A 94,890-nucleotide genomic window follows, 5' to 3' on the forward strand; every position below is an offset into this window, starting at 1 on the left:
GAAAGATGGGGCATAAATGCCGCAGATCAAGATCGAGATCCAGATTGAAACCCGTAGGAGCAGGATCATCCTGCCCTTCTTCTGCTGATCTCTTGGGTCTTCGGGTGGGGAAACCCGCGCCCCTACTGTCTTTACTCGATCTCAATTTTGATCTCGATCTTACGTCGCAGCATATATTTATTGTGCGATTCGTACATACAATGATCAACTTCATATTATTTGGTATCACGAGTAAATACGATACGACCATCGATGATGGTCATATGGTTTTTTGCATTGATATCAAAGGGATTTCCGTTAAAAATAGCTAGGTCTGCATCGAAACCCGGTGCAATTCTTCCTATACGGTCATCGCATTCCAATATTTCAGCAGGATGCAATGTGATGGTTTTCAAGGCATCTATAAGGCTCAAGCCCTCAGCTTTTGCAAGAATTGCGATTGTACGGAGCTGCTCGATGGAATTATAAGGATGATCAGTTATTAGGGCCACTTTAACACCCGCTTCAGCAAGTTCCAAGGCAGCACTATAATGTCTTTGCCTCAATTCCATTTTTATTCTTGGAGTGAGCATAGGTCCATAAGCTACGGGGACTTTTTTCTCGACTAAGTAGTCTTTGATCAAGTGAGCCTCGGTGCCATGTTCAATAATGAGCTTTTTTATATGGAATTCTTCTGCAATTCGTATGGCTGTAATGATGTCATCTGCCCGATGAGCATGGGCTCTTAATGGAATTTTGCCCTGCAAAAGGGGAATGACTGCTTCAAATCGCATGTTACGTTCTTTTATTTTATTTTTTTCTTTTCTAACCATATAATCTTGGGTTTTCATAAACAGTTCACGGATGAGAGATGTGATGCCCATTCGAGTAACTGGTGATTTACTGTTAACCCCATAAGTACTGATAGGATTTTCACCAAAGGAAACCTTTAGTCCAATCGGATTTTTTAAAATCATCTGATCAATAATTTTACCGAAGGTTTTAACAGCAGCACTTTGTCCCCCCACAACATTGTTGCTGCCAGGACCGCTCATAACAGCTGTAATACCAGAAGAAATAGCATCTTTAAAAGCAATATCCAAGGGGTTGATGCCATCGATGCCTCGAAGATGAGGTGTTACTGGGTCTGAGGTTTCATTATTATCAACACCAATTTTTCCAGTACCTTCTTCAATGATCCCCAAGTGGGTATGACAATCAATAATCCCTGGAAGTACATATTTTTCTTGCAGATCAATGGTTTTATGGATATTATCTTCTATACTGATCCGATCAGAAATCGTCTTTAATTTTCCCTCGGAGATTAGTATGTCTTTTTTTTGAGTCTTTCCTGTTTCTATGTCAAATAATAAGCCGTTTGTTAATAACATCGATTGCATTTTATCACCTCGTATATGCTATTATATGTGGAAGCCAGAAAAATTACACAAGCCCTAATGGACGTTGAAGTTTCAAATTTATAAAACCTATAAATATTCACAAAAAATTATAATTTTCCTAAAAGCAATTGACAGCTAATGGAAATTGTAGTATAATTTTATAAACTTATCTACTTATTTCTGTTCAATTTTTATTGGTTGTATACACAGCCTTTAGATCCCGCGTCATTTCTAAACATACGAAGCTTATTAAAAATTCTAATCAAAACCTATTCTTTTTTAATCGATGAGGATCATTATAAAATAAAATTGTTTATCCGCCTTAGTAAAGGTAAATATATAAAATAAAATTCGATATTCGTTATCATGTGAAAATCATTATCATGAAGTTAGTAAAATTTTTTACTGCTTTTATTCAAGAACTTTTGTCTTCAAGTCATTGTAGCTTTACAGGATTTTTAGAAAGGAGAGTTGAGGATGTTAGAGATTTTAAAAACCAACCAATTGGCAGAGAGTCTATTACATGAGGTTCATACGACGGCATCTCTTGCGTTTCATATGGAGATGCTGGGAAAAGAAAAGATGAATGAAGTAATGAAGCTTCAGGATATTGTGTATGATTATGTAGAGAATAAGGAAACCTATCACCCCAATACCCTTGAAGAGAATTATGATATATTAGATGCAGGGGGACATATCTTAGGTGTATATTTTAAGAGCCAGCTCGTTGCTTTTCGAATTATTGATACACCCGGACTAGGTGACCGGAATTTGGGAAAAGATTTAAACTTCTCTGAAGAAGAGCTATGGAAGGTTTCAATTTTTGACTCAACAGTGGTACATCCCGATTTTAGGGGACATGGTCTCCAATTTAAAACCCTGATGAGGAGCAAGGAAATTTTACTTCAACAAGGCTATCAACATGGTCTGGCTACAATATCTCCAAACAATCTATATAGTGTTCGAAACTTAATTAAGGCTGGTTTTGTCATTAAAGAAGTGAAAAAGAAATATGGGGCGATCGCTGATGAAATTGATGGGAAACTACGATATATTCTTTGGATGGATTTGAGGCAGAAAGCCGGAAAGCAGTACCAGCATGTTGTTCGTCTAGGAAACAGAGAAGTGGAAAAGCAGAAGCTATTTTTAAATAATGGATATGAGGGGTTTAAAATTGTATCTCATGAGCAGATTGACAATTTTACCATTGCATATGGAAGAGTATAAGTGAAAGGTCATAGGTGAGAAAGTATTTGCCTATGACCTTTTGTTGTTTTGTCATGATAGGTAAAAAGATGATTAAAAATGTTCTAATTATCTTGCATCATATGTAGTTTTGATTTTCATGGTATAGGAATTGGCTGGGAAAACAAAACTATGAGTAATATATATTTTGCGTAGGCTTGGAATTGGAATAGAAGAATGTAATAGAATCAGGAGGAATTTTATGAAGAACGTCATTGTTTTGGGAGCAGGTTATGCAGGTATTCAAGCAGCCCTTACCCTTCACAAAGGCTTGAGGAATGAAGACGTAAATATTATAATAATTGACCGTCACGACCGCCATACCCTGCTGACAGAGCTCCATGAAGTGGCTGGGAATAGAGTAGAGGAGAGCAGTGTATGCATTCCACTTAGAGAGATTTTTCAATATACCAAGGTACAAATGATTCAAGATGAGATTGTGAACATTGACTTTGAAAACAAGGTACTCCGATCCAATGAGCATGAATTCGATTATGATTATCTTATCATAGGCTGCGGCAGTGAACCCGCTTACTTTGGCATTGACGGAATGGAAGCCCATGGATTAACCCTTTGGTCTTTAGAGGATGCAAGAAGAATTCATAATCATATCCTACATATGTTTAGACAGGCCTCTAGGGAGACAAATCCTGAAAAGAGACAGGCTTACCTCAGCTTCGTCATTGGTGGAGGCGGGTTTACTGGCATCGAGATGGTAGGAGAGTTAATTCAGTGGGTAGATGTTCTTTGTAAAGAATATGAGATGGACCGAAAAGAAGTAAGACTCATCGTAGTGGAGGCTATGGGACGAATACTAACAGTGCTTCAGGAGAGTTTGGTTGAAAAATCGGTAAACTATTTGAAAAGGAATGGTGTAGAGATTTTCACTAATGCAGCGATTACCAAGGTTACGCCAACTCACCTAGAGATCAAAGATGGAACGATCCTTCCTACCAACACAGTAATCTGGACAGGGGGCATCAAGGCAAACAGCTTCTTAGAAAAGTTAGATTTGCCTGAGGTAAAAAGAGGTCGAATTGAAGTCAATGAGTATACCCAGTCTACCAAATATAAAGAGGTTTTCTTAATAGGAGACAATTCTTACTTCGTGACTGAAGAGAGAGAAGTATTACCACCATTGGTTGAGTCCGCTATGCAAACCGGAAAGGCTGCTGGAAAAAATGTGATTCGGCTTATGCACGATAAACCATTAGAAAGATGCACGCCAAAGTTACATGGAGTAATGGTCTCTATCGGAAGAAAGTATGCCGTGGCAGATACCATGGGATTTCGAACCTCTGGCATGATGGCCATGTTTATTAAACATATGGTAAATATTCACTATCAGTTTGAAGTGGCTGGATTTGAACAGGTGATCCGATATTTAAAGCATCAATTTATCCATGAACGAAAAGATGATCATTTTTTGAAAGACCATCTAGTACCTCGTTCCTATACTGCATTTCTAGTGATCATGCGCTTGTATCTAGGATATATGTGGCTGATGCAGGGAATAAAAAAATATCAAGAGGGATGGCTAACCAAAACCATTATTTATGCCCAAAGAATTGGACCCGCCCTTCCCGATGCCATTGCTAACCCTAGCCCAGCAGCGGATACATCGGCAGAGGCGGTACAAAAAGGATTAAATCTAATCGGCCAGAACACACCCTATTGGTATGCTTGGATTCTAGAAAATATCATTGTGCCCAATGCACTTTTGTTTCAAAATATGATTGTTCTAACAGAGATCGTCTTAGGTTTGGCATTTTTAACAGGAACCTTTACATTTATTGCAGCCTTGATTTCTATTGGAATGAATATTAACTTTCTATTCTCTACTGGACTCTATGACTATTGGTATATTGTTACGTCAATAGCCTGTATGGCAGGGGCAGGAAGATCCTTTGGTGTAGATCATTATCTGATTCCATGGCTGATGCGGCAGTGGCGATATATCGTACGAAATAGGCGATTGCGTTTGAATATATAGCTGAGAAACCTATAACTCTATGACAGGAGTTATAGGTTTTTTATTGTCACGTAAATGTTTTATAACTGTAAAAGTATGGAAATGATTTTGTAATATGGCGTTGATATAATAGGTGGTGTAGTAAAAATACAGTTATATATGGTGAGGAGAATGTGGATGATGAAGTTTAGAATACATATGATATGGCTTATGGTAACTGCTTTCGTAATAGTGTTATCAGTAAATACAACAAGGGTATTTGCTGATGAAGGTAAGCAATTCAAAGTGGTGGGATACTATTCGGAGATATTTGATGATCCCATAGACCAAACAGTGCAGTTTGATAAGTTGACCCATATTACATACGCATTTCTAATTCCAGCGGATGATGGGACGTTAATTGGCATCGAAAAACCTCAAAGGCTAAAGGAATTGGTAGAGAAAAGTCATAAAAATAATGTAGAGGTATTGATTGCCGTGGGGGGATGGTCTTATCAAGGTATTCCTTTGGATTCAGCCTTTGAGAAACTGGCAGCATCAGAGGATGCTAGAAATGAATTTATTGATAATGTTTTGGAATTTGTACATGATTATGACCTAGATGGGGTAGAGATAGATTGGGAATATCCTGATGAAGGTGTATCATCTCAAAACTATGAGAATCTAGTACTGGCATTGGGTGACGCACTGAAGGCAGATGGAAAATATTTAACAGCTGCCCTTAATGGAGCCTGGTCTAAAACGGAAGGTCCTTCTGTTTCAAGGGCGGTAACGGATGCATGCTTGAAGGCTTTTGATTGGATTAATATTATGGCCTATGATATGAATAATGAGCAGCATAGCCCCGTATGGTTTGCAGAAACATCGATTCGGTATTGGCTGCATCGAAATGTACCTAAGGAGAAAATTGTTCTAGGAGTTCCATTTTATGCGAAGCCTAGCTGGAAGCAATATAGACATCTTGTAGCGGAGAATAGGGAAAATGCCTACTTAGATTTTGCAAAAGGGGATCCTCTAGATTCTTATTATAATGGAATTCATACAATAAAAGCGAAAACTAGGGCAGCACTTCAATATGCTTCGGGCATCATGATTTTCGATATCAATGAAGACACCACCGATGAATTAAGTCTTTTAAAGGCAATCCATGATACGAAAGAATCGTTTTTTTCTCAAACATTTGGAGGATTTCAAGAAATCTACTTTCAATTGGAGGGAAGAGACTTAGCATTTATAGAGAAAGATGGCTTAGGTGTACCATATGTTGACGAAAATAACAGAACGATGGTACCTGTGAGAAAGGCATTGGAGAGTATTGGAGCACAAGTTGGCTTCCAAGAAGATACAAGAACTGTTATTGCACAGAAAGAGGGAATTATCCTAAAAATCCCCATAGATAAAAATTATATCATTTTGGACGGCATCATAGTTAATCTGGATACAAAGGCAGTTATGCGGGATGGAAGAACCTATGTACCTTTAAGATATCTGTTCGAGTCCTTTGGGTATGATGTAATATGGCATGGCGAAAGTAAGACAGTAATGATCAAGAGCCAGTAGTCGCTGAAGCATTTATGGTATAATTGATGTGATACGAAAGAAAGAGGAAAGGGATGAGACAATGGATCGAATGACGATCAAAGATATTAAGTTCGGATCATTTTTCAAATTGATAATGGGCATTTCTTTTTCCTTTGGCGTGATTACAGGGATCTTGTTTTTGGTCATTGGACTTATGGGTGCCAATATAACGGCCAATCTTGGTGAATCAATCCTCTATGGGATGCCGGCGGCCATTGCATCTATCTTTATGTCACCCGTGGTAGCGCTTTTTCTAGGGTTGTTTGTATGTTTATTATCTTATTTTCCTTTTAAGCTGTTTATAAAGCTTATCAATGGATTAAGAATCTTAGGCACTTTTGACGATGATAAGTATGGGCCTGGAAAAGAATATGAATAATATACACAAGGGCATCCCCCTTCAGTTTTGGTTGTAAACAAAGCTGAAGGGGGATTTTTTTATTTAATAGGAAAGTTCTACTTTCCTATTAAATAAAAAAATCAGGGGTGCAGGGGAAGTACATAAAAGTAAGCTTAGCATCGATGAATACTTAACCTAAAGAAGAAGTTTAACTTATCAAAAGATAATGTAAGTATTGACAATTATCAGTAATTTAAATATAATTTTCTTAGAATCCATGTGATAAAACTTAGTTCCGCAGAATGGTACTTGAAAGGGGTTAAAAAATGAAAAGAGAATTTTCTCTAGCACACCTTACTGTGCTTGGATGTGCACCGCCTGAAATGACCTATGTAGCCGCTATGGCTGGATATGACTATGTTAGTATACGTCCGATTTATATGGGGTTACCTGGTGAGCCAAATTATGATTTAGCTGTAGATAAAGAGATGATGAAACAAACAAAGAAAGCCCTTGCTGATACAGGGGTCAGACTTCATGATATCGAACTTGCCCGCATCTATGAGGGCGTGGATGTCAAAAGATATCTACCAGCCATGGAGGTTGCTGCTGAATTAGGAGGTAGGGCTGTATTGAGTAGTATTTGGACGCCTGATCGTAGTTTCTACATTGAAAAGTTTGGTGAACTTTGCGATCTTGCGAAACAATTTGGTTTGACAGTAGACTTAGAATATGTTCCCATTGCCAGTGTAAATACGCTGTCAAGGGCTGTAGATGTACTACGTACCGTCAATTGTGATAATGCAGGGCTTATGGTGGATACCCACCATTTCCAACGTGCTAGAGATTGTGTGGAGGATTTGAAACCGCTGCCGAAAGAATGGTTCCACTTTGCACATCTTTGTGACGCGCCTGGGGAAATTCCTACTGAGCAAGATGAGATGACTCGTATCCTTCGCGAAGCACGTTCTTATGTTGGTGAAGGTGGTATCGATGTTGCTAGTATCATAAATAGTATGCCTGATATGGTATATTCTATTGAACTTCCAAATTTAGAAAACGTGGGTGTATTTGGTTATGCAGAGCATGCTCGACGTTGTATAGAATCTGCTAAGTCATATCTTGAAGCGAATCCACGGGTGTAGGTGTCAATCAAAATAGGAAAGCAATTATTCGTTCCTACTTAAGAAAATATCTTTACTTATTTTTATTTTGTATAGAAGAAAGACTGAAAATGAATGATCCTTCATTTTCAGTCTTTCTTCTTTCTAAAGAACTATTTGATTTCACATATAAATATTTTTTCTACCTCAGGTAGATATACCATGTTATGACAGCCTCTTTCTATGGATTTTCACATGAACAAAGCATACCAATATAAATACTGTCGAAAGTTGCGAAAAATTTAAGCAGGAATTTTGTAAAATACAGGAAATATATTGTAAAGAAAAGTTTATAAATTTGCCAAGTTTTCCGATATATTATGTACTGGTTCTATTGCTGCTTTGTAAAATTACAAAGGGGGGAAGACCTATGGTGTTGGGAAAAACACAGAAGACAAAAACAGAACGACGGGGAGATGCAGTCGGACAAGCCCAGGGAGAGCTTATTCTTTATCTGAAGAACAAAACTATGGAACTGGAGCGGGAAATTCAACAAAGGAAGATCATTGAAAAAGATCTAATTGAGAGAGAATCGTTTTTAAAGCAAATTGTTGATAATACCATTGATACCATTTCTAAAATAAATTTGGAAGGTATCTTCCAATATGTGACACCTTCCCATGAGGATATTTTAGGATATGCCCCTGCCGATCTTTTGGGAAAATCTGTTTTTGAATTGATACATCCTGATGATCGAGATGCCCTTATGCATCAGTTTTCGGAAAAACTGTTGGAGGGCGGGAGGCAAAGCTGTAAGATAGAATGCAGGTATAAACATGCAGCTGGGCATTATGTCTGGCTAGAGGCCGTGGGAAAGCTTATTTATGATCATGAACATCAGCCTATAGCCGTTATATTCTGTTCTAGGGATATTACACAGCATAAGGAAGATGAAAAGGCACTAAAGTTGGCTGTGGAATGCGATGAGATGAAAACAGAGTTTTTTACCAACATATCCCATGAGTTGAAGACGCCATTAAATGTTATTCTAGGCTCCAATGAAATCATTGATATGATGGTTCGAGGGATGGGAGATAAGACTGATAAAGAAAAGCTGGTTAAATATACTGCCATGATCAAGCAAAATTGCTATCGACTCATTCGATTGATTAATAACTTCATTGATCGGACAAAAATTGATTCGGGTTTTATTCAAGCAGAGCGGAATAATTATGACATTGTCAGGATTGTTGAAGACATCACCTTATCTGTGGCAGAATATATCAGAAACAAGGGTGTAAACATGATTTTTGATACGAACATAGAGGAGTGTATCATGGCATGTGATCCAGATATGATTGAGAGAGTGATGCTAAACCTTCTGTCTAACGCCATTAAGTTTACGCCAGCTGGAGGGCAAATATATGTTGGGATTTCTGCAGAAAATGGGCATATTCATATTTCTGTGAAAGACACTGGTGAAGGAATCCCTCAAGAAAAGCAAGATATAATCTTTCGACGGTTCATTCAAGGTGAAAAGACCTTTGCAAAGAAACAGGAAGGAAGCGGGATAGGGCTATCTCTTGTAAAATCTCTGGTGGAAATGCATCATGGGCGGATTATTCTTAAGAGTGAAGTAGGTAAAGGCAGTGAATTTAAAATTGAGCTGCCTGTAGAAAACATTGAAGCGGACCAAGTAAAGGAGAAAGATACCTATTATAGCACTGGAAATATTGAAAGAATCCACATTGAGTTTTCAGATATATATGTAAAGTAATTACCTAAAAGGATGGCCATTTTACCATCCGTTTAGGGGCTTATTTTAACAAAACATTTAAAACTTTTTTAATGACATCATAGTCAAAGCCTTTTCTTTGCAGGAAACTGCCAAGCTTACGATACTGGGCATTTTTATCATCATTTCGATAGGTGGAATCCAGTTTCTTTCTTCCGAGATTTAGTGCTGTTTCAAGCTCATCTTCATGGTCTATCTGTTCACTGATGGCCTCTTGAATAATATTTTTATCAATTCCTTTCTGATAAAGCTCCTGCTTAATCCGCATCTTACCAAGCTTTTGAATATTTACTTTATCACGGATATAGGATGATGCAAAATCCTCATCATTAATGTAATTGTTGCTCTGAAGAAAGGCTATAGTTTTTTCAACAACAGATGCCTCATATCCTTTTTCTTTCATCTTTATTTCCATCTCTTGTTTGGTTCTTCCGCGGTAGGACAAAAGCTTAAAGGCATAGTTGTTTGCCTTATGTTGTTCCTCCTCTAGGATGATTTTTTCCATGGCAGAAGAATCAATTTCTTTTCCTTTCAACAATCGAAATTTAACCAATAAATCTTCGGAAATACCAAAAGCAAATTGATGATCTACATAAACAGAGTAACGGCTTTTGTTCTTTTCTTGTTGCTCAATTTTTGTAATGATACCCTGATGATTTTCAGACATCGAAACACCTCCTCCACACCAGAGATTTAATAACATTGTACTATATTTTGTCCACACTAGAGAGGAAATTTCATAAAATTATAGAGGTTGTTCACAATTTATAGTTTCGCTGCAGGGAAAATAGTAAGGACAGATCAGTAGGGTTTTAAGTAATATATAAGGTAGGTGTGTTTATAATCTTCCTGTTTAGGGAATAATTGAAATTAGAAATTGATTTCTTTTATATTATTTGATACAATACATTCAAATGAATATGAGGCAAAGAAGGGAAGTAGTAGGTTGAATCGTTGCATATAGAGAGTCATCGGTTGGTGGAAGATGACAGCAAAGAAGACTGAACTCGTCCTGGAGCTATTGGGGTGAAGAAATTAGCCCTGATCGGGTAAATCCGTTATCGTTTTTGAGAGGACAGTCGTAGGCTGTCAAGTAGAGTGGTACCGCGAGTCTTTCGTCTCTATATAGGGATGAAGGGCTTTTTTATTTTTAAATTTAAAAGAGGATGTGAACAGCATGAAAGAGTATAATCCAAAAAACCTTGAGAAAAAGTGGCAGGACATTTGGGATGAAAAAGGAACTTTTTATGCTTCAGATGATAAGTCGAAGCCTAAATATTATGCGTTGGTAGAGTTTCCTTATCCATCGGGACAAGGGCTCCACGTGGGACATCCAAGATCCTATACAGCACTGGACGTGGTATCCAGAAAACGTAGATTGCAGGGCTATAATGTGCTGTATCCTATGGGTTGGGATGCTTTTGGGTTGCCGACAGAAAACTTTGCAATCAAAAACAAAATTCATCCTAGAATTGTTACGGAGCAAAACATTGCCCGCTTCAAGTCACAGTTAAAGTCATTGGGCCTTTCTTTTGATTGGTCAAGAGAGGTGGATACTACAGATCCTAATTATTACAAGTGGACCCAGTGGATTTTCCTAAAGCTTTTTGAAAAGGGTTTGGCCTATAAGAAAGAAGCAGCCATTAACTGGTGTACAGAGTGTAAGGTTGGCTTGGCCAATGAAGAGGTTGTTAATGGCGGTTGTGAGCGCTGCGGTGGGGAGGTAGTGCGAAAGATTAAAACCCAATGGATGTTAAAAATCACCGAGTACGCAGAACGATTGATTAAGGATTTGCAAATTGTTGACTATATTGATCGTGTAAAAATTCAGCAAGAGAACTGGATTGGACGTTCTACAGGTATGGAGATTGACTTTGCTGTAACAGGAGGTCAGCCAATCAGGGTGTATACAACTAGACCTGATACATTGTTTGGTGCCACCTATATGGTTATCGCTCCAGAACATCCACTGATTGAGGAATTGAAGGATCAGATCACAAATCTTGATGAAATCGAAGCTTATAAGGAACAAGCCAGCAAGAAGTCTGATTTTGAGAGAACTGAACTGGTAAAGGAAAAAACGGGCGTTGAGATTAAAGGTATTAAGGCCGTCAATCCTGCCACTGAGAAGGAAATCCCAATCTTCATCTCTGACTATGTATTGATATCCTATGGTACAGGTGCCATCATGGCCGTACCAGGTCATGACACAAGGGACTGGGAATTTGCAAAGAAGTTTAATCTTCCAATCATAGAGGTTGTTGCCGGCGGCAATGTGGATGAGGCTGCCTATACAGATACAGAAAGCGGTATGTTGGTGAACTCCGGTCTCATCAATGGCTTGGATGTAAAGGAAGCGAAGGAAAAGATCAGTCACTGGCTTGAGGAAAAAGAAATTGGCCAGCGTAAAATAAACTTTAAGCTGAGAGACTGGGTATTCTCTCGTCAAAGATATTGGGGAGAACCAATTCCATTAGTTTACTGTCAGGAATGCGGATGGGTTCCTGTACCAGAGGAAGAGCTGCCAGTAGTATTACCAGAAGTGGAAAGCTATGAGCCCACAGAAAATGGAGAATCTCCATTGGCTAATATGCGAGAATGGGTAGAAACAACTTGTCCGAAGTGTGGCGGTAAGGGAGAAAGAGAAACAGATACTATGCCTCAGTGGGCAGGGTCTTCCTGGTATTTCTTGAGATACACTGATCCCCACAATGATAAAGAGTTGGCCAGCAAAGAAAACCTAGAATACTGGACACCTATCGATTGGTACAATGGTGGGATGGAGCATACAACCCTGCATCTATTGTATTCTAGATTCTGGCATAAGTTCTTGTATGATTATGGTGTAGTACCAACGGCAGAGCCCTATCAAAAGCGTACATCCCATGGGATGATCTTAGGTGAAAATAGTGAGAAAATGTCTAAGTCCAGGGGCAATGTGGTAAATCCTGATGATATCATTGAGGAGTATGGTGCAGATACCTTAAGGGTCTATGAAATGTTTATTGGAGACTTTGAAAAAAGTGTACCATGGTCACAAAATGGTATCAAGGGTTGTAGGAGATTCTTGGATCGTTCATGGAAGCTCCAGAGTATCCTTGTGGATGGAGCTACTTTGTCTAAGGATTTAGAAAGTACGATTCATAAGACCATTAAAAAAGTCAGTGAAGATTTTGAAAACCTGAAGTTCAACACGGCTATTGCAGCTTTGATGTCTTTGATCAATGATTTCAACGGCAAAGGCTCCATCAATAAGGCAGAGTTTAAAATATTCTTGACCTTGTTAAATCCAATTGCACCCCATATCACTGAAGAGTTATGGGAGATAAATGGATATGAAGGTATGGTTACTGATCAATCTTGGCCACAGTGGGATGAAGCGAAAACAAAGGATGACACCATTGAAATGGCAGTACAGGTCAATGGTAAAGTTAGAGGTACCATCGTTATCGCCGCCGATGCTTCCAAGGAAGATGCAAAGGAAAAGGCCATGGCAGATGAGAAAATTGCTGCCTTCATCGATGGAAAGTCCATTGTAAAGGAGATCTACGTACCAGGAAAGATTTTTAATATTGTAGTGAAATAAAGAAATGAATGCCCTAGCGAAAGCTAGGGTATTTTATTTGGATGAAGTTGTAGAATAATGCGATACAAGATCGAGATAATCATTTAGGTTGAGGTTGTAGGGGTCGCATAGTATGCGACCCGCAGGAATGCCATGAAATCTAGGCGGGTTGCATACTATGCAACCCCTACGTTGAAAATCTTGATCTCGACCTTACGTCGCATTCTTTATCTGCTCTGATACAGGGGCTATATCCTTACAAATAAAGGAAAATCATACTGAAAAGCGAATATAGTATCTAAGGAGCTGAAAACTGAAAGGGGAATAGCGATGAAAAAGGTCTTGCTAATGGTACTCATCATACTATTAATTATTGTCAGAGTGAGTTGTCTTAAAGTTAAAGATCCTATAGATGAAGCAAAAGAAGTGGTTGAAAGCTTTATGGCTCAGATATACAATGTGGAAGATTTTACGGTGCTCAATCAAGCTGTAATGGAGAGGCAAATGGAGATGATTCTTGATCTTCATGGAAAGCTAAAGCCCTATATGACGGAACGGGGGGCGAAGACAACCTTGGCGAACCGTGATTTTGCCTTTGTTTACCATACAGCGCGAAAGAGACAGGTAAATATTGCTTTTGAAAGCGTGGACTTTGAAAGTGTTAAGCAGGAGGAGAACAACAACTTATACGTAGACTATGTAGCAAAAATCAAGCTAACCGATCCCCATGATCAGGTTGAATATATAGATAAGCGGGGTTATATGAAACTGGTAAAGACAGACGATGGGTGGAAGATGGATTATCATCGGGCAATCAATTATCCCTTTGAGCTTCTTGGAGGGGATGAATATACCATGGAAACAGAAAAGATAAAAAAGAGGTTCACCCTTACAACAGGAGAGGGTTCCTACAGCCAATTGGAAAGCTATATGGATGCTATGGTTTTCGCTGTCCATAATAACAATCAAGAAAAAGTTACACTGCGGTTTCCAAATGCAAAGATCTATGAATTGATTTTGTATCAGGATGGAAAAGAGGTTTGGCAGTACGGTGATGAAATAGATTTTGATAAAAGATCCTCTGTTGACACGTTAGAAGGGGATGCCAGTTTGATATTTTCCATTGATTATCCATGGTCCCTTTCTTCAGGGGAATATGAATTTGCGTTTTATCTCAATGCCGAAGGATGGGAAAACAAAGAGCCCCTAAGAGGCAAGATAATAATAAATAAAGAGAATTAGAGTGAACTATGAATATTTTGTAGGGGTGATTCACGAATCGCCCTAATGACAAGGATAACGAGCGATTCGTAAATCGCCCCTAAAATTTTTTCTAATCATTATACCTTAATCATATTGAAGTGGTTCAATGTTTGAAAGGAGTTTTACGATGACGGATATTACCATAATGCTTCTTGAAGAATCGGATATGGAAGCGCTCTTTCGATTTGAGGTTGAAAATAGGGCATACTTTGAATCCATGGTTCCTTCGAGGGGAGATGGATACTATAATTTCGAGCAGTTTAAATCTATACAGCAAGAGATTTTAAAGGAACAAAATGACGGCGCCCTCTACATGTATCTGATTAAGGGCCATGATCACAGGATTATTGGGAGAGTAAACCTTGTTTCTATCGTAAGGGGTATCTTCAACAAGGCTGAGTTGGGGTACAGAATAGGCAAGAATCATGCTGGTAAGGGATATGCAACAAGGGCTGTTGCTTTGGTCTTACAAGAAGCAATTTGTCGCCATAAGCTTCATCGAATTGAAGCAGGAACAGCTCTGGATAACATCGGCTCTCAGGTGGTATTGATCAAAAACGGCTTTCAATTTATGGGACGCAGTCATCAATTTATTTACCAAAATGGGGACTGGCAGGATAGTGTAAATTTTGAAAAAGTATTGGATGAGAGCTATCGATAAATATAAGGGGGATCATCATAAAATGGCTGAAAAAGAGCAGTTAATTTTAGACCTGCGTAGGATTGCAGAAAATAATTATGAATTATCAGCTGGAGAGGAACCAAGGACATATATAAGCCGGATGTTTAAATACATAGGAGACCCAGATCCAGAGCTGAGAGATGACTTGATTTATTCAACCTTTTACATGTGGATTGGAGAAAAGGAGTTTTTTTCTGAAGCTGAGCAAAAAGATATGCTGGATACTTTAATAAGTGAAAATTACTTATTATATCGCTTCGGTAATATGGGAGATGAGACTGTCTTTACCAGAACCTTCTCTATACTCGTCATCGTACTGATCTTAGCAAGGCATCGGAAGAAGTCGTTTCTGAGTATGGATAGCTTCCTAAAGGTGAAAAATACCCTGATACGATACTATCAAGAAGAACGGGATTTACGGGGATACATAGAAGACTATGGCTGGGCCCATGGTGCGGCCCATGGCGCCGATGCCATGGATGAGTTGGCTCAATGTGAAGAAAGCGACGAAGTTATTTTACAGGAAGTTTTAGGGGCTATGCAAAAGGTTCTCTATAACGAGAAATTCCTTTTGAGTAATGAAGAGGATGAACGAATGGCTAGGGTTGTTTACAGAATGATCAAGACGAATCGAATATCCCGTGAAATGATTACCCAATGGATTGAAGGACTCAGTCAATGCTGTGAGTGGGAAAGAACCCGAAGCCAATATATTGCCCGTGTAAATACCAAGAATTTTGTTCGCTGCTTATATTTTAAACTTCTGCACAATGAGATCCCCGGATATTATCCAGATATCCTTTGCAGAGTAGAAGCAATGTTAAACAGATTTTTCGAAGTAGATAAATGTATTTAACAATAGGAGAAAACACAAGTATGATATGCCCATGCTTGTGTTTTCTCATATCTATTCAATACAGACGATATAGGTCAGCCTATCGATCTTAATAAAGCTTAGATTCATGCTAAATCTATTAGATATATCTTTAAGCATATCGATATTGGAATAATACTCATCTTCCATTTCAGATAGTTCATCTTGGGTGAGGGTACTATATAATTCTTCTTTTTTTAGTGCATTTTCAAACATCAAATCTCCTAGAACGATTCTGCCGTCTTTCCGTAAAACTCTGACCATCTCAGCAACAGCTATCTCCTTTTCCTCATCGGTTAAATGATGGAAGGCATAGGTAGATACAATGATATCAAAATAATTGTTAGGATAAGGAATCTTTAAAAACTCACCTATGCGAAGTCTAAGGTTAGGAAATTTTTGTTTGGCAACATTTAGCATCTCTCGGGATTGGTCGATACCAATGAACTCAAATGCTGAAGTGAGGTATCTCTTCGCTAGATTCCCTGTACCTACGCCGATTTCTAATATCTTGGAGTGAGGAGCTTTGTCCTTTATAGATTGGTCAAATACCGTGTCCAGTATTCGTTCATAATTTTTATAGATGCCCAGCCTGCCGATATTATTTTTGACAGATACGTCGTAGCTTGTTGCCCAGTCATCAAAGTTCCACCGATCTTTCCAACTATTCTTTATTTGATAAAGATTATTCATGTTTTGGGCAAAGGGCAGCAGCTGTTCAGGCAAACTATCTCCTAGCAGGGCAGGACAGTCATAAACCGTATCCATCATTCCTTCGAGACAATTTTGAATAAGCTGTAAGCGGTGAATTTCGTCATTGATATATTTCCATTGGCTATGAAAGTGATTGATAATGTTTTCTCTTTCGTAATGGACCATCATATCTTTTACTTGTTCAATAGGGATATTCATCATTCTATAAACAAGGACGGCCTGAAGTTTAATGATGTCATCCTCCGTAAAGTACCTGTAGTTATTCTCCATATCCCGTTGAGGATGGAGAATGTTCTTCTTTTCATAGAATCTGATTTTATTTGTGGTTATTTGGAACATCTGGGCCACTTCATTGATCGTATACTTTCTCTCCATACTTTCACTCCTATAAGGGTATTTGTTTCCATTATAAACCTTAGTCTAAGGCGAAGGTCAAGTGTTAAGTCATTAAATATATTAGTTTATTTTTGAATAACGTCATAGGATCATTTTTAGAGGAAATGTATGAATTCCAGAGGACTATTTACAGGAAATTTATTGGTTTAAGGGAGGGATAATCATGTAAAATATTTCGTTGCCTAAACGTAAGAGCATACGATTAAAATATTATGATTATGCACACTCCGGTTATTATTTTGTGACAATATGCACCGAGAATAGGAAAAACATCTTCGGAGAGGTCGTAGGGGTGGACGACCCTACAAAAAATCATGCAAGGCTTTAAGTCAGTAACAACGAAAAGATGCTTTAAATATGAGTATTCAGAGATATGGCAGGAGGATGAATATTTTAAAGGTTAGGCATTTGAATTGAATAACAAGATGAAAAGAAAATAAAACGAAAAACTCCTGATATGAATTCAGGAGTTTTTTCACTACATAACAATATTGAATAATTTTGGAAGAATACGTTAATAATCTACAACGGGAATTAAGCTTGATTCTTTAGTTTTTGAAGCAGTACACTTGCATGGGTGATGGAGGGAAGCGATTTGAAGATTTCATTTCCCCATATGGGAAACGTTTATATAGCATTGAAGGCTGTATTTGAGGATTTGGGGGTGACTGTAATTCCACCGCCCAAAAGCAGCAAAAGAACTTTGGAATTGGGTACCAGACATTCTCCGGAGCAGATTTGTATTCCATTTAAGATTACCCTGGGTAACTATATGGAAAGCATTAACCAAGGGGCAGATACCCTCTTTATGTGGGGTGGGTGTGATGCTTGCCGTATTAGTTACTATCATATGCTTCAGGAAGAGATACTAAAAGAATTGGGATATGACATCGAGATGATCTGTGGAGAACCCTTTAAGAGCTTTGGGGAGATTATAAATTTTCTTCAGAAGCTAAAGCGGGTGGCTGGAGACAATCACTATGGAAAGATAGGGGCTTCATTTGTGAAGGCGGTCAAGATTCTCAATGAGATTGATGATTTAGATGAATTGTTTTGTAAAGTGAGGCCTAGGGAGATAGAATCAGGGGAAACAGATAGCCTCTATCGGGCGTTTGAAGAAGGGATTAAACAAATACATGGTTCATCAAAAACCCTTCAATGGGTCCAGGAGATAAAAAATAAACTCGAAAGTATTTCTGTCGACCCCCACCGTAGGGTTATAAAAGTGGGAATCGTTGGAGAAATTTATACTGTGGTGGAGCCCTTTATCAATTTAAATATCATTCAAAAGCTGGGGAATATGGGAGTAGAGGTACACCGGTCCGTTATGGCTAGTGAGTTTATTAGAGAACAGTTAGATTTTTTGCCCTTTGTCCGCTCTGAAAAAGAAGAGGTTCATCGGGCAGCAGCACCATATATAGATCTTGAAATTGGTGGACACGCTCGCCATACGGTAGGCAATGCAGTTCGATATCATGAAGAAAATTACGATGGTGTGATCCATCTCCTGCCTTTTACCTGTATGCCTGAAATCGTGGCCCAGAGCATACTGCGGTCTGTGGAGGAAGAGAAGGATATTCCAATTTTAAAGCTGGTGTTGGATGAGATGACAGGCGAAACCGGCTATCAAACAAGGCTAGAAGCATTTATTGAATTATTATGGAGAAGAAGGGAGAAGACCCATGAAGAAGTGTTATCTTGGAATTGATGTAGGTTCAGTGAGTACCAATGTTGTGGTAATGGATACAGAGGAAAACATATTGGAGAAATTGTATATTCGAACCCAGGGAAAGCCTATTCAAGCATTAAAACAAGGTTTACAGATGGTCAAAGAACGGTTAGGACAGGATGTGGAAGTTATAGGGGTAGGAACAACGGGCAGCGGCAGACAGCTGGCATCAGTTATGGTAGGTGCTGACGTGGTGAAAAATGAAATCACTGCCCATGGCATTGCTGCGCTCCATTGTGTACCTGATGTGAAAACGATTATTGAAATTGGCGGACAGGATTCAAAGATTATCCTTTTGAGGGATGGTATTATCTACGACTTTGCCATGAACACCGTTTGTGCAGCTGGTACAGGTTCATTTTTGGATCGACAGGCAGAACGATTGGATATTCCTATTGAAGAATTTGGTGAGCTGGCTTTAAAATCAAAAACCACAGTCCGTATCGCAGGGCGTTGTGCAGTTTTTGCCGAGTCGGATATGATTCACAAGCAGCAGTTGGGACATAATCAAGAGGATATCATTAACGGCTTGTGCCAAGCGCTGGCTAGAAACTATTTAAATAACCTGGGCAAGGGTAAAGATATTAAATCTCCAGTCATTTTCCAGGGAGGCGTTGCTGCCAACGTAGGCATCAGAAAAGCCTTCGAAGAAATGATCGGATGTGAGATTGTTGTACCGCCCCATGCCAATGTTATGGGAGCTATTGGTGCCTGTTTATTGGCGAAGGATGAGGTGAAAAGAACAGGACAGACAAACTTTTTCGGATTTGATATCGCCGACAGCAGCTTCTATGTAAACAGCTTTGAGTGTGAAAGCTGTGCGAACATGTGTGAGGTAGTAGGTTTCCATCGGGATGCGCAATTGGTTGCCCGCTGGGGAGATAAGTGTGGCCGCTGGAGCAATATCCTAACCCCACAAAAAGAACAATTGGCTTAGGATATAAGTAGGAATAGGAAAGGCGGGGTATCCCTGCCTTTTCTATTCCTACTTATGTAAACCCGGGAAAAAATAGAGAATTCCAAGTGAAGGGGGGCTACACTTGGAATTCTGAATATAAGGGGGGAATAGGGTCTATGATTGCTTAACTGACTTATTCGTTTTCTTCGTATTGGATACTTTTTGTGAATAAAGATTAGACATTAGATAACTATTTAATTTGTTTATTTTTAGATTACTTGTATTGGATTGTTTCATACAATCACCATCCTTTTAGGGCAAGTAAGTGATGTTGGTTATCAAATGATTTTTCTTATTATTTATATACCACGGTTTAGATACATTAAACATTAAATTTTATAAATGTATTTAATCTATTGACAAAGGAAAGCTGTTCTTCTAAAATTTAATTAAAACTAAAAATGAATGGGTGTTTATTATATGCAAGTATTAAAGGATGATGTGAGAAACAGTATTCATGAAGCAGCGTTGATAGAGTTTCACGAAAAGGGATTCAAAGATGCATCTATGCGGTCAATCGCAGAAAAAGGCGGCATGACAGTTGGAAACCTCTATCGTTATTTTACGAACAAGGAGGATTTATTTTATTCAGTGATCAGTCCCGCCTATCATAAGGTGATTGATTTAACAAACGAAAAATTTGTTGAAATGGGTGGACTAAAAGATATTCGACAGGTCATGGCGTATATAGCCAATCAAATTGTGATGATCAATCGGGAACATCGGAGAGAATTGTTAATTTTAATGAGTGGCTGTGAGGGAACAAAGTTTGAGCATGTTATAGAGGAAATCACCAATTTGGTGGAAAATAAATTTAAGAATCAAATCTTTCTTCAGCTGAGGGAAGATGATGTGGTGATTCCGGATGAATTCTTTGCCCATGTTCTTGCAGTAAGTCAAGTGGAAGGAATAAAAGCAATTTTAAGGCATTACGAGGATGAAGATAAGATCAAGGGATTGGTACAGCAGTATATGCATTATCATTTTCACGACATAAAGAATAGATTTATTTCATTTGATTTAAGGAAACAGATCGTATCATAGGGAAAACAAATTGCCGATAGGCAATTTTATTTATGACAATAATAAACGTATGTTCACTGACACGGTAATAAGGGGGATATTTATGAGAGTAAAAGTTGCAGCATTATGGATGATTGTGATTTTGATTATGGCTACTGGATGCTCTAATGGAAATAAAGATAAAGAGCTGGCACCGAAGGCAAAACCAGTAAAGGTTCTGTCCATAAAAGAAGAGATAAGACCTGTGGTTTTGGATTATACAGGCATTGTAGGATCAGCATCTTTAAAGAAGCTGGCATTTAAAAGCGGTGGGAGAATTGAGAAGGTCCTTGTAAAGGAAGGGGAGCAAATAAAAGCAAATCAACCTTTGATTCAATTAGATACCCAGGATCTACAATATAGTCTTGAAGCTTCTCAAGGCCAGCTGGAAGCAGCCAAGTCTCAATATGATAAGGCTGTTAATGGAGCCGTGGCAGAAGATATCAAACAGGCTGAGGCAAGTGCGGAAAAGGCAGGAGCTGCATATAATTTTACCGTAGATCAATATGAAAAGATGCAGAAGCTCCATGAAGCTGGAGCCATTTCAAAGAATGATTTTGATAAGGCTAAGCTAGAGTTGGATCTAAGAAAAGCGGACTTAAACACAGCGAAGGAAATGGAGAAAAAGATAAAGGCTGGGGCCAGGGCGGAAGATAAAGCGGCGGCCAAGGGGCAGCTGGAGCAGGCAGCTGCAGATTACAAATACAAAATGAGCTTGGTCGAGGATGCGGTGATAAAAGCAAATTCAGACGGTTACGTGGTAGATGTGTTGTATGAAGAAGGAGAGATGGTTGGGTCAGGATATCCAGTCATAGTGGTGAGAGATGAAGAAAAAATTCTAAAGGTAGGTGTGACATCAAAGGATCTAAACGCTGTACATATTGGGATGAAGGCAAAGGTCTTGATTAATAATGAAGCGATTATGGGGGAAGTAACCAACATTGGGCAAACACCTGATGAGAAAATGCTTACGTATCCCATAGAAATTGCCCTTTCTCAGAATAGCTGGCCTATGGGCAGTGTGGGGAAAGTTGAATTAACGATCGGCGAGAAGCGGGGAGTCTGGATTCCCATATCAGCAATTTTATCCAATGGAGAAGATTATGTATTTGTTATGAAAGATGGAAAGGCCCAACAAAAGCAAATCAAATTAGCAGAAGTTCAGAATAACTATGTTCGGATTGAAGGTCTGAATCCCAATGAAAAACTCATTGTAGAAGGTATGAAAAAGCTGAAGGATCAGGAATCTGTTTCTGTACAGAACTAGAGGGGGAAAATATCGTGGGAAAAGGACTCATACATGGGGCGATCAAGGAAAGAAAAGTAACCCTTTTTCTGGCAGTCCTCGTCATGATTGCCGGCATTTATAGCTACTACATTACACCTAAACAGGAAAATCCAGAAATTACAGCCGCCATCGCCATCGTTACTACGATTTATCCCGGAGCATCTCCTGAGGAAGTAGAAAAACTGGTGACCAGTAAGATCGAGGACGAGGCAGCTGAGCTGAAAGGCTATGATTATGCAGAATCTCAATCAAGAAACGGGGTATCTGTGGTGGTGGTGCGCCTGGTTCAGGATGCAGATATAGAAAAATCCTGGGAAGACTTGCGGCAGAAAATGGAGGATTTACAAGGCGAACTGCCCAAGGAAGCACATCCAATACAGATCAATACAGATTTGACAGAGACAGCTGGGATTATCATTAGTATGTCGGGGGAGAATTATTCCTACGAGGAGTTGGCAGCCTATGCTGAGGAATTCAAAAAAGAACTAGGTAAGATTAAGGGGATTGCCCGCTTTGATCTTCATGGAAAGCAGGAAAAAGAGGTAAGGGTAGAGATTGATATGGCGCAGATTAATCAATATCAATTATCCTTTGAAGATATTGTAAAGGTGCTTCAGGCCCAGAACATCGAAATCCCTTTGGGGCAGATTAAGAACGAGGGGGCACGTTTTAATGTGGCCGCCACAGGAACCTATGGAGAGTTAAAGGAAATTGAAAATACTATTGTGGCAGGCGCTAAAGATAGTGGATCTGTTGTAAGGCTGAAAGATATAGCCAGGGTGTATATGGACTTAGAGGATTCTAACTATCTGATTAAACAAAATGATCGAAATGCTGTACTTTTAACGGGATATTTTCAGGAGAACAAGAATATTGTCATCATCGGAAAAGAAGTTGAAGCAACAATCAATGCTTTAAAGGTGGATTTGCCAAAAGACATTTATTTCGATGAAGTACTGTATCAGCCCAAAGATGTTAGCAGAGCTGTGAACAATTTTATTATCAACCTTATTGAAGGTATTCTATTTGTCATCATTGTGGTTTTTATTGGCATGGGTTTTAGGAATGCAGTGATCGTGTCAACTGCTATTCCTCTATCGATTTTAACCACCTTTGTTTTGATGAGGTTCTTGAACATACCTATTCACCAGATTTCTATTACGGCATTGATTATTGCCCTAGGTATGTTGGTGGATAATGCCATTGTGGTAAGTGATGCCATCCAGGTGAAAATTGATCAGGATATAGAAAGAATGAAGGCTTGTGTGGAAGGGGTAGCAGAGGTGGCTATACCTGTCTTAACCTCCACCCTTACCACTGTATTTGCCTTTATTCCATTACTGCTGCTGCCTTCCATGGCTGGGGAATATATTCAAAGCTTGCCGTTGATTATTATGGTTTCCCTATCGGCCTCATATTTGGTGGCCCTCTTGGTGACACCAACCATGGCCTTTTTGTTTTTCAAGAAAAGTGAAACCAGAGAAAGGAAGTATAAGATTCGAGGATTTTTTGATCGAATGCTCCACATAGGGATGGCTGAAAAGAAAAAAACGATCATATCTTCTTTCTTTGTCTTCGGTATTACCATCTTACTGGCTACTCAGTTAGGACTGCAGTTCTTCCCAAAAGCAGATACAAGTATCCTCTATATTGATATGAGGACAGAGTCGGGAACGGATATTCATAAGACGGAAGTGCTGGCAGATCAAGTAGCTCAGATTCTAAAGGAACAGAAAGAAGTGGAAAGCTATACTTTGGCCATCGGGGATGGTCTGCCAAAGTTTTATAATACACTCCCCCTTTATACCCAATCCCAAGACTTTGCTCAAATTATGTTGAAGGTTGACTTGAAAAAAGAAAAAAGGTTTAAGACAAATACGGAGTTTGCCGATGCACTACAGGAGATTTTCGATGAACGGATTGTTGGTGGTACTGCTACCATAAAGCAATTGGAGCAGGGAGAGCCTATTGGTGCGCCAGTCCGGGTTCGTGTAACTGGAGATGACATGGAGAAGCTTGAAGCGGCAACCAGAAAGGTGAGTCAATACCTTTCGAGTATAGAGGGAACCGTTAATATCGATGATGATTTTACGGATAAGGTGTATGAATTTTATGTAGATATAGATACGGATAAGGCAAGTTTTTATGGAGTAACCAAATATGATGTGCAAAAAGAAGTAAACATTGCACTGATGGGTAGAACCGCCTCAATATTTAGAAATGATGGGAATGAATATGGCATACTCGTAAAAAGCAATGTTCAGTCAAGTGAGGATTTAGGAAACATGGCCATTCAATCCTCTGTCACTGGAAATAAAGTGTTGTTAAAAGAAATCGCCAATATTGAGCTGAGACCCCAAATACCTGATATTAAGAAGCATGATCGAGAAAAATCTGTTACTATATATAGTGATGTAAAGCCCGGTTTTAGCTCTGTTGAAATACAAAGACAACTGCAGCAGGGGTTAGGAGAGTCGGACCTAGGGGATGTGCAGATCGTGTTTGATGGAGAGAGAGAAAAAATTCAGGAACATTTTGGCAGTGTAGGTACTTTGGCTATCTTTGCATTGGTGCTGGTCTATGGAATCTTACTCATTCAGTTCAATTCATTTGTACAGCCTATAGTGATTTTACTCACCATACCGCTGTCTACCATCGGTTCTATTGTTGGTTTGTTCATATTCCGACAACCCTTGTCGTTTACTGGGCTCCTAGGTATGGTAAGTCTGTTGGGTATTGTGGTAAATAATGCCATTATGTTAATTGATTTTATCAATGGAGAGAGAAGGGCAGGAAAAGATATTAAAGAGGCATGTCTGGAAGCCGTTGATAAGCGGTTTAGGCCTATCATGCTCAGCACTACGACCACGGTCATTGGTCTTACGCCTTTGGTGTTCACAGGCAGCGAGTTGTTTCAACCCATGTCTATCGCCCTTATGAGCGGACTCATGGTTTCCACACTGCTTACACTCGTGATTATTCCTGTTGTTTACAGTATGGTGGAATCCAAGATTGAAAAAATTAAAGAAAAAAGGTTAGGAACTGAATAATATATGTGATAGAACAGCAGGCTTTAGACCTGCTGTTTTTTATGATATAAGAACGTACTCGTCTTATATCATAAAAAACAAGGGGTGCAGGGGAAGGATTCCCATGCCGCAGTCAGAGGGGTGCTCAAGCTGCTTTGCAGCTGTCGAAGGGGAACTAGGTTCCCCTAGCGAAGCACACGGAGTGTGCTTTTTATGGTATAATAATGACAAGATAACTATGGGAGGCATACGATGATTGAAACATATTGGGATATATTAGATAACAGTGAAAATCTTTCGATGGTGGGCGAGGGCATTCATCCCATTGTACAGAAAATATTGATACATAAAGGAATTACAGATATTGAGGAAATGAATGAATTTCTTTCTGCCAAACCTCAAAGAACTTATGACCCCTTTCTCATGAAGAATATGGGGGAAGTGGTGGATGTGGTTATAGATCATATTCATAAGGGAAAGAGCATTTGGATCTACGGCGATTATGACGTAGATGGCGTGGCTAGCATTGCGGTGCTTATGGATTTTTTAAAACGGTTTACTTCAAACCTCCATTATTATATACCCTTAAGGGCGGAGGAGGGTTATGGTCTAAATTGTGAGGCCATTGAAGATATTAAGAAACAAGGTGCCGATTTAATTATCACGGTGGACTGTGGATCTACCTCAGTAAAGGAAGTGCAGCTGGCGAAGGATTTAGGCATGGAGATTATTGTGACGGATCACCATAATCTATCGGATACAGTGCCTGATTGTCTGATTTTGAACCCAAAGCAAGGGGATTGCAAATATCCTTTTAAGCTGTTATGTGGTTGTGGTATTGCTTTTAAGTTGGCCCAAGGAGTTCAAAAAAAGCTCAATGCACCCAAAAGCTATCTCAATGACTTGTTAGATGTGGTGGCCTTGGCAACGGTGGCTGATGTGGTTCCTTTGATAGATGAAAATAGAACCCTTTTAAAATATGGTCTCAAAAAGATGACCAATTGCACAAGATCAGGACTTAAGGGTCTTATACGAGCTCTCGAGCTTGAAGGTAAAGATATTACAACTACCCATATTGGGTTTATATTAGGACCCCATTTTAATGCCAGTGGTAGAATCGATGATGCCAGAGCCGGTGTAGAGTTGCTCTTGGAAGGAGATACAAAAAAAATAGATAGTCTTATTCGACACCTGGTAGCTTGTAATCATGAAAGAAAAACGATTCAGGATAAAGGTCTTGAGTTATGTAAGGCCAAGGTAGAAAAAAATTATTTGGAAGATTTATTTTTAGTGGTAGATTCAGAAGGAACCCATGAAGGGGTGATTGGGATCATTGCAGGAAAAATCAGAGACCGCTATTATAAGCCTACCTTGATCGTCACAGAAGGCCATGAAGAAGGAATCATGAAAGGCAGCGGAAGAAGTATTGATGGTATGGATATTTATGAGGAACTAAAGAACTGTGCCGATTTATTTATAAAGTTTGGCGGTCATAAGAATGCCTGTGGATTTTCCATAGAAAAAGATAAGTTAGAAATCTTACGAAGACGTTTAAATGAACAGGCCAAGGTGATTAGGGAAGAATCACCAGAGGTTTTTGTTAAGACCCTTAAGGTATATGCCGAACTAAAGCCATCTGAACTGACAGAAAGCTTGCTGCAGGAACTGGAGAGAATAGAACCCTATGGCATGGGAAATGAGAAACCTCAGTTTTTATTGAGTTGTCTGAAGGTTGACAATTCGCCCCAAGTTGTGGCTATGGGAAAAAACCATGAACATTTAAAGTTAAAAGGCCTATCTCAGAAATGGAATGAGAAAATCCCAGTACATGCGGTTGGCTTTGGTATGGCTGATTTGTATATCCAACAATTACATTGTCCAGAAGAGGTAGATATCGTAGGATTTCCAAGAATCAACGAATGGAATGGATACAGAAATATGCAGTTTATGATCAGTGATGTGAAAGCGTCGAATAGGTAGATAAAACGCCCAATGGAATTTTCCATTGGGCGTTTTATCTGTATTTATATATTGTCTGATTCTACATTAAAGGCAGGCTCCAGTAATAGGGAGCGGCCAGTCATTTCATCAGGCTTAGGGATTCCCATCATATGAAGCAATGTAGGTGCTAAATCAGCAAGTTTTCCTTCGTCGATACCGCACTCTTCTGTGCTGTTGATGAGCAGTAATGGCACAGGATTTGTGGAGTGGGCTGTGATGATATTTCCGTCTGAGTCTAACATTTCATCGGAATTTCCATGATCAGCCGTAAGGAGAATCTGGCCACCCTTGGCAATAACAGCCTCGATGACTTTGCCAACACATGTATCCACGGTCTCTACAGCCTTAATGGCTGCATCCATGGAACCTGTATGACCGACCATATCAGCATTCGCATAATTTACAATGATCACATCATGGATATCCTTCTGAATTTCCTCCAGTAAACGATCTGTAACTTCATAGGCGCTCATCTCCGGTTGTAAATCATAAGTGGCTACCTTTGGAGAGGGAACCAAGATACGGGTTTCTCCTTCGTAAGGCGTTTCAATACCACCGTTAAAGAAGAAGGTAACATGGGCATATTTCTCTGTCTCTGCAATGCGAAGTTGTTTCAACCCGAGCTTTGAGATGTATTCCCCAAAGGTATTGGTTAACGCTTGGGGCTCATAGGCCACGTGAACATTTGGCATGGTGGCATCATAACTGGTCATACATACATAATGTAATGGAAAGAAGCCCTTTGGTCTTTCAAAGTCATTAAAGGATGGGTCCACGAAAGCTCTTGTTATTTCTCTGGCACGATCAGGTCTAAAGTTAAACATGATGACAGAATCCAAAGGATTTACCGTGGCAACAGGGATATCATTTTCCGTGATGACGGTGGGAATAACAAATTCATCTACTACTTTGTTTTCATAGGAAATCTCCACTGCACTGCGGGCAGATACTGCCTTGGTACCAAGGCCTAGCGTCATGGCATCATAGGCCAATTGCACCCTTTCCCAGCGCTTATCTCGATCCATGGCGTAGTAACGACCAGCAATGGTTGCAATTTTACCCACACCAATTTCTTGGATGTTTTTTTCTAGTTCATCAATAAAGGTCAATGCACTAGATGGAGGTACATCCCTTCCATCTAGGAATGCATGGATGTAGACCTTATCAAGGCCTGCTGCTTTTGCAAGTCTCAACAATGCATAAAGATGGGTGTTATGGCTGTGAACGCCGCCATCGGACAGTAGTCCCCACAGATGCAGTGCAGAATTGTTGTTTTTTACATTTTCAATGGCTTCTGCGAACACAGGATTTTCAAAGAAATCTCCATCTTCAATGGCTTTTGTAATTCTCGTCAATTCCTGATACACAACACGGCCAGCACCAATATTTAGATGGCCAACCTCTGAATTCCCCATCTGTCCATGGGGTAAACCTACCTCAAGGCCGCTGGCATGGGCAATGCTTTGGGGATATAGCTCGAAGTATCTATCGAGATTCGGTGTATTCGCCTGTTTTACTGCATTTCCATAATCACTTTCATTTAAACCAAAACCGTCCAATATGATGAGTGTAGTTGGTTTTTTCAAAATACATTCCCCCTCTATCCGTTAGTGTGGAACAACGTTGCCAAACGGCAATTTGTTGATGTTCTATTCATTTATATTACCACAATATATACCCAGTAAAAATAGGATAAATACAAGATTATGTCAAACGATAGGGAGCTTTTGTGTCCCGCGGACGCATTGTGTCCCTACATAATTATAATGAATACCAAAGGTGTTTGTCAAATCCGTTCTGAAATAACAGTCTTTAAGAATGTATCTACTGCTTCTTCGTAGGCTTTGGGTGCAGCCTCAATAGATTTGGCATGCTTTGCTCCTTCCACTAGAAGCAAATCCTTACTTCCTATTTTTTCCCTATACATCTCTATGCTCATTTCAGGGGGGATGTAAGTATCTGCAGATCCATGGATAAAAAGTACTGGTGCTGAAATATCCTTAATTGTAGCTGCTGGAGATACATCCTGAAAGTGAGCCTTGGTTCTGAAATAGGTGATTAGACTAGATATAGGCAGCCAAGGGAACGGCTGCAGGCGGTAATCTGCTTTTAACCGGAAAGCCAACAGGGCATTGAGGTCCGAAAAAGAACAATCGGAGATATAAAAATGAACACGATGATCTATGGCCCCGTGCTGCAGCGCCGTGGCAGCACCCATGGATTCTCCATGAACACCTATGATAGAGTGGGACCCCAACCGATGAGATACCCAGTCCACCCATGCAGTTAAATCTTGTTTTTCATAATAGCCAAGGGTGGTGAAGTGACCTCCGCTTCTGCCATGATTCCGATGATCATAGAGGAGGACATTGAAACCTCTTTCATAAAAGAGATAAAAATACTTTATGGAATGAAGAAGGTTCATCGTAATTCCATGGCATAGAATGATGGTCTTATGGGATGGACCATTGGGATAAAACCAACCCCGCATCTTATATCCAAAAGGTGATTCCAACCAGACTTCTTCCTTAGATAGATTTTCAACTGCTGCCAGTTTAGCAGCATGCTTTTCCTGCATCATTTCAAGGACTTGCTGATCATTTAGGGTTTTAGGTTGAATAACCAGACTGGAAAAGTGATATGCGCCAATAAGAAAAACAAGACTTATAACGGATATACCTCCTAATAAATAAAACATAGCCAATGCTCCTTTGCCACTGTTATGATGAAACGTTTCTATTATTATACCATAGTGTAAATATATTCCATGGAATCAAAATTAGGAATAGGAATCCTGACACAAAAATATATTTGTAAAAGCATAGACAGAAAGAAGCCTATAGAAATTCTATAAAATGGAAACAATCATCAAATAGAGAAATATGAAGTTTTCATGAAGCAGCGAAAGAACAAAATCAATCTAGAGAGGTGTGGACATGGCCCATCATACCATTAAATCATCCTATAAACAGTTAGAGGAAAGGCTCAACCGTTTTCCACAAGGAGCACCGCCATCGGAGACCTTGTACAAAATATTAAAGATTCTTTTTAGCGAGAAAGAGGCGCAGCTGGTTGCTCAGCTGCCGATCAAACCATTTACAGTAGAAACAGCCAGTAAAATATGGAAAATGGATAGAATTTCTACCCAAAAAGTATTGGAAGATTTAGCTGGGAGAGCGATTCTTCTAGATATGGATTATCATGGTGATCAAAAGTATGTTTTGCCTCCGCCCATGGCTGGCTTTTTTGAGTTTTCCATCATGCGTACCCGGGGGGACATAGACCAAAAGTTATTGAGTGAGCTGTACTTTCAATATTTAAATGTGGAGGAGGATTTTATCAAAGGGCTGTTTGCCCATGGTGAGACCCAAGCAGGGCGAGTATTTGTCCATGAACCTGTGCTTTCCAATGAAAATGCCCTTCATGTTTTAGACTATGAAAGAGCCAGTGAAGTAATTCGTACTGCAAAGCACAGGGGTATTGGCATGTGCTATTGCAGACATAAAATGGAACATGTGGGAAAGGCCTGTGATGCACCCATGGATATCTGTATGACTTTTAATGGAGCGGCAGCATCATTAATCAAGCATGGATATGCCCGAGAAGTAGGAATTTCAGAAGGGTTAGAGCTGTTACAGCAAGCCTATGAGTATAATTTGGTACAGTTCGGTGAAAATGTACGGGAGCAGGTAAGTTTTATCTGCAATTGTTGTGGCTGCTGCTGTGAAGCCATGATTGCTGCCCGAAAATTTGGTATGTTAAACCCTGTCCATACAACCAACTTTCTACCCAAAATTGATGAAGCAAAATGCAATGGCTGCGGCAGATGTGTTCATACTTGCCCAGTAGAAGCCATGACCATGGTATCAGCGAACAATCCCCAGCGGTACGAAAAGAAGAAGGCGAAACTCCATGAAGATATCTGCTTAGGCTGCGGCGTGTGCGTCCGAGCTTGCCCAACAAAAGCCTTAGGTTTAGTTTCTCGAAAAGAGAGGGTCATTACGCCTGTCAATTCAACCCACCGGGTCGTCATGATGGCTATTGAAAGGGGTATGCTCCAAGAACTTATTTTTGACAATCAAGCTTTTGCCAGTCATCGTGCCATGGCTGCTATTCTATCTGGAATTTTGAAACTACCACCGATCAAACAAGCCCTGGCAAGCAAACAGATGAAATCTAGATATCTCGAGGCACTGATAACACGATTTAAGGTATAAGAACAAAGAGCAGATAAAAAATGATCTGCTCTTTGTTGGGTGTATAGATTTTACCCTAGAAAAAGAAAGGTCTACGCCATATTGCAGCTAGTGTTAAGAACCATAACAGCAAGCTGGAACCACCCCAGAATTGTGTTTCAACCTCTGCTTGCTGAGATGGTCTAGATATTCTAGTTTCAGCAGTCAATATATTTTTTACCATCTCAATTCTTTGTTTATGGTCATCTGTTACAAAACCCTCCATAGTAGATAAGGCATCCAGATTTTTTATATGCTGCGAAAGCACTTCCTGAGAAACCGTACCCTTTACCCTATACATTTCCCTCAAAATATATTTATCAGGGACATTACCATATTGCTCAAGAAATTTATTATACTCTTCCAATTTATCATTGGGGAGCATCACAAGATCCAAGGTATAGGCATTTTGATTGTTTTTCATCGTCACTTACACCCCCTTTCGGTAGTTATCCTCTTGCGATAACATAATATGTCTTGTGGACCAAAAGGTTACAGACAAGTTGTTAAAAGAAAAGAGCAGCATCTTCATGTAGACACTGCCCATTGGGAGGATAATATATGTAAGGAGCTGTCATTTCCGAAGAAACCGCCTCCAGTTCCACAGCCTACTCCGCCAAATAAACCGCCTCCAAATAATACAACGAGGAGTAGGAAGAAGAACAACAAGCTATCATTTTTGCCGCCAAACAAACCGCAGCCACATTTCTTTTCAACTGTGCCTGACATATGGGAACCTCCTTTTAATCTTCCAAATGTTTTCTTATCATTCGCCTACTTTAGAATATGTGGCTCTTTGAATACCTGTTACAAAAATCATAGGAGAAAGGAAATATCCTATAATAAAATCTAAAAAAAATTTTATATATGGGCGAAAAGGGGTCACCCAATTGAAATCACTTAAATACTATATAGTGTAGAGATTTAATGGATAGGAAAGATTTTGAAATCAGTATACCTTAAGGAGGTAATAGAAAATGAGTAAAGATCATCAGCTTCCAGCCGTTTCTGTAGCAGAAGCCCAAAGCGTTCAGAAGGAAATATTTCCAGGAATAGGGTTTGATACCCTTATTTGGATCGCCGTGCTTTTCTTTCTCTTTGGAGGAACGAGTATCTTTGGTTTAGGGACAAAAGAATAAAAAGCATAAAAAAAGGAATTGAGAAGATAATGTTGAATTAAAATCATTAAAGGCTGATGAATATATCGGCCTTATTTTGTGTTTATGTTTGTAATGAAAGAATAATATAATGGGTGATTTCCATTGCTGAAAATAGCATATTTCTATGATATAATACTTATGTTTAAAGAAATATACAAAATCTTGTAAAAATGCAAGACTAGCTAAGAAAATGGAAATACTGCTTTAGACGGATGATTATATAAAAAATACAATCCCTGTGGGGGATGAAAATGATAAAGTAGGTGATGAACAATGAAAGGGATAAGGGCACAGGTTGCAGTAGGTATCGTTTGTGTTGTACTTGGGCTTTCTTTGACTTTGCAATTTAGGAGCGTACAGGCTAATTATAATGGGGCTGCACCTACTCAAACAGCAAAGGAGTTGGCGGAAGAATTAAAAAGAGTAAGGGAGGAAAAACAGAAGCTGCAGGGTGAGATTAATGATATCGAAGATCAGATTAAGGAAATTGAAGAGGCAGAGTCAACACAAGAAGCCCTAGCGAAACAGATAAGAAGCGAAATCGAGAAATATAAAGTGATTTCAGGATTCAAGACAGTTAAAGGAACTGGTGTGGTTATAGTGATCGATGATCCTCCCCCTGATCCAGAGTTTCCTACGGACAGAAGTGTTATCATGGATCGGTATGAACGATTATTAGAAGTGGTAAATAGATTAAACGATGCAGGTGCAGAAGCGATTTCTATCAATGAGCAGAGAATCATTTCTAGAACAGAAATAAGCTTGGCAGGAAACAATATTAATATTAATGCAATTCCAACGGCACCGCCATTTATTATTAAAGCGATTGGAAACCCAGAAGATTTAGAGGCTGCGTTAAATATTCGTTACGGTATCGTATGGCAGATGAAGGAGAAGGATGGTCTGCAGGTTGCGGTGAAAAAGCAGGATGAAGTCATAATTTCTGGATATAACGGTACAATAAAGTATCGTTTTGCTAAACCTATAGAAGACAACCAACAGTAGTTGAGGTGATAGAATGAGATTTAGTCGATGGAAGTTTAACATACTGCTGTTTGCTATACTAATCGGTTTTGCGATTTCCCTTCAAGTGAAGAATGTGAAGGGGGAGTATCAATATGTGCCTTTAAAAGTAATTCATGACTATAAGGTATCTATTGAAAGCGAGGAAAAAGAGCTTGAGAATCTTCACAGAATTGTTTTAGACAAGAAAAAACAAATCCAAGAATATGAAAGAATAAAGGAAGAAGGCGGAGATATCGAAGATGCTATGCTCCGGGAATTGAATGAGCAAAAACTGATTGCTGGTTTTGTAGATGTGGAAGGTCCAGGTGTTATATTGGTCTTAAATGATGGCACCAGGGAATTATATGAAGGAGAAGACCCAAATGCCGTGCTTGTCCATGATATTGACGTGCTGACCTTGGTGAATGATTTAAAAGAGGCTGGTGCTGAAGCGCTATCCATCAATGGACAAAGGGTGTTATCCACTTCCGAAATGACCTGTGCGGGGTATACCATTCGCATCAACAATCAAGTGTTTGCGCAGCCGTTTATTATTAAGGCAATTGGAGATCCTAAAACATTAGAAGCAGCTTTGAAGGCTCCTGATAGTTATGCTCAAATTCTCAAGGAGTTTTATGGCCTATATCTTGAAGTCAATACAGTACTGAATATGAAGATAGACAAATTTTCTGAGGATATTAATCATATTTATCTCACAGAAGTTAAAGAAGGTGCTTAAGTTGCTTATTATTTTCATTGGATTAATTCTAGGTGTAGTCCTTGGCATGTATTTGCCAATTACGTATTCAACCTCTTACTCGTTGTATATGTCTGTGGCCATATTGGCAGCGTTGGATTCTGTATTTGGGGCCATTAGATCTCATATGGAGAAAAAATTTAACACTGCCATATTTGTCTCAGGTTTCTTTGGCAATGCTATATTGGCTGGGTTCCTGGCTTATATTGGAGATCGACTAGGTGTACCGTTATATTATGCGGCAATCTTTGCCTTCGGTGATCGGCTATTTCAAAATTTTGCCATTATTCGAAGGGATCTTATTGATCGATTTACCCATAAGTAACATTCTAATATGAGCATCTAGCTTAGGTATTATGGGGTGAATATTGTAATAAAAAACAGTATATGATATAGTAGTAATTGGAAAAGCAGTGCTAAAAGGGAGTAGCTGTGGCCCATGGGCCATAAATAGGATCAACATACTGGTGATAAACCTGGTCCTATTTGCTTCAGAACGTGTTTCTAAAGGGGCGAGACTTTTGGCTTAATAAAGCTATTTTATAATAGTTTTATTAAGTTGAAGGTTTCGCCCTTAATTTATTCAATCCGTTCATAGACTGCGTGGAATAGATTTTTACATACTCAGTAGGGTTGTACATTTTTGGTTAGCAGATAGCGGTTAGCTGTATAGAAAAAACTGCTAACTGCTAACGGCTAACATGATTCTGAAAATACTATAGAAGCAGTGAAAGAACTTTGCTACACAAAATAGTGATATGCAATTTATAGAGGGAGGTATCCATAATGGTTCAGGAATTTATTCGTTCTCTATTTTTAATTTTTATGGCTGAAATGGGTGACAAGACCCAGATACTGGCTATGGCTTTTGCTACCCAGTATAAGGTGAAGAAGGTACTATTGGGTGTCTTTCTAGGATCTCTATTAAATCATGGCATTGCAGTAGCCGTGGGTTCTTATTTATCCAATATAATCCCTATCAACACGATACAGATTGTTGCAGGCATTTCCTTTATTGGGTTTGCCCTATGGACATTGAAAAATGATAAAGACGATGATGAAGAGGATCAGGGTAAAAGAAATTTGGGGCCGGTTTTTACTGTAGCTATGGCATTTTTCATTGGGGAACTTGGAGATAAGACTCAGTTGACTGCTATTACCCTATCAGTAGATGCAGTATATCCAGTTTTTATTTTGATGGGGACTGTTGCAGGAATGATCCTAACTAGTGGAATAGGTATTTATGTAGGAAGTAAGATTGGAGACCGTATCCCAGAATTTACAATTAAAATTGCATCAGCATCGATTTTCATGTTTTTTGGTATAACAAAGCTGTACAACACACTACCATCGACTTATCTTCAGCCTACATACATGGGAGGATTCTTCATAATTATTGGTATCAGTGTCTTTGTCTTACTAAAACCTGCTTTAGAAGCAAAAAAGAGAGGCGAGCTAACACCTTTCAGAGAGGCTGCTCTTACCTTGTATGAATATACGCACCAAATCAAAGGGGCTGTAGATGAAATATGTTTAGGAGAAGGGCAGTGTGGCAAGTGTCAAGGACAAAGCTGCATTATTGGACATACCAAGATATTGCTTCATCAGGCCGTGGAAAGCGGAAAGTTTCATAAAGTAGGAGAATGGCAGGGTTTTTCTGAAAGCTTAGAAAAGAACTTCGAGGAAGGTAAAGTAATTGAAAGCCTAAGTCTCACTTTGGCAGCTTTGACCCAGCATCCTTCTCAGGAAGAGACCGTCTTTATACATACGGTGAGGCAAGCTTTAGAGATGATACTGTTCAAGGAAAAATTGCCTTACGATGATAATTTGGATAGGTACTTTGAAGATTTAAAAAAGAGGGGAACGAAGGTAGCGCAAAAGATCATTCGGAGGGTAGAAGAGCTGACGTCAGCATAATGAGTGATTGTAGGGAATATAATATATTCTCAAAATAACTCTTTCAATTCCTTTTAGGAGTATGGTAAAGTAAAATAAACGGAAAAATATAATGCATTATGTATAAATATACGGATACAAGGAGGTATATTAAAATGATGATAGAAATGATAAAATGCCATGGTACGGGGAATGAGTTTGTACTCATCGATGAAATCAACCATGATTATGGTTTTACTGAAGAACAAAGGATCTCCCTTGCAAGGGAGATATGTGATCGTAAAGGGCCTATAGGTGCTGATGGCATCCTATTTGTTCTATCCAGTGAATGGGCAGATGGGAAAATGAGGATTTTCAACGCTGATGGATCAGAACCAGAAATGTGTGGCAATGGTTTAAGGTGTGTGGGAAGATATGTGATTGAGGTGGTAGGCAAGGATGTGGTTGAAATTGAGACCATGAAAGCCAGCTATGTGGTCAGAAAGGCAGAGGAAATCCATAATGGGATTACTACGATTCAGATTACCATCGAGACCGTTTCCTTTGATATCAATACACTGCCCATGAATGGGTCGAGAAAAGAGCACCTATTTGACAAGATTAAAGAACTATCTGAGACGTTGACGTTTAGTGCTTTAAGTATTTCCAATCCCCATGTGGTTGCTATCGTCGATCATATTGATGAGAAGGAATTGAGCATCGTAGGGGAGAAGGCCAACACTGATAGAACTGTTTTTCCTAAGGGTGTCAATGTAAACTTCGTGAAGATATTGGATGAACAAAGTATTTATGTAAAGACCTATGAGCGGGGGGTTGGTCTGACACAGTCCTGCGGTACGGGAATGACAGCATCCAGTATCATCGTCTGTCGCAAAGATGAAAAAAGGTTTGACTCGGAGATTCGTATATTTAACGATGGTGGGATGATTAAGTGTATTGTTTCAAAAGATGAATTGGAGAAATATAAGGTTGAATTTATTGGAAATGCCTCGTATATTTATAAAGGCAGAATTGAGTTCGACTTCAGCGGGAAGAAGCCATATCAGCTAGCTGATAAAGAAATCTATGAGAAAGAGATTCAAGATTATGATGGATTCTTGACCTATGCAAAAAGTGTTTTAGCATAGATTATCTTGGGTCATTTGATAATTGGACGAAGAAACATGGGATTGTGGAGAGGACCTTAGTCTTCTCCTATTTTTATTTGGTATCCTTGATTCATTAGGTTAAATGTTGCAACATGAAGAAATATCAAATAAAATGCTAATAATGTAAATGAATAAAAGGATAAGATGATATAAGTATAGAATTTTAAAAGAGGGATTTCCCAATCAACGAGGATTAAATATGGCATACTTCTATGCTTATGAAGTTTGGTGGTTACGGGTATAGATGCATCGGTGAAGAAAAGAGAGGGGTGCAGGATGAACGAAAGAAGCTATAGATTGGAAAATGAAAAAATGAGCAAGTTGTTGATGAATCTTTCATTACCAGCTACTATAGGAATGATCGTGAATGCTTTGTATAATATTGTGGATACCATCTTTATCGGACGAGGTGTAGGGTATCTGGCCATCGGGGGTCTAACCGTTGCATTCCCTATTCAAATGATGATAATGGCTGTTGCCCAGATGATTGGAATCGGCGCCGCATCGGCGATCTCTAGAAGCCTGGGTGCTAAGGATATTGAAAGAGCTGACCATGTGGCGGGAAATTCATTCTTGGCAGTGACGTTTTTGGGTATATTGATCTGTATTTTGGGGTCGATTTTTGTGGAACCATTGTTACGACTCTTCGGAGCCACGGATACCTTAATGCCCTATGGAAAGGAATATATTCAAGTAATCTTACTGGGAAGTATATACTTCCCCTTCGTGGTATCTGCCAATAACCTAATACGGGCGGAAGGCAATGCGAAGGCAGCCATGTTCTCAATGTTAATCGGCACCATATTGAATATATTTTTAGATTACATTTTCATTTTTCCACTAGATATGGGCATTCGGGGGGCAGCCCTGGCTACCATTGTTTCTCAATTTGTTTCGTTAATTTATGTTTTGGTGTATATCTATGGGGGAAGTAGTACATTAAAGGTAAAGTTACACCACTTGAAGCCCGATAAGGGGATTATGATAGAGATGGTTACAGTTGGTTTTCCTGCTTTTGCCAGGCAGTTTTCAGGAAGTTTTGTGGCCATTGTTCTAAATAATTCGCTAGTGGCTTATGGCGGGGAATTGGCCATAGCTATATTTGGCGTGATTAATCGAGTGACCATGTTCTTATTTATGCCACTATTTGGGATCGTCCAAGGAATGCAGCCCATTGCAGGCTATAATTATGGTGCAAAGCGAATCGATCGCGTAAAGGAAGTATTAAAGCTGTCGATTCTTTATACCACGGTATTCGCCGCCTTTAGCACGATGATAGGCGAATTATTTCCAGGAGCTATCTTTGGGATGTTTGATGATGATCCACTGCTTATTGAAAAGGGTGTAACTGCCTTAAGAATTTCAATTGCTATGGTACCCATCATAGGGGTACAGATTGTAGGTGCTGCTTTATTTCAATCTCTGGGGAAAGCCATGCCATCCCTGATATTATCACTGTTGAGACAAGTGTTTCTATTGATACCTCTGGTATTGATACTACCAAGGTTATTTGGGTTGGGACTTTTGGGTATATGGCTGTCCATTCCATTGGCAGATGTATTGTCTACTTTAATTACCATTGTCTTATTGAAGAGTGAAATGAAAAAAATCAACTTACAGTTCCAGGTTGAATAAGAGGGACTCCAGATATTTAAAGGCTTTGATGAATGGAATGATTGGTAAAAAGGCGGTGACAGAAGTGGAGTTATGGCAGGAAATCATTGAAAGTGGAATAGCAAAGAACTATATAGAAGAATACCTGAGTACCTTGGGTGGTGAAAACTGTGGCAGCGGATTGTATAAGGGCAAGGATTGGGAAATTCAAATCCAAGAAAAGGATGATCGATGCTTTGGAAAACTTTGCTTACCCGTGAACCTTGTGATTTTCAGAGGAGAAAAATCTACATGCCTGCAACTGGTAGATAGATTTCGACTAACCTTTCTATCAGCAGGAGGTTGATGGAAAATGGAAAAGAAGATCGCGACCAAGATTGAGATTGTAACCCAGGGTCATCCTGCCCTTTTTCTGCTGATTTCTTGGGCCTTCGGGCGGGGGAACCCCGCCCCTACTGCCTTTCCTCAATCTTGATCTTGATCTGAATACTTTCCTATAACTTTGCCAGCTCTACTGCCAATTGGGCACCTACTTTGGCGTTATTATAAACCAGCTGAATATTGGATTCTAAGCTTTTGCCCCCTGTTAATGCCTTGATTTTTGATAGAAGGAAGGGGGTTGTTTCTTTTCCCTTAATACCCGTCGATTCTGCTTCTCTTAGGGCATCTTCAATGGCATGATGAATGGCATCATAATCCATCTCATAGGCTTCAGGGATCGGATTACCAATCACCATGCCACCCTTTAAATCAAGATCCCACTTTGCCTTTAACGCTTTGGCTAATTCTTTAGGGGTATCTACACGATAATCAGCTTGGAAACCGCTTTTGCGGGTATAAAAAGCAGGAAAATCCTCTGTTTGATATCCTACCACGGGAACTCCATGGGTTTCTAGATACTCAAGGGTTAAACCGATATCTAGGATAGATTTGGCCCCTGCGCATACCACCGCCACATTGGTGTTGGCCAACTCAGTTAAATCTGCAGAAACATCGAAGGTTTCCTGGGCATTACGGTGAACACCGCCGATACCACCTGTGACGAATACTTTGATACCTGCTAAAGCGGCAATAATCATAGTGGAAGCCACTGTGGTAGCACCATTGAGCTGCTTAGCCACAATGAAAGGTAAATCTCTTCGGCTAACCTTTAAAATATCTTGTCCTTTTCCCATATATTCTAGTTCTTCATCGGTGAGACCTACCTTGAGCTTGCCATGAAGTATGCCGATGGTAGCTGGTACTGCACCATGTTCTCGAACGATTCCTTCAACCCTGCGTGCAGTTTCAATATTTTCAGGATAGGGCATTCCATGGGAGATAATGGTAGATTCCAAAGCAACCACTGGTTTTCCAGCAGCAAGGGCCTGTTGTACTTCGGGATGTATTTCTAAATATTGTTGATACACTAAATCAACTCCTTCATTATATTTTGAACGTTTTTGGCTGACATCATAGGATGTATGGTGTCTTTATGGGACAAAGCGAAAATTGAAGCGGCTGTGGCAAAGCGAGCGCTTTGATCTAGGGTGTATTTTTGCAGGAAACCAAAGACCAAGCCTGCCATAAATGCATCTCCAGCACCTGTAGCATTTACGACATGGATTTCAGGTACCGATAAGAATCGGGTATGCTGGTGATCTCCATAACATATACCGTCTTTCCCCATGCTGATAAAGACCTGCTGTACACCCTGATTAAGAAAGTAATCACATGCTTTTTCTGCATCTAATGTGGAAACGATGGAGATCCCAGATAACACTTCTGCTTCATATTTGTTAGGTTTAATGGTATGAAAGGCTCCTATTATCTCTTTGACTTTCAGTGCTTTGCTGGTAGACACAGTATCTAAAAAGAAAAAGCAATCCTTAAAGTGGGTGATTAAGAATTCAATAGATGCTTGGGGTATGTTGGTATCTAGGACAATTAATTGTGCATTGTTAAGAATCGGTCCATGATTTTTCAAGAAATCTACAGAAAAGTTGTCGAAGATATCCATATGTGATACAGCTGCGGCCATATCACCATCATGATCTAGAATAGAAAGATAGGTAGACGTAGATGCATTTTTCAGCATGAGACAGTGATCCATATCGATGCCTGATGATCTGGATTCTTCCATAAGCTTTTTCCCATAAACATCATCCCCTACAGCAGAAAAAAGTTTCGTTTGAATGCCGAGTTTTACAAGGTTTTCTGCGATATTCCTTCCTACACCTCCAAGGGAAATACGGACATTGCCTGGGTTGGAATCTTTGAGTATCAAAGGTTTTGACACAAATCCTTGAATATCAATATTGGCTCCTCCTACCACAGCCACGTAGTCCGCCTCCTTTAGCACATAGCCTTTGCCGGCAATAAAACCCTTTTTTACGAGATTGGTAATATGAACGGCGGCAGAGGAACGGGTTATCCCTAAGGTATCTGCCAACTCTTGCTGAGAAATCATAGGATTCCTGCGGATGATATCTAATATCTCTTTTTCTCTTTCGGTCATAATTTTCACCAACTTTTGCTTATAATATAAACATATGATTATAAATAGTATATCCTATTCTATTGTATTTAGGAATAGACATTAAAAAAAAATCCCATTATGGGATTTTTTCTTTATTCAGCAGCAGGTGGTGTAAAGACTCTTTGGGCCAGCTCTGCATCTAGCATATATAGGGCATTGGCATTGTCGCCAATCCGCTGAAGCTTTTTCACCAAGCCGTTAAACATAGATTCTTCTTCAACTTGCTCATCAATAAACCATTTTAGAAAACTGATGGTAGCATGCTCCCTCTCTTCCATGGCTAAGTCTGTAAGGGTATAAATACGCTTTGTGACAAACTGCTCATGCGCATAGGCATATTTGAATGCATCTAAAATGGAGGTAAAGTCACTTTTCGGTTCATCTAAGGCAGATACCTTGGCTCTTCCATTCATTTCAATGATATAGTCAAAGAATTTCATAGCATGGAATTTTTCCTCTTCTGCCTGTACCCTGAAGAAATTTGCAAATCCCATTAAATCCTCATCGGCACAATAGGAAGCCATAGAAAGATAAAGATTTGCAGAAAAGAGTTCATGTTTAACTTGTACATTTAATTCACTCATTAGTTTTTCGCTGATCATATGTAATCCTCCTTTTTACTCTTATGTATTTCATACCACAAATTATTGCCATAAAACAAAAAACCGATTCCTACAAGAATATAGTTTAACATAAAAGACATATTTTGTTAATCTAAATCGACAAATATTGAGCTAAGAAGATACGATATAAAAATAGACATCAGTTACATTCAGAAACTTTAAATTTTAGCCCAAATATCACATCACAAGACAAAAGTAGTTAATAATCGACAAAGGGTTTATGAAGAAAAATGAAGAATTCTAACACGAATCAAACAATTTAATGATAGCAAAACCAAGTTGCCTAGATTAAAGTGTTTTTGATAAGTAGTACACTCTTATTTTTATCCAGATCATTGGATAGAAGTGCCACCATAGTATATTGTGTCAAAAGGATTCATGATAAAAGGGGTGATTAAAATGAGATTCTCCTGTAATCGTAAGTTTACATGGATTGCATTATTACTTAGCATGATCATCATTCTATATACTGTAAGAGCACCTGTTTTGGCTTTAAGGAACATAGAAAAGCATGTTTTGATTCTAAACTCCTATCATAAGGGATATAAGTGGACCGATGATATGGTGAAGGGAATTGAAGATGTATTAAAGTCAGACCTAGAAAATATTAATTTGTCAGTGGAGTATCTTGATGGTAAAAGAGTTCACGGGGAACTATACTTTCAGAAGATCTATGAAATCTATAAGCATAAGTATGAATCAGAAAAGTTTGATATCATATTTACTACAGACAATGATGCGTTTTACTTTCTAAGAAACTATGGACAGGAGCTTTTTCCAGGAGTACCTATTGTTTTCTGTGGAATGAATCATTTCCAAGATACAATGCTTGCTGAAAATCAGAACGTTACAGGTATTGCCGAAAATCCTGATATTAAGGGAACCATCGATTTGGCATTGAATCTACAGCCAAATACAAAACAGATATATTTTCTGTTTGATAATACCACAACAGGCAAACTCTTTAAGGCGTATACCAAAAGCCTATCCAATCAATATGAAGGAAAGGTTGAATTTATTATAGGCCATCATACCGATGTAACATCGGTTGCAAAAGAGGTCAGAGTACTCCCGAAGGATAGTATTATCTTCTTTCTCGCGTTATTGCAGGATCAAAAAGAATTTATGAGCTATGAGAGAGGTGCACAAATCATTAAAGCAAATAGTTCCGTACCTATATACAGTGCGTGGGAATTCATGATGGATTATGGCATTTTAGGTGGGAAGATGATTCATGGATATGACCATGGGGTTCAAGCAGGAAAGTTAGGATTAAGGATACTCATGGGTGAAGTCCCGGAGAATATTTCAGTCGTCAGACATACACCGAGCAAATATATTTTTAACTATCAGGAACTAAAAAGAGTTGGTCTTCCTATGAAGGACCTGCCACTAGGAAGCTTGATCTTGAATTTACCATCTGCTAGCTATGCCATACCAAAGAATATTATCTATATGGTAATAAGCAGTATAATCATTGCGCTAGCAAGTATTATCACTGTGCTGTTGAGATATATAAGAAAACTGCGAGAAACGAGAGAAGCCTTACGGGAAAATGAAGAACAGCTGAGAAACTTAATCAATGCCATGCCAGATTTCGTATGTTTTAAGGATGGGGAAGGACATTGGATAGAAGTGAATCATGCTTGCCAAGAGATCTTTAGATTAGAAGGGATTGACTATAAAGGAAAACGGGATAAAGATTTGGCGGAGGAAGTAGCCTCTTGTGAAGGAGCGTTACTAACTTGTGAAAAAACAGATGAGATTGCATGGAGGAATGGAAGTATAACCTGGGACGAAGAGATGATTACAGGAAAAGATGGGGCAGAAAAAATCTATGATGTATGTAAGGTACCTCTATTTAAAGAGGATGGAAGTCGTAAAGGAATTGTTATCTTGGGGCGGGATATTACAAAACGAAAAAAGGATCATGAAAGAATACAGCAATTGAAAGAGGCGATAGAATATGACAAACTGAAGACAGAGTTTTTTGCTAATCTGTCCCATGAACTGCGAACGCCTATAAATTTGATTTTGGGAACGGTGCAGCTTTTGGAGATGAATTTAAGAAGCAGAGAAATGTGTGACAGAGAGCCTGATATGGCGCGTCGAATGAGGATTGTGAAACAAAATTGTTTTAGACTGCTACGATTGGTAAACAATCTCATTGACATTACAAAGGTTGATGCAGGATATTTAGAACTTGAGCTAGAAAATCAGAACATTGTAAGTATTATTGAGGATATCACCCTATCGGTTGCTGAATATACAGAACACCAAAATATACATCTTCAGTTTGATACAGAGGTTGAAGAGAAGAACATGCTTTGTGATCCTGACAAAATAGAACGTATCATGCTAAACTTGCTTTCCAATGCCATTAAGTTTTCAAAACCAGGAGGAGATATTTTCGTTAATATTTATGATCGAGGAGAAAATATAATAATCTCTGTAAAGGATACTGGGATTGGTATTCATGCAGACAAACTGGATGTTGTGTTTGAACGGTTTCGCCAAGTGGATAAATCCTTTACAAGAAGCCATGAAGGCAGCGGCATCGGATTGTCCCTTGTAAAATCTCTTGTGACACTTCATGGAAGAAGGATTACATTAGAAAGCGAATATGGTAAAGGCTGTGATTTTTTAATCGAGCTGCCGGTAAGAATACATGCAGGTAGGACATTTGAACAACAAGAGAGGATACCTGTGCAAAGTCGTGTGGAACGCATACATATAGAGTTTTCGGATATTTATGCCTAGATTTAGAAAAAAATGCAAATGATAAAAAATTCAGAAAATTTTAATGAATTTAAAATTATTGAGGAGAGATTGTTTTTTATCGAGAATATTTATGGTACAATGCTAATAAGTATAGAATGTGGACAAAGATTCAAAAGATCTCTTAGGGGGTGGGATAATGGAGATAGTGCATCTAAGGGATATCATTGACGTAGAAATTTTACAGGAAATTCAAGACAGATTTTCTGAAGCTACGGGTATTGCGGCAGTAACTGTAGATTTTAGGGGTAAGCCTATCACCAAGTATAGTAAGTTTTCCAGATTTTGCAGCCTAATCCGTGAAGTTGGCAGATGCAGAGATGCCTGTTATCAATCCGATGCCCATGGTGGGCTAGAGGCAGCAAGGAGAGAAGAACCTTATATTTATCGATGCCATACGGGTTTGGTTGATTTTGCGATTCCCATTACGGTAAATGGACAATATATGGGATCTATCATGGCTGGACAAGCTAAGATTGAAGAAAGTGAACTCAATCGATTGGATCAGATTGTAAAGGAAGTACCAGGATGGAAAGACAAGGAAGAAATTAAGGCAGCTTACGATGAAATTCCAGTGACTTCTTATGACAAAATTGTTGGAGCAGCTCGATTGATGTTCTTGGTTTCTAACTATATGGTAGAAAAAGATATGATGAATTTAATGCAGGAAGAGTTGAATACGAAGAATTTGAAGCTCATGGAGCAAGTGAAGGCCCGGGCAGAATTGGAACGGGCATTAAAGGATACCGAAATAAAGGCACTCCAATCCCAGATCAATCCACATTTCTTGTTCAATGTGTTAAATACTGTCGGTAGGCTGGCCCTCATCGAGAAAGCGCCTAAGACCCAGGAAATCGTTTACGCTTTGGCAGAATTACTGCGATATATACTAAAAAATATTGATCAAATGGTGAAGTTAGAGGATGAGATTGCTCACATTGAAAGATACCTAAAAATACAGTCCGTTAGGTTTGGTGACCGTATTCAGTATGTATTAGATATTCCAGAATCCATAAGAAATATCACTGTACCTGCCATGCTTTTACAAACCCTCGTTGAAAACGCCATCAATCATGGATTGGAACCTAAGGAAGAACCGGGAACGATTAAGATCATTGGTTATGAATTGGAAGAGGATGCCGTGATCGAGATTATTGATGATGGCGTGGGCATGTCAAAAGAACGGCTTCATATGGTTCAAGATGAGCATCTAGATATGGGTGCCCTTAGTGAATCTACAGGCATCGGAATTAATAATGTCAACAAGCGACTCATCTATCATTATGGATCAGAGTATAAGTTGAAAATTAAGAGTAAACCCCATGGGGGAACGAAAGTAAAAGTAAGGATCCCGATGAAAATAAGCAATAGGAGAGTTTCCCATGTGCAAAGTGCTGTTGGTCGATGACGAATATTTGGAGCGGGAGGCACTGAAGATCATACTCCATGAAGAACTAGAGGGGATAATGGTAGTTGGGGAAGCTTCTACAGGAAGAAAAGCCATAGAATTGTGTGAAACTCAGAATCCAGATATGATTTTCATGGATATTCGAATGCCTGGAATGGATGGGCTTGAAGCAACGGAGATCATTAAAAGCCGATACCGAGAGAAAATCATCATTATTCTCACGGCCTATGATGATTTTCGATATGCCCAGAAAGCCATAAAAGCAGGTGCGGATGATTACATATTAAAACCTGCTCGACCTGCAGATCTTGTAGAAGCTGTAAAAAAACATAAGAAATTAAAAGAGAGCTTTAAAGAAGCTCGAGCGTTGAATATTGATGAATTGATTCATCAGATTCATGCAGAGGATTATAAGAGCGCAAAAGAGAAACTGAAAGTTGTGACCCATCAATTGATTCGTTTATATGGAGAACAACAGGAGCAGCTAAAAGAAAACGCCCAGATGATTGTGAAGAAAATGTTGGAAGCTTGTGAACATAAGGGTCTAAAGCCTATGCAGCACTGGGATAAGGGAAGTAGTCCCCTTGAAGGAATCACTTTGTTTACGGTTAAAGAAAGATTGGCGCAGATATTAGATCATGTATTTGAAGAGATTGTCCATGGAAAAGCTGTAGAAGATCATAAAGAAATTTACGCCATATTAAATTACATTGAAAAAAACATTCATCGACACATTACCTTGGAAGAAGCTGCAGAATATGTGCATTTGAGTTCCTATTACCTCAGTAAGCTTTTTAAAAAGGAACTAAACATAAATTTTATTCAGTATGTGACCGAGAGAAGGATGGAAAGAGCCAAGGAATTATTAGAACATACCGATTTACCGATTTTGAATATCGCATTGGATTTGTCTTATCATGAACCCAATTATTTTAGCAAGGTCTTTAAGAAAGTGGTAGGGATGACGCCTACGGAATATAGAGAGTCGAAAGAAAAAGAAAAAAGTCAATAACCAATTAGCGTTGAAAACACCTACAGGATACAGTGTATCACTTAGGTGTTTTTTTGTTGTCGAAAAACTGAGATTGAGATCAAGATCGAGATTAAGGTTGTAGGGAACAGATATATCTGTTCGGCTGTAGGGCGATTTAAGAATCGCCCGCTTTTTCTCAATCTTGATCTCGATCTTAATCTTATTTGTACAAGATTTTACCCAATGACAGCAAAAAAATATCATGATTTATACCATGACAAAATGTTGCCGTAATAGGGTAAAAAAATACCTGTATCGTGTATACACGGCCACAAATCATTGTCTGTTGAAGACAAATACGTATCAAGGCAATTGGCTCTAAAAATAGAAATTATTAATAAACATATAGCAAGTCACCATAGACGAGCTTAAAGGGCAAACGTTTTGCGGTGGGTGTATGTTAAAAAGCCATAGGGCTTAAATAAAAACAAAAAGGGGGCATTTTAAATGACCAAGGAAGCATTAGGCATGGTAGAAACAAAAGGATTGGTAGGCGCTGTTGAAGCAGCTGATGCAATGGTAAAAGCAGCCAATGTTGCGTTAGTTGGCTACGAAAAAATTGGATCAGGTCTTGTAACCGTGATGGTAAGAGGTGATGTTGGTGCGGTAAAGGCTGCTACAGATGCAGGTGCTGCGGCTGCTCAAAAAGTGGGAGAGGTTGTTTCTGTCCATGTAATCCCAAGACCACACACAGACGTTGAGAAAATATTGCCAAGATAGTAAACATGCAAATTTAATGGAGGTGTAAAAAAATGAAAGATCAATTGATTGAAAAGATAATGGAAGAAGTAATGAAAAAGGTAGACCAGCCAAAGGCAGAAGTGAAGGCTGAAGAATGTAAGCCACAGCAAAAGTTTTGCGGATTGACAGAGTTTGTAGGTACTGCTATCGGAGATAGTATTGGTCTAGTTATTGCGAATGTAGACAATCAGCTTCATGAAGCAATGGGATTAGATAAAAAATATCGTTCTATCGGCATTTTAGGCGCCCGTACTGGAGCAGGTCCTCATATCTTAGCTGCTGATGAAGCGGTAAAAGCTACAAATACTGAAATCATCAAAATCGAGCTTGCTAGAGATACAAAGGGCGGCGCAGGCCATGGCTGTTTAATTATCTTTGGAGCAGAAGATGTTTCTGACGCAAAGAGAGCAGTTGAAGTAGCGTTAAAAGAACTAGACAGAACCTTTGGAGATGTTTATGCCAACGACGCAGGTCACTTGGAGTTCCAATATACTGCAAGAGCCAGCTATGCATGTAACAAAGCATTTAATGCACCATTAGGAAAAGCATTTGGACTAATCGTAGGCGCTCCTGCTGCAATCGGTGTTCTTATTGCTGATACAGCTGTAAAGGCTGCCAATGTGGATGTAATCGGTTATGCTTCACCAGCAGGCGGAACGAGCTTCTCCAATGAGGTAATCCTATTCATCAGCGGAGATTCAGGTGCTGTAAGACAGTCTATCATCGCAGCGAGAGAAGTAGGCGTGAAGCTTCTTGGAACCCTTGGCGAAGAACCAAAGCCAGTAACAGTTCCTTATATATAAAAAGTCAGTAGCATATAAAGGAGGGAAAACGGATGAAATCAAAACGCTTTCAAGTTTTAGCAGAGCGTCCTGAGAAGATTTTGATATGCTTGATAGCTTTATCGCAGATCATGCCATCAATCTACAAAGAGCAGAAGAGGCCATGGCCATTGATTCTCTAGAGTTCGCTAGAAGACTGGTGGATATCAATATTCCTAGAGGAGAAATTGTAAAATATACGACAGCTATGACGCCTGCAAAGGTTGTAGAAGTCGTAGGAAACTTAACGGTGCTAGAAATGATGATGGCAGTGAACAAGATGAGATCAAGAAGAATTCCATCTAATCAATGTCACGTTACAAACGTAAAGGATCATCCTGTTCAAATCGCTGCCGACGCTGCGGAAGCTGCTGTGAGAGGCTTCGATGAGATGGAGACAACAGTTGGTATTACACGATATGCACCATTTAACGCCTTGGCCTTAATGGTAGGGTCACAGGTTGGTAGACCAGGAATTCTAACTCAATGTGCCATCGAAGAAGCGACAGAGCTAATTCTTGGTATGAGAGGACTTACTGCCTATGCAGAAACCGTTTCTGTATATGGAACAGAGCAGGTATTCATCGATGGAGACGATACACCATGGTCAAAATCCTTCCTAGCATCCGCTTATGCATCTAGGGGATTAAAAATGAGATTTACTTCAGGTACAGGTTCAGAGGTACAAATGGGCTATGCAGAAGGCAAATCCATGTTATATCTAGAAGCACGATGCCTATATGTAACAAAGGGTGCAGGATCACAAGGAACACAAAACGGATCTGTAAGCTGTGTAGGGGTACCTGCTGGGGTTCCAGGCGGAATCAGAGCTATATTGGCAGAAAACTTAATTGGTATGATGCTAGATCTAGAGTGTGCGTCCAGTAACGACCAAACATTTACCCACTCTGACCTAAGAAGGGTGGCAAGATCCTTGATGCAAATGGTACCTGGAACAGACTTCATCTGTTCTGGTTATAGTGCAACACCAAACTACGACAATATGTTCGCAGGTTCAAACTGGGATGCTGACGATTATGACGATTGGAATGTTATCCAAAGAGACTTAAGAATCGATGCAGGTCTAAGACCGGTAACTGAAGATGTTGTGGTAAAAGTAAGAAACAAGGCTGCGAAAGTTATTCAGGCGATATTTGAAGAACTGGGTCTTCCAGCCGTTACAGATCAAGAAGTTGAAGCAGCTACCTATGCCCACGGAAGTAAGGATATGCCAAACAGAAATGTGGTTGAAGACTTAAAAGCTGCTGAAGAAATGATGGCTAGAGGGGTAACAGGTCTTGACGTAGTAAAAGCCCTTTATAAGAGAGGCTTTGAAGACGTAGCTGGTAGTGTATTCTCCTTATTAAAGCAAAGAGTCGCTGGGGACTACCTTCATACTTCTGCTATTTTAGATAAAGACTTCAAGGTAATCAGCTCAGTGAACGATCCTAACGACTATCGTGGTCCACAAACAGGATACGTCATCAGCGATGCAAGATGGGAAGAAATTAGAAATATTCCCAACGCTGTAAATCCAGAAGACTTTTAAGAGACCAATAAGGAAAGGGGTGCAACGAAATGAAATTAAATGAACAATTAATCCGTAGTGTAATAGAAGAAGTACTTAAGGATTTCAACCTAGATACATCCAGTACAGGAAGTGCTGCTGTTTCAGTTCCAAGTAATGTTGAAGGACTTAACCTGGTAGAGAAAGGTGAGGCGAAAAAAGGTACAAAGAGCGATGAAGTTGTAATTGGTCTTGCCCCAGCCTTCGGTGTGCATCAAACAAGAACCATCATTGACATTCCTCACTATAAAGTGCTCAGAGAAATCATTGCTGGTATCGAGGAAGAGGGATTAAAAGCAAGAGTTGTTAGAGTTAACAGAACTTCTGACGTGGCTTTCATTTCCCATGATGCAGCGAAACTAAGCGGTTCTGGCGTTGGTATCGGTGTACAATCTAAAGGAACCACAGTAATCCACCAGAAGGATTTGTTCCCACTAGGAAACCTAGAGTTATTTTCTCAGGCACCACTGATTGATGAGGAAACTTATAGAGCCATTGGTAAAAATGCAGCAAAATATGCAAAGGGTGAAAGCCCAACACCAGTACCAGTAAGAAACGATCAAATGGCAAGACCTAGGTATCAAGCAAAAGCAGCATTATTGCACATCAAAGAAACAGAACACGTTCAGCTCGGCGCAAAGCCTGTTGAGTTGGATGCTCAGTTTAAATAATGGAGGTGAAGTTCATGAATCAACAGCAATTAATAGAGCAAATGGTGAGAGAAATCATGGCTTCTATGGGTACAGTGGATAAAGCAAGCGAAGTAAAAAGTGCTTCTACAAACACTGTTTCGAAGTCTGATTATCCATTAGGAGAAAAAAGACCTGAATTGTTAAAAACACCAACAGGCAAATCCATAAATGAAATTACTTTAGACAAGGTAATCGATGGAAGGGTAACCGCTGCCGATGTAAGGATTTCACCAGAAACCCTTGAACTTCAAGCCCAGGTTGCTGAGTCAGTTGGAAGAGATTCTTTTGCAAGAAATCTTAGAAGAGCAGCAGAGCTCATCGCGGTTCCAGATGAAAGAATTCTTGAAATCTACAACGCTCTGAGACCTTATCGTTCTTCAAAATCTGAGCTTCTGGATATTGCAGCTGAACTAGAAAACAAGTACAGTGCAAAGATCAATGCAGCCTTCGTTAGAGAAGCAGCAGAAGTTTATGGTATCCGAAACAGATTAAGACAAGAATAGAGTCTTGGATAAGATCCAGGAGGTAAAAGTATGAAGCTAATCGCAGGCGTAGACATTGGAAATGCCACTACAGAGGTAGCTATAGCCAAGATATCTTCTGAAAAGGGTGTGAGCTTCCAGTCCAGTGGCACCGTATTTACAACGGGAATTAAAGGAACACGACAGAACATCCACGGTGTCTTTGCCGCTTTAAAACAAGCTTTAGATAAAATCAACCTTAAGATTGAAGATTTAGATCTGGTGAGAATTAATGAAGCTGCTCCTGTGATTGGGGATGTGGCCATGGAAACCATTACGGAGACCATTATTACAGAGTCTACCATGATTGGTCACAACCCCTCCACACCAGGAGGAATCGGTTTAGGCATAGGAACAACCGTTGACATAAGCAATCTTGAAAATACAAATCTGAAAGAGCCAGTTATTGTACTAATTGGAAGAGTTGTGGATTTTGCCGATGCAGCGGAGCGAATCAATCGTGCCGTTGAAAAGGGAATCCAAGTACAAGGGGCTATTGCTCAAAGAGACGATGGTGTATTGATTCATAATCGCCTCAACCAGGTAATTCCGATTATCGATGAGGTATCGCTCCTAGAAAAGGTACCCATTGGAATGAAGGCAGCAATCGAGGTAGCACCACCAGGTGGTGTAGTAGAAGTGCTTTCAAATCCCTATGGGATTGCAACGGTTTTCGGCTTAAATGGAGAGGAAACCAAGCTGATTGTACCTATAGCTAGGGCACTTATTGGAAACCGGTCTGCGGTCGTTATTAAAACACCCAAGGGGGATGTGCAGGAAAGAAGAATACCAGCGGGTCAAATACACGTTCTTGGTGAAAAACGAAAAGGTATCGTGGATGTGGATGATGGGGCTTCTAAAATTATGGAGGTGCTAAGATCGACTGCTCCAGTAGAAGATATCAAGGGTGAGCCAGGAACCAATGCAGGGGGGATGTTAGAGCGGGTAAGACAAGTCATGTCCGAGCTTACAAAGCAGCATCCCAACGACATTAAGATTCAGGACCTTTTGGCTGTAGATACCTTTGTACCACAAAAGGTCAAGGGTGGATTGGCGGAAGAGTTTTCCATGGAGAACGCCGTTGGTATTGCAGCCATGGTAAAAGCCGACAAGCTGCAAATGCAGATGATTGCCGATGAATTGCGGAAAGAAATATTAGTAGATGTGGAGGTTGGTGGCGTAGAAGCAGATATGGCCATACGAGGTGCCTTAACCACGCCTGGAACCAACGTGCCTTTGGCCATCTTAGATATGGGTGCAGGTTCCACGGACGCTTCTATTATCAACAAGAATGGCGAAATTACTTCAATTCACCTTGCTGGTGCCGGAAACATGGTAACACTGCTAATCAATTCTGAATTAGGTCTTGAGGACTTAGCCTTGGCAGAAGATATCAAAAAATATCCCCTTGCAAAGGTAGAGAGCCTATTTCATATACGACATGAGGACGGTACGGTAGAATTTTTCGAAAAACCTCTGAATGCCAATGTGTTTGCCAGGGTTGTGATCCTGAAAGAAGGAAATATGCTGCCTATCCCAGGACAGCAGTCTATTGAGAAAATCAAATATGTTCGTAGGGGAGCCAAAGAGAAGGTATTTGTAACCAATGCATTGAGAGCCCTGGGTATGGTTTGCCCCACTGGAAATATCCGTGACATTGAGTTTGTGGTACTGGTAGGAGGATCAGCTTTAGACTTTGAAGTACCGCAGCTTGTAACCGATGCATTGTCACAATTTGGTGTTGTGGCAGGCAGAGGAAATATCAGGGGAACGGAAGGCCCAAGAAATGCAGTGGCTACAGGACTGATATTGGCCCTAAAAGAAGGGAGAGGAATTCAGTGAAGATAAACTATGGAAGTCAACAACCAGCAATCCATATTTATTATAGTTCACTGGGAATAAACCCCTCCCTTTTTAATCAGATGCTCTTTGGTATGGAAGAAGAAAATGTCCCTTATCTGGTAATGCGTCAGGAAGAGAAGTCAGCTTTGAAATTAGGTTATCAAGCTGCAGACGATTCCAGCCTTGGTGTTGGCGTTGGTATCGGTGAAGATGGTACAGTAATACTCCACTATAAAAGGCTGAAGGAAGAGGAACCTCTTTTTCAAATCCATCTCCAAAGAGATATGAAGAAGCTTCGAAAGCTGGGTGCCAATGGGGCACGGTTGGTAAAGGGTATTCCCTTTAAGGATTTGGAAGAGCAGGAAACTGAGAGGGTTATACAGGAAGAAGGCATAACCAGAGAGGATATGGCCCTTTTAATCGCAAAGGTAATGAGCAAAATGAAGGAAATTGTATAGATAGATGGGAGGTGTAGACTTTGCCAAAGCTTGCTTTAGGATTGATTGAAACCGTGGGTTTGGCTGCAGCCATAGAGGCGGCAGATACAGCAGTAAAATCTGCCAATGTAACTTTATTGGGTTATGAAAACTCCAAAGGCGGTGGATTGATCACTGTTAAATTAGAGGGAGATGTGGGCGCTGTGAAGGCTGCTGTGGAAGCTGCCAGCGCTGCGGCCAGCAAAATCAATAAGGTTTTTAGTAAACAAGTGATTCCCAGACCCCATGAAGAGATTGAAAAATTGGTATACACCAAAGATACAGTAGGAATGACAAAATCTGAGATCGAGACTGAGATCAAGATTGAGGAACAAGAAGCAGCTGGGACCAAGATGAAAGACGAGGTTAAGGCTGAGGTTGAGGTTGAAGAGACAAAGATCGAAGTTGAGCCAGAGAATGAAGAAGTGGCTGAGGTTGAAGTTGAGGAACCCGTCATTGAAGTAGTAGAAGAAACCACAGACGATGATGGGGAAGAAGCCTTGGAATTTGTGAATAGTACAGAAGAAGTATGTAATTTATGCAAGGATCCAAAATGTTCCAGACGAAAAGGTGATTTGAGAACGAATTGTATCCATTACGATGAATTGAAGGAGGTAGTATCATGAGTGATGCACTAGGAATGATAGAAACAAAAGGTTTGGTAGGTGCTATAGAAGCCGCCGATGCCATGACAAAATCAGCAAACGTTCATTTAATTGGTTATGAAAAAATAGGATCTGGTCTGATTACTGTTATGGTAAGAGGGGATGTAGGGGCTGTAAAAGCTGCTGTAGATGCGGGTGCAAGTGCAGCTGCAAAGGTAGGAGAATTGGTTTCCAGCCATGTTATTGCAAGACCTCATATGGATACTGAAAAGATATTGCCTAAGACAGTGGAGTAATTTATGATGATAAGCAATAATCAAGGATTGGTTGAAAAAATCGTATCAGAAATCGTAAAAAGGCTCTTATCTTATGGAGATGAGCCCTTGGTACCCATCGGAGTTTCTAACCGCCATGTCCATCTAAGTAAAGAGGATTTAGAGATACTCTTTGGGTCGGGATATGAACTGACAAAGATGAAGGACTTAAAGCAGCCTGGTCAGTATGCTGCCCAAGAAACCGTAATGGTAATCGGTCCTAAGGGAAAGTTTGAGAACGTTAGAATCCTCGGGCCGGTACGGAAGGAAACCCAATTAGAAATCTCTATCAGTGATGGATTTGTTTTGGGACTGAAAGCTCCTGTTCGAGAGTCTGGTAAAACCCAAGGCACACCTGGATTTATCTTGAAAGGACCAAAGGGCAGTGTGGAGAAGGAATACGGTGTGATTGCTGCTTTAAGGCACATCCATATGCCTCCCGATTATGCAGCCCATTTTGGACTGATGGATAAAGAAATGGTAAGTGTAGAGGTGAACAGTCCGCGAAGGATTATTTTCCACGATGTACTGATTCGAGTTTCAGACCAATATGTACTAGAGATGCATCTTGATATAGATGAGGCCAATGCAGGGGGAATCGGGAACGACGACCTAGGGAAAATCGTAAGGGATTAAAGGAGAATATGTCTATGGATCTAATAAGAGCAAATGACTATATAGAAAGCTTTGCCAAGCTCATAGAAGGGCAGCAGGTGAATGGATACCAAGGAAATCTAAAGGTAGGTGTCGATTTGGGAACAGCCAACATCGTACTATCTGTCCTAGATGAAATGAATCAGCCGGTGGCAGGGGCTTTATATCCTGCATCGGTGGTAAAGGATGGCTTGGTAGTGGACTATGTGGGTGCAGTACGAATTGTTAGAAATCTAAAGCAGCAGGTGGAGAGCCTGCTTGGGGTAAGATTAACCCACGCTGCCACCGCTGTTCCCCCTGGGACCATTGGAGGGAATGCAAAGGCCATCGCCAATGTGGTAGAATCATCGGATATGGAGGTCATCAACGTGGTGGATGAACCAACAGCAGCAGCAGCAGTATTGGGCGTAACCGATGGTGCTGTGGTTGATGTTGGGGGAGGTACCACTGGGATCAGCATTCTAAAGAATGGTGAAGTTATTTACACAGCCGACGAGGCCACAGGCGGTACCCATATGAGCTTGGTTGTGGCAGGAAACTACAAAGTTTCTTTCGAAGAAGCAGAAAAATTTAAAAAAGATCCTAGCAGGCAAAAAGAAATTTTTGTGGTGATTAAGCCAGTGGTAGAAAAAATGGCTTCCATCGTAAAAAGACATATTGCATCCTTTGATGTAAAGAAGATTTATGTGGTAGGAGGTGCCTGCTGTTTTCAAGAATTTGAAAGCGTGTTTTTTAAGGAAATAGGCGTAGAAACAGTAAAGCCTGAGCGGCCTCTCCTGGTCACACCCCTTGGTATCGCACTGAACTGTAAGAAGTGAGGTGAAACGTATTGAATGGCAATGAGGCATTAAATTGGATTATAGACGAGGTAATCCGAAGGTTAGAGGCTAGAAGAAAAACGGCTCTTGTTATTTTTACAGGAGCTGCCATTGGTTTTCAAGAGTCAGTGCCTCAATTGAAAGGGCTATTAGTGGAAGGGTGGAGCTTAAAGGTTTTACTTTCCAATAGCGCTGAATATGTATTGACACCGCAGTTGATCAAAGAACAGCTAAACATGGAAGAGGTTTATCTGGAGAGAGAAGTAAAAGGATTAAATGCCATATACAAGGATATTGGTCAAATGATTATTCCAACATTGACACTTAACACTGCGGTGAAAATTGCCCTTGGCATTGCTGATACCCTAACCACAAATGTGGTAGCCCATGGACTAATGGAGGGGATTCCTATCATCGCAGCTAAGGATGGCTGTGATTTGAAGAATCCCACACGGCTCCAGCTTGGGATGGATAAAACACCAACGGCATATTTGATGAAAATGGAGCAGCATCTAAATACTTTGGAAGATTACGGTATTCGTCTTGTGAAAGCAAGCCAACTGTACAGTGCCGCAACAAAAAACCATATAGCTATTTCTTCAAGTAAACAAAGTCAAGAACAACAGGCGGTCCATACAGTGACCAAAAGAGTTCTCAGCCGAGCAGATATTATAGATGCAAAAAGCATGGGCAATGTGCTCCAGGTATCGCCTACCACAATAATTACGTCTCTGGCTCGGGATACTGCCAAAGAGTTGGATATCCGCATTATCCAGGAGTAGAAAAGTTTGAAATGAAATGTACTGGATCATAGAAAGAGGCAGGTGTTATAGATGTATGTTGGTAAAGTGATTGGAATGGTAGTAGCTACCAGAAAAGACGACAATCTAATAGGCAAGAAGCTAATGATCGTTCAACCCACAGATTCAAAAGGCCAACCCACTGGGAAAGAGGAAGTTGCCGTCGATTCTGTAGGAGCAGGAACCGGTGAATATGTGCTGGTATCCAAGGGCAGTTCTGCAAGGCACATATTTGGCAATCCAAGCTCTCCTATTGATGCTGCGATTGTAGGTATTATCGACAGCATGGAAGTTCAACCGTAGAGGATGTGAAGCTATGGGTATCTATACAAAAAAAGGTGACAAGGGAGAAACCGGCTTATTGGGCGGCAGCAGAATTCGAAAGGATGATCTCAGGGTGTCTTGCTATGGTACCTTGGATGAGGCCAATGCAGCCTTAGGTGTGGCCTACTCCTTACTAGAAGATAAAGAAATTCAAAGAATCGTGAGGGACATTCAAAAACGACTGTTTGTGTTGGGGGCTGAACTCGCCAGTGACCATGCAGGGCGCGAATTGTTGAAAGATACGGTTCAACAAAAGGAAATAGAAGCCCTAGAAAGTATCATTGATCGATATGAAGCACAGTTAGGGCCATTGAAGGAGTTTATCATTCCTGGAGGAACAACGGCCTCGGCATCCATTCACTTGGCAAGAACCATTATAAGAAGGGCTGAGCGGCTCATTGTAGAACTCAGTGAAGGAACAGATGTGCGGCAGGATTTGATACAATATGTAAACAGACTGTCGGATACGTTGTTTATGTTGGCCCGTGGTGAAGAACAGTATAGCTTTAAGGAAGCGGTGAAGGGAAAGGTGTTAGAGCGGCTGGGATACAAAGCAAATCGTAAAAATCTAAATCTAGATTTGGCAAAGAAGATGGCGGAAGCAGTGGAAGAAAAAGCCACACAGATGGGTGTTCCCATCGTATTTTCCGTTGTGGATGCAGGGGGAAATATGATCTTACTTCATCGAATGAATGATTCTTTGCTGGTAAGCTTAGATATCGCTCAGAATAAGGCCTATACATCGGCCGCATTAAAGATTGCCACCCATGAAGTGGCGCCATTGATACAGCCCGGGGAAGTGCTGTACGGATTACAGTGGACCAACCAAAATCGGATTGTGACCTTTGGAGGGGGATATCCTCTAAAAATTCACAACGAGATTGTAGGCGGCATTGGAGTAAGCGGCGGAACCGTAGAAGAAGACATGATCATCGCAGCCCAAGCATTGAGAGTATTTGAATACGAAAGGGGGATCTAAATTGAACGTGGAAGCGTTGAAGATAGAAGAAATTGTGAAAAAAGTGTTACTAGAGATCAGCAGTAAAACGGAAACCGCTGATGAACAATATGGTATATTCCAAGATATGAACGATGCTGTAGAAGCAGCATGGCATGCGCAAAAGCAGTTGGTTAAGTTCAATCTGGAGACCAGAGGAAAGTTTATTGAAGCGATGCGAAAAGAAGCAAGGAAGCATGTGGAGCTTTTCGCAAAAATGGCCGTAGAAGAATCAGGAATGGGCAGGTACGAAGACAAAGTATTAAAGAATATTGTAGCCATTGAAAAAACACCTGGCATCGAAGATTTAAGATCTGAAGCCTATACTGGAGATGATGGATTGACATTGATTGAATTGTCTCCTTATGGGGTGATCGGTGCCATTACGCCCACTACAAATCCAACAGAAACGGTGATTTGTAATGCCATTGGTATGATTGCCGCAGGCAACACCGTGGTATTTAGTCCCCATCCATCTGCAAAAAACACTTCTCTAAAGTCCGTAGAAATACTAAATCGCGCCATTGTTGAAGCTGGAGGACCAAGCAATCTGTTGACAACAGTAAGCGATCCAACCTTAGAGCAAGCAGAAATCATGATGAAGCACAAGAAGGTTAATATGCTTGTGGCAACTGGCGGCCCTGGTGTGGTAAAAGCAGTATTGTCTTCAGGTAAGAAAGCTATTGGAGCAGGTGCAGGCAACCCTCCAGCTGTGGTAGATGATACAGCCGATATTGAAAAGGCTGCAAAGGATATTATTTCAGGATGCAGCTTTGATAACAATCTTCCTTGTGTTGCGGAGAAGGAAGTTATTGTATTGGATTCAGTAGCCGATTATTTAATTTTCAATATGAAGAAGCATGGTGCCTATGAAATAAAGGATGCAGATGTGCTAAACAGGCTGCAAGCTTTAATCTCTGACGAACGTGGTAACCCCAACAGAGACTTTGTTGGCAAAAATGCAGATTATATTTTAAGTAAAATCGGCATCGATTGCGATCCAAGCACTAAAGTAATCATCATGGAGGTCGAAAAAAGCCATCCTTTTGTCGTTGGAGAATTAATGATGCCTGTGCTGCCCATCGTTCGCGTAAAAGACATTGATGAAGCCATTGCATTGGCTGTGAAGGTAGAACACGGATTTAGGCATACGGCCATTATGCATTCAAAAAACATTGACCATTTGACCCGTTTTGCGAAAGAAATTCAAACAACCATTTTTGTAAAGAATGGACCATCCTATGCAGGTATTGGCGTTGGGGGCGAGGGATATACCACATTTACCATTGCTGGTCCTACTGGCGAAGGTTTAACTTCCGCCAAGAGTTTCGCCAGAACTAGACGATGTACCCTTGTAGGAGGATTCTCCATTAAATAGATGAGGTGGAAAACATGGATAAGCAGCTAATTAATTTCATTCGTGAAGCAGGAATTGTGGGTGCAGGGGGCGCAGGATTTCCCACCCATGTGAAGGTAAATGGAAAAGCTGAATATATCGTAGTAAATGGGGCTGAATGTGAGCCCCTGCTGCGAGTAGACCAGCAATTGATGACCTTTAAAGCAGCTGAGGTTCTAGAAGGATTAAAAGCGATTGTAAAGGAAACAGGGGCCCAGAAAGGAATCATCGCTTTAAAGAAGAAATACAAATTGGCCATCGAGGCTTTAGGAAGAGAGATTCATCCAGGGGATCCCATCGAGATTTTTGAACTGGGGGACTTTTATCCGGCAGGGGATGAACAAATCACAGTATATGAAGTATTGAAACGTATTGTGCCTGAAGGCGGTATTCCTCTCCAGGTAGGCGTGATTGTTACCAATGTGGAAACCTTGTTAAATGTCAGCAATGCCATGAAGGGAATACCTGTAACCCATAAGTACCTAACCGTTACTGGGGCAGTAAGAAAACCTGTTACAGTGAAAGTCCCTGTTGGCATAAGTATTCGAGAAGTGATCGCATTGGCTGGCGGGGCAACGGTGGATCGATTTAAGGTGATTGATGGGGGCCCTATGATGGGGAAAATTGTGGAGAATATCGACAAACCCATTACCAAAACATCAAAGGGGATTATCGTGCTGCCAGAGGAACATTCATTGATTCAGGGCAAGGTAAGGTCTATAGAAATCATGCTCAGACAAGCAAGAACAGCCTGCTGTCACTGCTCTCTATGTACTGAAGTCTGTCCAAGAAACTTGCTTGGGCACAAGCTTCATCCGGATAAACTGATGAGAATCGCCAGCTACAATAGTACTTGCGAAAACGATGTATCCGTTACGGAAGCTTTTCTATGCTGTGAATGCGGGCTATGTGAGACTGCATGTATCATGAACCTTCAACCTTGGAAATTAAATCAGTTTTTAAAGGGGAAATTAAGCAGTGCAGGCATTAAGAATCCTAACAACAGGCAGCCTGTGAGAACCAACGAGTTTAGAGACTATCGAAAGTTTCCAGTGAAAAAGCTTGTTGCACGATTGGGCCTTGACTTTTATAACGTTGATGCACCACTGGTGGAAAGCGTAAACCATGAGTTCCTATGTGTTGTGTTAGATAGAAAGCAGCATATTGGGGTTAAGACAGAGCCTTTGGTGCAAGCAGGAGATGTTGTGGCATTGGGGCAGGCTGTTGCAGATGTAAAAGAGGGTCAATTGGGGGCAAAGATTCATGCCAGCATTGATGGCATCGTACAAAGGATCGATGAAAATGTGATAGAAATTTGTAAACGATAAGGGGGAAAAAGTATGTTTAGCATGGAATTAATTTTAGCAGCTTTTGGCGGTGGTGTTTTTGGTGCTTTAATTGGGGCATTACCAGCATTTATATTCACTGGATTTGTGGGATTGATCGGTGTTGCAGTGCTTGCATCCGGTGGTGCTGGAACAATTTTAGGCGATGTGGTTTTTGGAACGTTATTGGGACCTCATATTGCCTTTGCAGGAGGCGTAGCAGCGGCAGCCTATGCAGCCAATAAGAAGAATTATTTAGCAAGCGGCGGCGATATTTTGACGCCTCTAAAGAAAACCAATGATGTAAGTGTTATTTTGGTAGGCGGTATTTTTGGAATTTTAGGATATATCATTAATGGTTTCTATGCTTCTATGGCATTGCCTACAGACACAGTTGCAATGACAGTGTTTACATCAGGTATTATTGCACGATTTGCCTTCGGTCAAACGGGATTATTTGGCAAGTACAGCGCTCAAAGTGAAGTTGCTGCTACCACAGAATTAGGAAAAAGAAGCTTTGTGCCTGATTCCAAATCATTTGCTTTTATTGCGTTGTATTCCTTTGGCTTAGGTTTAGTGATTTCATATCTTGTGGATCTTACACAAATCAATGTTCTTGGTTTCTGTATCAGTGCAGCCCTTTTAATCTTTGCACAAATGGGATTTGACATGCCAGCAACCCATCACATTACTTTGATTGCAGGTTATGCTGCCATAGCTACAGGAAACATCTTTATCGGAGCTATTTTCGCGGTGATTTCTGGTATCTTATGTGAAGTAGCGGCATTGACCTTTAACAGCTATTCAGATACCCATATCGACCCACCTGCAACGGCTATATTTATTCTTAGCTTTATTATTTTCATATTTATCTGATGACTAACAGCTCTAAGATCCCCACTTACATAAGTGGGGATGAGAGCTGTAAAGTCCCTAGATAACACGACTTGGCGTTCAGGTGGAGTTACCTGTGCCCGCGGGTGCAAACTCCATCTGAACTGAGTCTTAGTTAATGTAAATCTTTAGATGATGAGAGAGGCGATGTCCATGAAAAAGTCAATCGGGCTAGTAGAATTTAAAAGTATTGCAAAGGGAATAGAAGCAACGGATGCAATGTTAAAAGCTGCCCACGTTGAACTGATCCTTTCTACACCAATATGTCCTGGAAAGTACGTTACATTAATCAGTGGTGATGTGGGTGCCGTAAAAAATGCTGTGGAAGTCGGAAAACAAACGGGAGACATATTTACCATCGAAAGCTATGTAATTCCCAATGTAAGTCCATCGATCTTTCCTGCTTTGACAGCCACCATGGATGTGAGCAAAGTTACCTCATTAGGTATTATAGAAACCATATCAGCCATTACCTCCATCGTAGCAGGAGATGTGGCAGTAAAAGCAGCCAATGTCCAGCTGTTGGAGATTCGGTTGGCCAGGGGATTGGGTGGAAAAGGATTTGTACTGATCTCAGGTGAGGTAGCAGCTGTGAAACAAGCTATTAAGGCCTGTGAAAACAACCTGGAGGATACTGGCGGCATTATCAGCGCAGTGGCCATTGCTTCACCGAGCCAAGAACTTGTATCAAAGCTATTATAGGATGTTTTGTCATCAGCCTTAGGGAACTATTAGTTCTCTGTGAAGAACAAAAGCATTTCCTTAGAATATATAGCAGGAAATGCTTTTGTTTTTGGATAAATTAAGGCTCAAATTTTTTAAAAGGTTGGAGGGATTATGAAATGAAAAGGTTTTTAGTAAGACCAGAAATATATCATGGAAGCAATGCGCTAAGCTACCTTGAGGGAATCGAGGGAAAGCGAGCCTTTATTGTAACGGATCCCTTCATGGTAAAGCTTGGCATAGTGACGAAGGTTACGGATATTTTAGAGAAGAAGCACATCCATTATGACATTTTTGATGAGGTGGAACCTGACCCATCTCTCGAGACAGTGAAAAAAGGTTTAAATCAAATTATCTATACAAAGCCAGACCTGTTGATTGCCATTGGTGGAGGGTCATCCATTGATGCAGCCAAGGCCATCATGTGCTTCTGTATCCACCTAAAGGAGAAATTTGTTGATACCCATAGTATCAAGAAGCCATGGTTTGTGGCCATTCCAACGACCAGTGGTACAGGGTCTGAGGTGACTTCTTATTCAGTGGTTACAGACAAGGTCAACAATATAAAAATACCTCTGAATGAAGCCCTGATGATTCCAGATGTGGCTATTTTAGACGAGGAACTGACAAAGACGGTGCCGCCTGGGGTGACTGGTGACACAGGAATGGATGTGCTAACCCATGCTTTGGAGGCCTATGTATCGGTTCAAGCCTGTGCCTATACGGATATTTATGCTGAAAAAGCCATTAAGAGCGTTTTCGGATATCTGTTGAGGGCTTTCAAAGATGGAAACGACATGGAGGCAAGGGCAAAGCTTCATAATGGATCGTGTATGGCAGGGATTGCATTTACCAATGCAACATTAGGGATCAACCATAGCCTTGCCCATGCCTTCGGTGCAAAATTTAAGCTTTCCCATGGAAGAAGTAATGCTATTTTCTTACCGTATGTAATAAACTTCAACGCAGGGCTTGTAAATGGAGTTGTGAAGAATTTGGCAGTTGCAGAAAGGTATGCATCCATTGCAAAAATATTGAACTTCCCTGCTGCAACAGCTTCAGAGGGGACAAGAAGTCTCATAGAAGGAATAAAGGTGCTGAATGCTGTCCTAGGGATTCCTGCAGCCATAAAGGATATGAATATCTCAAAGGATGAATTTGAAGGGTGTATACCTGAAATGATAGAAGGTGTTCTACAAGATATATGTACGGGGGGGAATCCAATTCATGTGTCGGAAAAAGATATTGACGGATTATTCCGAGAAGCTTTTAAAGGCCTAGATAGGCTATAAAGAGGATATAAAACAGAGCTATCAGGATCAGTGATCAGAACCTCATAGCTCTTTTGCTTTATTCTATTCTTGAAGTTGTACCCATTCCTCCATCAAACGATCTAGATTGATCTGTAGAGCGTCCTTTTCAGCAAAGGCGATTTGGAGCTTTTCATGATTCGATGACCATTCTTGGATATATTCATCTTTTTCTTGAATGAATTTCTGTAAGATTTCTATTTCTTCTTCAATTTTTACGATGCGGCGTTCCCTGTGTTTCTGTTGATTGACAGGTTGGCGAACTGTTTCAATCACAGGCTTCTGCGTCTTATTGATCACAGGTACAGTTTGAATAGGGGAAGTTCTTTTCTCACGATAGTAGTCATAATTGCCTAGATAGTCTACCAGCTTACCTGAATCCAACGCTACGATACGATCCGCTAACTTATTGATAAAGTAGCGGTCATGGGATATAAAGAATATGGTGCCGGAAAAATCATCTAAGGCTTCCTCCAACATTTCTCTGGAATCAATATCTAAATGATTGGTAGGCTCATCCAGTATGAGGAAATGAAGGTCATGCATCATCAATTGGCACAGCTTAAGCCTAGATTTTTGTCCTCCGGATAAATTCTCCACCTTACGAAAAACATCTTCTCCGAAAAAAAGAAACTTTGCTAATCGATGGCGTGCTTCTCCCTCAGTGATGGTCAGGCCTTCACGAAAAGCCTGGAGCACCGTGTGTTGTGGGTGAGGAAAGATGATATCCTGCTCTAAATAGCCAATTTTCACATTGGAGCCTACTTTAATCTCCCCTGCGTCAGGAATATACTGTTGAAGAATCCCTTTAATCAATGTGGATTTACCTGAGCCATTTTTACCTAAAAGGGCCACCCGCTCACCAGACCGGATGTGTAAGTGAATATCCTCTAAAAGCGGTTGCCCACCATATCGTTTCTTAAGGCCCTGGATTTTGACCACGTCCTTGCTGGACGATTGGGTGTTTTGAAACTGCAGCTGAATTTTCCTGCGATCCATAGTAGGTCTATCTATATGATCCATACGTGCAATTCTTTTTTCCATATTGGCTATCTTTATAAACATCTTGGGATTACCAGAGCGATTACCCCAATCTCTGAAGCGGGCAATGGCTTCTTCCATGGCTTTTATTTTCTTTTGCTGATCTTTGAAGGCATCGAACTGTTCCATGAGCAGTCGGTCCTTTTCTGCCACATAGTAGGAGTAATTACCCCCATAAACAGCAGCCTCACCATCTTCAATCTCAATGATCTTATTCACTGCCGCATCTAGAAAATATCGATCATGGGATATGATCAAAACACTGCCCTTGTAGCTGGCAATAAAATCCTCCAGCCACTCGATGGCATCTATATCTAAATGATTGGTAGGCTCATCCAATAACAATATGTCAGGGTTCAGCAAGAGAATTTTACCCAATTGAACGGTAGTCTTTTCACCGCCGCTTAGGGTAGAAAATCTTCTTTTTTTGAAATTTCCGCTGATCTTTAAACCCGTACATATTTTAGAAAGGGACTCTTCAATGGTGTATCCGCCTTTCGTTTCAAATTCTAATTGTAGTTCTCCGTATCTTTTCATCGCCTGCTCTAGGGGAATATTTTGTAAAGTAGACATTTGCTCTTCTAAAATTTCCAAGTCATTTTTGATTTCCATCAAGGGAGCAAAGGCTTCATATAGAATATCATTTACGGTAATGTGGTCTGGGTACACTGGAATTTGGTGAAGATAACCAACGGAAGCGCCTTTTCGAATGGCCAGCATGCCTCCATCATAATTCTCCAATCCGGAGATAATTTTAAAAATTGTTGTTTTTCCGGTACCATTGGCACCAACCAAGCCTACTTTTTCATGGGAAAGGACTTCAAAGCTGATGCTGTGGAGAACCTTATGAGCCCCATAATATTTTTCTAATTCCTTTAATGCAATCTCAATCATTTTTATCCTCCTTCTCTTGCTCAAAAAATTAAGCCTAGACAAGTAATAATTGCCTAGACATAGGGATATAGGTAACAGAAGGATGCACCAATAGAAAGGGACACCAAGTCTCCAGTATATAAAAAGCCTAGGCAAGTAACATCTCCCTAGGCCGATCAATCGGTATAAGCATTGTAAAGATGATGTACTTACTTTAAGTTAACATAATATTCGATTTTGGACAGAGTACCCCCTAAAATAGCAAAATTGAACGTAATGCCAGAGTTTGTAACAGGTAGTCTATCTAAAATCGTGTTAACCAAAAGCTGCTTTTTCATCCTTACACCTCCTTATATAAATTCATCTATATTTTACCACACTATTATGAAAGTTATCAATGTTTTTTCAATATTTGCCTACATATTCCCATCCTGTGGGTATGCCTGGCTCGCCCGGCGTCCAGCCCGATGGCGCGCCCATACCTGTTCTTTCCGTATATTGCAGTCCTGCTAATATGCGTAAAATCTCATCAATATTTCTTCCTACAGGCTGTGGGTTTACAGAGAAGGCTTGAATTTTTCCTTCAGGATCAATAATAAAGGTGGCGCGATAGGCATAGCCGCCAGATTCATCGAGAATGCCATAGGTCTTTGATACCTCATGGGTACGATCAGAAAGCATTGGGAAATTGATTTTTTTCCCTGAGGGAGAGATCTCCATAAACACCTTATGGGAAAAAATACTATCAGTACTTATGGCTAGTACCACGGTGTCTAGGGCTTCGAATTGACTTTTTCGGTCAGCAACTGCTGCCAGTTCTGTAGGTCAGACATAGGTGAAATCGGAACCATAGAAAAAGAGAACCACCCATTTCCCACGATAATCTGAGAGGCTGACATCTGTGGGTTCCCCCTCAATGATGGCCTCTACTGTGAAGTCCGGGGCTTCATCTTCCAAATCAAAAAAGTCATAGAAACTTTTTTCCTGTCCTTGGCCAGGAGAGGAGGGATTCGATCTATAATAAGATATTTCGCTGCCGTACAAGGTGCGCCAATAGGGATTTACATAAGGATACTCAGGAAAGTGCATAAGGAAGCCTCCTTTGGGTTTATTTACTATATCATATTCCAAAGGAAGACAACTCGTTCGAGATTTTATCCGATGGCTAACAACTCTAAGACTCCCGCTTGCACGCTGTGTAAGCGATGATCAATAAATCAAAGATTTATGATCCCTGCTTATACGAGCGGGAGACAAGAGTTGTACAGCCCCTGGATAACACGACTTGGCGTTCAGGTGGAGTTACAAACTCCATCTGAATTGAGTCTTAGTTGATATCTATATTTTCTCATGTTTATGAAGCCAGTAGATGAGAAGAAAGCCTAAAAGAATAAATGAAAAAGTCAAGATGCTTTGCATGAGTAGTCCCATAAGATATCCTCCCGTATAAAAGGTGAAAAATAATAACACATTATTAGTATGATTGATAACCCTAGAATTATCCGAGGAGAGAAGTGTATGACGGTCATTGCAGAAGTCTTTCTACAAACCATACTGGCATTTTTCACAATTCTATTTATTACAAGAATTCTAGGGCGGCAGCAGGTGGCCCAACTTACTCTTTTTGATTATATAAATGGGATTACCTTTGGTTCTATTGCTGCAACTTTGGCTACAGATTTGAATCAGAGGACATGGCATCATCTATTGGGACTCGTGCTTTTCGGCAGTTTGACTTTTATCATGCAGTATATCTGTCTAAAGCATAGAAGGGCATCGAAGATTATTCAGGGAGAGCCGGTTATCGTCATTCAGGATGGTAAAATTCTAGAAAAAAATCTTGCCAGATTCCACTATTCTGTGGATGATCTCACCCATTTGCTTCGGAAAAAGGACATATTCGATGTCAACAGCGTTAAGTTTGGTATACTGGAAACCACTGGAGAGATCAGTGTTTTAAAGATGGCAGGGAAAGAATTTGTTCGAGCAGAAGATATAAATTTACAGACCAAGCAGGAAGATATGCCTACAGAAGTGATCGTTACAGGCAGTATTATCTATGAAAACCTTCAAAAAAGGGGATTAACCGTTAAATGGCTGGTGAGCCAGTTAAAAATGATGAACGTAGTGAATCTGAAAGACGTTTTCTATGCTACCATTGATGGAGACAATCATCTTTTTATTGATAGAGAAGAAGATCATTTAAAAAGAGACGATAATATTACAGAAGAACAAAATTGACTTATCTAATTTATTTTGCTGGAAGTACTACGCTTACTTTGATGTTGTAACTATAAAAGCTCGGTGACTTTTTTACCCATAAGATAGGGATTACGCCTAGGTTGATGAAGGTCAAACACGGGAATTATTTCACCAATCACTTCATTCAAGTTATTCTTTAAGAGAGGACGATGCCATTGATTCAGATTCGACAGCGCTGTGCCGTTTAGCGCGCCTAAGGTCTTTAAGATCTCGATTACAACAGGATAAATAGCTCGTTCATTGCCATCTACAATCTTTACGCAAACACCTAAATTGTTTTCTTGAATGCCTAGGCAGTAAACCGCTTCTGAACCTACTTTGCCAATAATCTTTCCGCCAGCAAACTGCATGAGTTCTGTACAAAACTCACTGTCACCACTGACCATTTCAGGAAATTGGGACATGGCATCCACCACGGCTTTACAAGCAGCATGATATATATGTTTACGATCTTTGCCCCATTGAATAAGTCTAGCATAGGATAATGCTATTTTTTTCAGTGAAAGAAGGTAAATAGGGATACCGCAGCCATCCTTGCCCATGGGGATAGAATCCACTGCCTCATCGGTGAAATAGGCAATGGTCTCCAAAATTTCTTTCTGTACAGGATGAGAAAAATCTTCATAAGCATCAATGGAATAACCTCTATATTTGGCTAGTGCCAATATGCCAGCATGCTTTCCAGAGCAGCTGCAGTGGAGAACGGTGGGCATTAAGGCCTCCTTCAATAATCTCTGATGCTCCGCTTCATTATATGGAAACATAATACCGCAGTGGAGATGCTCAGGTTCTAAGTGAAGTCGATTTAATATATCGACAGCAGCTTGCTGGTGAAATTTTTGGCCGCTGTGGGACGCGCAAACCAAAGCAATATCTTGAGAGGAGAAATCGAAGGCCTTAGCAGCACCAGAGTGAAGCAGGGGGATTGCTTGAATGGGTTTTGCTGAGGATCGAAAATAAATTTCTGTATCAGGATTTCCTAGGTTATACAGTACTTTTCCTGAAGCATCTACGATGGTGATATATCCATAATGGATACTTTCGATATAATCATTCCTTGTCACTACTGCCAATGGTTCCATATATACTCTCCTTCATATAAAAATTCTTCTCCAATCGCTATCTTTGGCAGCTGTCTGCCATGTAGATCGAAGACTGGAAGGGTGTAACCCACAATTTTGCCTTTATGATCTTTTACTGGGGGATAGGCCCAGGGACTTAAACCTTCAGGTAGTTCACAGTTGAGAATGCCCAATTGTCTCAGTAAGTGAACCGCTATAGGATAGACAGCCCTTTCATTACCATCATCAACTTTGATGAGGATGCCTAAACCCATTTCGGGTACGGCAATACAGTAAATACCTTCACCCCCCACTTTTCCTATAACCTTACCCTTTGTGTGAAGCACCAGCTCAGTACAAAACTCATGATCACCGCTGATCATAACAGGGTAGGAGAGCATGGCAGTTTTGATTTGCTCCAAGGCGTCAGCGTAGGCATGGGGAAGATTAGACCCAGCAGCCAGCTGAGCATATAGGAAGGCGCCTTGTTCCATGGAAAGCATGAAATTTGGTACGCCACAGCCATCGGTCCCAAGGATGATCTGATGGATCTCAATAGATAACAATTCAGCCACTACCTTTAGAATGAGCTGCTGAACAGGATGGGAAACATCTGTATAATTTGATATGGGAAAATTATAATATTTGCAGAGGGTCAACATTCCTGCATGTTTTCCCGAACAGCAGTTATAAAGGGGTGTAGGCTTCTCTTTTCTTTGTATTAGTAAAGCATTCATCTCTTCATTATAGGGATTACATGCACCACATGCTAAGGCATCCTCCGTTAATCCAATCTTTCTTAGAATTGATCCTACAGTGCGACGGTGAATATCTTCACCGCTGTGGGAAGAACAAATGATAGCAAGCTCTTCCATGGAAAGATTAAACTTTTCCATGGCTCTAGATGCTACAAGGGCTACAGCTTGAAATGGCTTTGCAGAGGAGCGCATATAAACCTTTCCCGAAGGATCTCCAATATTGGATACAATACGGCCAGATGCATCAGAAATACATATCTTTCCCCTGTGGATACTCTCAATACGTTGAGATCGCGTTAATAGCACTAAAGAATCCATAGATCACCTCTTGATATAGAATGAATTATTCGATGGCATCACTTATAAGGTCGTAAGGAGAAATGCTGATGTTTCCCTGATGATCCATAGATGCGAAGAAAATCTTGCTTATGTCCGTGTAACCCTTTTGCTTCAACATTTTTAACACATAATCTTCCGTAAAATCAATCCTGGCAATATTTTTGCAGTTAAGTTGTCCTTCGAGAATAACGGTAACGGGGAGGGCGGTCTCTTTGATTGACAGATGCATGTCTTCCTTTGTCATGGGTTCATAAAGGGCTTTCTTTAGAACCGATAGATTACCGCTGGCTTCGATGATGGCATATTTCACTATGCCCACATCGAAAACATCTTTTTCTCGAAGAAGCATGAGGGCTTCCTCCACAGAATAATTTATCTTCTTTAAATTATGATGAATAAACTGGCCATCTTGTACAATGATGGTGGGCTCAAAGGTTACAGCTTTCCGAACTTTATTATTTTTGATTGCCCAGTAGCTAAGTAGGCGTTGAAAAATTGCCAGTACAACAACTGCAAAGGCAGTAGGAAGATGCTTGATTTTTGGATCAGCTATATCCGCACCTACAATGGCGCCCATAACAATAATGGCAAGAAAATCAAATACTGGCAGTTCTCCAATAGGCCTTTTACCCATGATCAGGAGCGTCGTGAAAAGAAGCAGAAGCATTATGGTTATGATGCGAATTAAAATCAGCAGGTATTCATTCATGCTACAAATCTCCTTTAGATAAGTTCTCTTTATAGGATTTGTTGAATAAAAAGGCATTATTCAATGAATCCTGTCATAGATATCATTTCTGTTGAAGTAAAGTGATTTATGATAAAATAGTTTTATAGCATGAACTTATATAGAAAAGAGGGAATAATGATGTCCTATAGATTCAATCAGAATAGAGCCTGTGAATATTTTCCATGCCATAAGGTAGCTGACGATAGTAAGTTTAACTGCCTGTTTTGTTATTGCCCCCTGTATCTATTAAAAAAGGATTGTGGTGGGAACTTTAAGTACTCAGAGAATATCAAAGATTGCAGCTTTTGTTTAGTTCCCCATGGGGAAAACGGGTATGATCATATCATGGAAAAGATGGAAGAAGTTATCAAACGATGTGGTGAGTAATAGCAGAGGACAGCGAATATCGCTGTCCTCTGCTATTACTAAGCTACGACACCAAAGGAAGGACGGTTTCTTAGTCGAGCCACGTAGAGTAGATCCTTGAAGAAGTCATCGATTCTACTCAGCACCGTTGTAGACAATAGAATCGCCGCCCAGTCCATGAGATTTAATGGTACCATGGAAAATAGCGATGCAAAAGGCGGTAGATAGATAGATGCCAGCATGATGCCTGTAGATATCATGATAGACGGCAGTAAATATTTGTTCCGTGTAATTGACATAGAACTGCACTCAAAGGCATGGAGCATTTGACAGGACACGATGTTGGCGAAGGCCATGGTTCGCGCCTTTGCTAGATTACCTGTTAGGAACATGGTGCCGCCAAATACGCCTAAAGTAGTAAGTCCTGTGGCGATGCCCCTGGTAATGATTCTATGCTTAAGCTTGCTGTCAAAGATGCTTTCTCTGGCATCCCTTGGAGGTTCCAGCATGATATCCTTTTCAGGGGGGTCTATACCTAAGGATAAAGCGGGAATGCCCTCGGTGACCAGGTTAATCATAAGGATTTGACTAGGCATGAGCGGAACAGGTATGCCAGTGACGGCAGCCGCGAATATAGCAATAACCTCCGCAAGGTTACCGGAAAGGACATACTTGACGAATTTTTTGATATTCCGGTTGATGGTCCTGCCTTCTTCAATGGCCTTTACAATGGTTGTAAAATTGTCATCGGTTAAGACGATGGATGAAGCCTCCTTGGTGACATCTGTCCCATTTCTACCCATGGCAATACCCACATGGGCTTCCTTGACAGCGGGGGCATCATTTACGCCATCTCCTGTCATTGCCACAATATAGCCCTTCTTTTTAAAAGCCTTGATGATCTTTAGCTTTTGCTGGGGTGATGTTCTAGCGAATATTTGAACACGATCAATGATGTGGGCCAGCGCTTCTTCATCCATGACATCTAATTCATCACCGGAGAGAACTAATCCATCCTCTGTGAGGAGGTTGACAGCATCGGCGATGGCTGATGCTGTTTTTTTATGATCCCCTGTGATCATGACTACTTTGATACCTGCACTATGACACTTTTCAATGGCAGCCTTGACTTCAGGGCGAGGTGGATCCATCATGCCTGCTAAGCCTAGGAAAATCAAGTTTCCTTCCAGATCAAGGTCATCATAAGAAGCTGGCTTTTGTGTAAGTGGCCTATATGCCAGGGCTAAGACACGCAGCCCTTTTGACGCCATCTCATCACTTCTTGCAATCATTGCATGGATATGATTGTTCTCTAAAGGTGTTATTACATCATCAATTATAATATGGGTACATTTTTCTATAACGGTATCAAAGGCTCCTTTTACATAGGTGTAATAGTTCCCAGTATCATCTGAGCAGACTGCTGTCATCTGTTTCGTTGTAGGATCGAAAGGAATTTCGTGTTCTCTTTTATAACATGAGAAGGTGTTGAGGGATAAATCAGATTTTTCCACAGCAATCAATAGGGCTGCTTCTGTGGGATCACCTTTGATCTTGTATTCTCCATTCTCTATTTCATGGATCTCTGCATTGTTACAAAGGGCTCCTGTCGTTAACAGCCATTGTAAATCTTCATGTTGTGAGGCCGCTATAAGTTCATCGTTATGATAAAAGTTTCCGTAATGATTGTATCCTTCACCAGCTACATGAATGTACTTATCAAAAGTTACGATTTCTTTTACAGTCATTTCATTTTTTGTTAAGGTACCCGTTTTGTCGGTACAAATGACTTTGGTACAGCTTAAGGTTTCCACAGCAGGCAATGTCTTGACAATGGCACTTTTTTTTGCCATCCGCTGTACGCCAAAGGCTAGGGATATGGTTAGCACTGTGGTTAAACCTTCAGGGATAGCACCCACTGCCAGACTTACACCTGTGCTGAGCATTTCAAAAAGTGGCTGTCCGCCCAGAATGCCCCCCAGTGTAATAATGCCGCATACACCCAGACAACCGATTGAAATTGTTTTTGCCAACCTATCCAGATCTTTTTGCAGCGGTGTTCTTTCTTCCGTTGCATCATTTAGCATAGCAGCAATTTTTCCCATTTCTGTATCCATGCCTGTATCTACGATAACGGCTTTACCTTTGCCCCTTACTACCGATGTACCCATATATATCATATTGATGCGATCGCCTAGGGGGAGATGGGTATCCAAGAAGTCAACAGCCTGTTTCTGAACCCCATAGGATTCTCCTGTTAATGAGGATTCAATGACTTCCAAATGATAGGCTTCTATAAGTCTGGCATCAGCGGGAACCTGATCACCGGCCTCAAGGGAAATCACGTCTCCAGGAACAAGTTGATTTGCTGCAATCTTCTGAGGAATACCTGCTCGAATCACATGGGCCGTGGGAGAAGACATTTCCTTTAAGGCGTCCAATGACTTCTCTGCTTTATATTCCTGCCAAACTCCTAGAGCTGCTTCTAAGCCGATAATTCCAAGGATTGTTATGGCATCGGCTGCTTGACCAAGGAGAAGAGAAATGCCACTGGCACCGAGGAGCAGCTTAATGATGAAACCATCGAATTGATTTAAAAACATCGAAAATAGAGATCGATGTTTTTTGCTTTGAAAAACATTCAAACCGTATTTTCTTAGTCTTGCCTCTGCTTCTTCACTGTTCAATCCCTCTGATGTATTTGTATTGAGCTGCACGACTACATCCCTGAGGGTGAGATTGTGCCAAGGCGCATACTCTTTTCCTTGATGAGATTGGGGAAGTATATTTTCTAGATTGTATTGATAGTACGCATCAGATAGCACAGCTTTATTTTTTCTAAATTCATCCAAGGATAAGACTTTTGTGAACTGAAAATCATGATGAATAATTTTTTTATTATTTTTTTGCATAGGTCTATGTTTTGTAAGCTTCTGCACTCGTTCCATAATTTCATCACTGGAAATTTTATCAATGTAGTAGTGAATAAGCACCTTTCCTGTATAGCAGCTAGCAGAAACGAGGTGAACACCAGGCGCTGCTGCTAAAGAATCTATGACATGGCTACACATAGCCTCATTATTTTTTAGTCCGTCAAATTTTATTCTCATTCTGCCAGGAATGTTGGAAGTATATTCAATAATACTAAAACCAGGGGGCAAATTGTTTTCCATGTTAACCTCCTATACTGCTATGATAGAAAAAGATTCAACATATAGTATAAATCAGAAAAGAAATACTTATGCGTACATTTGGTGCTAATTATAGTAAGTAAAATACTTTTGTAGGAAATTCTAATAAAACAAATCTCAAAGGTGCATAATAAAGCGGTATCTGTTCAAAATATATGGAAGAATGTTTTTAGGAGGTGCAAGTTGGGTGGAACCATTGGGATTTTTTTTAGGTGTAGTTACCTTTAATGCATTGGTGAGAATGAAGGAACCAATTCGCAAAGCAGCAATCACAGCCACAAGTCAGGCCATGAATCTTGCTGAGATAGCAAAGGGTGCAGCCTATGGGATCAAAGAAGAAGTGGAAGATATTATGGCAGAAGCGCACTATGAAAATATGAAAAATAAAATGGGCCCTCTCAATGCTTATCAAGGAGAAGTGGACCAACGGCATACAGAACATTAAGGAGGGATAGCAGATGATGATGTTCATAAAAATCGCCCTATTGGGAACGATCATGTATTTTAGTTCTATGGCCATGGGTATGGTTATGGCACTTTCGTTTTAGGAGGTATATGTTTTGTACTATGCAAATGTAGCCAACAATAAATTTGTACTGCCTGGAAGGGTAAGAATCTTCATAGAGGGATTAAAAGGTAATTCTGCATATGCTGAAAAGATAACCTGTCATCTTTCAGAGGAGAAGGGGGTATATAAGGTTACTGCCAATCATTATACCGGAAATATTCTTATATTTTTTGACGAGAAGGAAACCAATATCCTTACATTGGAAGATTTAATTTATAATGCTCGCCATGTGAATATATCCAATCATGCCTACGCCCTTATTGAATCCTATCAGGAGATACAGCCAAAGGATCAAGTAAGGACTGGAATCAATAAGGTAGTACTATGTGGTTCAATTCTGACAGGCATCATGATCAAACAAATCTTATTTGGCAGAACAGTCTTAGCCCAGGATGAAGTCATATTTACTATAGCAACGGTGACTACCCTCGTTACAGGTTTTCCTATCTTTAAAAAAGGAATCGATCGTATCCAGATCAATGGACGATGGAACTGTAATTTATTGTTGAGTATTCTAAGTCTTACTTGCATTGTACTGAGAGAAAGCACCTTAGGTTTATTTATTATTACCATGATCTATTTAAGCGAAACCGTTGTTGCCTATTTAGATGAACAATCAAAAAAGATGATACAAGATCTGCTTCGCCATCGAAGGGGATTTGTTTATAAAATTGAGGATGGACAAAAGGTACAGATCTCCTATGAAGATATAAAGAAAGGCGACCGGGTGTTATTCCAGTCTGGGGAGTTTATCCCCATTGATGGAGAAGTGATGAAAGGCAATGGCGCAGTGAATTATGCAATTCTTACTGGTGAGTCATCCCCCCATTATGTTCATACAGGGGAACCGGTCTATTCTGGTACTACCCTAGAGGATGGAGAAATAGAGGTACGGGTTTTGGCAACGGGAGATACCACGGAATATAGAAAAATCTTAAAAATGATAGAGGCATCGTGGAAGGAAAAGCTGAACTTTGAAGACACGGTAGATCAATATTATCATAAAATGATGCCCTATACTGTTCTCGCTTCACTGGCGGGATTCGCTTTCACCAGAGATCCCATGATGCTATTAAGCCTATTATTGGTAGCCTGCCCAAAACCAGCGTATGCAGCTACCCCTATGGCATTAAAGGCAGCTATTATGAATGCTTACGCCCATGGTATATACATAAAAAGACCCAAAAGTATAGAATCCATGAACAAAGTAGATAAGATCATTTTTGACAAAACAGGTACCCTTACCTATGGAAAACCCCAGGTAAGGGATATTATAAAAATTGGGGAGAATACAGAAGAAAAGATCCTTTCCATTGCTGCATCCTGTGAAGGACAAAACCAGCACCCTGTTGCCAAGGCACTGCAAAAGGAAGCAGAACATCGCGGCATTCACCTGCAGAATGTTGACTCATTGGATTATCAGATAGGCAAGGGAATCATTGGGAAGGTGGACGGCAAAGAAGTACTTGTGGGGAATAAGGAAATGCTCATAGCTCATAATGTACGTGTTTCGGATTTTAAATCAAAAGAGAAAAAATTAAAGCAATCGGGGCAGAGCCCAATTTATGTTGTATATGATAAGGCTGTGATTGGATTGATTGGTGTTCAAGATGAGTTGAGGGGAGAATCATTCCTCACATTGGAGGAAATCCGGGGTACTGGCCCTATAGATATCGAGATTTTATCAGGAGATGAGAATGAGATCGTCAATCAAATGGGACGAGCGATGGGTGCTGATTTTTATCGAGGAAGTATGCTTCCCCAGGAAAAAAATGAAAGAATAAAAGGATTGAGGAACAGCGGTAAGGTTGTAGCCATGGTTGGGGACGGTATCAATGACTGTCCTGCCCTAAGTAGAGCAGATGTGGGTATTGCAATTTCCAATGGAGATAATCACGATGCAGCAGCAGGGGCTGATATGGTGGTTGTCAATGAAAATATGTATTCTATTCCCAGTATCATGGACCTCAGCAAACATACGATGAATAATATTTATCAAAACCATACCTTATCCATGGGTTTAAATTTTGTAGGGATTGTTTTGGTGCTGAGCAATCGAATCGGTCCCTTTGGTGCGTCTTTATATAAGGATATTCATAGTCTCATCATTATGCTTAACGGCATGAGACCCCTTCGATACGAAATGAAATATTTAGATAGGCAGGTGAAGTAGTTGGAGAATATCAATGAATTGAAAGAAGGATTCGAAAAGTCCTTCGGAGATTTGCGAAATCTTATTGAAGTTAGTTTTGAAATGATAGAAAAGAATCCGCAACAGCAGGATCAAATCGTTGATATGTGGAAAGACTCGGTTCAAAGCTTTTCTGGCTATGCAATCCAGTGCAGTGAAAAGCATAACAATAGAGAGGTGTACAAAGCAATTGCCAAAACGCTGATTTTTGGGAAATAGTGGAGGAGGTTGATGAAATGAATGATATGATGAAGCCCTTTGGTTCTCAGAGTTTTCTAATTGGCTTAGGCGTAGCAGCAGTGGGATATTTCTTTGGACCCCAGATCAAGCAAGCAGTACGTCCTGCAGCGGTAAAAGGCGCCCAGGGGATGATGATGTTTTCAGACAAAACAAAAGGCATGTTTGACGAAGGTAAACATATGATGGGAAATATGATGGACAAAGCATCCCATATAGGGCAGGAGCACCATATGGCAGGACAAATGGGCGTACATGAAATGCTTATGAAAGAGTTAAGGGAAGAGCGGGAACGAACCAATCGACTCATGGAGCAATTAAATACCTCCATTACAGGATTAAAGGATGAAATTGCCCATATTAAGAATACCAGCAGCAACACAGCAGCAGATCATATGTAACATATTCTAAACAGGTTATTATGATGACAACAAGGAGAAATGGAGAATGCATCGTTTTGACATACTATCTGCCATACCGGGGAGAATCAGAATAAGGTATCATGATTTGCTTCGTTGTCCTACGAGATCTATGGTTTTGGAAAGGGAGCTTTCTGAGCTTAGGGGGATTCTTGAAGTAAAGGTAAGCTGCCATACAAACGGGGTGCTGATTTTATATAATCCTCAAGGCATTGAAATCAAGGAGATAATCCAAAGGATACTATCTATCAATCTGATAAAGCCTATAAAAAACTTGGTAGAAACTATAAAAGAAAAAAAGATATTGGAACCTAAGGAGCTGCCTATATCCTTTCAAAAACAGCAAGTGATTCTATCAGGGGCGGTATTGGCCTACACGTTTGTCAAAACCGTTGTTTTTGGTGTGCCATTGATGAGCCTGGGACCATTAAATATTGCTTCTATTACAACATTAGCCACGGGCTGGGCTATCTTCAAAAGTGGAATACATGGGTTGATCCGTGAAAGGAAATTTAACAATGATTTCTTAATTGCTACAGCTACTGCCTTATCCCTGGCGATGGGAGAGTATATGACAGGACTGGTGGTCATATGGCTCATCAACATCAGTGAATTGTTTGAAGCCATTACCATCGATCGTTCAAGAAAGGCCATACGTAGTATGCTCAGCAATACCCAGGAAAAAGCATGGCTATTGGTAGATGGAGAGGAAATTTCGTTAGATGTAAGGGATTTAAAGGTAGATGATGTCGTGGTGGTTCATAGTGGGGAAAAGATTCCAGTGGATGGCACGATTATTCGAGGAGAAGCATTAGTCAATCAAGCGCCGATTACAGGAGAATCAGTTCCCATCATGAAGGAAATAGGGGGAACTGTTTTTGCAGGTACCATCGTAGAGCAGGGAAAAATTTATGTTCGAGGACAAAAAGTGGGGGATGATACCTCCATTTCCAGGATCATTCATATGGTGGAACAGGCAAGTACTACGAGGGCACCTATCCAGAACATTGCAGATGTTTATGCGGATAAGCTGGTTCCCTGGTCTTTTGCACTATCAGGCTTGGTATATCTCTTTACAGGTGATTTTATAAGAGCTGTGACTATACTCATCGTGGCTTGTCCCTGCGCAGCGGGTTTGGCAACACCAACGGCACTGGCAGCGGCCATGGGAAACGCAGCGAAGAAAGGGATATTGATCAAAGGAGGTAGGTACCTAGAAGAAATTGGACAGGTAGATACTGTTTTATTTGACAAAACAGGAACACTCACCAAAGGAAAACCCAATGTTACCTCTATTTATCCTATCGATGCTGCCACCAATCAAGAGGAAACCATGTATATTGCAGCCAGCTGTGAGCAGGGAAATCGACATCCATTGGCCATGGCCGTGGTCAATAAGGCATTGGAGATGGGTGTACAGCCAGAGGTGCCGGATGAAGTAGAGGTTGTCATCGGCAGAGGGGTTACTGCTGCATTTAGAGAAAACCAGGTACTGCTAGGTAGCAGGAGGATGATGCAGGAAAATCATATCGATTTATCCAGTGGAGAAGAGTTTGAGCGACTTATGGCACGAGAAGGGGAAACCACCATTTATTTGGCACAGAATAACAGGTTGTCGGCCATGATCGGCATCAAGGATGTAATTAAGGAAGAAAGTCCTGTGGCAGTGATGGCGTTGAATGAAAGAGGTATTGATGATATTGGCATGATTACAGGAGATAGTGAAGCCACTGCCCTGGCCATAGCCAAGGAACTGGCAATCAAAAGGATCATGAGCAATGTACTCCCTGACGGAAAAGCAGAAGTTGTAGCCATGGAAAAGGAAAGAGGAAAGCGAGTATTGATGGTGGGGGATGGCGTCAATGACTCGCCAGCCTTGGCGCTAGCAGATGTGGGCGTAGCCATGGGAACAGGAGGGACTGATATTGCCATCGAAACAGCCGATATTGTATTGGCTGGAGATAATCCTGTAAAGATCGTGGAAGCCGTAGATATCAGCCGAAAGACCATGGCAGTCATCAAGCAGAGCTATGGCATTGCCATCGGGATCAATGCTTTGGGGATTATTTTGGGCGCTGCCAGTCTGATTTCACCGTTGACTGCGGCTATTTTACATAACGCTAGTACTGTAGGGGTTGTGATTAACTCCAGCAGACTGCTGAAGTATGAACCAAAGACAGCTGGGCAAAGTAATACATTTCACAATGGCGAAATGAGTCATTTAATGTCGATAAAAAAATAAAGGGAATTTTCCTTTTATGTAAAAAATTATAAAACTATGGGAAACAATGTAAAATAAAAATCGATAAAGGCAAACTTGCCGAAAGACAAGGACGCAAAGCCACGGGTCTAAAGCATTCGCTATGATCGCCGGGCTGCCGATGAATGAGCCTAGAGCACCTCTATGCCTTTTTCGGCATGGAGGTTTTTTATTTTATAGTATCTGTTTTCTGCTTGTATCCCATCTCGTATTTCATCATAACCTCGATTCAACGAATGGACTTATTTTCAAAATTTACTATGCATTCGAACACAAAAAAAGAATCAGAAAGGAGTAATACAATGCAGAGAAAAAGAAGTATAGTGGCCTTAATCTTAGCTTTAATGCTGATGTTTTCCAGCATAAATGTTAGCTGGGGAGCCAGTGGGGGAATCCAGCCCCAGGGAACCATACAAGTCGATAGCAATCATGTGGTATGGATGTCCTATGACAGTGGGAACTGGGATATCTACCATTTAGACTTGGTAGGAGGCACTGTGGATCAGATTACCACAGACTTTAACACCCAGGGTTATCCTGATGTTTGGCAGAACTACATCGTATGGCAGGACAATCGGGACCATTTGATTGATGGAACAGGATATTTTGATATTTATCTCTACGACATGACCACGGACACAGAGAGAAAGATATCAAACGTAGAAGGAAACCATCAGACACCTGTTATAGCGAAAGATAAGGTAGTATGGGTAGATCATAAGGATGGGAAGAAGGATGTTATGCTTTATGATTTAAGAAATGATACCTTAAAGAAAGTGTCCTCCGATGGAGCCCAGGCCTTTGGGGTCACATTTGATGGTGATGTGATTGCATGGATGGATTCTCGGGGAGGAGACTTTGATATCTATATGTACGCCTTGACAGAGGGCAAAGAAAAACAGATTACCTATGGCTTGGGAGATGAGGTTGCTCCTTTGAGTGATGGCGGAAAAATTGTTTGGATGATCGAACACAATGGATACAAACAGGCATATATGTATGATACGACAAATGATCTTAAGACGAAATTAACGGTTGGACAGGAGAATCACAGACCAATAGCCTTTTTAGGAAATACACTTTTGCTTATTAAAAATGACAAATTGATTTTGAATGATGTAAACAACATTACGGATCAAGCGATCAAATCTCCCTTTGATACCCTGCCGAAGCAGGCGTTCTTAATAGGGGACAAGGTAGTTTGGTATGATGGCAAAAACATTATTACAGAATCGGTGCAGGCAGCACTAGATCGAGCTCAAAATACGGCCAATGCACCACTGCCTACACCAAGTACCTCTGATTCAAGGGACTACAAGGTAAAGTTGCCAGAAAACAAAATACTGGTAAAAGCAAACGAAGATACGATTGCATCCTCCAAGGATGGAAGGATGACGCTAAAAATCACGAAGGGAAGCTTCGAACAGGATATATACATGACCTTGAGCCAGCAAACCCCTTCCGCAAAAGACCCATATATAGCTCTCACCCCAATCTATACTTGGGAGATTGAAGGGAACCTGAAGCCGATTTATCCTATGGAGCTGACCTTAAACTATGACAAGATCAATCTGCAAGGGATGGATAAGAAGGTAAGTATCTACAGCATACACCAAGATGGTACATTAAAACCTATGAATGCATCGCGGAATCATACCATGAAACAGCTAGTTACACTAATAATGGATAATGGCAAGACGGCTCTTATGCTATACAACAAGCAGTTTAAAGACATGAATCGCCATTGGGCCCGTGAAATCGTGGATGTAATCGCGGCCAAGCATATCATCAGCGGATATGAGGATGGAAGCTTTAGGCCCGATAAACAAATGACCAGAGCTGAATTTGTAACCATCATCATGAAGAGTATGGGAGATGGTAAAGCCAATCAAAATCTGCCAACCGAAAAAAAATTTGTTGATGTAGAGAATCATTTCTGGGCCAAGGAGTTTATCTATGGTGCCCATCAGAAAGGCTGGGTGTCAGGTTATGATGGTAAATTCAATCCAAATCAACCCATCACCCGGGAGCAGATGGTTACCATCCTGATGAAGGTTTTAGCAGATACGAGCAGTGAACCAAACATAGGAAATGCCATAGAACTGAATAGTTTTAAGGACCATCAGATGATTAGCCAATGGGCGCTAGAATCCATGGAAAAGGCTGTAAACTATGGCATCATCAAAGGCTATGATAATGAACTGATGCCTCAGAAAAATGCCACAAGGGCTGAAGCAGCGGCGATGCTGTACCAGTTCCTAGAGAAATTAAACAGACTATAGCTATATAAAAGATTTATAAGAAAGGGAGGCGAAATGAATGCATAAGATATGGCAGAAGTATGTTTCTTTTCTGTTGGTATTTACCATCATGTTTACCATGGTACTGCCTATAGAAGCTTTTGCAGATGCAAGTGATGGAATTGGAGCACCGGTTAAATTCACAAAGACAGAACCTTCAATTTTTAATCCCCATAAGGGAGAGACCACAAAAATATTGTGGAATTTTCAAATATCTCATGAGGCCAGCGTAGAGATTAAGGATAGGAACAATGGATTGATTCGAACAATACATAGTTCTAAGCATTATCCTGGGGACTATACAACGAATCAAGAAACCTGGGATGGTAAAGATGATCAAGGAAACATTGTTCCCAATGGCGTTTATAAAATATATATTGAACCTAAAGAGGATAATTGGAAACAATACCCTTCGGAAACAACCGTGATGGTTTTAGATAAACCTTCTGAAGATATTGCATTGGCACCAAATGTTGAAGGAGAGCTATTTCTCCTATATGGTGCAGCCGAGGTAAATGAATCTGGCGAGGATGAATATACAGATGGTGTTGAAGTATTTATAGATGGAGATTCTTTAGGAGCAGCAGACCTTGATTTGGGAATGTGGTCCATGGAGATTACTTTACCTGTGTATCAAGAGGTGGAAATAACAGCTATAAAAACAAATATGGTTCCCCATGAGGAAACTGATGAGCAGGGAAATACCTATATTGTTTATGAGCCAGAAGAGATAGATTTAGGTCCGATTCATGTTCTGAAACATAGCATAAGACCCTATGACCGATTAAAGGAACTAGCGGGATATTATTATGAGAACAGTGATAAGTATGCAGATATCATTGAAGATAATGAATTGGCAAAGCCCTATAATGTAAAAATAGGTGGCAATCTATTAATTTTCAATCCTGTAAAAGATGGGGAACCACCTTATTCGGAATTCTATGATCCTGAAAACATGCAAGGCACATGCGGGGTTGTCAATCTCCTTACAGGAGAAACCGTATTCAGTGAAGACCCAGTGAATCTTGCTACAGGTAACTTTACCTATAGCTATGAAGACTTTAAAATTGGTGGAAGTCAGCCTATATCCTTTGTGCGCTTCTATAATTCCAGAGATCAATATACTGGTGATTTAGGGATGAACTGGCACCATAGTTTCGAGTATCGTCTACAAGATATGGGTGATGGTACAGTAAAGATAATCTTCTATGACGGTCATCGTGAATCCTACACGATGAATAGTAATGGCAGTTTTGAATCTCCAGAAGGGAATCTTAACAAACTTAAGAAAAATAGCGATTTAACGTATACTTTAACAATGGACAACAAATGGCAGTATCATTTCAATGAAAGAGGAGAACTAACATCTATTGTAGACAATAATGGAAATAAAACATCCATGTTCTATGAAGATATGCTGTTAAAAGAGGTTAGAAACGATAGTGGCTATATACTTCTTCAATATTATAAAGAAGGACGTATCAGAAAGATATCTGATCAGACAGGACGCTATGTGGAATATAACTATGATGGAGATGATTTAATTTCCTATAGAGATCCCGAAGGAAATGTAATTGAGTACAGATATGATGGTGAACATCAGTTGACTCGAATCATAAGTCCATTAAAGGATGGCAGTGTCCATAATGTTTATGACAATAAAGGCAGAGTCATCGAACAAACCTTGGCGGATGACAGCAAGATGTATTTCAGCTATGATGAAGCCAAGAGAACAACAACCCTTACAGAACGGGATGGCAGTGAAACGGTATATAAATATGATGAAAACTTCAGAATCACTGAGATCATTTATCCGGACGGTGTAGAAAAGAAAGTATTTAACGGTGATGGAGAAGTTGAAACATATACGGATAAGAGAGGCTTTACTTATACTTATGGGTATGATAGCCGAGGAAATGTAACATCAGTGAAAGATCCTATGGGGTATTTTACCACATATACTTATGATCAAAATAACAAGATGACTTCCATCACATATCCAGATGGAAAAACCTATGATTTTTCCTATGATGAACGGGGAAATATGCGAACAAGCACAGATCCTCTTCAGCGAACATCAGAATTTCAATATAACGCAAAAGGATTGCCTTATAAGCTAATACAATCCGATGGCAGTTATATTGAAATGCGTTATGACAACAAAGGCAATGTCTATGAAATGGTAGATCCTTTAGGCTATGTTACAAAGTATGAATACGATGAACTTAACCGAGTGAAAGCTATCGTGGAGCCTGAAGGGAATCGTACATCCTATGAATATACCAAGACAGGAAAAATCAAAAAAGTAACGGACGCAGAAGGAAATACTGCATCCTACGTGTATAATGCCAATGGAATGGTGAAGCAAGTAACAGATCCTAACGGAAATGTTACAACCTATGAATACAATAAGGGAGACCAGCTGATAAAGATGGTAGACCCGTTAAAAGGGATTACAGAATTTGAATATGATCGTATGGGAAATGTAAATAAAGTTATTGATGCCAATGGCGGAATTACTACCTATATCTATGATAGTCAAAAAAGATTGACTTCAGTGAAAGACCCTGAAAACTATACCTATGAGTATCAGTATGATCCAAACGGAAATATGATCAAAGCCATTGATCCGAAGCAAAATGAAATCAATTATGAATATGATGCCCTAAACCGACTGGAAAAAGTTAAGGATGCAAATTTGGCGGAAACCAAGTATGAATATGATGCTGTAGGAAGAATCAAGAAACTTACCAATGCTTTAAATCATACCATTGAATATGACTATTATGATGATGGAAAAGTAAATACCGTAAAGGATGAAATGAACAACATCACCTCCTTTACATATAACGAGCTGGGTCTTGTAGAAACTGTAACCGATGCCAAGGGGGCTGTGACGAGATACGAATACAATTCCCTAGGCAAGATGACAAAATTAACAGACCCGGAAGGAGCTGTAACAGAGTGGAAGTACGATAAAAACGGCAACGTAAAGACCACCATCGACCCATTAGGCAATCAAACGAGCTACAACTATAATCGCTTAAATCGTGTAAAAACCATTACCAATGCCCTAGGTCACAGCAGATCCTTTGAGTATACAAAGATGGGCCAAGTGGCAGCTGCAACCGATGAAAACGGAAACCGAACAGAATACAAGTACGATGCTCGAGGAAACCTCATAGAAGTCATCGATGCCAAGGGCCATAGTACAAAATATGTATATGATAAATTAGGGAACCTCACAGAAATCCATCAACGCAGAAGCCTGGATGAGCAAACAACAGCAGGATTTACCCAGGCTAGCCTGTTATCAGTTCCTGTAAACCAAACCGTAACCGACGGCGTATATACAGAAACTGAAAATGTGGAAGAACAGACCGTAGCGGGAAGTGTATATGGATCAGGAGAAGACACGCCACTGATTACACAGCCTGAAAATGGACAAGCCACTGTGGCAGGAGCAGTCTATGCCCAAATGCTGTCACCTTTTACAGACCTACAGTCTACCTTCTTTACCTATGACAAGAGGGGGCTTTTGACAGAGGCCCAAGATGCAGCAGGGAAGGTAACCGTCTATGAATACGATGAAAATGGTAACCTGATCTCTCAAAAGGATCGAGATGGCTATAACACAACCTATGACTATGATCCAAATAACCTGCTAAAGAAAATCAACTACAACAATGAAAAGCAAGTGGAATTTAAATACAATCCACTGGGTCAAATGACAGAAATGAGAGACTGGCTGGGGACCACAAAGCTAGACCTAGACCCACTGGGAAGAATCCTAAAGGTAACGGATTTTGACAACCGAATTACAGAATACACCTGGAGCCCTACGGGAGAGAAAAAATCTATCACCTATGCCGATGGCACCCAGGTATCCTACGGATATGACCTGACGGGAAGATTAACTTCCGTACGGGATCATTTCGGTAAATTAACGACATACCAATACAATCCATTGGGTAATGTGATGGAGAAGATTCTGCCAAACGGTTCCAAAACTAAGTATGATTATGACTCTGTATCCCAAATTACTGAGCTTAAAGAATTAAGCCCAACGGGACAGGTCACCGATCGATACAAATACTACTACGATCCAGCAGGGAATAAGATCAAGATATCCAAAGAAAGAAATGACCTGGATATCGAAGCGGCAGCTGGTGAAGAGTGGGAAGAGATAACCTACAAATATGACCCACTAAATCAGCTGACAGAAGTCATGAAAAACAATCAGGAAAACAGAAAATATTTCTATGATACCCTAGGAAACAGGGTAAGAATGGAAGAATGGTCCGGCAGTGAAGTCAAAGATGCCATCAACTACCAATACGATGAATTAAATAGACTCATTGCAACCTATGATGACATCATCACTGATGAAGAAGACGGAGAAAAAATCTACGAATACGACAACCGGGGCAACTTGATTAAACTCAGAACAGAAGGTAGAATATTTAATAAGTACGATTACGATGCAACAAATAAACTGGTCAAAGTAACCAACAAACACAACGATATTACCAAATACACCTATGATGGCTTTGGCAACAGAATCAAAACCATCACCCAGCTAGACCAACCCGGTGGAGACAACCGACCATTACCGCCTGGCCATGGTGGAGAAATACCAGGCAACGGAAACGGCAATGATGGAGACAATCCAGGAAATCACTATGGCAACGATAATAACAATGGAAATCCAAAACCAGGCTGGGGACATCAGAACAAACGGGACTACATGGAACAAAACTTCGTGGTAGACATCACATCCTCATACAACAATGTACTGATGATCTACGGAAACCACTACCAGATTCAACGCTATACCTATGGTTTAGATAGAATCAGCATGGATATGTGGATGCTGGAGGACCATGATAATGGATGGATTCCAAGGGGATTAGAAACAAACCTCTCAGGAACACCAGAAAGGGTATATTACCTACAGGATGAATTGGGAAGTACCGCAAAACTCATCGGAGAAGACGGTAAAACATCGGCCCATTACAACTACGATGAATTTGGCAGACCATTATCCTTTAGAAAGTTCGACCAAAACTGGCCGGGGCCAGACAATACCTTTGGATACACAGGCTACCAGTATGACACAGCAGCAGAAATGTGGTATGCCCAAGCAAGATATTATGCACCAAAGGTAGGAAGATTTATATCAGAGGACAGCTATAAAGGGCAGATAACAAATCCTCAGAGTTTGAATCTATATGTCTACTGTACAAACAATCCCCTTATCTACATTGACCCATCTGGAAATATGGGTGTAAGACAAGTAGATGATTTACTCAAGGGTATGGCAAGCGGCCTTGCTGATAATATCAAGGGCATGGTTGATATATGGGGTACTGCGAATACACTAGTAACCATAGCTAGACAGCTTATTACAGGAGACATGACTGTTGCCCAATTGGCACAAGCTGGTTTAGAAGGTGCCGTAGCTGATTACATGTATATTCTGAAAAATGCCAAGGTACTTAGCCCTACTACATGTGCAACCAATGAAGCTGTGTTTGAGATGGGTAAACGCATAGGGTCCATTCTTACGGATACAGTGTTAGCTTTAACGGGCGCTGCTGCTGCGAAAGTACTTAAAGTGTTGTCAAAAACTAAGGCAGGAGCTAAAATTGTTCAGTCTCTTGAAAAAGTTTTTAAAGGAGTGAACAAGTTTGTAGATGAAATACCCAAGTCACTTTTAAATGGCCCTGCAGACACTTATGTTTATTATGGTATAAAAGATGGAAAGATAGATTATGTCGGAATATCTAAAAATATGGATAACAGATTTGCCCAACATGGTGATAGATTTGATAGACTTGTGCCTGTTACTAGCGAACCTTTAACAAGAGACCAGGCGAGGGCTATTGAGCAGGTATTGATTGAAAAGAACCCTCAGTTTAGTAATAAGATAAATAGCATTAGTCCTAAGAATGTAATTTATAATGATGCTATTGATTGGGCAACTAAGTGGCTAAAAGATAATAATTTGCTGAAATAAGGGGTGTATAATGAAATTCACGAATGAGTTAATAAAAATTAAGTCTTCAAAAATGAAGACAAACGCAGGGGATGTTTTTATAATCCAACCAAAAGATTCTCTATATATATATGGTAGGGTTATTAGAACAGATATTAAAAACTTTGGAAATCTAGAATGGAATCTTATCTATATATATGATGAGATTAAGCGGAGGATTGATGAATCATATGTCTTAGATCCAAACAAGTTGCTTATTCCACCTCAGATTGTGAATAATCAGGGCTGGATAAAAGGGTATTTTTATACAGTTGGAAATAAACCCTTAACTACTAGTGATTACGCGAGAAATTATGGGTTTTGGGATACCCTAAGAGCGATATATGTTGATGAGGATGGCGTACCTATGAATGTAAAACCTAGTATGTATACAGATTATGGATTAGGTAGTTATGGGATTGTTGGATTAGATGTTCAAAAGGCGTTGGAGAAAAAGAACATTATATAGGACATTAATAATTGTGACATGGGGACGGAATGCCGTAGGCAATGGTTAGAGATTTTAATATACTGGAAGATTCACGGCAGTGACTGATATGGAAGGTGTCAAAAAAGAATCATTACGACAGAGGGAAAATAATATCCCCTGTCGTTTTTTTCTTTTCTTAGAGGAAGAATGCCAGGGACAAGGGGACAGGTACCTTGTCCCTCAAATCAAAGCATGATATGATTAATTTGGGGGTGATGATTATGCCAAGACAAGCGCGGGAGAAAAGTAACAGCGAAATATACCACCTAATGCTAAGGGGTATCAATAGACAGAATATCTTTGAAGATGAAGAAGATCGACAAAGATTTATAGAAACAATAGGCTATTATAAAACAATTAGTAATTTTGAGCTATATGGATATTGTCTGATGGACAATCATATTCATCTACTTATAAGAGAAATTGATGAATCAATATCAAAGACTGTGAAAAGAATTAGCAGTAGTTATGTGTACTGGTATAATCAAAAATACGGTCGGTGTGGTCATCTATTTCAAGAAAGGTTTAAAAGCGAAGCTGTAGAGACGGACGAGTATTTTCTCATGGTTCTTAGGTATATTCATCAAAATCCAGTTAAGGCAGGAATAACAAAAGATATGGGGAAATACTTGTGGAGTAGTTATAGAGAGTATGTAGAGACGCCAATTTATGCTGATATAAATTTTGCCTTGGATATCTTTTCTGAGGATAAAATGAAAGCGATAAAATTATTCCAAGGGTTTATGAATGAGAAAAACAATGATCAGTGCTTGGAATATAAAGAAAGAATCAAAATATCTGATAAAGAAGTAATAAACTATTTTGAGCAGCTAGGAGTTGCCAATATAAGTGAACTGCAAAAACTTGAAAAAGGGCGACGCGATGAGGTTATAAGGGAGATTAAAAAGATAGAAGGGATTACAATTAGGCAAATAGCAAGAATAACTGGAATACCTAAAAGCATAGTGGACAGAGCTTAACTGGGACGAGGAACCTGTCCCCTTGTCCCTTTCTGATGAATTCATATTTCCATAATAGAAGGATTAATGAAGCTATTGATTCAATAAATAAGATTGTGGGAAAAGAGATTAATGATGCTGCACTTTATGAAGAGCTGGAAAGGATTTCTTCCATTATAGACAAGTATCATTTCCCCAGTGAAGATTTTCAAGCTATTCTGAGTCAACATGAGAATTATCAATCTGAGGTGTTTGTAGGGCAATTAGACAGGTATGTGAATCAAAAGCCAGATGATACACTAGCAAGGTATTATTTAGCAGATGCTTTGTATGAATTAAAAGAATACGAGGATTCAGAGAAGCAAATTGTTAAAATTTTAGAGAATGATCCTGCATTTAATGATGGATATCTTTTTCTGGCAGCTATCTACAGGGAAAGGCATGATTATGATAGGGCATTGGAGTATTGTCAAAAGTCACTAGCACAAAACATTGAAAATATATATGCATACACTACTATGACAAGGATTGAACTGAAACGTCATCAGGATGAAGATGCTTTGAACATGGCTATAAAAGCATATGAATTAGATGACCACGACATTGAGGCTATTTCCAATCTTTCATTAGCCTATCATTATAATAATTTTGCAAAGGAAAGAGACGAACTCCTAGCGAAACTAAATGAAATAAATACAGCCTATAGTAACGAAAAAGTTCAGTTTCTAACCTCTGTATTTGACGGAACGGACCCATGGAGAGATTAGATATATACTTGCTTAGTTTTTTAATTTTACGGATGTGCAAGTGAATAGACAGTGAGAAATATGAAAACATTTTGATGAAGTGGAGGGATAGTATGTTTTTTATACCAGGATTTTTAATTTCTATTGCAACTTTTCCAGGTGTCATTGTCCATGAATTGGCACACCAGATATTTTGCAGAATTTCTAGGGTGGCTGTATTAGATGTGTGTTATTTCAGATTTGGCAGCCCTGCAGGATATGTGATCCACGAGATTCCACGAAAATCATCACAACATATTTTGATTGGTATAGGTCCGTTTTTTCTAAATACAATTCTCGGAGCGCTCATCGCCTTGCCGGGAGCCATCCCAGTTATCAAATTTGGAACAGGAAACATCATAGATTATATATATATTTGGCTTGGTATCTCAATAGCCATGCACTCTTTTCCTAGCACAGGAGATGCTAAAAGCATGTGGAGCGAAGTAATCAAAAAAGAAACATCAATTTCAATGAAAGTGTTAACCGCACCGATTGTAGGGATCATTTATTTATGTGCATTAGGATCTGTCTTTTGGTTAGATTTCTTCTATGGAATGGCAGTGGCGATGTTTGTTCCTGATTTGATTATTAAATTACTTGTATAGGCGTATAATGCGATAGGATGCCCTGGCCATCAGATTTTCAATTTTTACAATGTAACATGACGTGACAAAGGGACTCCATACCGTCCCCATATCGCGTATTTTATGTAATATTATTGACAAAGGTATTAGGATTGGCCCCTCTGAATCAGGTACAAACGAGATTTATAGATGTTGAAGCAACAGATTGGTATGCAGAGGGGGATTCAAATAGCCATTGTAATGGATCGTATAAGCGGATACGATGATAATACATTTAGACCAGAACAGCCAATTAAGAGACATGAAATAGCTGCGATTACTGTAAGAGCTTTAGAAATGATTAAAGGTAAGCAGGATGAAGAATAAAAATCATTAGATTCCTTGACCGATATCAATACTATTGATGGGAGGGCAAAGAATTGTGTGAATAAATCAGTAAATATTGGATTAATGGTAGGAAAATCGAAGTAAGATTTTGAGCTTAAAGCTTATACAACCCGTGCAGAAGCAACAACGCTATTAAAGAATTTATTAGATAAGATTTCATTCTTAGCATACTAGATGGAAATATGGATTTAGTTAAGAAGTGCGACAAGAGACAGGTTCTATTGTCGCATTCTTCTTGTTAATGTATAGAGGTCTTTTTACTGCATGCCCTTAAGCATTCTGCACAGCCTTTCATGGTGTAGGAAAGACAATTATAGGTGTGGAATCGGTTATTGGTAAATGCTTTTCCTGGGCATGCTTCAATACATTGACCGCAGCTGGTACAGTGTTCCTGACATCCCTGTTGTTGATTCTCTATGGATGGTTCCAAAGGGGCATTTGTAAATAAGGCAGCAAAAAGAAGTCCAGAGCCATAATCCTTGTTTACTACAAGTCCGTTGCGGCCCCACTGACCCAAGCCAGCAGAAACAGCTAGGGGACGAAAGTCTCCATAAAGAGATAGTACGGTTTTATAGTATGCAGTATATCCCTCGGCTCTAAGTTTTTTTGCAATCACATCCTGGACATGTTTGCTGACAGAATACTCCTTTCCAAGCATTAAGGCAGTTTGTAAGGGTTCTTTAAGAAACCATTGGTCTGTGAAGGGGAATCCTAAAAGGATTACGGGGTCAACCCTCCTTATTTTTGTAAAGCCCACCAATAAAGCTCCCTCTTGAAGGGCGGTGGCTTTTATATGGTTTTCCAAAGCATTAGGGCTATGCATAAAAATCCTCCTCTAAGGGTCGATAGAAACGCTTTTACGTACCCATAGTTTCTGCATACCTATACGGAATATACCAAAGGTTAGTATTAAACGTTATGGTTTATTTTCCATTGATTGATGCGATGCGGTTAACTGCCTCCATGAGTTTGGCAAACTTCACGGGCTTCAGTGACTGTGCACCGTCTGAAAGGGCATTTTCTGGTTCATGATGAACTTCCACGATCAAGCCATCGGCGCCTACGGCGATTGCAGCTTTAGAAAGGGGCTCAACCATGGCCCATTTGCCAGCGGCGTGGCTGGGGTCGACGATGATTGGTAAGTGACTCAATGCTTTTATCGCGGGAATAGCGCTAAGATCTAGGGTGTTTCTTGTATAGGTTTCAAAGGTTCGTATACCTCTTTCGCAAAGGATGATATTTTGGTTTCCTTCTGACATGATATATTCTGCTGACATCAATAACTCTTCAATTGTGGCAGACAAGCCTCTTTTTAGTAAAATTGGTTTCGAAGTTTGACCACACTTCTTCAACAGGGCAAAGTTCTGCATATTTCTAGCACCAATTTGCAGAATATCCGCATACTCTGCCACTAAATCAAAGGTTTCAACACACATGACTTCTGTGACAATCGGCATACCCGTTTCTTTTTTTGCTTTCCGTAGGAGTTTCAAGCCTTCTTCACCAAGACCTTGAAAACTGTAAGGTGATGTTCTGGGCTTGAAAGCACCACCTCTTAAAAATTGTGATCCATGTTCTTTTACGCTTTGTGCGATGGTCATAAGCTGACTTTCACTTTCTACAGAACAAGGGCCTGCCATAATGGCAATGTTTCCGCCTCCAATTTTATAACCCTCCACATCTATGATGGTATCTTGAGGATGAAATACTCTGCTTGCAAGCTTAAAAGGGTGCTGCACTTTTAAAATTCTTTCTACATGGATGTTGGCTTCAAGCTGGCTAGGGTTTAACTTACCCGTATCTCCAATTAAGCCGAGTACGCAGTAATTAATGCCTTCGCAAATATGAACTGACAATCCTTGTGCCTCTAGCTTTTCTGTTAATTTTCTGATTTCTGTTTTTGGTGCTTCAGGTTTCATAATTATTACCATGGGTAATCCCTCCAATATAAATTTGATTGACTTAGAATCATATGCTGCAAGTATATCTTCAGGGCCCTTTGAAGATATAACGATAAAAAGGACATATAAATATAAAAAAAGGAGACTCGTCTAAGAGTCTCCTTATACCTACAGTTATGTTCATTTTATGGCAATCACTACCATTGAACTTGATGATCCATAGATTTTCTTAGAAAGAGTGAGTGTATAACTATTTTTTTGAATGCAAAATAACCAGCGCTATAAAAGTAAAAGCCCCAGTAAAAGTTAAAAAAATAGTTATTCAATTTGCAACCCTTTCTAATTGTTTTTTCCATGCTCATTCATCCTAACTTGAATTTAATATTTAGAAAATTAAAATTAATTATATTGGATGATATTATCTTTGTCAATAGGAAAATTTTCTTTGGGTAGTTATTTTGTTATTTTATCCGATATCCTTGATAGTATACTAATTATGTCATCTAACTTGATTTTGTGACACTTTCTTAATATATAGGAAATTATGGTCATATAATGTCCTATATATGGGGTGTGCAGAGGGGGATTCCCCTTTGCCGCTTTCAGGAAGGTGCTCAGGCTGTCTTGCAGCCGTCGAAGGAAACCTAGGGTTTCCTAGCGAAAACAAATTGCCGATAGGCAACTTTGTTCTCAGTATATAAAGCTGAGAAATTCCTTTCTTTGTCTTGTTAATTCTTCATATTGTTTTTCGTTAATTTTTCCTTCGGTAAGCATGAGATCACATAGGGTAATATAGTCTTCAATCACAGTAATCAATAAATTTTCTAGCATGTTGATAACCTCCACTTTAACAATTATGATCGTTGAGTAAATAATCTAATAACGTAAAAGTATACGAAGAAAAAGGGGAGTTTTGGTACTATATTCCTATATGATTGAAAAGAAGTTAGGACTCTGGTTGGGGAGTGGGGTATGTATAACAAAAAACCATTACCCTCAAGGGTAATGGTTTGATTGTATACTTTATACTGGATAGGTATTTTGATCCTTATCCACATAGGCGCTGTCGATTTGATACTTTTGAGCCTGACGATACTTAAAGTATTCAACAGCCACTTGAGGGAATAGGCCATAGGACAGTACATCTTCTTCCTGCTCTAAATATTCCTTCATTTCA

At 40.1% G+C, this 94,890-nt stretch carries 81 protein-coding genes, 1 riboswitch and 1 other annotated feature; of the genes, 62 read left to right on the forward strand and 19 right to left on the reverse strand.

Features of this window, described 5'->3' with window-relative positions; genetic code table 11:
* Positions 1 to 215 precede the first annotated feature (215 nt).
* Positions 216 to 1,379 (reverse strand): amidohydrolase, encoded by a 1,164-nt coding sequence (locus K0R93_RS01790; RefSeq protein ID WP_300296690.1) that lies wholly within the window; start codon positions 1,377 to 1,379, stop codon positions 216 to 218.
* Between the two features lie 477 nt (positions 1,380 to 1,856).
* On the opposite strand from K0R93_RS01790, the gene K0R93_RS01795 reads away from it, so the two are divergent.
* From K0R93_RS01795 to K0R93_RS01820, 6 genes are all read left to right on the forward strand, one after another.
* Positions 1,857 to 2,606 carry a hypothetical protein gene (locus K0R93_RS01795; protein ID WP_300296693.1) on the forward strand — a complete coding sequence of 250 codons (750 nt, stop codon included), beginning with the start codon at positions 1,857 to 1,859 and terminating at the stop codon, positions 2,604 to 2,606.
* 220 nt (positions 2,607 to 2,826) lie between these two features.
* On the forward strand, positions 2,827 to 4,617 hold the full coding sequence (locus K0R93_RS01800; RefSeq protein ID WP_300296695.1) for an NAD(P)/FAD-dependent oxidoreductase: 1,791 nt from the start codon (positions 2,827 to 2,829) through the stop codon (positions 4,615 to 4,617).
* 156 nt (positions 4,618 to 4,773) lie between these two features.
* A complete protein-coding gene (locus K0R93_RS01805; RefSeq protein ID WP_300296698.1) occupies positions 4,774 to 6,156 on the forward strand; it encodes a glycosyl hydrolase family 18 protein in 1,383 nt (460 codons plus the stop codon).
* Between the two features lie 61 nt (positions 6,157 to 6,217).
* Positions 6,218 to 6,556 carry a hypothetical protein gene (locus K0R93_RS01810; protein ID WP_300296700.1) on the forward strand — a complete coding sequence of 113 codons (339 nt, stop codon included), beginning with the start codon at positions 6,218 to 6,220 and terminating at the stop codon, positions 6,554 to 6,556.
* A 287-nt stretch (positions 6,557 to 6,843) separates the two neighbouring features.
* On the forward strand, positions 6,844 to 7,662 hold the full coding sequence (locus K0R93_RS01815) for a sugar phosphate isomerase/epimerase family protein (RefSeq protein ID WP_300296703.1): 819 nt from the start codon (positions 6,844 to 6,846) through the stop codon (positions 7,660 to 7,662).
* A 388-nt stretch (positions 7,663 to 8,050) separates the two neighbouring features.
* Positions 8,051 to 9,397, forward strand: coding sequence for a PAS domain-containing sensor histidine kinase (locus K0R93_RS01820; protein ID WP_300296706.1), 1,347 nt, complete (start codon positions 8,051 to 8,053; stop codon positions 9,395 to 9,397).
* Between the two features lie 40 nt (positions 9,398 to 9,437).
* Here the strand turns inward: K0R93_RS01820 and K0R93_RS01825 are convergent, their stop codons facing one another.
* Positions 9,438 to 10,082, reverse strand: a complete 645-nt coding sequence (locus tag K0R93_RS01825; RefSeq protein ID WP_300296709.1) for a regulatory protein RecX — start codon at positions 10,080 to 10,082, stop codon at positions 9,438 to 9,440.
* Between the two features lie 252 nt (positions 10,083 to 10,334).
* Positions 10,335 to 10,541: a binding site (T-box leader), on the forward strand.
* A 51-nt stretch (positions 10,542 to 10,592) separates the two neighbouring features.
* Here K0R93_RS01825 and leuS point away from each other — a divergent pair.
* The 4 genes from leuS to K0R93_RS01845 all read left to right on the forward strand — a co-directional run bounded on the left by leuS (position 10,593) and on the right by K0R93_RS01845 (position 15,781).
* Positions 10,593 to 13,001, forward strand: a complete 2,409-nt coding sequence (leuS, locus tag K0R93_RS01830) for a leucine--tRNA ligase (protein ID WP_300296712.1) — start codon at positions 10,593 to 10,595, stop codon at positions 12,999 to 13,001.
* A 309-nt stretch (positions 13,002 to 13,310) separates the two neighbouring features.
* On the forward strand, positions 13,311 to 14,222 hold the full coding sequence (locus K0R93_RS01835; protein ID WP_300296715.1) for a BsuPI-related putative proteinase inhibitor: 912 nt from the start codon (positions 13,311 to 13,313) through the stop codon (positions 14,220 to 14,222).
* A gap of 148 nt (positions 14,223 to 14,370) precedes the next feature.
* Positions 14,371 to 14,904 carry a GNAT family N-acetyltransferase gene (locus tag K0R93_RS01840; protein WP_300296718.1) on the forward strand — a complete coding sequence of 178 codons (534 nt, stop codon included), beginning with the start codon at positions 14,371 to 14,373 and terminating at the stop codon, positions 14,902 to 14,904.
* A 22-nt stretch (positions 14,905 to 14,926) separates the two neighbouring features.
* Positions 14,927 to 15,781 carry a DUF2785 domain-containing protein gene (locus K0R93_RS01845; protein WP_300296721.1) on the forward strand — a complete coding sequence of 285 codons (855 nt, stop codon included), beginning with the start codon at positions 14,927 to 14,929 and terminating at the stop codon, positions 15,779 to 15,781.
* A gap of 51 nt (positions 15,782 to 15,832) precedes the next feature.
* Here K0R93_RS01845 and K0R93_RS01850 read toward each other — a convergent pair whose 3' ends face one another.
* A complete protein-coding gene (locus K0R93_RS01850) occupies positions 15,833 to 16,888 on the reverse strand; it encodes a MerR family transcriptional regulator (RefSeq protein WP_300296723.1) in 1,056 nt (351 codons plus the stop codon).
* Between the two features lie 616 nt (positions 16,889 to 17,504).
* On the opposite strand from K0R93_RS01850, the gene K0R93_RS01855 reads away from it, so the two are divergent.
* The 6 genes from K0R93_RS01855 to recJ all read left to right on the forward strand — a co-directional run bounded on the left by K0R93_RS01855 (position 17,505) and on the right by recJ (position 26,955).
* Positions 17,505 to 18,617 (forward strand): acyl-CoA dehydratase activase-related protein, encoded by a 1,113-nt coding sequence (locus K0R93_RS01855; protein ID WP_300296726.1) that lies wholly within the window; start codon positions 17,505 to 17,507, stop codon positions 18,615 to 18,617.
* Entirely contained in the window at positions 18,592 to 19,575 is a 984-nt protein-coding gene (locus K0R93_RS01860; RefSeq protein ID WP_300296729.1) for an acyl-CoA dehydratase activase, read from the forward strand. Before K0R93_RS01855 ends, K0R93_RS01860 begins: the two co-directional genes overlap by 26 nt.
* 441 nt (positions 19,576 to 20,016) lie before the next feature.
* Entirely contained in the window at positions 20,017 to 20,640 is a 624-nt protein-coding gene (locus tag K0R93_RS01865; protein WP_300296732.1) for a TetR/AcrR family transcriptional regulator, read from the forward strand.
* An 82-nt stretch (positions 20,641 to 20,722) separates the two neighbouring features.
* A complete protein-coding gene (locus K0R93_RS01870; protein ID WP_300296735.1) occupies positions 20,723 to 21,925 on the forward strand; it encodes an efflux RND transporter periplasmic adaptor subunit in 1,203 nt (400 codons plus the stop codon).
* 14 nt (positions 21,926 to 21,939) lie between these two features.
* Positions 21,940 to 24,996 (forward strand): efflux RND transporter permease subunit, encoded by a 3,057-nt coding sequence (locus K0R93_RS01875; protein ID WP_300296738.1) that lies wholly within the window; start codon positions 21,940 to 21,942, stop codon positions 24,994 to 24,996.
* Between the two features lie 231 nt (positions 24,997 to 25,227).
* Positions 25,228 to 26,955: a single-stranded-DNA-specific exonuclease RecJ gene (recJ, locus tag K0R93_RS01880; RefSeq protein ID WP_300296741.1), complete on the forward strand. Its 1,728-nt coding sequence runs from the start codon at positions 25,228 to 25,230 to the stop codon at positions 26,953 to 26,955.
* 44 nt (positions 26,956 to 26,999) lie between these two features.
* Here the strand turns inward: recJ and gpmI are convergent, their stop codons facing one another.
* Positions 27,000 to 28,562 carry a 2,3-bisphosphoglycerate-independent phosphoglycerate mutase gene (gene gpmI, locus K0R93_RS01885; RefSeq protein WP_330684967.1) on the reverse strand — a complete coding sequence of 521 codons (1,563 nt, stop codon included), beginning with the start codon at positions 28,560 to 28,562 and terminating at the stop codon, positions 27,000 to 27,002.
* A gap of 200 nt (positions 28,563 to 28,762) precedes the next feature.
* Positions 28,763 to 29,674, reverse strand: coding sequence for an alpha/beta hydrolase (locus K0R93_RS01890; RefSeq protein ID WP_300296743.1), 912 nt, complete (start codon positions 29,672 to 29,674; stop codon positions 28,763 to 28,765).
* Positions 29,675 to 29,912: 238 nt separating this feature from the next.
* On the opposite strand from K0R93_RS01890, the gene K0R93_RS01895 reads away from it, so the two are divergent.
* A complete protein-coding gene (locus K0R93_RS01895) occupies positions 29,913 to 31,193 on the forward strand; it encodes a 4Fe-4S dicluster domain-containing protein (RefSeq protein WP_300296746.1) in 1,281 nt (426 codons plus the stop codon).
* A 55-nt stretch (positions 31,194 to 31,248) separates the two neighbouring features.
* Here the strand turns inward: K0R93_RS01895 and K0R93_RS01900 are convergent, their stop codons facing one another.
* Together K0R93_RS01900 and K0R93_RS01905 are read right to left on the reverse strand one after the other, a co-directional pair.
* Complete coding sequence (locus K0R93_RS01900) at positions 31,249 to 31,635, reverse strand: hypothetical protein (protein WP_300296749.1); 387 nt, start codon at positions 31,633 to 31,635, stop codon at positions 31,249 to 31,251.
* A gap of 104 nt (positions 31,636 to 31,739) precedes the next feature.
* Positions 31,740 to 31,940: a hypothetical protein gene (locus tag K0R93_RS01905; RefSeq protein WP_300296752.1), complete on the reverse strand. Its 201-nt coding sequence runs from the start codon at positions 31,938 to 31,940 to the stop codon at positions 31,740 to 31,742.
* Between the two features lie 248 nt (positions 31,941 to 32,188).
* On the opposite strand from K0R93_RS01905, the gene K0R93_RS01910 reads away from it, so the two are divergent.
* From K0R93_RS01910 to K0R93_RS01950, 9 genes are all read left to right on the forward strand, one after another.
* Positions 32,189 to 32,350 carry a hypothetical protein gene (locus tag K0R93_RS01910; RefSeq protein ID WP_300296755.1) on the forward strand — a complete coding sequence of 54 codons (162 nt, stop codon included), beginning with the start codon at positions 32,189 to 32,191 and terminating at the stop codon, positions 32,348 to 32,350.
* 294 nt (positions 32,351 to 32,644) lie between these two features.
* Positions 32,645 to 33,376: a DUF881 domain-containing protein gene (locus K0R93_RS01915; protein WP_300296758.1), complete on the forward strand. Its 732-nt coding sequence runs from the start codon at positions 32,645 to 32,647 to the stop codon at positions 33,374 to 33,376.
* A gap of 13 nt (positions 33,377 to 33,389) precedes the next feature.
* On the forward strand, positions 33,390 to 34,115 hold the full coding sequence (locus K0R93_RS01920; protein WP_300296760.1) for a DUF881 domain-containing protein: 726 nt from the start codon (positions 33,390 to 33,392) through the stop codon (positions 34,113 to 34,115).
* A complete protein-coding gene (locus K0R93_RS01925; RefSeq protein WP_330684968.1) occupies positions 34,108 to 34,458 on the forward strand; it encodes a small basic family protein in 351 nt (116 codons plus the stop codon). The genes K0R93_RS01920 and K0R93_RS01925 overlap by 8 nt, the downstream gene beginning before the upstream one ends.
* Positions 34,459 to 34,919: 461 nt before the next feature.
* The gene (locus tag K0R93_RS01930) at positions 34,920 to 36,050 is read left to right on the forward strand and encodes a TMEM165/GDT1 family protein (RefSeq protein ID WP_300296763.1); all 1,131 of its coding nucleotides are present in this window, start codon (positions 34,920 to 34,922) and stop codon (positions 36,048 to 36,050) included.
* A 134-nt stretch (positions 36,051 to 36,184) separates the two neighbouring features.
* Entirely contained in the window at positions 36,185 to 37,156 is a 972-nt protein-coding gene (gene dapF / locus K0R93_RS01935; protein WP_300296766.1) for a diaminopimelate epimerase, read from the forward strand.
* A 297-nt stretch (positions 37,157 to 37,453) separates the two neighbouring features.
* On the forward strand, positions 37,454 to 38,812 hold the full coding sequence (locus tag K0R93_RS01940) for an MATE family efflux transporter (RefSeq protein WP_300296769.1): 1,359 nt from the start codon (positions 37,454 to 37,456) through the stop codon (positions 38,810 to 38,812).
* Positions 38,813 to 38,849: 37 nt separating this feature from the next.
* Positions 38,850 to 39,137 carry a hypothetical protein gene (locus tag K0R93_RS01945; protein ID WP_300296772.1) on the forward strand — a complete coding sequence of 96 codons (288 nt, stop codon included), beginning with the start codon at positions 38,850 to 38,852 and terminating at the stop codon, positions 39,135 to 39,137.
* Positions 39,138 to 39,143: 6 nt separating this feature from the next.
* Positions 39,144 to 39,266 (forward strand): hypothetical protein, encoded by a 123-nt coding sequence (locus tag K0R93_RS01950; RefSeq protein WP_300296774.1) that lies wholly within the window; start codon positions 39,144 to 39,146, stop codon positions 39,264 to 39,266.
* 19 nt (positions 39,267 to 39,285) lie between these two features.
* Here the strand turns inward: K0R93_RS01950 and K0R93_RS01955 are convergent, their stop codons facing one another.
* The 3 genes from K0R93_RS01955 to K0R93_RS01965 form a co-directional block, all read right to left on the reverse strand.
* Entirely contained in the window at positions 39,286 to 40,200 is a 915-nt protein-coding gene (locus K0R93_RS01955) for a pseudouridine-5'-phosphate glycosidase (protein ID WP_300296777.1), read from the reverse strand.
* On the reverse strand, positions 40,200 to 41,288 hold the full coding sequence (locus K0R93_RS01960; RefSeq protein WP_300296780.1) for a PfkB family carbohydrate kinase: 1,089 nt from the start codon (positions 41,286 to 41,288) through the stop codon (positions 40,200 to 40,202). Before K0R93_RS01960 ends, K0R93_RS01955 begins: the two co-directional genes overlap by 1 nt.
* 113 nt (positions 41,289 to 41,401) lie before the next feature.
* Positions 41,402 to 41,911 (reverse strand): ferritin, encoded by a 510-nt coding sequence (locus tag K0R93_RS01965; protein WP_300296783.1) that lies wholly within the window; start codon positions 41,909 to 41,911, stop codon positions 41,402 to 41,404.
* 420 nt (positions 41,912 to 42,331) lie between these two features.
* On the opposite strand from K0R93_RS01965, the gene K0R93_RS01970 reads away from it, so the two are divergent.
* The 22 genes from K0R93_RS01970 (at position 42,332) to K0R93_RS02075 (ending at position 63,953) form a co-directional block, all read left to right on the forward strand.
* A complete protein-coding gene (locus K0R93_RS01970; RefSeq protein WP_300296786.1) occupies positions 42,332 to 44,692 on the forward strand; it encodes a sensor histidine kinase in 2,361 nt (786 codons plus the stop codon).
* Positions 44,693 to 44,849: 157 nt separating this feature from the next.
* A complete protein-coding gene (locus K0R93_RS01975) occupies positions 44,850 to 46,118 on the forward strand; it encodes a sensor histidine kinase (protein WP_300296789.1) in 1,269 nt (422 codons plus the stop codon).
* Positions 46,093 to 47,130 carry a response regulator transcription factor gene (locus tag K0R93_RS01980; protein WP_300296793.1) on the forward strand — a complete coding sequence of 346 codons (1,038 nt, stop codon included), beginning with the start codon at positions 46,093 to 46,095 and terminating at the stop codon, positions 47,128 to 47,130. The genes K0R93_RS01975 and K0R93_RS01980 overlap by 26 nt, the downstream gene beginning before the upstream one ends.
* A gap of 468 nt (positions 47,131 to 47,598) precedes the next feature.
* Positions 47,599 to 47,871, forward strand: coding sequence for an ethanolamine utilization microcompartment protein EutM (gene eutM / locus K0R93_RS01985; protein ID WP_300296796.1), 273 nt, complete (start codon positions 47,599 to 47,601; stop codon positions 47,869 to 47,871).
* Positions 47,872 to 47,903: 32 nt separating this feature from the next.
* Entirely contained in the window at positions 47,904 to 48,695 is a 792-nt protein-coding gene (gene pduB / locus K0R93_RS01990; RefSeq protein ID WP_300296798.1) for a propanediol utilization microcompartment protein PduB, read from the forward strand.
* 85 nt (positions 48,696 to 48,780) lie between these two features.
* Positions 48,781 to 50,262, forward strand: a complete 1,482-nt coding sequence (locus K0R93_RS01995) for a propanediol/glycerol family dehydratase large subunit (protein WP_330684970.1) — start codon at positions 48,781 to 48,783, stop codon at positions 50,260 to 50,262.
* Between the two features lie 29 nt (positions 50,263 to 50,291).
* Positions 50,292 to 50,951 carry a propanediol/glycerol family dehydratase medium subunit gene (locus K0R93_RS02000; protein WP_300296801.1) on the forward strand — a complete coding sequence of 220 codons (660 nt, stop codon included), beginning with the start codon at positions 50,292 to 50,294 and terminating at the stop codon, positions 50,949 to 50,951.
* Between the two features lie 14 nt (positions 50,952 to 50,965).
* The gene (locus K0R93_RS02005; RefSeq protein ID WP_300296804.1) at positions 50,966 to 51,475 is read left to right on the forward strand and encodes a diol dehydratase small subunit; all 510 of its coding nucleotides are present in this window, start codon (positions 50,966 to 50,968) and stop codon (positions 51,473 to 51,475) included.
* Between the two features lie 30 nt (positions 51,476 to 51,505).
* Positions 51,506 to 53,335, forward strand: coding sequence for a diol dehydratase reactivase subunit alpha (locus tag K0R93_RS02010; RefSeq protein WP_300296807.1), 1,830 nt, complete (start codon positions 51,506 to 51,508; stop codon positions 53,333 to 53,335).
* Positions 53,332 to 53,793 carry a glycerol dehydratase reactivase beta/small subunit family protein gene (locus K0R93_RS02015; protein WP_300296810.1) on the forward strand — a complete coding sequence of 154 codons (462 nt, stop codon included), beginning with the start codon at positions 53,332 to 53,334 and terminating at the stop codon, positions 53,791 to 53,793. Before K0R93_RS02010 ends, K0R93_RS02015 begins: the two co-directional genes overlap by 4 nt.
* A gap of 20 nt (positions 53,794 to 53,813) precedes the next feature.
* On the forward strand, positions 53,814 to 54,437 hold the full coding sequence (locus K0R93_RS19240; RefSeq protein ID WP_300296812.1) for a BMC domain-containing protein: 624 nt from the start codon (positions 53,814 to 53,816) through the stop codon (positions 54,435 to 54,437).
* A complete protein-coding gene (locus K0R93_RS02025) occupies positions 54,431 to 54,712 on the forward strand; it encodes a BMC domain-containing protein (protein WP_300296911.1) in 282 nt (93 codons plus the stop codon). Before K0R93_RS19240 ends, K0R93_RS02025 begins: the two co-directional genes overlap by 7 nt.
* A gap of 6 nt (positions 54,713 to 54,718) precedes the next feature.
* Entirely contained in the window at positions 54,719 to 55,366 is a 648-nt protein-coding gene (locus K0R93_RS02030) for a phosphate propanoyltransferase (protein WP_330684971.1), read from the forward strand.
* 14 nt (positions 55,367 to 55,380) lie between these two features.
* Entirely contained in the window at positions 55,381 to 56,202 is an 822-nt protein-coding gene (eutJ, locus tag K0R93_RS02035; RefSeq protein WP_300296818.1) for an ethanolamine utilization protein EutJ, read from the forward strand.
* A gap of 11 nt (positions 56,203 to 56,213) precedes the next feature.
* Positions 56,214 to 56,984, forward strand: a complete 771-nt coding sequence (locus K0R93_RS02040) for a flavoprotein (RefSeq protein WP_300296821.1) — start codon at positions 56,214 to 56,216, stop codon at positions 56,982 to 56,984.
* Between the two features lie 51 nt (positions 56,985 to 57,035).
* On the forward strand, positions 57,036 to 57,305 hold the full coding sequence (locus tag K0R93_RS02045; RefSeq protein WP_300296824.1) for a EutN/CcmL family microcompartment protein: 270 nt from the start codon (positions 57,036 to 57,038) through the stop codon (positions 57,303 to 57,305).
* A gap of 13 nt (positions 57,306 to 57,318) precedes the next feature.
* Positions 57,319 to 58,305, forward strand: coding sequence for a cob(I)yrinic acid a,c-diamide adenosyltransferase (locus K0R93_RS02050; protein ID WP_300296826.1), 987 nt, complete (start codon positions 57,319 to 57,321; stop codon positions 58,303 to 58,305).
* A 7-nt stretch (positions 58,306 to 58,312) separates the two neighbouring features.
* Positions 58,313 to 59,701, forward strand: a complete 1,389-nt coding sequence (locus K0R93_RS02055) for an aldehyde dehydrogenase family protein (RefSeq protein WP_330684976.1) — start codon at positions 58,313 to 58,315, stop codon at positions 59,699 to 59,701.
* Between the two features lie 14 nt (positions 59,702 to 59,715).
* Positions 59,716 to 61,047 carry a 4Fe-4S dicluster domain-containing protein gene (locus tag K0R93_RS02060; protein ID WP_300296832.1) on the forward strand — a complete coding sequence of 444 codons (1,332 nt, stop codon included), beginning with the start codon at positions 59,716 to 59,718 and terminating at the stop codon, positions 61,045 to 61,047.
* A gap of 12 nt (positions 61,048 to 61,059) precedes the next feature.
* Positions 61,060 to 61,920 (forward strand): hypothetical protein, encoded by an 861-nt coding sequence (locus tag K0R93_RS02065; RefSeq protein WP_300296835.1) that lies wholly within the window; start codon positions 61,060 to 61,062, stop codon positions 61,918 to 61,920.
* Positions 61,921 to 62,091: 171 nt separating this feature from the next.
* The gene (locus tag K0R93_RS02070) at positions 62,092 to 62,640 is read left to right on the forward strand and encodes a BMC domain-containing protein (protein WP_300296838.1); all 549 of its coding nucleotides are present in this window, start codon (positions 62,092 to 62,094) and stop codon (positions 62,638 to 62,640) included.
* Between the two features lie 140 nt (positions 62,641 to 62,780).
* Entirely contained in the window at positions 62,781 to 63,953 is a 1,173-nt protein-coding gene (locus K0R93_RS02075) for a 1-propanol dehydrogenase PduQ (protein ID WP_300296841.1), read from the forward strand.
* 63 nt (positions 63,954 to 64,016) lie between these two features.
* Here K0R93_RS02075 and abc-f read toward each other — a convergent pair whose 3' ends face one another.
* Together abc-f and K0R93_RS02085 are read right to left on the reverse strand one after the other, a co-directional pair.
* A complete protein-coding gene (gene abc-f / locus K0R93_RS02080; protein WP_300296844.1) occupies positions 64,017 to 65,906 on the reverse strand; it encodes a ribosomal protection-like ABC-F family protein in 1,890 nt (629 codons plus the stop codon).
* 384 nt (positions 65,907 to 66,290) lie between these two features.
* Positions 66,291 to 66,842 carry a peroxiredoxin gene (locus K0R93_RS02085; protein WP_300296914.1) on the reverse strand — a complete coding sequence of 184 codons (552 nt, stop codon included), beginning with the start codon at positions 66,840 to 66,842 and terminating at the stop codon, positions 66,291 to 66,293.
* 561 nt (positions 66,843 to 67,403) lie between these two features.
* Here K0R93_RS02085 and K0R93_RS02090 point away from each other — a divergent pair.
* Positions 67,404 to 68,126, forward strand: coding sequence for a DUF421 domain-containing protein (locus tag K0R93_RS02090; protein ID WP_300296847.1), 723 nt, complete (start codon positions 67,404 to 67,406; stop codon positions 68,124 to 68,126).
* Between the two features lie 50 nt (positions 68,127 to 68,176).
* On the opposite strand, the gene K0R93_RS02095 is transcribed toward K0R93_RS02090, so the two are convergent.
* From K0R93_RS02095 to K0R93_RS02105, 3 genes are read right to left on the reverse strand one after another with little or no spacing between them, the layout of a single operon-like run.
* Positions 68,177 to 69,229 carry an asparaginase gene (locus K0R93_RS02095; protein ID WP_300296850.1) on the reverse strand — a complete coding sequence of 351 codons (1,053 nt, stop codon included), beginning with the start codon at positions 69,227 to 69,229 and terminating at the stop codon, positions 68,177 to 68,179.
* On the reverse strand, positions 69,211 to 70,284 hold the full coding sequence (locus K0R93_RS02100) for an asparaginase (RefSeq protein WP_300296852.1): 1,074 nt from the start codon (positions 70,282 to 70,284) through the stop codon (positions 69,211 to 69,213). Before K0R93_RS02100 ends, K0R93_RS02095 begins: the two co-directional genes overlap by 19 nt.
* A gap of 25 nt (positions 70,285 to 70,309) precedes the next feature.
* The gene (locus K0R93_RS02105) at positions 70,310 to 71,014 is read right to left on the reverse strand and encodes a YetF domain-containing protein (protein WP_300296855.1); all 705 of its coding nucleotides are present in this window, start codon (positions 71,012 to 71,014) and stop codon (positions 70,310 to 70,312) included.
* Positions 71,015 to 71,173: 159 nt separating this feature from the next.
* On the opposite strand from K0R93_RS02105, the gene K0R93_RS02110 reads away from it, so the two are divergent.
* Positions 71,174 to 71,422, forward strand: a complete 249-nt coding sequence (locus K0R93_RS02110; RefSeq protein WP_330684974.1) for a cysteine-rich small domain-containing protein — start codon at positions 71,174 to 71,176, stop codon at positions 71,420 to 71,422.
* Between the two features lie 38 nt (positions 71,423 to 71,460).
* Here K0R93_RS02110 and K0R93_RS02115 read toward each other — a convergent pair whose 3' ends face one another.
* A complete protein-coding gene (locus K0R93_RS02115; RefSeq protein ID WP_300296857.1) occupies positions 71,461 to 74,574 on the reverse strand; it encodes a cation-translocating P-type ATPase in 3,114 nt (1,037 codons plus the stop codon).
* A 205-nt stretch (positions 74,575 to 74,779) separates the two neighbouring features.
* Between K0R93_RS02115 and K0R93_RS02120 the strand changes: the two genes are divergently transcribed.
* The 12 genes from K0R93_RS02120 to K0R93_RS02175 all read left to right on the forward strand — a co-directional run bounded on the left by K0R93_RS02120 (position 74,780) and on the right by K0R93_RS02175 (position 91,791).
* Positions 74,780 to 75,037: a hypothetical protein gene (locus K0R93_RS02120; protein ID WP_300296860.1), complete on the forward strand. Its 258-nt coding sequence runs from the start codon at positions 74,780 to 74,782 to the stop codon at positions 75,035 to 75,037.
* 115 nt (positions 75,038 to 75,152) lie between these two features.
* Positions 75,153 to 77,333: a heavy metal translocating P-type ATPase gene (locus K0R93_RS02125; RefSeq protein WP_300296862.1), complete on the forward strand. Its 2,181-nt coding sequence runs from the start codon at positions 75,153 to 75,155 to the stop codon at positions 77,331 to 77,333.
* Complete coding sequence (locus K0R93_RS02130; protein WP_300296864.1) at positions 77,334 to 77,570, forward strand: hypothetical protein; 237 nt, start codon at positions 77,334 to 77,336, stop codon at positions 77,568 to 77,570.
* Between the two features lie 17 nt (positions 77,571 to 77,587).
* On the forward strand, positions 77,588 to 77,989 hold the full coding sequence (locus tag K0R93_RS02135; protein ID WP_300296867.1) for a hypothetical protein: 402 nt from the start codon (positions 77,588 to 77,590) through the stop codon (positions 77,987 to 77,989).
* Between the two features lie 46 nt (positions 77,990 to 78,035).
* Complete coding sequence (locus K0R93_RS02140; protein WP_300296869.1) at positions 78,036 to 80,249, forward strand: heavy metal translocating P-type ATPase; 2,214 nt, start codon at positions 78,036 to 78,038, stop codon at positions 80,247 to 80,249.
* Positions 80,250 to 80,307: 58 nt separating this feature from the next.
* Positions 80,308 to 80,390, forward strand: a riboswitch (cyclic di-GMP riboswitch).
* A gap of 179 nt (positions 80,391 to 80,569) precedes the next feature.
* On the forward strand, positions 80,570 to 82,549 hold the full coding sequence (locus K0R93_RS02145; protein WP_300296872.1) for an S-layer homology domain-containing protein: 1,980 nt from the start codon (positions 80,570 to 80,572) through the stop codon (positions 82,547 to 82,549).
* Between the two features lie 37 nt (positions 82,550 to 82,586).
* The gene (locus K0R93_RS02150; RefSeq protein WP_300296874.1) at positions 82,587 to 88,586 is read left to right on the forward strand and encodes a DUF6531 domain-containing protein; all 6,000 of its coding nucleotides are present in this window, start codon (positions 82,587 to 82,589) and stop codon (positions 88,584 to 88,586) included.
* 10 nt (positions 88,587 to 88,596) lie between these two features.
* Positions 88,597 to 89,073, forward strand: coding sequence for an Imm26 family immunity protein (locus K0R93_RS02155; RefSeq protein ID WP_300296877.1), 477 nt, complete (start codon positions 88,597 to 88,599; stop codon positions 89,071 to 89,073).
* Positions 89,074 to 89,315: 242 nt separating this feature from the next.
* On the forward strand, positions 89,316 to 90,074 hold the full coding sequence (locus K0R93_RS02160; protein WP_300296880.1) for a transposase: 759 nt from the start codon (positions 89,316 to 89,318) through the stop codon (positions 90,072 to 90,074).
* A gap of 95 nt (positions 90,075 to 90,169) precedes the next feature.
* On the forward strand, positions 90,170 to 90,820 hold the full coding sequence (locus tag K0R93_RS02165) for a tetratricopeptide repeat protein (protein ID WP_300296883.1): 651 nt from the start codon (positions 90,170 to 90,172) through the stop codon (positions 90,818 to 90,820).
* 92 nt (positions 90,821 to 90,912) lie between these two features.
* The gene (locus tag K0R93_RS02170; RefSeq protein ID WP_300296886.1) at positions 90,913 to 91,446 is read left to right on the forward strand and encodes a metalloprotease family protein; all 534 of its coding nucleotides are present in this window, start codon (positions 90,913 to 90,915) and stop codon (positions 91,444 to 91,446) included.
* A 168-nt stretch (positions 91,447 to 91,614) separates the two neighbouring features.
* Positions 91,615 to 91,791 carry an S-layer homology domain-containing protein gene (locus K0R93_RS02175; protein ID WP_300296889.1) on the forward strand — a complete coding sequence of 59 codons (177 nt, stop codon included), beginning with the start codon at positions 91,615 to 91,617 and terminating at the stop codon, positions 91,789 to 91,791.
* A gap of 259 nt (positions 91,792 to 92,050) precedes the next feature.
* On the opposite strand, the gene K0R93_RS02180 is transcribed toward K0R93_RS02175, so the two are convergent.
* The 3 genes from K0R93_RS02180 to K0R93_RS02190 form a co-directional block, all read right to left on the reverse strand.
* Entirely contained in the window at positions 92,051 to 92,635 is a 585-nt protein-coding gene (locus tag K0R93_RS02180; RefSeq protein ID WP_300296892.1) for a 4Fe-4S binding protein, read from the reverse strand.
* Positions 92,636 to 92,735: 100 nt separating this feature from the next.
* On the reverse strand, positions 92,736 to 93,743 hold the full coding sequence (gene aroF / locus K0R93_RS02185; RefSeq protein ID WP_300296895.1) for a 3-deoxy-7-phosphoheptulonate synthase: 1,008 nt from the start codon (positions 93,741 to 93,743) through the stop codon (positions 92,736 to 92,738).
* Between the two features lie 660 nt (positions 93,744 to 94,403).
* A complete protein-coding gene (locus K0R93_RS02190; protein WP_300296897.1) occupies positions 94,404 to 94,544 on the reverse strand; it encodes a hypothetical protein in 141 nt (46 codons plus the stop codon).
* Positions 94,545 to 94,890 lie beyond the last annotated feature (346 nt).

This window comes from Anaerosolibacter sp., assembly GCF_029240175.1.
Classification (GTDB): Bacteria; Bacillota; Clostridia; order Peptostreptococcales; family Thermotaleaceae; genus Anaerosolibacter.

Coding starts and splice junctions, on each gene's coding strand:
- K0R93_RS01795 (WP_300296693.1), top strand. CDS start 1,857: ATGTTAGAGATTTTAAAAACCAACCAATTGGCAGAGAGTCTATTACAT.
- pduB (WP_300296798.1), top strand. CDS start 47,904: ATGAAAGATCAATTGATTGAAAAGATAATGGAAGAAGTAATGAAAAAG.
- recJ (WP_300296741.1), top strand. CDS start 25,228: ATGATTGAAACATATTGGGATATATTAGATAACAGTGAAAATCTTTCG.
- K0R93_RS01950 (WP_300296774.1), top strand. CDS start 39,144: ATGGAAAAGAAGATCGCGACCAAGATTGAGATTGTAACCCAGGGTCAT.
- abc-f (WP_300296844.1), bottom strand. CDS start 65,906: ATGATTGAGATTGCATTAAAGGAATTAGAAAAATATTATGGGGCTCAT.
- K0R93_RS01940 (WP_300296769.1), top strand. CDS start 37,454: ATGAACGAAAGAAGCTATAGATTGGAAAATGAAAAAATGAGCAAGTTG.
- K0R93_RS02000 (WP_300296801.1), top strand. CDS start 50,292: ATGAAATTAAATGAACAATTAATCCGTAGTGTAATAGAAGAAGTACTT.
- K0R93_RS01820 (WP_300296706.1), top strand. CDS start 8,051: ATGGTGTTGGGAAAAACACAGAAGACAAAAACAGAACGACGGGGAGAT.
- K0R93_RS01860 (WP_300296729.1), top strand. CDS start 18,592: ATGAAGAAGTGTTATCTTGGAATTGATGTAGGTTCAGTGAGTACCAAT.
- K0R93_RS01825 (WP_300296709.1), bottom strand. CDS start 10,082: ATGTCTGAAAATCATCAGGGTATCATTACAAAAATTGAGCAACAAGAA.
- leuS (WP_300296712.1), top strand. CDS start 10,593: ATGAAAGAGTATAATCCAAAAAACCTTGAGAAAAAGTGGCAGGACATT.
- K0R93_RS02150 (WP_300296874.1), top strand. CDS start 82,587: ATGCATAAGATATGGCAGAAGTATGTTTCTTTTCTGTTGGTATTTACC.
- K0R93_RS02160 (WP_300296880.1), top strand. CDS start 89,316: ATGCCAAGACAAGCGCGGGAGAAAAGTAACAGCGAAATATACCACCTA.
- K0R93_RS01910 (WP_300296755.1), top strand. CDS start 32,189: ATGAGTAAAGATCATCAGCTTCCAGCCGTTTCTGTAGCAGAAGCCCAA.
- K0R93_RS01805 (WP_300296698.1), top strand. CDS start 4,774: ATGATGAAGTTTAGAATACATATGATATGGCTTATGGTAACTGCTTTC.
- K0R93_RS01865 (WP_300296732.1), top strand. CDS start 20,017: ATGCAAGTATTAAAGGATGATGTGAGAAACAGTATTCATGAAGCAGCG.
- K0R93_RS01980 (WP_300296793.1), top strand. CDS start 46,093: ATGTGCAAAGTGCTGTTGGTCGATGACGAATATTTGGAGCGGGAGGCA.
- K0R93_RS01895 (WP_300296746.1), top strand. CDS start 29,913: ATGGCCCATCATACCATTAAATCATCCTATAAACAGTTAGAGGAAAGG.
- K0R93_RS02010 (WP_300296807.1), top strand. CDS start 51,506: ATGAAGCTAATCGCAGGCGTAGACATTGGAAATGCCACTACAGAGGTA.
- K0R93_RS02100 (WP_300296852.1), bottom strand. CDS start 70,284: ATGGATTCTTTAGTGCTATTAACGCGATCTCAACGTATTGAGAGTATC.
- K0R93_RS02090 (WP_300296847.1), top strand. CDS start 67,404: ATGACGGTCATTGCAGAAGTCTTTCTACAAACCATACTGGCATTTTTC.
- K0R93_RS01920 (WP_300296760.1), top strand. CDS start 33,390: ATGAGATTTAGTCGATGGAAGTTTAACATACTGCTGTTTGCTATACTA.
- K0R93_RS02175 (WP_300296889.1), top strand. CDS start 91,615: ATGTTGAAGCAACAGATTGGTATGCAGAGGGGGATTCAAATAGCCATT.
- K0R93_RS01870 (WP_300296735.1), top strand. CDS start 20,723: ATGAGAGTAAAAGTTGCAGCATTATGGATGATTGTGATTTTGATTATG.
- K0R93_RS02005 (WP_300296804.1), top strand. CDS start 50,966: ATGAATCAACAGCAATTAATAGAGCAAATGGTGAGAGAAATCATGGCT.
- K0R93_RS01960 (WP_300296780.1), bottom strand. CDS start 41,288: ATGACCGAAAGAGAAAAAGAGATATTAGATATCATCCGCAGGAATCCT.
- eutM (WP_300296796.1), top strand. CDS start 47,599: ATGACCAAGGAAGCATTAGGCATGGTAGAAACAAAAGGATTGGTAGGC.
- K0R93_RS01810 (WP_300296700.1), top strand. CDS start 6,218: ATGGATCGAATGACGATCAAAGATATTAAGTTCGGATCATTTTTCAAA.
- dapF (WP_300296766.1), top strand. CDS start 36,185: ATGATGATAGAAATGATAAAATGCCATGGTACGGGGAATGAGTTTGTA.
- eutJ (WP_300296818.1), top strand. CDS start 55,381: ATGGATCTAATAAGAGCAAATGACTATATAGAAAGCTTTGCCAAGCTC.
- K0R93_RS02045 (WP_300296824.1), top strand. CDS start 57,036: ATGTATGTTGGTAAAGTGATTGGAATGGTAGTAGCTACCAGAAAAGAC.
- K0R93_RS01915 (WP_300296758.1), top strand. CDS start 32,645: ATGAAAGGGATAAGGGCACAGGTTGCAGTAGGTATCGTTTGTGTTGTA.
- K0R93_RS01900 (WP_300296749.1), bottom strand. CDS start 31,635: ATGAAAAACAATCAAAATGCCTATACCTTGGATCTTGTGATGCTCCCC.
- K0R93_RS01815 (WP_300296703.1), top strand. CDS start 6,844: ATGAAAAGAGAATTTTCTCTAGCACACCTTACTGTGCTTGGATGTGCA.
- K0R93_RS02075 (WP_300296841.1), top strand. CDS start 62,781: ATGAAAAGGTTTTTAGTAAGACCAGAAATATATCATGGAAGCAATGCG.
- K0R93_RS02170 (WP_300296886.1), top strand. CDS start 90,913: ATGTTTTTTATACCAGGATTTTTAATTTCTATTGCAACTTTTCCAGGT.
- K0R93_RS01835 (WP_300296715.1), top strand. CDS start 13,311: ATGAAAAAGGTCTTGCTAATGGTACTCATCATACTATTAATTATTGTC.
- K0R93_RS02110 (WP_330684974.1), top strand. CDS start 71,174: ATGTCCTATAGATTCAATCAGAATAGAGCCTGTGAATATTTTCCATGC.
- K0R93_RS02060 (WP_300296832.1), top strand. CDS start 59,716: ATGGATAAGCAGCTAATTAATTTCATTCGTGAAGCAGGAATTGTGGGT.
- K0R93_RS01845 (WP_300296721.1), top strand. CDS start 14,927: ATGGCTGAAAAAGAGCAGTTAATTTTAGACCTGCGTAGGATTGCAGAA.
- K0R93_RS02145 (WP_300296872.1), top strand. CDS start 80,570: ATGCAGAGAAAAAGAAGTATAGTGGCCTTAATCTTAGCTTTAATGCTG.
- K0R93_RS02105 (WP_300296855.1), bottom strand. CDS start 71,014: ATGAATGAATACCTGCTGATTTTAATTCGCATCATAACCATAATGCTT.
- K0R93_RS02155 (WP_300296877.1), top strand. CDS start 88,597: ATGAAATTCACGAATGAGTTAATAAAAATTAAGTCTTCAAAAATGAAG.
- K0R93_RS01800 (WP_300296695.1), top strand. CDS start 2,827: ATGAAGAACGTCATTGTTTTGGGAGCAGGTTATGCAGGTATTCAAGCA.
- K0R93_RS02095 (WP_300296850.1), bottom strand. CDS start 69,229: ATGGAACCATTGGCAGTAGTGACAAGGAATGATTATATCGAAAGTATC.
- K0R93_RS02140 (WP_300296869.1), top strand. CDS start 78,036: ATGCATCGTTTTGACATACTATCTGCCATACCGGGGAGAATCAGAATA.
- K0R93_RS01945 (WP_300296772.1), top strand. CDS start 38,850: ATGATTGGTAAAAAGGCGGTGACAGAAGTGGAGTTATGGCAGGAAATC.
- K0R93_RS02180 (WP_300296892.1), bottom strand. CDS start 92,635: ATGCATAGCCCTAATGCTTTGGAAAACCATATAAAAGCCACCGCCCTT.
- K0R93_RS02050 (WP_300296826.1), top strand. CDS start 57,319: ATGGGTATCTATACAAAAAAAGGTGACAAGGGAGAAACCGGCTTATTG.
- K0R93_RS02115 (WP_300296857.1), bottom strand. CDS start 74,574: ATGGAAAACAATTTGCCCCCTGGTTTTAGTATTATTGAATATACTTCC.
- aroF (WP_300296895.1), bottom strand. CDS start 93,743: ATGGTAATAATTATGAAACCTGAAGCACCAAAAACAGAAATCAGAAAA.
- K0R93_RS01970 (WP_300296786.1), top strand. CDS start 42,332: ATGAGATTCTCCTGTAATCGTAAGTTTACATGGATTGCATTATTACTT.
- K0R93_RS01840 (WP_300296718.1), top strand. CDS start 14,371: ATGACGGATATTACCATAATGCTTCTTGAAGAATCGGATATGGAAGCG.
- K0R93_RS01905 (WP_300296752.1), bottom strand. CDS start 31,940: ATGTCAGGCACAGTTGAAAAGAAATGTGGCTGCGGTTTGTTTGGCGGC.
- K0R93_RS01965 (WP_300296783.1), bottom strand. CDS start 41,911: ATGATCAGCGAAAAACTAATGAGTGAATTAAATGTACAAGTTAAACAT.
- K0R93_RS02065 (WP_300296835.1), top strand. CDS start 61,060: ATGTTTAGCATGGAATTAATTTTAGCAGCTTTTGGCGGTGGTGTTTTT.
- K0R93_RS01890 (WP_300296743.1), bottom strand. CDS start 29,674: ATGTTTTATTTATTAGGAGGTATATCCGTTATAAGTCTTGTTTTTCTT.
- K0R93_RS01995 (WP_330684970.1), top strand. CDS start 48,781: ATGCTTGATAGCTTTATCGCAGATCATGCCATCAATCTACAAAGAGCA.
- K0R93_RS02070 (WP_300296838.1), top strand. CDS start 62,092: ATGAAAAAGTCAATCGGGCTAGTAGAATTTAAAAGTATTGCAAAGGGA.
- K0R93_RS02135 (WP_300296867.1), top strand. CDS start 77,588: ATGAATGATATGATGAAGCCCTTTGGTTCTCAGAGTTTTCTAATTGGC.
- K0R93_RS01930 (WP_300296763.1), top strand. CDS start 34,920: ATGGTTCAGGAATTTATTCGTTCTCTATTTTTAATTTTTATGGCTGAA.
- K0R93_RS01975 (WP_300296789.1), top strand. CDS start 44,850: ATGGAGATAGTGCATCTAAGGGATATCATTGACGTAGAAATTTTACAG.
- K0R93_RS01850 (WP_300296723.1), bottom strand. CDS start 16,888: ATGGAGAGAAAGTATACGATCAATGAAGTGGCCCAGATGTTCCAAATA.
- K0R93_RS02030 (WP_330684971.1), top strand. CDS start 54,719: ATGATAAGCAATAATCAAGGATTGGTTGAAAAAATCGTATCAGAAATC.
- K0R93_RS02190 (WP_300296897.1), bottom strand. CDS start 94,544: ATGCTAGAAAATTTATTGATTACTGTGATTGAAGACTATATTACCCTA.
- K0R93_RS01790 (WP_300296690.1), bottom strand. CDS start 1,379: ATGCAATCGATGTTATTAACAAACGGCTTATTATTTGACATAGAAACA.